General features: G+C 61.9%; 101 protein-coding genes and 1 pseudogene (1 of these 102 cut by a window edge). 59 read left to right on the forward strand and 43 right to left on the reverse strand.

Annotated features, from left to right (window positions below; translation table 11 throughout):
• The 5 genes and pseudogenes from NCS67_RS20790 to NCS67_RS20810 form a co-directional block, all read right to left on the reverse strand.
• Positions 1–327: pseudogene (locus NCS67_RS20790) on the reverse strand (ABC transporter permease); the annotation flags it as partial.
• Between the two features lie 8 nt (positions 328–335).
• Positions 336–1,316, reverse strand: coding sequence for an ABC transporter permease (locus tag NCS67_RS20795; RefSeq protein WP_250436378.1), 981 nt, complete (start codon positions 1,314–1,316; stop codon positions 336–338).
• Complete coding sequence (locus NCS67_RS20800; protein ID WP_250436379.1) at positions 1,306–2,868, reverse strand: sugar ABC transporter ATP-binding protein; 1,563 nt, start codon at positions 2,866–2,868, stop codon at positions 1,306–1,308. Before NCS67_RS20800 ends, NCS67_RS20795 begins: the two co-directional genes overlap by 11 nt.
• 71 nt (positions 2,869–2,939) lie before the next feature.
• Positions 2,940–3,938 carry an ABC transporter substrate-binding protein gene (locus NCS67_RS20805; RefSeq protein ID WP_250436380.1) on the reverse strand — a complete coding sequence of 333 codons (999 nt, stop codon included), beginning with the start codon at positions 3,936–3,938 and terminating at the stop codon, positions 2,940–2,942.
• 138 nt (positions 3,939–4,076) lie between these two features.
• Positions 4,077–5,165 carry a LacI family DNA-binding transcriptional regulator gene (locus NCS67_RS20810; protein ID WP_008347735.1) on the reverse strand — a complete coding sequence of 363 codons (1,089 nt, stop codon included), beginning with the start codon at positions 5,163–5,165 and terminating at the stop codon, positions 4,077–4,079.
• Between the two features lie 211 nt (positions 5,166–5,376).
• On the opposite strand from NCS67_RS20810, the gene NCS67_RS20815 reads away from it, so the two are divergent.
• Both NCS67_RS20815 and NCS67_RS20820 read left to right on the forward strand, forming a co-directional pair.
• Positions 5,377–6,177, forward strand: a complete 801-nt coding sequence (locus NCS67_RS20815) for a phytanoyl-CoA dioxygenase family protein (RefSeq protein ID WP_250436381.1) — start codon at positions 5,377–5,379, stop codon at positions 6,175–6,177.
• Positions 6,174–7,106: an aldose 1-epimerase gene (locus NCS67_RS20820; protein ID WP_250436382.1), complete on the forward strand. Its 933-nt coding sequence runs from the start codon at positions 6,174–6,176 to the stop codon at positions 7,104–7,106. The genes NCS67_RS20815 and NCS67_RS20820 overlap by 4 nt, the downstream gene beginning before the upstream one ends.
• A 10-nt stretch (positions 7,107–7,116) precedes the next feature.
• On the opposite strand, the gene NCS67_RS20825 is transcribed toward NCS67_RS20820, so the two are convergent.
• The 3 genes from NCS67_RS20825 to NCS67_RS20835 form a co-directional block, all read right to left on the reverse strand.
• Positions 7,117–7,416: a hypothetical protein gene (locus NCS67_RS20825; RefSeq protein ID WP_250436383.1), complete on the reverse strand. Its 300-nt coding sequence runs from the start codon at positions 7,414–7,416 to the stop codon at positions 7,117–7,119.
• Positions 7,417–7,724: 308 nt separating this feature from the next.
• Positions 7,725–8,045, reverse strand: a complete 321-nt coding sequence (locus tag NCS67_RS20830) for a hypothetical protein (protein ID WP_250436385.1) — start codon at positions 8,043–8,045, stop codon at positions 7,725–7,727.
• Positions 8,046–8,152: 107 nt separating this feature from the next.
• A complete protein-coding gene (locus NCS67_RS20835) occupies positions 8,153–8,374 on the reverse strand; it encodes a hypothetical protein (RefSeq protein ID WP_250436387.1) in 222 nt (73 codons plus the stop codon).
• A gap of 113 nt (positions 8,375–8,487) precedes the next feature.
• On the opposite strand from NCS67_RS20835, the gene NCS67_RS20840 reads away from it, so the two are divergent.
• Together NCS67_RS20840 and NCS67_RS20845 are read left to right on the forward strand one after the other, a co-directional pair.
• Positions 8,488–9,699, forward strand: a complete 1,212-nt coding sequence (locus NCS67_RS20840; RefSeq protein WP_008347746.1) for a putative DNA modification/repair radical SAM protein — start codon at positions 8,488–8,490, stop codon at positions 9,697–9,699.
• Positions 9,699–11,120, forward strand: a complete 1,422-nt coding sequence (locus NCS67_RS20845; protein ID WP_250436389.1) for a UdgX family uracil-DNA binding protein — start codon at positions 9,699–9,701, stop codon at positions 11,118–11,120. The genes NCS67_RS20840 and NCS67_RS20845 overlap by 1 nt, the downstream gene beginning before the upstream one ends.
• Before the next feature lie 5 nt (positions 11,121–11,125).
• Here NCS67_RS20845 and NCS67_RS20850 read toward each other — a convergent pair whose 3' ends face one another.
• Complete coding sequence (locus NCS67_RS20850) at positions 11,126–11,914, reverse strand: SDR family NAD(P)-dependent oxidoreductase (protein WP_008347750.1); 789 nt, start codon at positions 11,912–11,914, stop codon at positions 11,126–11,128.
• A 258-nt stretch (positions 11,915–12,172) separates the two neighbouring features.
• Between NCS67_RS20850 and NCS67_RS20855 the strand changes: the two genes are divergently transcribed.
• From NCS67_RS20855 to NCS67_RS20865, 3 genes are all read left to right on the forward strand, one after another.
• Positions 12,173–12,952, forward strand: a complete 780-nt coding sequence (locus tag NCS67_RS20855; RefSeq protein ID WP_250436391.1) for a DUF4410 domain-containing protein — start codon at positions 12,173–12,175, stop codon at positions 12,950–12,952.
• Between the two features lie 78 nt (positions 12,953–13,030).
• Positions 13,031–14,302, forward strand: coding sequence for a cardiolipin synthase (gene cls / locus NCS67_RS20860; protein WP_250436393.1), 1,272 nt, complete (start codon positions 13,031–13,033; stop codon positions 14,300–14,302).
• 106 nt (positions 14,303–14,408) lie between these two features.
• On the forward strand, positions 14,409–16,478 hold the full coding sequence (locus NCS67_RS20865) for a putative bifunctional diguanylate cyclase/phosphodiesterase (protein ID WP_008347756.1): 2,070 nt from the start codon (positions 14,409–14,411) through the stop codon (positions 16,476–16,478).
• 83 nt (positions 16,479–16,561) lie between these two features.
• On the opposite strand, the gene NCS67_RS20870 is transcribed toward NCS67_RS20865, so the two are convergent.
• Complete coding sequence (locus NCS67_RS20870; RefSeq protein ID WP_250436396.1) at positions 16,562–18,052, reverse strand: DHA2 family efflux MFS transporter permease subunit; 1,491 nt, start codon at positions 18,050–18,052, stop codon at positions 16,562–16,564.
• Positions 18,053–18,248: 196 nt separating this feature from the next.
• Here NCS67_RS20870 and NCS67_RS20875 point away from each other — a divergent pair, with 196 nt between their 5' ends.
• Positions 18,249–18,692, forward strand: coding sequence for a MarR family winged helix-turn-helix transcriptional regulator (locus NCS67_RS20875; RefSeq protein WP_175980620.1), 444 nt, complete (start codon positions 18,249–18,251; stop codon positions 18,690–18,692).
• Positions 18,693–18,779: 87 nt separating this feature from the next.
• On the forward strand, positions 18,780–19,067 hold the full coding sequence (locus tag NCS67_RS20880) for a DUF4148 domain-containing protein (RefSeq protein WP_008347763.1): 288 nt from the start codon (positions 18,780–18,782) through the stop codon (positions 19,065–19,067).
• Between the two features lie 45 nt (positions 19,068–19,112).
• Here the strand turns inward: NCS67_RS20880 and NCS67_RS20885 are convergent, their stop codons facing one another.
• On the reverse strand, positions 19,113–19,295 hold the full coding sequence (locus NCS67_RS20885; RefSeq protein ID WP_175980622.1) for a hypothetical protein: 183 nt from the start codon (positions 19,293–19,295) through the stop codon (positions 19,113–19,115).
• Here NCS67_RS20885 and NCS67_RS20890 point away from each other — a divergent pair.
• Positions 19,294–21,201, forward strand: coding sequence for a M60 family metallopeptidase (locus NCS67_RS20890; protein WP_250436397.1), 1,908 nt, complete (start codon positions 19,294–19,296; stop codon positions 21,199–21,201). The genes NCS67_RS20885 and NCS67_RS20890 overlap by 2 nt on opposite strands.
• A gap of 77 nt (positions 21,202–21,278) precedes the next feature.
• Here NCS67_RS20890 and NCS67_RS20895 read toward each other — a convergent pair whose 3' ends face one another.
• The gene (locus tag NCS67_RS20895) at positions 21,279–22,148 is read right to left on the reverse strand and encodes an EAL domain-containing protein (RefSeq protein ID WP_008347768.1); all 870 of its coding nucleotides are present in this window, start codon (positions 22,146–22,148) and stop codon (positions 21,279–21,281) included.
• 454 nt (positions 22,149–22,602) lie between these two features.
• A complete protein-coding gene (locus NCS67_RS20900) occupies positions 22,603–23,724 on the reverse strand; it encodes an ABC transporter ATP-binding protein (RefSeq protein ID WP_250436398.1) in 1,122 nt (373 codons plus the stop codon).
• 190 nt (positions 23,725–23,914) lie between these two features.
• On the opposite strand from NCS67_RS20900, the gene NCS67_RS20905 reads away from it, so the two are divergent.
• The 6 genes from NCS67_RS20905 to NCS67_RS20930 are packed head-to-tail and all read left to right on the forward strand — an operon-like array spanning position 23,915 to position 29,990.
• Positions 23,915–25,285 (forward strand): ABC transporter substrate-binding protein, encoded by a 1,371-nt coding sequence (locus NCS67_RS20905; protein WP_008347772.1) that lies wholly within the window; start codon positions 23,915–23,917, stop codon positions 25,283–25,285.
• Positions 25,286–25,313: 28 nt separating this feature from the next.
• Positions 25,314–26,243, forward strand: coding sequence for a carbohydrate ABC transporter permease (locus tag NCS67_RS20910; RefSeq protein ID WP_235366216.1), 930 nt, complete (start codon positions 25,314–25,316; stop codon positions 26,241–26,243).
• Between the two features lie 11 nt (positions 26,244–26,254).
• On the forward strand, positions 26,255–27,106 hold the full coding sequence (locus NCS67_RS20915; protein WP_008347776.1) for a carbohydrate ABC transporter permease: 852 nt from the start codon (positions 26,255–26,257) through the stop codon (positions 27,104–27,106).
• 34 nt (positions 27,107–27,140) lie between these two features.
• Positions 27,141–28,121: a sugar-binding transcriptional regulator gene (locus tag NCS67_RS20920; protein ID WP_008347778.1), complete on the forward strand. Its 981-nt coding sequence runs from the start codon at positions 27,141–27,143 to the stop codon at positions 28,119–28,121.
• 10 nt (positions 28,122–28,131) lie between these two features.
• The gene (locus NCS67_RS20925; protein ID WP_008347780.1) at positions 28,132–28,878 is read left to right on the forward strand and encodes an SDR family oxidoreductase; all 747 of its coding nucleotides are present in this window, start codon (positions 28,132–28,134) and stop codon (positions 28,876–28,878) included.
• Between the two features lie 41 nt (positions 28,879–28,919).
• Positions 28,920–29,990 (forward strand): alcohol dehydrogenase catalytic domain-containing protein, encoded by a 1,071-nt coding sequence (locus tag NCS67_RS20930; RefSeq protein WP_175980628.1) that lies wholly within the window; start codon positions 28,920–28,922, stop codon positions 29,988–29,990.
• Positions 29,991–30,110: 120 nt separating this feature from the next.
• Here NCS67_RS20930 and NCS67_RS20935 read toward each other — a convergent pair whose 3' ends face one another.
• The gene (locus NCS67_RS20935) at positions 30,111–31,235 is read right to left on the reverse strand and encodes a VIT1/CCC1 transporter family protein (protein WP_250436399.1); all 1,125 of its coding nucleotides are present in this window, start codon (positions 31,233–31,235) and stop codon (positions 30,111–30,113) included.
• A gap of 707 nt (positions 31,236–31,942) precedes the next feature.
• Between NCS67_RS20935 and NCS67_RS20940 the strand changes: the two genes are divergently transcribed.
• The 3 genes from NCS67_RS20940 to NCS67_RS20950 are packed head-to-tail and all read left to right on the forward strand — an operon-like array spanning position 31,943 to position 35,904.
• Positions 31,943–32,398, forward strand: coding sequence for a (2Fe-2S)-binding protein (locus tag NCS67_RS20940; RefSeq protein WP_008347788.1), 456 nt, complete (start codon positions 31,943–31,945; stop codon positions 32,396–32,398).
• Between the two features lies 1 nt (position 32,399).
• Positions 32,400–34,634: a xanthine dehydrogenase family protein molybdopterin-binding subunit gene (locus tag NCS67_RS20945; RefSeq protein ID WP_250436400.1), complete on the forward strand. Its 2,235-nt coding sequence runs from the start codon at positions 32,400–32,402 to the stop codon at positions 34,632–34,634.
• A 10-nt stretch (positions 34,635–34,644) separates the two neighbouring features.
• On the forward strand, positions 34,645–35,904 hold the full coding sequence (locus tag NCS67_RS20950; protein ID WP_250436401.1) for a c-type cytochrome: 1,260 nt from the start codon (positions 34,645–34,647) through the stop codon (positions 35,902–35,904).
• 9 nt (positions 35,905–35,913) lie between these two features.
• Here the strand turns inward: NCS67_RS20950 and NCS67_RS20955 are convergent, their stop codons facing one another.
• Positions 35,914–36,183: a DUF1488 family protein gene (locus tag NCS67_RS20955; RefSeq protein WP_008347794.1), complete on the reverse strand. Its 270-nt coding sequence runs from the start codon at positions 36,181–36,183 to the stop codon at positions 35,914–35,916.
• Positions 36,184–36,642: 459 nt separating this feature from the next.
• Between NCS67_RS20955 and NCS67_RS20960 the strand changes: the two genes are divergently transcribed.
• Complete coding sequence (locus tag NCS67_RS20960; protein WP_008347795.1) at positions 36,643–37,083, forward strand: DUF3331 domain-containing protein; 441 nt, start codon at positions 36,643–36,645, stop codon at positions 37,081–37,083.
• A 296-nt stretch (positions 37,084–37,379) separates the two neighbouring features.
• Entirely contained in the window at positions 37,380–37,781 is a 402-nt protein-coding gene (locus NCS67_RS20965; protein WP_250436402.1) for an H-NS histone family protein, read from the forward strand.
• A gap of 14 nt (positions 37,782–37,795) precedes the next feature.
• Here NCS67_RS20965 and NCS67_RS20970 read toward each other — a convergent pair whose 3' ends face one another.
• From NCS67_RS20970 to NCS67_RS20995, 6 genes are all read right to left on the reverse strand, one after another.
• Positions 37,796–39,268 (reverse strand): amidase, encoded by a 1,473-nt coding sequence (locus NCS67_RS20970; protein ID WP_250436403.1) that lies wholly within the window; start codon positions 39,266–39,268, stop codon positions 37,796–37,798.
• 26 nt (positions 39,269–39,294) lie between these two features.
• Positions 39,295–40,230 (reverse strand): LLM class oxidoreductase, encoded by a 936-nt coding sequence (locus tag NCS67_RS20975; protein ID WP_175980634.1) that lies wholly within the window; start codon positions 40,228–40,230, stop codon positions 39,295–39,297.
• A gap of 128 nt (positions 40,231–40,358) precedes the next feature.
• Positions 40,359–41,840, reverse strand: coding sequence for a monocarboxylate uptake permease MctP (mctP, locus tag NCS67_RS20980; RefSeq protein ID WP_250436404.1), 1,482 nt, complete (start codon positions 41,838–41,840; stop codon positions 40,359–40,361).
• Positions 41,837–42,037, reverse strand: a complete 201-nt coding sequence (locus tag NCS67_RS20985; protein ID WP_309780095.1) for a DUF3311 domain-containing protein — start codon at positions 42,035–42,037, stop codon at positions 41,837–41,839. The genes mctP and NCS67_RS20985 overlap by 4 nt, the downstream gene beginning before the upstream one ends.
• 257 nt (positions 42,038–42,294) lie before the next feature.
• Entirely contained in the window at positions 42,295–43,035 is a 741-nt protein-coding gene (gene mnmC2, locus NCS67_RS20990) for a tRNA (5-methylaminomethyl-2-thiouridine)(34)-methyltransferase MnmC2 (RefSeq protein ID WP_250436407.1), read from the reverse strand.
• A gap of 3 nt (positions 43,036–43,038) precedes the next feature.
• Positions 43,039–43,746 (reverse strand): YceH family protein, encoded by a 708-nt coding sequence (locus NCS67_RS20995; protein WP_033536182.1) that lies wholly within the window; start codon positions 43,744–43,746, stop codon positions 43,039–43,041.
• Between the two features lie 430 nt (positions 43,747–44,176).
• On the opposite strand from NCS67_RS20995, the gene NCS67_RS21000 reads away from it, so the two are divergent.
• Positions 44,177–45,649 carry a circularly permuted type 2 ATP-grasp protein gene (locus NCS67_RS21000; RefSeq protein ID WP_008347805.1) on the forward strand — a complete coding sequence of 491 codons (1,473 nt, stop codon included), beginning with the start codon at positions 44,177–44,179 and terminating at the stop codon, positions 45,647–45,649.
• A 60-nt stretch (positions 45,650–45,709) separates the two neighbouring features.
• Positions 45,710–46,705, forward strand: a complete 996-nt coding sequence (locus NCS67_RS21005) for an alpha-E domain-containing protein (protein ID WP_250436408.1) — start codon at positions 45,710–45,712, stop codon at positions 46,703–46,705.
• Positions 46,706–46,715: 10 nt separating this feature from the next.
• Here the strand turns inward: NCS67_RS21005 and NCS67_RS21010 are convergent, their stop codons facing one another.
• Positions 46,716–47,786 (reverse strand): zinc-binding metallopeptidase family protein, encoded by a 1,071-nt coding sequence (locus NCS67_RS21010; protein WP_250436409.1) that lies wholly within the window; start codon positions 47,784–47,786, stop codon positions 46,716–46,718.
• Between the two features lie 165 nt (positions 47,787–47,951).
• On the opposite strand from NCS67_RS21010, the gene NCS67_RS21015 reads away from it, so the two are divergent.
• From NCS67_RS21015 to NCS67_RS21030, 4 genes are all read left to right on the forward strand, one after another.
• Positions 47,952–51,386 carry a transglutaminase family protein gene (locus tag NCS67_RS21015; protein ID WP_250436410.1) on the forward strand — a complete coding sequence of 1,145 codons (3,435 nt, stop codon included), beginning with the start codon at positions 47,952–47,954 and terminating at the stop codon, positions 51,384–51,386.
• Positions 51,387–51,423: 37 nt separating this feature from the next.
• Positions 51,424–54,048, forward strand: a complete 2,625-nt coding sequence (locus NCS67_RS21020; RefSeq protein WP_250436411.1) for a circularly permuted type 2 ATP-grasp protein — start codon at positions 51,424–51,426, stop codon at positions 54,046–54,048.
• Positions 54,045–54,941: a transglutaminase family protein gene (locus NCS67_RS21025; RefSeq protein WP_008347810.1), complete on the forward strand. Its 897-nt coding sequence runs from the start codon at positions 54,045–54,047 to the stop codon at positions 54,939–54,941. The genes NCS67_RS21020 and NCS67_RS21025 overlap by 4 nt, the downstream gene beginning before the upstream one ends.
• Positions 54,942–55,056: 115 nt before the next feature.
• Positions 55,057–56,034: an aldo/keto reductase gene (locus tag NCS67_RS21030; protein ID WP_250436412.1), complete on the forward strand. Its 978-nt coding sequence runs from the start codon at positions 55,057–55,059 to the stop codon at positions 56,032–56,034.
• A gap of 6 nt (positions 56,035–56,040) precedes the next feature.
• On the opposite strand, the gene NCS67_RS21035 is transcribed toward NCS67_RS21030, so the two are convergent.
• From NCS67_RS21035 to NCS67_RS21045, 3 genes are all read right to left on the reverse strand, one after another.
• Positions 56,041–57,597, reverse strand: a complete 1,557-nt coding sequence (locus NCS67_RS21035; RefSeq protein WP_250436413.1) for a phospholipase D family protein — start codon at positions 57,595–57,597, stop codon at positions 56,041–56,043.
• Positions 57,598–57,624: 27 nt separating this feature from the next.
• Positions 57,625–58,965, reverse strand: a complete 1,341-nt coding sequence (locus NCS67_RS21040; protein WP_502801593.1) for a TAXI family TRAP transporter solute-binding subunit — start codon at positions 58,963–58,965, stop codon at positions 57,625–57,627.
• Positions 58,966–59,136: 171 nt separating this feature from the next.
• A complete protein-coding gene (locus NCS67_RS21045) occupies positions 59,137–60,192 on the reverse strand; it encodes a hypothetical protein (RefSeq protein ID WP_250436416.1) in 1,056 nt (351 codons plus the stop codon).
• A gap of 259 nt (positions 60,193–60,451) precedes the next feature.
• On the opposite strand from NCS67_RS21045, the gene NCS67_RS21050 reads away from it, so the two are divergent.
• Positions 60,452–61,405, forward strand: a complete 954-nt coding sequence (locus NCS67_RS21050) for a D-2-hydroxyacid dehydrogenase family protein (RefSeq protein WP_250436418.1) — start codon at positions 60,452–60,454, stop codon at positions 61,403–61,405.
• A 1-nt stretch (position 61,406) separates the two neighbouring features.
• Here NCS67_RS21050 and NCS67_RS21055 read toward each other — a convergent pair whose 3' ends face one another.
• Both NCS67_RS21055 and NCS67_RS21060 read right to left on the reverse strand, forming a co-directional pair.
• A complete protein-coding gene (locus NCS67_RS21055) occupies positions 61,407–61,961 on the reverse strand; it encodes a TetR/AcrR family transcriptional regulator (protein ID WP_250436420.1) in 555 nt (184 codons plus the stop codon).
• 63 nt (positions 61,962–62,024) lie between these two features.
• Positions 62,025–62,450: a hypothetical protein gene (locus tag NCS67_RS21060; RefSeq protein WP_250436421.1), complete on the reverse strand. Its 426-nt coding sequence runs from the start codon at positions 62,448–62,450 to the stop codon at positions 62,025–62,027.
• Between the two features lie 145 nt (positions 62,451–62,595).
• Here NCS67_RS21060 and NCS67_RS21065 point away from each other — a divergent pair, with 145 nt between their 5' ends.
• Complete coding sequence (locus NCS67_RS21065; protein WP_249798741.1) at positions 62,596–63,705, forward strand: peptidyl-alpha-hydroxyglycine alpha-amidating lyase family protein; 1,110 nt, start codon at positions 62,596–62,598, stop codon at positions 63,703–63,705.
• Between the two features lie 5 nt (positions 63,706–63,710).
• Here the strand turns inward: NCS67_RS21065 and NCS67_RS21070 are convergent, their stop codons facing one another.
• Positions 63,711–65,681 (reverse strand): MFS transporter, encoded by a 1,971-nt coding sequence (locus tag NCS67_RS21070; RefSeq protein ID WP_250436424.1) that lies wholly within the window; start codon positions 65,679–65,681, stop codon positions 63,711–63,713.
• 193 nt (positions 65,682–65,874) lie between these two features.
• Positions 65,875–66,798: a DNA-3-methyladenine glycosylase family protein gene (locus tag NCS67_RS21075; RefSeq protein ID WP_008347822.1), complete on the reverse strand. Its 924-nt coding sequence runs from the start codon at positions 66,796–66,798 to the stop codon at positions 65,875–65,877.
• Between the two features lie 160 nt (positions 66,799–66,958).
• On the opposite strand from NCS67_RS21075, the gene NCS67_RS21080 reads away from it, so the two are divergent.
• Positions 66,959–67,126 (forward strand): hypothetical protein, encoded by a 168-nt coding sequence (locus tag NCS67_RS21080; protein ID WP_250436425.1) that lies wholly within the window; start codon positions 66,959–66,961, stop codon positions 67,124–67,126.
• 12 nt (positions 67,127–67,138) lie between these two features.
• Here NCS67_RS21080 and NCS67_RS21085 read toward each other — a convergent pair whose 3' ends face one another.
• A complete protein-coding gene (locus NCS67_RS21085; protein ID WP_250436426.1) occupies positions 67,139–67,501 on the reverse strand; it encodes a hypothetical protein in 363 nt (120 codons plus the stop codon).
• Positions 67,502–67,579: 78 nt separating this feature from the next.
• Positions 67,580–68,335: a GntR family transcriptional regulator gene (locus NCS67_RS21090; protein ID WP_034470980.1), complete on the reverse strand. Its 756-nt coding sequence runs from the start codon at positions 68,333–68,335 to the stop codon at positions 67,580–67,582.
• A gap of 164 nt (positions 68,336–68,499) precedes the next feature.
• Here NCS67_RS21090 and NCS67_RS21095 point away from each other — a divergent pair, with 164 nt between their 5' ends.
• From NCS67_RS21095 to NCS67_RS21125, 7 genes are all read left to right on the forward strand, one after another.
• A complete protein-coding gene (locus NCS67_RS21095; RefSeq protein ID WP_008347825.1) occupies positions 68,500–69,720 on the forward strand; it encodes a pyridoxal-phosphate-dependent aminotransferase family protein in 1,221 nt (406 codons plus the stop codon).
• Positions 69,717–70,481, forward strand: a complete 765-nt coding sequence (locus tag NCS67_RS21100) for a 2-keto-4-pentenoate hydratase (RefSeq protein ID WP_175980674.1) — start codon at positions 69,717–69,719, stop codon at positions 70,479–70,481. The genes NCS67_RS21095 and NCS67_RS21100 overlap by 4 nt, the downstream gene beginning before the upstream one ends.
• Positions 70,482–70,535: 54 nt before the next feature.
• Positions 70,536–73,574, forward strand: coding sequence for an FAD-binding and (Fe-S)-binding domain-containing protein (locus tag NCS67_RS21105; protein WP_250436427.1), 3,039 nt, complete (start codon positions 70,536–70,538; stop codon positions 73,572–73,574).
• Positions 73,575–73,827: 253 nt separating this feature from the next.
• Positions 73,828–75,117: an MFS transporter gene (locus NCS67_RS21110; protein ID WP_250436428.1), complete on the forward strand. Its 1,290-nt coding sequence runs from the start codon at positions 73,828–73,830 to the stop codon at positions 75,115–75,117.
• Between the two features lie 65 nt (positions 75,118–75,182).
• Complete coding sequence (locus NCS67_RS21115) at positions 75,183–75,992, forward strand: enoyl-CoA hydratase/isomerase family protein (protein WP_284504127.1); 810 nt, start codon at positions 75,183–75,185, stop codon at positions 75,990–75,992.
• A gap of 1 nt (position 75,993) precedes the next feature.
• Positions 75,994–77,232, forward strand: coding sequence for a CaiB/BaiF CoA transferase family protein (locus tag NCS67_RS21120; protein ID WP_250436430.1), 1,239 nt, complete (start codon positions 75,994–75,996; stop codon positions 77,230–77,232).
• A 93-nt stretch (positions 77,233–77,325) separates the two neighbouring features.
• Positions 77,326–78,474 (forward strand): DSD1 family PLP-dependent enzyme, encoded by a 1,149-nt coding sequence (locus NCS67_RS21125; RefSeq protein ID WP_250436431.1) that lies wholly within the window; start codon positions 77,326–77,328, stop codon positions 78,472–78,474.
• Here NCS67_RS21125 and NCS67_RS21130 read toward each other — a convergent pair.
• The 6 genes from NCS67_RS21130 to NCS67_RS21155 all read right to left on the reverse strand — a co-directional run bounded on the left by NCS67_RS21130 (position 78,471) and on the right by NCS67_RS21155 (position 85,589).
• Positions 78,471–79,520, reverse strand: a complete 1,050-nt coding sequence (locus tag NCS67_RS21130; RefSeq protein ID WP_250436432.1) for an FUSC family protein — start codon at positions 79,518–79,520, stop codon at positions 78,471–78,473. The genes NCS67_RS21125 and NCS67_RS21130 overlap by 4 nt on opposite strands.
• A 245-nt stretch (positions 79,521–79,765) precedes the next feature.
• The gene (locus tag NCS67_RS21135) at positions 79,766–80,962 is read right to left on the reverse strand and encodes a c-type cytochrome (RefSeq protein ID WP_033536259.1); all 1,197 of its coding nucleotides are present in this window, start codon (positions 80,960–80,962) and stop codon (positions 79,766–79,768) included.
• Positions 80,963–81,036: 74 nt separating this feature from the next.
• Positions 81,037–82,776 (reverse strand): methanol/ethanol family PQQ-dependent dehydrogenase, encoded by a 1,740-nt coding sequence (locus tag NCS67_RS21140; protein ID WP_250436434.1) that lies wholly within the window; start codon positions 82,774–82,776, stop codon positions 81,037–81,039.
• Positions 82,777–83,016: 240 nt separating this feature from the next.
• Positions 83,017–83,298, reverse strand: coding sequence for a pyrroloquinoline quinone biosynthesis peptide chaperone PqqD (gene pqqD, locus NCS67_RS21145; RefSeq protein ID WP_175980691.1), 282 nt, complete (start codon positions 83,296–83,298; stop codon positions 83,017–83,019).
• A gap of 66 nt (positions 83,299–83,364) precedes the next feature.
• Positions 83,365–83,439 carry a pyrroloquinoline quinone precursor peptide PqqA gene (gene pqqA / locus NCS67_RS21150; protein ID WP_008347847.1) on the reverse strand — a complete coding sequence of 25 codons (75 nt, stop codon included), beginning with the start codon at positions 83,437–83,439 and terminating at the stop codon, positions 83,365–83,367.
• Positions 83,440–83,645: 206 nt separating this feature from the next.
• Complete coding sequence (locus NCS67_RS21155; RefSeq protein ID WP_250436435.1) at positions 83,646–85,589, reverse strand: sigma-54-dependent Fis family transcriptional regulator; 1,944 nt, start codon at positions 85,587–85,589, stop codon at positions 83,646–83,648.
• 353 nt (positions 85,590–85,942) lie between these two features.
• Here NCS67_RS21155 and NCS67_RS21160 point away from each other — a divergent pair, with 353 nt between their 5' ends.
• Positions 85,943–86,137 carry a hypothetical protein gene (locus tag NCS67_RS21160; protein WP_008347853.1) on the forward strand — a complete coding sequence of 65 codons (195 nt, stop codon included), beginning with the start codon at positions 85,943–85,945 and terminating at the stop codon, positions 86,135–86,137.
• Between the two features lie 141 nt (positions 86,138–86,278).
• Here NCS67_RS21160 and NCS67_RS21165 read toward each other — a convergent pair whose 3' ends face one another.
• The 3 genes from NCS67_RS21165 to NCS67_RS21175 form a co-directional block, all read right to left on the reverse strand.
• Positions 86,279–86,923, reverse strand: a complete 645-nt coding sequence (locus NCS67_RS21165) for a LysE family translocator (protein ID WP_250436438.1) — start codon at positions 86,921–86,923, stop codon at positions 86,279–86,281.
• A gap of 96 nt (positions 86,924–87,019) precedes the next feature.
• Positions 87,020–88,543 (reverse strand): sensor domain-containing diguanylate cyclase, encoded by a 1,524-nt coding sequence (locus NCS67_RS21170; protein WP_250436440.1) that lies wholly within the window; start codon positions 88,541–88,543, stop codon positions 87,020–87,022.
• A 255-nt stretch (positions 88,544–88,798) separates the two neighbouring features.
• Entirely contained in the window at positions 88,799–89,635 is an 837-nt protein-coding gene (locus tag NCS67_RS21175; RefSeq protein WP_250436442.1) for a FadR/GntR family transcriptional regulator, read from the reverse strand.
• Between the two features lie 212 nt (positions 89,636–89,847).
• Between NCS67_RS21175 and NCS67_RS21180 the strand changes: the two genes are divergently transcribed.
• From NCS67_RS21180 to NCS67_RS21210, 7 genes are all read left to right on the forward strand, one after another.
• Complete coding sequence (locus NCS67_RS21180; RefSeq protein WP_008347858.1) at positions 89,848–91,056, forward strand: ABC transporter substrate-binding protein; 1,209 nt, start codon at positions 89,848–89,850, stop codon at positions 91,054–91,056.
• Between the two features lie 84 nt (positions 91,057–91,140).
• Positions 91,141–92,001, forward strand: a complete 861-nt coding sequence (locus tag NCS67_RS21185) for a branched-chain amino acid ABC transporter permease (RefSeq protein WP_250436444.1) — start codon at positions 91,141–91,143, stop codon at positions 91,999–92,001.
• Positions 92,002–92,030: 29 nt separating this feature from the next.
• Positions 92,031–93,020, forward strand: a complete 990-nt coding sequence (locus NCS67_RS21190) for a branched-chain amino acid ABC transporter permease (RefSeq protein ID WP_235366230.1) — start codon at positions 92,031–92,033, stop codon at positions 93,018–93,020.
• Positions 93,017–93,784, forward strand: coding sequence for an ABC transporter ATP-binding protein (locus tag NCS67_RS21195; protein WP_008347861.1), 768 nt, complete (start codon positions 93,017–93,019; stop codon positions 93,782–93,784). The genes NCS67_RS21190 and NCS67_RS21195 overlap by 4 nt, the downstream gene beginning before the upstream one ends.
• Positions 93,781–94,482 carry an ABC transporter ATP-binding protein gene (locus tag NCS67_RS21200; RefSeq protein ID WP_250436445.1) on the forward strand — a complete coding sequence of 234 codons (702 nt, stop codon included), beginning with the start codon at positions 93,781–93,783 and terminating at the stop codon, positions 94,480–94,482. Before NCS67_RS21195 ends, NCS67_RS21200 begins: the two co-directional genes overlap by 4 nt.
• Before the next feature lie 36 nt (positions 94,483–94,518).
• Positions 94,519–95,778 (forward strand): Zn-dependent hydrolase, encoded by a 1,260-nt coding sequence (locus tag NCS67_RS21205; protein ID WP_250436446.1) that lies wholly within the window; start codon positions 94,519–94,521, stop codon positions 95,776–95,778.
• Complete coding sequence (locus tag NCS67_RS21210; protein WP_250436447.1) at positions 95,775–97,256, forward strand: M81 family metallopeptidase; 1,482 nt, start codon at positions 95,775–95,777, stop codon at positions 97,254–97,256. Before NCS67_RS21205 ends, NCS67_RS21210 begins: the two co-directional genes overlap by 4 nt.
• 24 nt (positions 97,257–97,280) lie before the next feature.
• On the opposite strand, the gene NCS67_RS21215 is transcribed toward NCS67_RS21210, so the two are convergent.
• Positions 97,281–98,102, reverse strand: coding sequence for a hypothetical protein (locus tag NCS67_RS21215; RefSeq protein ID WP_250436448.1), 822 nt, complete (start codon positions 98,100–98,102; stop codon positions 97,281–97,283).
• Positions 98,103–98,196: 94 nt separating this feature from the next.
• Positions 98,197–99,663: a mannitol dehydrogenase family protein gene (locus NCS67_RS21220; RefSeq protein WP_250436449.1), complete on the reverse strand. Its 1,467-nt coding sequence runs from the start codon at positions 99,661–99,663 to the stop codon at positions 98,197–98,199.
• A 121-nt stretch (positions 99,664–99,784) separates the two neighbouring features.
• Here NCS67_RS21220 and manD point away from each other — a divergent pair, with 121 nt between their 5' ends.
• The 12 genes from manD to NCS67_RS21280 all read left to right on the forward strand — a co-directional run bounded on the left by manD (position 99,785) and on the right by NCS67_RS21280 (position 112,593).
• Positions 99,785–100,993 (forward strand): D-mannonate dehydratase ManD, encoded by a 1,209-nt coding sequence (manD, locus tag NCS67_RS21225; RefSeq protein ID WP_008347871.1) that lies wholly within the window; start codon positions 99,785–99,787, stop codon positions 100,991–100,993.
• A 47-nt stretch (positions 100,994–101,040) separates the two neighbouring features.
• Positions 101,041–102,411: an MFS transporter gene (locus tag NCS67_RS21230; RefSeq protein ID WP_250436451.1), complete on the forward strand. Its 1,371-nt coding sequence runs from the start codon at positions 101,041–101,043 to the stop codon at positions 102,409–102,411.
• A 55-nt stretch (positions 102,412–102,466) separates the two neighbouring features.
• On the forward strand, positions 102,467–103,504 hold the full coding sequence (locus NCS67_RS21235) for an L-idonate 5-dehydrogenase (protein ID WP_250436453.1): 1,038 nt from the start codon (positions 102,467–102,469) through the stop codon (positions 103,502–103,504).
• 91 nt (positions 103,505–103,595) lie between these two features.
• On the forward strand, positions 103,596–104,894 hold the full coding sequence (locus NCS67_RS21240; protein ID WP_250436455.1) for an MFS transporter: 1,299 nt from the start codon (positions 103,596–103,598) through the stop codon (positions 104,892–104,894).
• Positions 104,895–104,959: 65 nt separating this feature from the next.
• Positions 104,960–105,766, forward strand: coding sequence for a GntR family transcriptional regulator (locus NCS67_RS21245; protein WP_250436456.1), 807 nt, complete (start codon positions 104,960–104,962; stop codon positions 105,764–105,766).
• A 132-nt stretch (positions 105,767–105,898) separates the two neighbouring features.
• On the forward strand, positions 105,899–107,053 hold the full coding sequence (locus NCS67_RS21250) for an efflux RND transporter periplasmic adaptor subunit (RefSeq protein ID WP_250436461.1): 1,155 nt from the start codon (positions 105,899–105,901) through the stop codon (positions 107,051–107,053).
• A gap of 1 nt (position 107,054) precedes the next feature.
• Complete coding sequence (locus NCS67_RS21255; protein WP_008347883.1) at positions 107,055–107,747, forward strand: ABC transporter ATP-binding protein; 693 nt, start codon at positions 107,055–107,057, stop codon at positions 107,745–107,747.
• A gap of 6 nt (positions 107,748–107,753) precedes the next feature.
• Positions 107,754–108,908, forward strand: a complete 1,155-nt coding sequence (locus tag NCS67_RS21260) for an ABC transporter permease (RefSeq protein WP_250436462.1) — start codon at positions 107,754–107,756, stop codon at positions 108,906–108,908.
• 9 nt (positions 108,909–108,917) lie between these two features.
• Complete coding sequence (locus NCS67_RS21265) at positions 108,918–110,084, forward strand: ABC transporter permease (RefSeq protein WP_250436463.1); 1,167 nt, start codon at positions 108,918–108,920, stop codon at positions 110,082–110,084.
• A gap of 103 nt (positions 110,085–110,187) precedes the next feature.
• A complete protein-coding gene (locus NCS67_RS21270) occupies positions 110,188–110,580 on the forward strand; it encodes a tautomerase family protein (protein WP_250436464.1) in 393 nt (130 codons plus the stop codon).
• Positions 110,581–110,609: 29 nt separating this feature from the next.
• A complete protein-coding gene (locus NCS67_RS21275; protein WP_008347889.1) occupies positions 110,610–110,981 on the forward strand; it encodes a GFA family protein in 372 nt (123 codons plus the stop codon).
• 142 nt (positions 110,982–111,123) lie between these two features.
• Positions 111,124–112,593, forward strand: a complete 1,470-nt coding sequence (locus NCS67_RS21280) for an alkaline phosphatase family protein (RefSeq protein WP_250436465.1) — start codon at positions 111,124–111,126, stop codon at positions 112,591–112,593.
• 16 nt (positions 112,594–112,609) lie between these two features.
• Here the strand turns inward: NCS67_RS21280 and NCS67_RS21285 are convergent, their stop codons facing one another.
• The gene (locus tag NCS67_RS21285) at positions 112,610–113,128 is read right to left on the reverse strand and encodes a GNAT family N-acetyltransferase (protein ID WP_250436466.1); all 519 of its coding nucleotides are present in this window, start codon (positions 113,126–113,128) and stop codon (positions 112,610–112,612) included.
• Positions 113,129–113,373: 245 nt separating this feature from the next.
• Here NCS67_RS21285 and NCS67_RS21290 point away from each other — a divergent pair, with 245 nt between their 5' ends.
• Both NCS67_RS21290 and NCS67_RS21295 read left to right on the forward strand, forming a co-directional pair.
• The gene (locus tag NCS67_RS21290) at positions 113,374–114,459 is read left to right on the forward strand and encodes a linear amide C-N hydrolase (protein WP_250436468.1); all 1,086 of its coding nucleotides are present in this window, start codon (positions 113,374–113,376) and stop codon (positions 114,457–114,459) included.
• Positions 114,460–114,566: 107 nt separating this feature from the next.
• Positions 114,567–115,066: the 5' portion of a DUF3348 domain-containing protein gene (locus NCS67_RS21295; protein WP_250436469.1), read on the forward strand. Its footprint extends 187 nt past the window's final position; only the first 500 of its 687 coding nucleotides appear in the window; it begins with the start codon at positions 114,567–114,569; the stop codon falls past the right edge of the window.

Raw genomic sequence — 115,066 nt, forward strand, 5'->3', positions numbered from 1 at the left:
CGCAAGAGGCCAATTAGGGATAAGCCGCCCCAGGATCACCCCCCCCCCGGCGCGGCGGGCACGCCACCCGCATCCCCCGCGGGCACCCCGCCCCGGCGGCCCCCCCAGCGCCGACACCACGCTCGCGAGCGCGGCCACCGCGCCGACGGACAGATCGATGCCGCCCGTGATGATGACGAACGCCATGCCGATCGAGATCAGCAGGAACATCGAGTTGTATCGCCAGAACGACGTGATGTTGTACGCGTCCGCGAAATGTTCGTAACGCATGACGCCGAGCACGAGCAGCGCCGCGAGCGCGATGAGAATCGGCAAGTTCTTTTTCATGTCGACGTTCAACCTCGCTTGCGTTGCACGTACACCGCGACGATGATGATCGCGGCCTTCAGCACCAGCGCGGCGGCATCCGGAATGCCGTGCGCGAGCAGCGTATAACGCAGCAACTGGATGATGAGCGCGCCGATCAGCGTGCCCGTGATATACGCCTTGCCGCCCGTCAACGCGGTGCCGCCGACCGCGACCGCCGCGATCGCATCGAGCTCCACGCCGAGACCGACGACATTCGCATCCGACGACGAATTCACCGAGATCGAAATCAGCCCGGCTAGCCCGGCGAGCGCCGCGCATACGGTGTACGCGATCATCTTCACGCGCGCGGTCGGAATGCCCGAGAGATACGCGGCGTCCTCATTGCCGCCCGTCACGAGCAGGAACTTGCCGAACAGCGTCTTGCGCACGATCCACGTAAAGAGTGCGACGAGCACGAGCATCAGGAGAATCTGGAACGGCACGCCCGCGATCTTGCCGAGCGCGATCCATTGAAACGCGGGATTCGTGAACGCCTGAAGGCTCCCATCGGTGACGACTTGCGCGATGCCGCGGCCCGCGATGAAGAGCACGAGCGTCGCGACGATCGGCTGCACGTTCAGTCGCGTCACGAGAAAGCCGTTGAAGATGCCGCATAACGCGGCGGCGACGATCGGCAGCGTGAACGCAAGCACGATGCCGAGCGGCCCGTCGACGTTCATGAAGAGCATCGGCGCGAGCGCACCGGCTATCGCCATCGACGCGCCCACGGACAGGTCGATGCCGCCCGTCGCGACGACGAGCGTCATGCCGATGCCGACGATCACGATCGTCACCACTTGCGTGAGATTCACGTTGAACGTCTGCAGCGAAACGAAGTGCTGCGTGAAGATCAGATTGAAGACGATCATCGCGAGCAGCACGGCGACTTCGCGCTGAATCGCCACGCCACGCTTCTTCTTTGCCGATGCCTGCACGATCGGCGCGGCCCGTTGCGTATCATCGATCATGTTTCGCTTCCTCTACCGCCTCGGCGAGCGTCGACTCCGCGCCCGCGCCATACGCGATCGCATCCATGATCGACGCCTCGTTCATCTGCGCGCCGTCTAGTTGCGCGACCGTTTCGCCGTCGCGGATCACGACTGCGCGATCCGCCACTGCCGTGAGTTCTTCCAGTTCCGATGCGGACAGCAGCACCGCCATGCCGGCATCGCGCAATTCGCGCACGATCTTCGCGACGTCGGCTTTCGCGCCCACGTCGATGCCGCGCGTGGGCTCGTCGAGCAGCAAGAGGCGAGGGTGCGTCGCGAGCCAGCGCGCGAGCAGCACCTTCTGCTGATTGCCGCCGGAAAGTTCGCGTATCGGCTGATCGGGCGAGCGTAGCTTGATGCCGAGCGATTCGATGAAGCCATCGACGATCTCGCGCTGCTTCGCGACATCGACGACGCCGCGTTTCGTCAGCGCAGGCAGGCAGACGAGCGTGAGGTTGTCGCGCACGGAAAGCTCCGGCACGATGCCTTCGGCCTTGCGATCTTCCGTCAGATACGCGACGCCGCGCGCGATCGCATCTTTCGGCGATTTGAACGATGCTGGCTCGCCGTTTATATCGAGCGTTCCTTTCGCCGGGCGATCCGCGCCGAAGAGCAGGCGCATCGTTTCCGTGCGGCCCGAGCCGAGCAGGCCCGCGAGGCCGACCGCTTCGCCCGCGTGAACATCGAGCGATACGTCCGTGACCTTCGCGCCCGCCGCGAGCCCTTGCGCCGCGAGCGCGACCGGACCGCGCTTCGCGAGATTCGCTTCCTTCACCGCGCTGTCTTCATGCACGACGGCGGCGAGCGTGCGGCCGAGCATCGTCGTGACGAGCTTCAGCTTGTCCATTTCCTGCATCGTGTTTTCGGCGACGGTCTGGCCGTCGCGCATCACCGTGACGCGATCGCACAGCGCATAGAGTTCATCGAGCCGATGCGAGACGAAGATGACCGCGCGCCCGTCGTCGCGCAAGCGGCGCACGACGGTGAAGAGCAGCTCGACTTCGCGCTCGTCGAGCGAGGACGTCGATTCATCCATGATGACCATCTTCGCATCCGACGACACCGCGCGCGCGAGCGCGACCATCTGCTGAATCGCGGTGGAATAGTCGCGCACGGGCTTTCTCACATCGATACGCAATCCGAACGATTCGAGCAATTCGCTCGCACGCCGTTGCACTATCTTCCAGTCGATGAGACCGAAACGGCGCGGCTCGCGCCCGAGAAAGATGTTTTCCGCGACGGAGCGGAAAGGCACGAGATTGATCTCCTGATAGATCGTGCTGATGCCCGCTTCGCGCGCTTCCTTCGGCGTGCGGAAATCGACTTCGCGGCCATCGAAGCGAATCGTGCCCGCGCTCTTGCGATACGCGCCCGTGAGAATCTTGATGAGCGTGGACTTGCCCGCGCCGTTCTGGCCGATGAGCGCGTGCACTTCGCCCGCTGCGACGGTCAGGCGCGCGCGCTTCAACGCAGCGACGCCGCCGAACGCGATATCGATGTCCTGCATGTCGAGAAGGGGAGTCTGAGCCATGCGTGATATCCGTCGAAATGAAAAAGCGAGCGCCTCCGATCAGACGCCCGCAAGTCACACACACACTTCGCTCAGTACCCGTACTGCATGCTTGCGTCGACGTTGCTCTTGTCGTAGAAGCGATCCGAGACCTTCACCCACGGCGGCACCGTTTCGCCCTTCGCGTACTTCTGCGCGACGTCGCATGCGAGCGGTCCGAAGAACGGGCTGGATTGCACGCTCGCGCCGAGCTCGCCCGCCTTGATCGCTTCGAGGCCGCCCTTGGTGCCGTCGATCGTCACGAGAACGATATCCTTGCCCGGCTGCTTGCCCGCCGCCTTGATCGCCGCGATCGCGCCGAGCGCCATTTCGTCGTTGTGCGCGTAGACCGCGGTCACGTCGGGATGCGCCTGCAAGAGCGTCTCCATCACCTGACGGCCCTTGTCGCGCGCGAAGTCGCCGCTTTGCGACGCAACGATCTTCATGCCGGGATTCTTCGCGATGACATCGTCGAAGCCTTTCTTGCGATCGTTCGCGGCGGACGCGCCCGTCGAGCCTTCCAGCTCGATGATGGTCGCCTTGCCGTTGGTCGCCTTCACGAGCCAGTCGGCGGCGCGCTGACCCTGATCGATGAAGTCCGAGCCGATGAACGTGATGTAGTCCTTGCCCGCCTTCGCCATCGACTGATCGATGTTGCGGTCGACCAGAATCACGGGAATGCCCGCTTTCTTCGCCTGCATCACGACCGGCACGAGCGGCTTTTCCTCGCGCGGCGGGAAGACGAGCAGATCGACGTGCTGCGCGATCATGCTCTGGATGTCCGAGACCTGCTTCGCCGCGGAACTGTTGGCGTCGGTCATGACCATCTGCCAGCCGCATTTCGCCGCGATGTCCTTGAAGCTCTTCGTCTCCGCGAGACGCCACGGATTATTGCTCTCGGTCTGCGCAAAGCCGACCTTCAACGGCTTCTTGTTCGGGATCTTCGGCAGGCCGTCGTCGGCGGCGTGGGCGGCGGTGAAGCCGGCCGCGAGCGTGAGTGCGGCAGCGAGCGGGCGCAGGCCCAGGCGCGATTTCTTATCTAATGACAGCATGTCTTCCTCCATTGAATGGTTAGGCTTTTTCTAACGACGCCGATGCTTGGTGTTGCCCGGTCTGCCTGCTGCGAGAGTCAAACTGCGTACCGCGTTCCGTGCGAATGCGGCGATTGCTTCAGCGCATTTCATTAACGATCAATCGCTAATATTATTAATGGCCAACTGTTTCGCCTCGGTGTTTTCCGCGACGGAGCCGCGCTCGATCAGCGGTCCGTCCAGCTTCACGGTGCGACGCCGAACGGGCGCGCCCGCGGCCCGGTTCTCTTCTTCCTGCAGCAGCGTCTCGACCGCCCAGCGCCCTAGCTCATAGTTCGGCAGCACGACGGTCGAAAGCGGCGGATGCGTATGCCGCGCGATTTCCTGATCGTCGTAGCCGAGCACGGATACATCGTCGGGCACGCGCAGTCCGAGTTGCTTCAACGCCTCGATCGCGCCGAGCGCCATCAGGTCGTTCGCGCAAAAGATCGCGGTCGGCGGATTCGGCTCGCGCATTAGCGAGAGCGTCTGTTCGAAGCCGGTGTCGGGACTCCAGTCCCCTTCGCGCACCAGTTCCGGCGCGAACGGCAGATCGGCTGTGGCGAGCGCGGTCCGATAGCCCTTCAGACGATCGCGCGCCGCGTCCTGCCACGGCTCGCCGTTGATATAGCCAATGCGCTTGTGCCCCGCGGCCAGCAGATGATCCGTCGCGGTGTGCCCGCCCGCCACTTCCGCCGGCACCACCGAAGACACGCTCGCATCGCTCGTGTAGCAGTTGAGCAGCACGGTCGGCACCTTGGCGAGCACGGCCGGCAGCGTGACGCGGCGGGTATAGACCGTCGCGTAGATCACGCCGAGCACGTTCGGATTGCCGAGCGTCGCGTCGAGCACGCGCGCCTCGATCTCCGCATTGCCGTGCGTCGAATAGACGGCGAGCATGCGCCCGTTGGCGAAGGCCGCGTCCCGCGCGCCGTCGATGCTCACGACCGGATGCGGGCTCGTCGAAATTTCGTCGGCGAGATAGACGATCAGATTGCGCTCGCGCTGGCTATCGAGCGCGGCGACCGGTTCGCGCTGCGTCATGCGATAGCCGAGATCTTGCGCGGCGCGCAGCACCTTGTCGCGCGTGGTGTCGGAGAACTTCGCGCCGCTTGCGTTGTTCAGCACGAGCGAGACCGTCGATTGCGAGACTCCGGTGAGCTTCGCGATGTCGGTCATCGTCGGGCGGCGTTGCGTGGATTTTTTCATTGTGCGTGCCGCGCCGGGCGGCTGAACTCTGCGCGAAACCTGTCTCGCGGGCCGGAGAAACTTGCCACTAATATTAGTGATGAACGACGCGGAAAGCACGTTTTTATTGGTCATTTCTGCTCAGGGTTTTCACTGGTTATTACTAATAATATTGACGAGCGGATTACACGCATGCGATTCTGTTTTCGCACTCGCAACGAGGAGAAAGTGCATGGCCAAGTACGACGAGAGCGCGCGAGACGCGCTCGCCGAAGCGTTCGAACGAGACGGCTTCGTCCTGCTGCGCGATCATTTCCCGCGCGCGACGATCGACGCATGGCGCGATGCGTTCGCGCCGCTTCTGCAACCGCACGTCGATGCAGCGCGCGAGGCGTCGGCGAGCGGCAATCGCGGACCGGGCCGCTATTACGTCACGCTGCCGTTCGAAGGCGAGTTCGCGGACCCGTCGGTCTTTTGCGATGAAGACATCGTCGGGATCGTCGAACGCGTGGCCGGGCGCGATCCGGTGATGTGTCAGCTCGCCACCGACACGCCGGTGCTCGGTTCAGAGTTCCAGGACTGGCATCGCGATACGCCGCCGCTCTTCGACGATGCGCCGGAAACGCCTTCGTTCCAGCTCGCGGTGAATTTCCCGCTCGTCGATGTCGATGACCGCAACGGTCCGCTCGAAACGACGCGTGGCACGCATCGCATGTCGCGCGATGAGGCGCTGGCCGGTCTCGAAGCAGGGCGCTTCCCCGCCGAGCGCGTGCCGATGAAAGTCGGCGACGTGATGATTCGCGATGTGCGCGGCCTGCATCGCGGTACGCCGAATCTCATCGGCGAGCCGCGTCCGATGGTCGTGATCGGCTACAGCCGCGCGTGGTATTTCCGGCCCGAGGTGCATATCGACGTGCCGCGCGACGTCTTCGCCGCGTTGCCTCCGCGCGCGCGGCGGCTGCTGCGCTTCAATCCTCAGGTGGAAACGACGGCGCGCACCTTCGACGAAAGCTATCGGCAGTTTGCATATTGAGCGCCGCGCCGTCCGATCCCCTCGTCGAACTGCGTCATGGCGCGCGGCGCGTGCTGCTTGCGCCGCACGTGGGCGGATCGATCGCGGCCTTCGACGAAACGCGCGACGGACGTACGATCGACTGGTTGCGTCCCGCGACGCCCGCCGCGCTGGCCGCACGCGATCCGCTCGGCATGGCGAGCTTTCCGCTCCTGCCGTACTGCAATCGCATCCGCGATGCGCGCTTCGTGTTCGACGGTGCGCTCATCGATCTCTCCGGCGACGGCAACGCCTTTGCGCACGCGCTGCACGGCAACGCGTGGCGCTTGCCGTGGCGTGTCGGCGATGTGTCGGACGCCCGCGCGCGTCTGCATTTTTTGCACGAACCCTCGCGCGATGCCGCGCGTCACTGGCCGTTCGCATACGAGGCGACGCAGGACATCGCGCTCGATGACCACACGCTAAGCGTGACGCTCTCCGCGCGCAACCTGTCCGAGCGGCCGATGCCGTTCGGCATGGGACATCACCCGTACTATCCGCGCACGCGCAATACGCGCGTTCACGCACGCGTCGCGTCGATGTGGCACAGCACGCCCGATCTGCTGCCCACGCATGCGGGCGCGCATCCGTGCGTCGATGCGATGGCGTCGCAAGAAGGCATGTCCGCCGATGCCTTCGATCTCGACAACAACTTCGCCGGTTGGTCGCGCACGGCGACGATCGCGTGGCCCGACGAACGCCGCGCGGTCGCGCTCAGCGCGCAAGCGCCGTTCGATGCCCTGGTGGTGTATGCACCGAAGTCGCATCCCGATTTGCTCTGCGTTGAGCCGGTGAGCAACGTGGCGGACTGGGTCAATCTCGATGTCGACCGCGCCGCGAAGGGCGGCGCGGTGCTGGAACCGGGCGAGTCGGTCAGCGCGACATTCGCCTGGACGACTCACACGGAATAAGGCGTCGCGCCTACTGACCGAAGAAAACGTTGCAGTTCGCCGGGCTGCAGTCGCTATCGCGATGTCCGCTCGCGGAGGCGGGCTTCATGCCGCCATACGCGGAGTCGCCGCCGGAGGCTTGTTGCGGCGTCGCGGCGGTTTGCGTCTGAGATTCATCGGGCATGGCCTGCGACACGTACATCGGGCGCATCGTCTGGACGAGTTGCTGCGCATCGGCGGGCATGCCTTGCGCGTGCGCGACACCGATTCCTGACACGACCGCGCATGCTGCCATCATCGCGAGAAATTTCGGGTTGATCTTTGCCTTCATGTTCCAGCTCCTTGAAACGAATGCACAAGCAGCCGGGAACGCGAGTCTCGGACTCCTTGCCGCTTTGCCGATGGACGGATGAATGGATCGAGCGCGGGCTCGCTTCGTCCGACGCGACAAATGACGACGCACCGGGCGCGACGAATGGCGCTCGGGGATTACCTTACGGCGATGGGAAGGCGCGAGAAATCCCTATCTGGCAGGGATACCTTGGTGGGGATAGGCGTGCGGGTTTAAAGAAGAAGCACGAAAAACGCGCCCGGACTTGCGAAAGTCCGGGCGCGCCGAAACGTGGAAACTCAATACGTTTATTCCGACTTGCCGGAGGTGCCGCCCGACATGTTCGATCCCGAGCTGCCCTTCTTGTGCATCTTGCTGCTGCCCTTGGACGAATCCATCGTGTTCGAGCCCGATGCGCCCGACGTCGAGCCGGTTACACCGTTGCTGTTCGGCGTGCCCATTCCGGTGCCGCCCTGACCGGCCCCGTTGCCGCCCGCCGTGCCGCCACCCGCGCCTGCGCCACCCGCGCCGCCGCCGCCGGCACCGCCGCCCGCGCCTTGCGCGAATGCCGCGCCCGACAAGCCCAGAATCATGGCCGACACAATCAAACTTCTCTTGGCGTTCTTCATGGTTTCCTCCCGTTGATCAATGATCTCGATGCGCGCCGCCTTGCGCAAAGCTGCGGCGTCGCAGATTACATTGCGCAATCACCGTGCCGCGGGAAGAAATCGAATTGTCATGCAGTCGCCTCGTCACACCACTCGATGGCCCACGCCCGCGCGCAATGGACGGCATCCGACTCGCTCGCGAACGCATCCAGCTCGCCGGATTCGAATACTTCCGCATGCGCGGTGCGCTCGTCCGCCGGACGCGTGATGCGTGCGTGCGCGGAGTAGCTGCCGTCTTCGTCGTGATGGGCGGTGCAGTCGATGTGAAACGTCTTGTAGTCGAATCGCATGAAAGGCTCCGAAAGAGATTGCGAGGGCAGGCGCGAAGCGTGCGATGCCGTGATTACCTTTGACTCCGCGCCTCTCGTGAGGTACTGTATAAACATACAGTACCATAATCAAGATGGATCTCTCCGAAAAGCTCGAAATTCTCGCCGACGCCGCCAAATACGACGCGTCGTGTGCGAGCGGCGGCGCGCCCAAACGCGAGTCGCGCGGCATCGATGGCCTCGGCGCGAGCACCGGCTCCGGCATCTGCCATAGCTTCACGCCCGACGGGCGCTGCGTCTCGCTGCTCAAGATTTTGCTGACGAACTTTTGTCTGTACGACTGCCGGTACTGCATCAATCGCCGGTCCAGTAACGTGCCGCGTGCGCGCTTCACGCCGGAAGAAGTTGTTACGCTCACGCTGGATTTCTACCGTCGCAATTACATCGACGGGTTGTTTCTCAGTTCCGGAGTGATTCGTTCGTCGAACTACACGATGGAGCAGCTCGTCCTCGTCGCGAAATTGCTGCGTGAGAAGCACGGATTTCGCGGCTACATCCATCTGAAGACGATTCCCGATGCCGATCCCGAACTCATCGCGCAAGCGGGACGCTATGCCGACCGTCTGAGCGTGAACATCGAATTGCCGACGGAAATCAGCCTCGAGCGGCTCGCGCCGGAAAAGAGCGGCCGCACGATCAAGCTGGCGATGGGCAACATCCGCGTCGCGCGCGAGGAATCGGAAGCGGAGCCGCGCGCGCCGAAGTTCGCGCCGGCGGGGCAGAGCACGCAGATGATCGTCGGCGCCGATGAAACCGACGACCGCACGATCCTCGGCACCGCCGAAACGCTGTACGGCTCTTATCAGCTAAAGCGCGTGTATTACTCGGCGTTCAGCCCGATTCCTGACAGCCCCTCGGGCGTGCCGTCGAAAGCGCCGCCGCTCTTGCGCGAGCATCGGCTGTATCAGGCGGATTTTCTGATGCGCGGCTACGGTTTCGCCGCCGCCGAACTGCTCGGCGATGCCGGCAATCTTCCGCTCGATGTCGATCCGAAACTCGCGTGGGCGCTTGCGCATCGCGAGCGCTTTCCCGTCGATCTGAACGCCGCGCCCGCGCGCATGATCGCGCGCGTGCCGGGCATCGGCATGCGCAACGCGAAGCGCATCGTGGAGTTGCGGCGCGAGCGGCGCGTGCGCTATCACGATCTCGTGCGGCTGCGCTGCGGCATGGACAAGGTGAAGCCGTTCGTCGTCACGGCGGATTACCGGCCGCCGCTCGACGAAGCGCCTTCGGACAGTCTGCGGCGCGCGCTCGCGACCGGCCCGGTGCAGCTCTCGCTGATCTGATGCACGTCATCGCCATCGACGACGAATTCGACGGCTGGCGCGTCGCCGCGCTCGATGCGCTCGCGCAAAAGCTCCCGCCCGAATCGATCGACTGGCGTACGGCTCAGGCGGAGCCGGCGTTGTTCAACGAGTCGGCGCGATCGGCGAAAGCGGCGAAGGCAGCGGATGCGCCGCCTATCCGCGTGTCGCGCGAACTCGCATCGCTGCTGAAAGACGCCGCGCATTTTCGCGACGCGCGCCGCTGGAGCATTTTATATCGCGTGCTGTGGCGCTGGGCGCAGGGCGACCGCTCGGTGGCATCGCCCGCCGATGAAGACGGCGCGCGCCTCTACAAGATGGCGAAGGCGGTGCGCCGCGCGCAGCACGACATGATCGCGTATGTGCGCTTCCGGCAGCGCGACGCGTCGCTCGGCGCGCCGGAATTCGTCGCGTGGTACAAGCCGGATCACGACGTGCTCGCGTGGGGCGCGGAGCATTTCGCCGCGCGCATGGGACGCTCGACATGGCTCATCGCAACGCCCGACGGCGCCGCGATGTTCGACGGCGAGCGCCTGCAACTGGAGCGCGGCCGCGCGCTGGCGTCGGATCATGCGGCGGTCTTGCCGGATGCCGCCGAAGCGCTCTGGATGACCTACTACCGCAGCATCTTCAATCCGGCGCGACTGAACGAATCCGCGCTCGAACAGCATATGCCGGTACGTTTCTGGAAAGGGCTGCCGGAAGGCGCACTGATCCCGAAGCTCGTCAGCGATGCGCGCGGCGGCGCGCGACGCGTCGCGCAGGCGCAAAACGTCGGCGCGCTCGGCGGCAAGGCGGTTCAGGTCGATGCGCTCGCAGCGCAGCCGGAGCGGGACGCGCCCACATCGCTCGATACTTGCCGCCGCTGCGATCTGTGGCGCAACGCGACGCAGGCGGTGCATGGCGCCGGTCCGTCCGATGCGCGCATCATGCTGCTCGGCGAACAGCCCGGCGATCAGGAGGATCTGAAGGGCGAGCCGTTCGTCGGACCGGCCGGGCAGCTGCTTCAGGACGCGATGCAGCGTGCCGGCGTCGTGCGCGAGCACGTCTATCTGACCAATGCGGTGAAGCACTTCAAATGGGAGCCGCGCGGCAAGCGCCGTCTGCACAAGACGCCCGCGCAGCAGGAGGTCGAAGCCTGTTCGTACTGGCTCCAACAGGAACTGCATGACGTCGGCGCGAAGGTGATCGTCACGCTCGGCGCGACCGCGTTGGCCGCGCTTTTCGGACGGCGCGCGACGCTTTCGGCGCATGTCGGGCGCGTCGTGCCGTATCGGGACAAGCTGGTCGTCGCGACGTATCACCCGTCCTACGCGCTGCGCCAGAACGACGAAGCCGCGCGCGAAAAAACCGTCGCGGCTATCGTTGCGGCGCTGGAGCTGGCGTCGTCGTTGAAGGCCTAGCGCGCTCAGAACGCCGCGCGCACGACGCCGCCATCCGCGCGCAACGCCGCGCCGTTCGTCGCCGATGAAAGCTCCGAGCACACGTACGCCACCATGCTGCCGATTTCCTCGGGCGTGATGAAGCGCTTGAGAATCGACGTGGGCCGCGCTTCTTCGAAGAACTGCTTCTCGAATTCGCCGAAGCTCTTGCCGCCCGACAGTTTCTCGACGAACTCGGTGACGCCTTCGGAGCTCGTCGGCCCCGGCAGCACCGAATTGACGGTCACGCCGGTGCCCGCGCAGGTTTCCGCGAGGCCGCGCGCGAGCGAAATCTGCGCCGATTTGGTCACGCCGTAATGAATCATCTCGACGGGAATCTGAATGCCGCTCTCGCTGCTGATGAACACGACGCGGCCCCAGTTCTTCTCCTTCATCTTCGGCAGATACGCGCGCGACAGGCGCACGCCCGACATCACGTTGGTGTTGAAAAAGCGCAGCCATTCGTCGTCGGGAATCTCTTCGAACGGCTTCGGATCGAAGATGCCCATGTTGTTCACGAGAATATCGACGTGCGGAAAGCGCTTCACGAGCGCGTCGACTTGCGCTGCGTCGGAGACGTCGCCGGCGAAGCCTTCGCCCTGTGCGTTGGGCACGAGTTCGCGCAGTTTAGCCAGCGCCGCATCGACAGACGCCTGCGAACGGCCGTTGATGATCACGCGCGCGCCTTCACGCGCGAGCGCCACGGCAATGGCATGTCCGATGCCCTTCGTCGATCCGGATACCAGCGCGAGCTTGTTGCCGATCTTGAGATCCATGTCTGCTCCTTCGATTGGGTTGGCGGAATGCGCCGGCGATTTCGCCACGACGCGTTCCGGGATGTTAGCCATAAGCGCAGTACGTTGCTGAAGCCGCGTCCGGCAAGCGTTCGCCGCCCGTGAAACCCCGCGACATAAATGCTCGATGGCTTCCGCCGCGGTCATCGTCCATAGTTGCGTCCAGCGTGAAACGAAGCAGATGCAGCAGCGAGAACCGAGCCGTGTCACGCATCCACGAATCCACACAGGAGGTGCAACATGTCCAGCTCGATCAACTTGTTCAAGAAAGTGCGCGGCGCGGCGCTCGCCGGTTTCGTCGTCGGCACGGCGCTGCTTGCGGGATGCGCGAGCAATCCGGCGCAGGCATCGAATCAGTACGGGCAGTACGTGCAGACCGTCGCGGCTGCGCCCGCCGTGCGCCCCGACACGATCTATGTCTACGCATTCGCCAGCGACGCGAACGACGTCAAGCTCGACAATCACGGCCTGATTTCGAAGCTCGGCTCGGCGATGTCCGGCGATTCGCAAGCGCGGAAGCAGACGCAAGACGCCATCGCGGCGCGCGAGGAAGTCGCGAACGAAATCGTCGCCAAACTGCAATCGATGGGTCTGCCCGCGATCCGCGCCGACGTGCCGCCGCCGCAAGATCGGAGCGTGCTCGTCGTCGAAGGAAGCATCAATACGATCGATGCGGGCAATCGCCGCCGCCGCATGGTGATCGGCCTCGGCGCGGGCGAAAGCAAGGTCGGCGCGACGGTGCAGCTCGTCCTCAAGCCCGCGAACGGCGTGCCGCAACTGCTCGAACAATTCGACGCGAAAGCCGACAGCGGCCACGCGCCGGGCGTCGCGGAAATGGCGGGCGTCGGCGCGGCGGCGGGGCACGTCGCGACATCGCTCGCGGTGTCGGGCGGGCTGCACGCGGTGTCGGAGACGAAGCACGCGGATGTGTCGTCCGATGAAAAGCGCCTCGGCGACACCATCGCCAAGCAGATCGCCAAGCTCGGCCAGGAGCAGGGCTGGATGCCGGCGAAGAGCTAAGGAAGGCGGCGGCCGTTGCGCGGTCCGGAACGTGCTTGCACTAGAATCCGGACGAATGTTCGCTTCGCGAGGCTGCGCATGCCGACGATTGCCCTGATTGTCCTGACCGTTGTCGTGACGCTCGTCGTCGTGCTGGTGATCGCGAATCTGACGAGCGGCGAAAAGAAGATCGAGCACAGGATCGAACGGCTGTACGCGAGCGACGACCCGCAGTTTCTCCGTTCGATGGGCTTGCTGCTCGGTCCGCCCGTGGTCGGCGGCAACCGCTTCGAGGTGCTCGTGAACGGCGACGAGATTTTCCCGTCGATGCTCGAAGGCATTCGCGCGGCGCGAGAGACGATCACCTTCGAAACCTTCATCTACTGGTCGGGCGCGATCGGCGAGCAAATCGCGCAGGCGCTCTCCGACAAGGCTCGGGCGGGCGTATCGGTGCATGTGCTGCTCGACTGGGTCGGCACGTCGAAGATGGACAAGCGCTATCTGCGCATGCTGCGCGACGCGGGCGCGGAAGTGATCCAGTATCACAAGCCGCACTGGACCGGGCTCGGCCGCATGAACGACCGCACGCACCGCAAGCTGCTCGTAATCGACGGGCGCATCGGCTTCACGGGCGGCGTCGGCATTGCCGAGGAATGGACCGGACACGCGCAGGACGAGAAGCACTGGCGCGACACGCATTTTCGCGTCGAAGGCCCGGCCGTCGGGCAGATGCAGGCCGTGTTCATGGACAACTGGATCAAGACGACGGGCAACGTACTGCACGGCCCGCGCTATTTTCCTGACATCGACGATGCGGGCGACGGCTTCGCGCACATGTTCAGCAGCTCGCCGTCCGGCGGCAGCGACGACATGCAGCTGATGTACCTCATGGCGATCACCGCGGCGACGCGTTCCATCCACTTGTCGAGCGCGTACTTCGTGCCGGACAAGCTGACGATCAACGCGATCGTCGAGGCGGCGCGGCGCGGCGTGCGGGTTCGCATCATCACGCCGGGCAAGCGCATCGACACGCATACGGTGCGCGAGGCATCGCGCGCGTGCTGGGGCGACCTGCTCGCGGTGGGCGTCGAAATGTTCGAATATCAGCCGACGATGTTCCACTGCAAGCTGATCGTCGTCGATGAGTACCTGGTGTCGGTCGGCTCGACGAATTTCGACAGCCGCTCCTTCAAGCTGAACGACGAAGCCAATCTGAACATCTACGACCGCGACTTCGCGCGCCAGCAAACGGCGATTTTCGATGACGACGTCGCCCGCGCGAAACGCATCACGCTCGAAGACTGGCGCCGCCGTTCGCTCACCGAGAAGCTGCTGGAGCGCGTGGCCGCGCTGCTCGATCCGCAGCTTTGACTTTCGCGCATTCCGTGTTGCGAATATTTCTCATCTTGGCCTAAAGATCGCCTGACGAAAGCCGATAAGACGCTCACGCAAACGGGTCTCTCGGTCTACGGCAATCATGCACGGCACCTATAACTTTTGGCTGGTCGCGGCATCGCTCGTAGTCGCCACGCTCGCTTCCTTTACTGCGCTCGATATCTCGGGCCGCATCGCATCGCTTGCGCAGTCGCGCACGCGGCACGTCTGGCTCGCGGGCGGTGCGGCGTCGATGGGCATCGGCATCTGGTCGATGCATTTCATCGGCGTACTCGCGTTCGAATTGCCTATCCCGCTCGGCTATGACCTGAAGATCACCGCCGGGTCGCTCGGCATCGCGGTGCTCGTGTCGTTCTTCGCGCTGCTCGTCATTACGAGCAGGCGTCTGACGATGAAGCGCCTCGTCGCGAGCAGTCTCTTGATGGGCGCGGGCATCGCGGCGATGCACTACACGGGCGATGCCGCGATGCGGATGCAGCCCGCGATCACGTACGATCCGCTGCTGTTCGCGGCGTCGATCGTGATTGCGGTGGTCGCATCGGGGGCGGCGTTGTGGATCGCCCATACGCTCTCGGATGCGAACCAGACGAACGTGCTCGCCAAGCGACTCGGGTCGGCGCTGGTGATGGGCCTCGCGATCACCGGCATGCACTACACGGGCAACGCGGCGGCGGAGTTTCTGCCGGGCTCGATCTGCGGCGCGGCCAACGACATCGACTCGCGCTGGCTCGCGACGACTGTCGTGCTATTCACGCTGACCATTCTGATTATCACGCTCGTGCTGTCGCGCTTCGATGCGCGCACGGCGCTGCTTGCAGGTTCGGTGTCGCGGCTGAACGGGCAGATCGTACGCATGGCGACCTTCGATACGCTGACGGACCTGCCGAACCGCCGCACGATGAACGAGCGCATCGATCGCGCGATTCGAAACGCGCGGCACAGCGACAGCCGTTTCGCGATTCTCTTCATGGACCTGGATGGCTTCAAGACGATCAACGACTCGTTGGGCCATACGGTCGGCGACGAAGTGCTGAAGGCATTCGCGCGACGTCTGCAGGAATGCGTGCGCGGCGGCGACACGGTGGCGCGTCTGGGCGGCGACGAGTTCGTCGTGATGCTCGAACACCTGCACGCGCCGACGGATGCCGAGAAGATGGCCGAACGCATCCTCGATACGATGAAAAAGGGACTCGTCGTCGGGAGTCATCCGTTGCAGGTGATGCCGAGCATCGGCATTGCGCTCTTTTCGCAGGATGGCGACAGCGTCGAATCGCTGCTCAAGCACGCGGACGTCGCGATGTACGAAGCGAAGCGCGGCGGGCGCAGCACCTATCGCTTCTTCGAGGCGAGCATGAACGAGGCGGCGGTGCGGACGCTGCAGATTCAGCAGGCGTTGCACGAGGCGCTGAATGGCGGCCATTTCTATCTTCTGTTTCAGCCGAAGTTCCGAGGCAAAAGCGGCGAGCTGGCGGGCGCGGAAGCGTTGATCCGGCTGGATCATCCGGAGATCGGCACGTTGACGCCGCTCGAGTTCATCCCGATCGCGGAGCGTTCCGGACAGATCGTGCAGATCGGATACTGGGTCGTGCGCGAAACGTGCCGGCACATGTCGCGTTGGCGCGCGGAAGGGCGTCCGCCGGTGAAGGTGGCGATCAACCTGTCGCCGCGGCAGATGCACGAGGCGGATCTTGTCGCGAACATCATGACGATCGTGCGCGAGGAAGGCGTCGAGAGCGAGCAGATCATGTTCGAGATCACCGAGTCGGTGGCGATGCAGGACGCGCCGCGCACCATCGAGATGATTCGCGCGTTTCAGGAGAATGGTTTCGAGATCGCAATCGACGATTTCGGCACCGGATATTCGAGCCTCGCGTATTTGCAGCGGTTTCGCGCGAAGCAGTTGAAGATCGATCGGTTCTTCACGAACGGGCTGGATGAGAACGGGCAGGAGGGGCGCGCGATCGTCTCGGCGATTATTGCGCTCGCGCATTCGCTCGATATGGATGTCGTGGCGGAAGGCGTCGAGACCGGGTCGCAGCTCGATCGCTTGCAGGACATGATGTGCGATGAGATGCAGGGGTTCTTGCTGGCGATGCCTTTGTCGGCGGATGCGTTTGGGGGGATGCTGGAGAAGGCTGCTGTCGGTGTTTGATTTTTGGTCGTGGAATCCTGTGAGATCAGGATTTCACGAAACGAGCCCGAGGGAAAGCCACACAAAAGACGCAAACACGAACCTCAATCCATCGCCGCATGCGCCACCGACTCCTCCGCCGCGGTCTTCTTCGCCGGCCGGATCAGCAGCAGCAACGGCACCACCAACAACGTCGCGACAAACATCAGCTTGAAGTCGTTGAGATAAGCAATCATCGAAGCCTGCTGCGTGATCGTTTGATTGAGCATCGCCATGTCCGTCATCGAGCCGCCGGACAGCATCGGCTGCATCGCCGGATTGAACGGCGTCACTTGCGCGGCGAGGTCCGCGTGGGCGACCTGCGTGTTGCGCGTCATCAGCGTCTGCACGATGGAAATACCGATACTGCTGCCGATATTGCGCATCAGGCTGTAAGTCGCGGTGCCATCCGCGCGCAACTCGGGCGTGAGCGTCGAAAACGTCAGCGCCGACAGCGGCACGAACACGAGTCCCAGCCCGAAGCCCTGAATCACGCCCGGCCAAACGATATCCGATGCCGACAGCACGATCGTGTAATGCATCATCTGCCAGAGCGCGAACGCCGAAATCAGAAATCCCGACAGCAGCAGCACACGCGCATCGATGTGCTTCAGCAGGCGTCCGGCGACGAGCATCGCGATCATCGTGCCCGCGCCGCTCGGCGCCGTGACGAGGCCTGTCGTCGCGACCGGATAGTTCATCAGGTTCTGCAACATCGGCGGCAACAGCGCGCGCGTCGCGTACATCACCGCGCCGATCACGAAGATGAAGCACGTTCCGGTCGCGAAGTTGCGGTCCTTCAGCAACTGATATTTGAAGAACGAGCGCGACCCGGCCGTCGCCGTATGCGCGATGAAGAACACGAAACTCAGCGCCGCGAGAATCGCCTCGATGCGGATTTCCATCGATCCGAACCAGTCGAGTTGTTCGCCGCGATCGAGCATCGCCTGGAACGCGCCGATCGCAAGGCCGAGCGTCGCGAAGCCGAACGCGTCGAACTTCACCGCGCGGCGCGCGATCTGCGCGGGCAGAAACGTCACTACGCCGAAGAGCGCGAACGCACCGATCGGCACGTTGATGAAAAAGACCCAGCGCCAGTTGTAGCTGTCCGTGAGCCAGCCACCGAGCGTCGGACCGAGAATCGGACCGACCATCACTCCCATGCCCCAGACGGCCATCGCCTGGCCCTGTTTCTCGCGCGGATTGATGTCGAGCAGGATCGATTGCGACAGCGGCACGAGCGACGCCCCGAACACGCCCTGCAACAGCCGCGACGCGACGATCTGCGTGAGCGTCTCCGACAGCCCGCAAAACGCCGACGCGACGGTGAAACCCGCAATCGAAATACACAGCAGCTTCTTCACGCTCAACTGGTCCGAGAGCCAGCCAGTGAGCGGCGTAGCGATCGCGGCGGCGACGATATACGAGGTCAGCACCCAGGTGATTTCGTCCTGGGACGCCGACAGCGTGCCCTGCATATGCGGCAGCGCGACGTTCGCGATGGTGCTGTCGAGCGTCTGGATCAGCGTGGCGAGCATGATCGAGACAGTCAGCATGCCGCGGTTCAATGGCGCTGCGGCGCGTTCCGTGGGGACTTCGAGGGACATGGACGTGGCCGCAAGGCGGCGGCTTTTGTAAGTACGATGATGATAAGCAGGCTTATTATAGAACGGCCGCGATCTCGCGCAATGCGGTCAATTACCGGGTGTACACGAGATGCGCGCATCGAAAGGCGTTACATATAATCGCGCGATGGAAACCCAACTCGACAAACGCTTCGGCTTTCTGGTCGCGGACGTGGACCGCCTGTGCGGCAACCGCTTCGACGTGCTGGCGAAGTCATCGCTCAATCTGACGCGCGCGCAATGCCGCGTGCTCGCGTATCTCTCGCATTACGGCGAGGTCAATCAGGCGCGGCTCGCCGGGCTGCTGGAAGTCGCGCCGATTTCCGCCGGCCGTCTGCTCGATCGCATGGAAGAGGGCGGCTGGATCGAGCGCCGCCCGAATCCCGACGATCGTCGCGAGCGTCAGGTTCGCATGACCGCGAAGGCGGAGAAGGCGCTCGACCGCGCGCGGCGCGTCGGCGACGAGATCGCAGCAGAAGCGCTCGCGGGCTTCAGCCGGCAGGAAAGCGAGCAATTGATCGCGCTTCTGCAACGCGTGCGCGGCAATCTGAGCCGTATCGTCGATCGGTGATTCATCCGCGCTTGGATCGCCGATTGCTTCAGCGTTGTCCGCAAGCGTCGTTGTCCAGCGCCGCCATCCATCCGGAGAAGATCGATCATGAACAAACGCACCGCACCGTTGGCCGTCCTCGCGCTGTCCGTCGCCGCTTTCGTCTCGATGCCCATCGCGCAGGCGCAAGACACGGCCGCATCCACGCCGAAGCAGATCAAGAAAGCCCAGCGAAAGGAAGCGCGCGCGAAGAAGAACGCCGAGCTGAAGCAACTCGAACAGAACGGCTACAACCCCGCTGGCGAGCAGACCAACTATCCGCAGAATCTGCAAAACGCGCAGTCGAAGATCAATGCGCAGAAGGCGGGCAAGCCGGCGCCGGCATCGACGCCGTAATCGGACGCTTGTTCCGGGACGACGCGGAAAACGCCATCCGCTTCATTAAGGCAGTCGATACGACGAGATCGCGTTGATCGCAAAGCGCGCGACGCATGATGCGGCAATCGCGTGATGTCCGCGCTCGACGCCGACGGCGGGATACGGCAGTATCTCGGCATCAGGCGCAAGTTCCAGATATGCGACGAAGAGCCGGAATACGGCCGATGTATCGGGGAGGCCACGCATGCGATGGCGGTCATGGCTGTTGATCTTCGCCCTGTGCGACGCACACGCGGCATCGCGCTACTACGCGCCCGTGACGTTTTATCCGCACGACGCGGTGCGGGTATCGCGTTTCGCATCGAAGACCGGGGCGATGCAGGTGCCTTACGGCGCAGGCGCGAAAGTCGAGGAAGGCGACTTCTATATCGTTTCGAATGCAACTTTCAAGGCGCTGACCGCGCAAGTGCAACGCGATGGCACGATCGCGCTCGTGCAGTCCGAGTGGACGCCCGAACGCGCCGCGAGCCAGATCTGGACCATCGACAAGGAAGGCAGCGGCTTTCGTCTTTACTCGAAGCTATATGGACGTTACGTGACGCTCGGCGCGCGTGTCGAGCTCGAAGCGCCATCGGGCGATGCGCGGCAGAACTGGAGCATCGAAGCCGATGCGAACGTCGTGACCATCGCGGCCACCGGCACGAAGACGGGACTCGTCGTCGGGCATCATGCGTTGCGCGACGGTGCGTCCGTCGAAGTCAATGCGCAGGCCGGACAGTGGCGTCTGTACAAGACCGGAAGCGATGGCGGCGATCATGCGTATCGCATGCTCGATGCTTCGGCGCGCTCGACTTACGACAACATCGGCAGGCGCTATCACTTGAGCGCGTATGCACCCGATGCGATCGAGGCCGAACGGCTCGGCGGTTTTCGCTGGACTGACTATCATCCGTCGGGGCTGTATGTGTCGAAGGGCGAAACCGTCGTGATCGATGTGAACGGTCTCGCCGACGATGGTCCCGATGGCCTCATCGTCATGGTCGGCAACAAGAACGGCTTCTATCGGCGGCAAGCCGCGGGCGATCCGCAAACGATCCTCGCGACCGAAGGACGCAACGCGTTCGTCGCATCGCGCGATGGCTTGCTCTACTTCGAATACATCGACAGCGGATACAACGAGCGGCCACGTACGTCGATCGATGTCATCGTGCGCGAAGGCGGCAAGCCGGTGCCGTTCTATGTCGAAGGTGCGACGACGCCCGCCGAATGGCGCGCGATGCTGCAGCGTCATGCGGATGCGCCGCTCGTCGAGATGGTCGGCAAGCGCACGATGTTCACCGTCGCGCGCGCCATGTACGACAAGTCGGGCGCGGCGGATCCGGCCGCATTGCTCGATTATGTCGAGCGCATCATGGGCTATCACGACGAACTGTCCGGACTCGATGGCACGGAAGCACTCGATGCGCCGTCGCCGTTGCGCGTGCATTTCGTGCAGGACGCGATTTCGACCCACGCCGAGTTGCAGAACACGTATCTCTACGCGACGTACTACATGATCGGCCTGCCGCTCAATAGCGCGGCCGAGACCTTGCTCAAGCCCGCGAAAGCCGACGAATGGGGCGTATGGCACGAGATGGGACACATGTATCAGCAATGGGACTGGACATGGCCGGGCGTGACGGAGACGACGGTGAACGTCTATTCGCTGCATGCGCTGGAACGCCTCGGCACGCCGATGCCTTCGCCACTGCTGCAAGTCGTCGACGCGCGCGGCAAGAAGAATCGCATCGATCTCGCGGCGCAGTATTTCGCGCAGCCGTCACGCAATTTTCTCGACGATGCGTCGTTTCCGATGCCACCGGAAGCGCTCTGGATCAGGCTCGTCATGTACGAGCAGTTGCGCCGCGCACTCGGCAACGGCTTCTATGCGCGGCTGCACAAGCTGTATCGGCGGCATCCGCTGACGGAGGATGAAGGCGGCGACCAGAACGAAGTGCAACGCTTCGTGCTGCGTGCGTGCATGGCGGCCAATCTCGATCTGACGGATTTCTTCGAGCGATGGGGACTGCCGGTCGATGCTGGCACGCGTGCGGCGATTGCCGGGCTGAAGCTGAGCGCGCCGAAGACCGATTTGACGCGCACGCGGATTTAAGGCAAAAAAACGCCGACGCATGCACGCGTCGGCGAAGTCCTGGCTTTTACGAGGGCTGCCAGAAACGCTTCAGTTCCTCATGCTGCATCCGCGAGCCGAATGGTCTGCTGTTCTTTGCGCCGCGTCCCCGGCCGGCCGATGAGCGCGCCCGGCACATTACCGATGCCGAACGCGGGTCGCGCGAGAAAGAAACCCTGCGCGAGCACGTGCGGCCACTGCGCAATCCATTGCGCCTGCGCGGCCGTTTCCACACCTTCGACGACGATCGCCACCTTCAGCCGCGTAAGAAGCGTGAGCACCGACGAAAAGACCAGACACGCGTTCGGGCAGCGCGGCGCTTCGGCGAGCAGTTCCTTCGCGATCTTGACGGTGCCGAAGTCGATCGGTCCGAGCGCGGCGAGACATGAATAGCCGGTGCCGAAATCGTCCATCGCGACGCTCACGCCCTTGTTCTTGAGACGCCGCACGACCTTGCGCATCGCCGGCATGCGCGCGAGATCTTCGCTTTCCAGCAGTTCGAGTTCGATGCAATCGGGCGTGATGTCGTGCGCGCGGCAAATCGATTCCATCCGCTCGGCGAAGCCCGGCAACGCCGCGACCGATGGCGGGACGTTCACGGCGACCGAATAGTGTGCGCCGCCACTTTCGCGCCACTCGCCAATTTCGGACGCGACCGCGTCCAGCACGAACCATGTCAGTTCGCGCATGATGTCGGCGTCCTTGAACGCCTCGCTGAATGCGCCTGGCAGCAATACGCCGTATTCCGGATGACGCCAGCGAATGAGCGCTTCCATTTGCGCGAGTTCGCCGCCGTGGACTCGGTAGATTCCCTGATAGGCGATGCAGAATTCTCCGGCCTTGAGGCCTTCGAGTATGCGATGCCTGAATGCATGATCTGACTCCGGCGCGGCTTTCGCGACAGGCGAGCCGTGTGTCGTTCTTTTCATGCTCTAGCCATCCCTCCCAGTTGGTCGTGGAAGCGGTTGCACGAGTCGTGCCAGAAACTATGATCGCGCGTCGTCCAATCCAAGTAAATTCGGTGAGCCCCTTGGAGACAACGTTTGCCTCCTTAAGGGGAGCGTTTGCGCTTGCGTGTGGACGCATCGTTCAGCCATCCCGAGTCACGTAACGCAACCGTAACGCGTGATGGTCTGTGTGGGCTGGCGCACATAACGCAAGCACATATTGCGCTGCATCGGCATGGCGTTTTGCAGTTTTGTATATAGCGATTCCGGAACATTTGTAATCCCGACTAGTGTCGGCGCCGGAAAATGATCGCTGCGAACGGCGGGCGCGCACCAAAATTGGGACACGCGGCGCTTCCGCACAGGCGACCGCCGGTCGATGAGCATGGGTATGCCGCTGTCTTCGCTTACGACAGTCTTTCCGCGACGTCGACCGTCAGGCGGTCGCGGTTTCGGCGATAGGGCGCATGCGTTCCAGCGCGCTGCCATCCTCGCGGAACAGATGCACATGGCGAATGCTGAAGCCCGCGTTCAGGCGCTGTCCTTCGACGGCCGTCGATTCGCCCGAGCCTTTCACCTGAATCACGAGTTCGTTCGGCAAACGGACATGCAGCAGCGTCTCGCCGCCGAGATGCTCGATCACCATGACTTCGCCTGCAAGGCCGCTGTCGATATCGCCGCCGCCCGATTCGACGAAATGCTCGGGCCGGATGCCAAGCGTAAGCGTCTCGCCCGCGTGCACGGACGAAGCCGCGAACGGCAGCGTCAACGACTCGCCGCCCGGCAATTCGATGGTGACGCCCATAGCATCCACGCGCATCACGCGCACATCCATGAAGTTCATTTTCGGCGAGCCGATGAAACCCGCGACGAAGCGATTGTGTGGCGTGCGATACAGCTCCAGCGGCGAGCCGATCTGTTCGACGCGTCCATGATTCAGCACGACGATGCGATCGGCCATCGTCATCGCTTCGGTCTGATCGTGCGTGACGTAGATCATCGTCGCATTGAGCTGCTTGTGCAGCTTGATGAGTTCGAGGCGCATCTGCACGCGCAATGCGGCGTCGAGATTGGAGAGCGGCTCGTCGAAGAGAAAGACTTTCGGCTCGCGTACGATGGACCGGCCGATCGCCACGCGCTGACGCTGCCCGCCCGACAGCGCGCGCGGACGCCGTTCGAGCAACTGGCCGATCTGCAAGATCTCGGCCGCGCGATGCACGCGTTCCTTGATCTGCGCTTCGGGCAACTTGAGCATGCGCAAACCGAACGCGATGTTCTCGTACACCGACATGTGCGGATAAAGCGCATACGACTGAAACACCATCGCGACGCCGCGTTGCGAAGGCTCGAGTTCGGTGACGTCCTCGCCGCCAATCAGTACTTGCCCTGAGTCGCAGCGTTCGAGTCCGGCGATGGTGCGAAGCAAGGTCGACTTTCCGCATCCCGAAGGACCGACGAAAACCATGAACTCGCGATCGGTCACTTCTATGTCGACGCCCTTCAGCACGTCGACGCCAGCGAATGCCTTGCGGATCTGCTGCAAATGAACTGCGCTCATGCGTTGTCTCCCGTTTGCTGCTGCGGCAGCGCAGCATCCGATGCGTCGTCGAATTTGTTCTTGACAAGCTGTTCGCGCCAAAATATACAATTGTAAAACCGAAATTACAAGTGAAACGACGCGCACCAAAGATCACGAACGAACGCACCAGAGAAGCCGTATCCGCTCGAAAAATACCAAGGAGACAGGCATGAAGAAGCGCTTCATTCCGGCCATGCAAGCCGGTCCGATCAAACACGCCGCGGCAGTCGCGCTCCTCACGGCGAGCGCGGCGTTCGCAACATCGAACGCGCAGGCCTGGACTCTGAAGGAAGCGGCGCAGCCGTATTCGGGCACCACGATCAAGGCTATCTTTCTCGATCGTCCCGGCTACAAGGCCGCGCAGCAACTCATTCCGCAGTTCGAAAAGGAAACGGGCATCAAGGTGCGCTGGGAAGTGATTCCCTATGAGAATACGCGCGAAAAGGAAGTGCTCAACTTCGTCGGCGGCGGCGACCAGGACATCGTGCTCGTGGACGTCGTGTGGATCGGCGAATTCGCGAGCAACAAGTGGCTCGTGCCGATCAAGAAGTTCACCGACGATCCGAAGCTCGCGGATCCGAATCTCAACCTGAAGGGCTTCTTTCCGATCCTGCTCGATTCGTTCGGCTCGTGGGACAAGGTCACATACGGCCTGCCGTTCGATAACTACTCGGGCCTGATGTTCTACAACAAGTGCATGTTGAAGGACGCGGGCTTCGACGAGCCGCCGAAGACCTGGGACGACTTGCTCAACACCTACGCGCCGAAGCTCACGAAGGGCGACAAGTTCGCGTTCGCGCTGCAATCGCGGCGAGGCGAAACGCAGTCGGCCGATAGCTTCATGCGCGTGCTGTGGCCGAACGGCGGGTCGCTTCTCGATGCGAAGTTCAAGTCGAATCTGATGTCGCCGCAATCGCAGGCGGGCCTCGAATATCGGCAGAAGCTGATGAAGTACATGCCGCCGGGCATCGTCGACTTCGATCACGCCGAAGCGGTCAACGCGCTTGCGCAAGGACAGGTCGCGATGATTACCGAGTGGTCCGCGTTCTATCCCACGCTCACCGATCCGAGCAAGTCGAAGATCGGCAACTGTCTCGCGATCACCACCGAACCGAAGGGACCGGCCGGACTTAAGCCCGCGCTCGGCGGCTTCTCGCTTGCAGTGAACGCGAAGTCGAATGCGAAGAAGCAGGCCGCGTCGTGGCTCTTCATTCAATGGATCACGTCCGAAGCCATGGCGAAGCCTTATCTCGAAGCGGGCGGCGTGCCGGCGCGCATGGCGATCTATGAGGACAAGGCCGTGCAGGACAAGTATCCGTTCGTGAAGCCGATGGTCGAATCGTGGCAGGGCGGCGTGCCGGATTATCGTCCGCGCTTCCCGGAGTGGCCGGCGATTTCGGAAGTCATCGGCGAATGGGGCAGCAAGATGATGCTCGGCCAGGTGACGGTGAAGGAGGGCGCGCAGACCATCGGTCAGAAGACCGAGGACATCCTGAAGAAAGCGGGCTATTACGACGGCAAGAAGCCTTTGCTGAAGTAATTCTGTTCACGGGACCGGAGGCGATCGAATGGCATCACCTGTAATGCATGCGCGCGGACCGCGCAAGCCCGCGCGCTACTTCGGCGTCCTGCCGCGTTCGCCCGCCTTCTGGTTCCTGATACCCGCGATCGCGGCGCTCGCGATCATCGGCATCTATCCGCTGCTGCTTGCGCTCTATAACTCGTTTCATCAATACAAGCTCGCGGACCTGGCCTCGGGCACGCCGTTCGTCGGCGTCGATAACTACATCGCGACGCTGACCGATCCGACCTTCTGGGAAGCGCTCGGACGCACGGCATTGTTCCTGTGCGTGACCTTGCCGATCGAAGTCGCGCTCGGGCTCTTTGCAGCGCTGCTGTTGCATCGCACGGAGCTGCCGTGGATGCGGGCGGCGGCGCGCGTGAGTCTCGTCATTCCGATGGCGACGACGTATGCGGTGGTCGGGCTCATCGGCCGCCTGATCTTCAATCGGCAGTTCGGCGTGGCGAACTATCTGACAGGTCTCATCGGCATTCCGCCGCAGGACTGGCTTGCGGACCCGACGCTCGCGTTCGTCTCCGTGATGATCATGGATATCTGGCAATGGACGCCCTTCTGCGCGCTGATCCTGCTCGCCGGGCTTTCGATGGTGCCGAAGGAAGCCGAAGAAGCAGCGCGCCTCGAAACGCCGAAGTGGAGCATGATTTTGTGGCACCTGCAGCGTCCGTATCTTCTTCCGGGTCTCACTGCGATTCTTATTCTTCGTTCCGCCGATATGCTGAAGATGTTCGACGCCGTCTTCACGATGACGCGCGGCGGGCCCGGCGCCGCGACGGAATTCATCAGCGTCTATATCCAGCGCGTCGGCTTTCGTCTCTTCGATCAGGGCATGGCTTCCGCACAGGCGATCATCCTGCTCATTCTGACGATCGTGCTGTCGCGTCTCTATATTCGCTTCGTGTATCGGGAGGCCGCGTGAGTTCGATAGGCATGCAAGGCACGCAACGCGCAAAGCGCGCACGCGCGGCAAGAAAACGCGCTACTGTATGGCACTTTCTGGGCCTCGTCGTAGTGTTCATGTCGTCGGTGTTTCCGTTCTACTGGATGGTCACGACGAGCCTCAAGAGTCAGGCCGATGCGCTCGCGTACCCGCCGAAATGGCTGTTCTCGCCGACGTTTCATCACTACTCGGCAGCACTGTTCGAACATGACGTCGCGAGCAGTTTGCTGAACTCGCTCATCATCGCCAGCAGCACGACCGTCCTCGCCATCCTGCTTGGCACGCCAGCCGCTTATGCGCTCGCGCGCTACGAATTTCGCGGCAAGGAAGACCTCTGGTTCTGGTTCATCTCGAACCGCATGGTGAGTCCCGTCGTGCTCGCGGTGCCGTTCTTTCTGATCGCGACGAAGCTCGATCTCGTCGATACGCATATCGTGCTGATCCTGCTGTATCTGACGTTCTCGCTGCCCATCGTCGTATGGATCTGCACGGACCAGTTCCGCAACATTCCCGTCGAGCTCGACGAAGCCGCGCGTCTCGATGGCGCATCGCCGTGGCGCGTGTTCTGGCGCATCAATCTGCCGCTCGCGATGCCGGGCATCGTCGTATCGGCGATCTTCGCGTTCATCTTCTCGTGGAACGATCTGCTATATGCGCTCGTGCTCACGCGCAGCGACGCGATTACCTCGCCGGTTGCGGCGACGAGCTACATGAGCGGTTATGAATTGCCCTGGGGCGAGATCATGGCGACGGGCACGCTGATCGTGCTGCCCATGGTCGTGTTCGCGCTGGCCGTGTCCGGGCGATTGGTGCAAGGGCTCACGATGGGCGCGGTGAAATAAAATCGCGCGGCCTTTCATTGAACAACAGGACAACATGAGCAAGAGCGCACCGCCCATCGCCATCGCGGAAGCGGACGATTCCATCGATTCGGAAGAAGAACTGCAGGCGCGCGTCGCGTGGCATTACTACGTCGGCAATCTGACGCAGCAGGAAATCGCGCAGCGCATCGGCAGCAATCGCGTGCGCGTGAACCGGCTGCTTGCGGCGAGCCGCGAGTCCGGCCTCGTGCAGATCACGATCAATAGCAAGATCGTGCCATGCGTCGCGCTGGAAGAAGCGCTCGCGAAACGCTTCGGCCTCGAATGCGCGGTGGTCGTGCCGAGCGGCGCGAACAACGAGGCGAACAATGCGGCGCTCGGCATCGGCGCGGCGTCGTACTTCGCGAGGCAGATAGTTGCAGGGCAAACTATCGGCCTCGGCTGGGGCCGCACGATCCGCGCCGTGTTGCGCGCGCTGCCGCAGCGCACGTACGGCGCGGTGTCGGCGGTGTCGCTGCAGGGCGGGCTGTCGCATTGCCCGAGTATCAATACGTTCGATATCGTGTCGGACTTCGCGAACATCTGCCGCGCCGACAGTTATCTGTTCGCCGCGCCGATCTACGTGAGCAGCCAGAAAGCGCGCGACGTGATCCTGCAGGAAGAAACCGTGCGCGAGACCTATGAACTCGCGCGCAGTGCCGATCTCGCCTTGCTGACGTGCGGCGATCTGACGGAATCGCTCGTCGTGACATACGGCATCGACAATCCGGAGCAATTGCGCACGTTGCAGAAGGCGGGCGCGGTCGGCGACATGCTCGGCCACTTCATGGATGAAGACGGGGAGCTGATCGATCATCCGTTGAATCGACGCACCGTGGCGATCACGCTGGACGACCTGCGCAAGATCAAACGCGTGATTCTCGTGAGCGGCGGCAAGAAGAAATTTCATGTCACGCGCGCGGCATTGCGCGGGCGTTATCCATCCGTGCTCGTGACCGACGAGGACACCGCAAGACGCCTGTGCGACGAGCCCTGAAGACGACACCATGACGACCATCGACAGAAATCGCGAATTCGCGGGCAAGACCGTGCTCGTCACGGGGGCGGGCAAGGGCATCGGTCATGCAACGGTTCATCTGCTGATCGAGCGTGGCGCGCGTGTCATTGCATTGAGCCGCAGCGCAGCCGATCTCGATCTGCTGAAGAAGGAGACGGGTTGCGAGATCATTGCCGCCGATCTCGCCGATGCCGACGCCGCACGCGAAGCGGCGCGCGCCGTTCAGCCCGTCGATCTGCTCGTGAACAACGCGGGCATCGCGGTGTTGGAGCCGTTTCTCGATACGACCGTCGAAGCCTTCGATCTGACGATGAACGTCAACGTGCGCGCAGCGATGATCGTCGCGCAAGAGTGCGCGAAGAACATGATCGCGCGTGGCGCGGGCGGTTCGATCGTGAACGTATCGAGCCTGTCGGCGAATGTGGGCTTCGCGCTGCACGCGTCGTATTGCGCATCGAAAGGCGGACTCGACGCGATGACGCGCGTCATGGCCAACGAGCTCGGCCCGCACGGCATACGCGTGAACGCGGTGCTCCCGACCGTCACGATGACCCCGATGGGTGAAAGAGCGTGGAGCGATCCCGCCAAATCCGAACCGATGCTTGCGCGCATTCCGATGAACCGCTTCGTGGAGCCGGTGGAAGTCGCGCGCACGATTGCCTATCTGCTTTCCGACGATTCGAGCATGGTCAGCGGCGTGAGCCTGTTGGTCGATGGCGGATTTCAGGCGCGCTGAGATTAGCTTCGCGATTCAATCAACGACACCGGAGACTTGTAATGGCCGATTCACAGATGACCGCGATCGTATGCCGCGCGCCGAAAGACTATCGCGTCGAACGCGTGCAACGCCCGAGCGCGGCGAGAAACGAACTCGTGATCCGCATTGCGGCATGCGGCATTTGCGCGAGCGATTGCAAATGCTGGTCGGGCGCGAAGATGTTCTGGGGCGGCCCGAATCCGTGGGTCAAGGCGCCGGTCATTCCGGGACACGAGTTCTTCGGTTATGTCGAAGAACTGGGCGAGGGCGCGGAAGAACATTTTGGCGTGAAGAAGGGCGATCGCGTGATTGCCGAGCAAATCGTGCCTTGTGCGAAATGCCGCTATTGCAAGTCGGGCGAGTACTGGATGTGCGAAGTGCATAACATCTTCGGCTTCCAGCGCGAAGTCGCCGATGGCGGCATGGCCGAATACATGCGCTTTCCGCCGACGGCGATCGTGCATAAGATTCCGGACGGCATTTCACTGGAAGATGCGGCGATCATCGAGCCGCTTGCGTGCGCGATCCATACGGTAAATCGCGGCGATATCCAGTTGAGCGATGTCGTTGTGATCGCGGGCGCGGGGCCACTCGGTCTGATGATGACGCAAGTCGCGCATCTGAAGACGCCGAAGAAGCTCGTCGTGATCGATCTCGTCGAAGAGCGGCTCGCGTTGGCGCGCGAGTACGGCGCGGACATCACGATCAACCCGAAGACCGACGATGCGCTCGAAACGATTCGCTCGATCACCGATCGCTATGGCTGCGACGTATATATCGAAACGACCGGCGTTCCTGCGGGCGTTACGCAAGGACTGGAGCTGATTCGCAAGCTCGGCCGCTTCGTCGAGTTCTCCGTGTTCGGCGCGGATACAACCGTCGACTGGTCGATCATCGGGGATCGCAAGGAGCTCGACGTGCGCGGCGCGCATCTCGGACCGTATTGCTATCCGATCGCGATCGATCTGCTCGCGCGCGGACTCGTCACGTCGAAGGGCATCGTCACGCATGGCTTCACGCTCGACGAGTGGGACGAAGCCATCAGGATCGCGAATTCGCTCGATTCGATCAAGGTGCTGCTCAAGCCGTAACGACTGCCGGCGTGCGCGTCGCGATTCCGATGCATGCGTTCGCGCCGGAGACGTTCGAGTCGTTCAGGATCTGATGATGTGAAAACCATGCGCCATGCGTTGCATTGCATGGCGCATCGTTCACGAAAGCGACACGCCCAGCAACTTGCCGATTCCATATGTGCAAGCGGCCGCGATCATTCCGATCAACGCTTGTCGCACGGCGGAAAACAGCGCGCCGCGTCCATTGAACAGCGACGTGAACACGCCGATGCCCGCAAGCCCGAGTCCGCTCAAAACGATGCATTGCACGATGCCTTCCGTACCGCTTGCCCAAAGAAAGGCGATGGCCGGAATGATCGCGCCCACGGCGAACAACGTGAACGATGCGAGCGCGGCCGTCCAGGGATTGCCGCCCAACTCGCGCGGATCGAGGCCGAGTTCTTCGCGCGTCAGCGTGTCGAGCGCCTTGTCCTTGTCGCGCATGATTTGCGCGGCGACGCGTTTCGCTTCGGCTGCATCGATGCCCTTTGCCTGATAGATGAGCGCGAGCTCATGCCGCTCCGCGTCGGGCATATGATCGAGCTCGTCCTTCTCCCGCGCGATTTGCGTGCGCGCGAGTTCGCGCGCATTCGTGACAGAGAGCCATTCGCCGAGCGCCATCGATGCCGCGCCCGCGATGAGTCCCGCGAACGCCGTGAGCAGGACCGTTTTGCTATCGCTGCCTGCACCCGCGACGCCCATGATGAGGCAAAAGTTCGACACGAGGCCGTCGTTCGCGCCGAGCACTGCGGCACGTAAATCGTTGCCCGATGCGACGCCGCGATGCCACGACTCGGCCGCTGCGATCGCACTGCCTTTACTCAGCCCTTTGCTGCGACTCGCGACTTCCTGCACGATATCCGCGTGATGCCGCTCTTCCGCCGACATCTGCGCGGCATCGGGTTGGCCGGCATATTTATCGCGATCGGCCATTTCGTTTGCGGCGACCGAGCGCAACACGAAGTCCGGTCCGAACGCGCGTGCGAGCGTACGCATGATCCGCGTTTTTGCGCTGATGCGATGCGTTCGAACGGACACGCCATTCGCGCGCAATTTCGCGGCCCATATGTCCGCATGACGGCGCTCCGCTTCGGCCAGCTCGGCATAAACGCGCCGCTTGTCGTCCTGCTTTTCCGCTCGTGCGAGCGTGTCGTAGAGCGCGGCGCTGTCGAGTTCGTCCGCGAGATTGGAGGTAAAGCGCTTGAGTTCTGTCTGGGACGCCATGACGTCACCTTTATCGTTCGTCTCGTTGATTCAAGAGTAAAGACGAACGACATGTCGCGTTGCTAATAGCCCTACGATGCGCGCTGAGTGAGAATTGAATCGCGTCTCATCGTCGTCATTGTTTAGATGGGGCTTGATTGAATCTCGAATGGAGCGACGTGCGAATCTTTCTCGCGACTGCGCGAAGCGGTACGTTCGGCGCGGCAGCGAGGAGCGTGTTTCGCCTAAAGCGAAGATCGTTTTCGGCAGCAACAATCGCGATGCGCAGGCAACGATGTGCGCATCGGGTGCCGGCTATGCGGTATTGCCGTGTCCGTTAGGCGATGCCGATGCGCGCCTCAAGCGCTTCGATGTTGGTGTAGCGCCAGCCGGAAGAGACGCGATGCCGACGCTAGGCGAAGGTATCAATCGGTATCAATCGATTAGCGATGCAACTAACTGTCCTTTGCACTTATCCACTTCGAATCCGAGCCCAGGCCAGCAAAAGAATCGAATGAGCGAGCAGTCGGAGTTTTAGGCAATCAAAGAACTACTTCAAGGCCGCGCACCAAATCGATGCGTATTAGCGAAGCTATCCGCAGGCGCTACACGATCCAAGCTCGATTTTTAAAGCGGCGCTACAATCCCGATGCCTAAAACCGACTGGCGCCCCACACAGTCGGCTATTTGCGATATCCGCTGAAACCACTCAAAAAGCCGGAGCGCTCATGACCACGCTTTCCATTAACGGCCAGAATCATTCGGTCGATGCGCCACCCGACATGCCGCTTCTCTGGGTATTGCGCGACATCGTAGGACTCACAGGAACCAAATTCGGCTGCGGCATTGCGCAATGCGGTGCGTGTACCGTTCACCTCGATGGCGTCGCGGTTCGTTCATGCGTTTTACCGATTGCCGCCGTTGGCGATCGCAAGGTGACGACGATCGAAGGCATCGGCGAAACACCCGCCGGCAAGAAAGTGCAAGCGGCCTGGCGTTCGCTCGATGTCGTGCAATGCGGGTACTGTCAGTCTGGACAAGTCATGTCCGCCGCGGCATTGCTCGCGACAGTCTCCGATCCCAACGACTCCGATATCGATGCCGCGATGGCGGGCAACATCTGCCGCTGCGGCACTTATCACCGCATTCGCGCCGCCATCAAGCAGGCCGCAAAGGAGGCGTGACATGTCGCAAGGATTGATCGAGGCGGGGCGTCATGCGGCTCGCGCGGGATTGTCGCGCCGCACGTTTCTGAAGTTCGGCGTGACCGCCGGCGTCGCTGCAAGCGGCGGATTGCTGATCGGCTTCAGCTTGCCGGCCGCGAGCCAGGATCAGGGCAAAGGCAAGTCGGTTATCGGAGGCGATGGCGTCGAGTCCGCGCAAGAAGGCGTATTCGCACCGAACGCGTTCGTGCAGATCGACAAGAGCGGCAAGGTCGTGCTCATCATGCCGAAGGTCGAAATGGGACAAGGCGTCTATACCGCGTTGCCCATGTTGATAGCCGAGGAGCTCGAAGTGCCGCTCGATAGCGTCACGATCGATCATGCGCCGCCGAACGAAAAACTTTTCACGGACCCGCTGTTGGGCGGTCAATTGACAGGCGGTTCGACGTCCGTGCGCTATGCGTGGGAGCCGTTACGCAAAGCGGGCGCGGCCGCACGCATGATGCTCGTCGCGGCGGCGGCGCAGGAATGGAAATGCGATCCATCGTCTTGCCAGGCGCAAGGCGGCAAGGTTATGCATGCATCGGGAGAACGTAGCGCGAGTTATGGCGAGCTCGCCGAAGCGGCCGCGAAATTGCCCGTTCCGCAAGACATCAAATTAAAGGATCCGAATAACTTCAAGATCGTCGGCACGCCGGCGAAAAGGCTCGATTCGCCAGAGAAGGTCGATGGCACTGCAATGTTCGGTCTCGATGTGCGCTTACCCGACATGGTGTATGCAGCGATCGTGAATTGCCCCGTGTTCGGCGGAACGCTCGCATCCGTCGACGACAGCAATGCGAAGAAGATTCCCGGCGTGCGTCAGATCGTAAAGTTCGACAATGGCGTCGCGGTGATCGGCGATCATACATGGGCCGCCAAACGCGGCGCGGCTGCCTTGCAGATTCAATGGAACGAAGGCGCGAGCGCCAACGTATCGACGAAGCAGATCGTCGACGACATGGCCAATGCATCGCAGCGCACGGGCGCGGTGGCGCGTAAGGAAGGGAATGTCGACAATGCGTTTGCCAATGCGAAGACGCGCGTCGATGCGGTGTACGTTCAGCCGTTTCTCGCGCATGCGACGATGGAGCCGATCAACTGCACGGTGCACGTGCGCCCGGATGGGTGCGATATTTGGCTTGGCACGCAAGTGCCCACGCGTATCCGCGATGCCGGAATGAAAGCGACTGGCTTGCCTGCGGAAAAGATTCATGTGCATAACCATTTGCTCGGCGGCGGCTTCGGCAGGCGGCTCGAATTCGACATGGCCACGCAGGCGCTCAAGATCGGCAAGGCGCTCGGCGTTCCGGTCAAAGTAACGTGGTCGCGCGAGGAAGACATTCAGCACGACATGTATCGGCCGTGCTATTACGACAAGTTATCTGCGGGACTCGATGCCAACGGCAAGCCGGTTGCATGGACGCATCGCATCGTCGGGTCGTCTGTGCTTGCGCGTTTTGCGCCGCCGGCAGTAAAGGATGGGGTCGATCCCGATGCCGTCGAAGTGGCATCCGATCTTCCATACGACTTGCCCAATCAGCTCGTCGACTATGTGCGGCTCGAACCGCATGACGTGCCCACCGCATTCTGGCGCGGCGTGGGACCGACGCGTGGCACGTTCGTCGTGGAAAGCTTTATCGACGAATTGGCCGTGCAGGCGAAAGTCGACCCCGTCAAGTATCGGCGAGATCTGCTTGGCAAGTCGCCGCGCGCACGCAACGTGCTCGATGTCGCGACGCAGGCGGCGGGCTGGGGACAGCAATCCATGCCGCAGGGACAAGGGCGCGGCGTTTCGGTGATGCACGCATTCGGCAGTTTCTTCGCCATCGTCGCGGATGTCGCTGTCGACAAAGACGGCGAGGTGAAGGTGAATCGCATCGTGTGCGCCGTCGATTGCGGCATGGTCGTCAATCCCAATACGGTTGAAGCGCAAGTGCAAGGCGGCATCATATTCGGCATTACCGCCGCGCTCTATAGCGAAATCACGATCAAGGACGGACGCGTCGAACAAAGCAATTTCACCGACTATCGAATGCTGCGCATTCACGAAACGCCGCCGGTGGAGGTGCATATCGTCAAAAGCACGGAAGCTCCTGGCGGCATCGGCGAACCGGGCACAGCGGCGCTTGCGCCGGCTATCACGAATGCGATCCATGCCGCAACGGGCAAGCGATTGAGGCGCTTGCCCGTAGGCGATCAATTGCGTAGCGCCTGAGGAGCCCGTCATGAAGAACGCATTCAAGCCTCTCTTTGCGATGCTGTTTGCATTGGCGTCCTCGGCTCATGCAGCCGACGATGCACTCGTCACGCGTGGCGCCTATCTCGCGCGAGCAGGCGATTGCGTCGCTTGTCACTCGACTCAAAAAGGCAAGCCGCTCGCAGGCGGTTTGCCGATGATGACGCCGTTGGGCGCGATCTATACGACCAATATCACGCCCGATCCGGACACGGGAATCGGCCGCTACACGGAAGAGGACTTCGCGCGCGCCTTGCGCGAGGGCGTTGCGAAGGATGGGCATAACCTTTATCCGGCGATGCCTTACCCTTCTTATGCAAAGATAAACGACGAGGACATGCATGCGCTGTACGCGTATTTCATGCATGGCGTCACACCCGTCAAGCAGCCCAATCGTGAGCCGGACATGAAATGGCCGCTCAATATGCGCTGGCCGCTTAAGCTATGGAACGCGGTCTTTCTGGAAAAGGGCGTTTATCAGAACAAATCCGGAAAGGATGTCGCGTGGAATCGTGGCGCTTATCTCATTCAGGGACTCGGACATTGCGGCTCATGCCACACGCCGCGGGGCATCGCATTTCAGGAAAAAGGACTCGACGAAAGCAATAGCGCCTATTTGACGGGCGGCTTGCTCGATAACTGGTTCGCTTCCAACCTGACGGGCGAGCACAATACCGGCCTCGGGCGCTGGTCGGAGCAGGACATTGCCAGCTTTCTCAAGACGGGCGCGAACGCGCACGCGTCTGCATTGGGCTCGATGACGAGCGTCGTCAACAACAGCACGCAGATGTTGAGTGACGACGATCTTGCCGCGATGGCGCGCTATTTGAAGTCGTTGCCCGCGTCGGGGGGCAATGGTGGACCGCGCTATTCATATGATCCCAAAGCGACGAAAGTGTCCTTGTCGCGTCCGGCCGCATCGGATTCGGGAGCGCGGGTCTATACCGCCTATTGCTTGCATTGTCATGGTGCGGACGGCCGTGGCTTCGCACCCATGCTTGCGCCGCTCGCGGGCAATCCAAACGTTCTGGAAAAGGATGCATCGTCGCTGATCAACGTGACGCTGAACGGCACCGGCGATCTGGTTATCGGCGGCGTGCCCGCGCCTTACCCGATGCCGCGCTATGCACCCGTGCTGAACGATCAGCAGATCGCGGACGTACTTACTTTCATCCGGGGCGCGTGGAACAACGGCACGCCGGCTGTGCAGGCATCGGACGTGACGAAGATGCGCAAGGCGACGCAGTGAGTGTATGGGTCAGGAAGAAAAATCGATGACATCCAGGTGAATCGAACTGGATGGATGCGCGAGGAATTTGCGATGCACACGTGCACTGATGCGCTCATAACCATCGCTCAGGGCTTTTAGCAAGCGCTCGTCGCTTGCTCCTGTCGGTGCCCAAAAGCACTGTTCCAACGCCTTGCGCGTGATGTTGCATTGAATGGCCTGCTCGCGAGAGAACGCGACGAAGCTGACGGAGGCGCGGTCCGCCGAAATAGTGGCATGGATCAGGAGCTTGCTCGTCATGGTTCGACAGGAGAGATACGTTTCGCTGAATTTTATTGTGTCAGAATTTGGTGAACTCGCGAATCCTCGAATGAGCGCGAAACGTGCGCAAACGGCCAGAAGCAGGCGTTTTTCGCTTCAAGGCGGTTCCAACGCGGGGACAAACTTCATAGGAATGAATCGAACGTTCGTATTCGGCGTTCACCGACGTTAAAGATTTGCGGAGTAGTCTGAGGTGCAACCTGCGGGATTCGACGCCGCGCGAGATCCCATACCGGCAAGACTGGCGCGGTTGTCCATGAATGTCCATGAAAAATGAAAAGAAAAGCATGCTCAGGTGTACTACTCTAGGAACGATCATCGGAAGCGGCGCGGCACACCGCATCAGCAAGCGGGTCGTGCGGCGCATTCCCGGAACTTCACCGGCAACGTTCACGCGGCTTCTGTTGCGGCGGGCGTTGTCGCCAGCAGGAGCGGAACATGAAGCATCCATCGTTGATGGATCCCTGGAGCCGTACCCTGGCAATGCTCGACAGCCTTCCGAACCGCCCTTCGGAAGCGAACGAGAAGCTCTCACTGATGACACGACCGCTCGTACGGAATGTCCAAGGCAAGACCGCATGCATCGGATCCACCGACGGGCATTGCGTCAATATTCGCGTGCTGGAGCGCTTGAGCGAATCGACGCTCTCGCTATCCTGGCACGATCCCACGTCGTTCAATTACTCGGAGCAGGTCTGGGCCCTTTGCACTGCCCGCAAGCGCGGAACGTGCGCCCTGAGCGGTCAGGCGATCAGGCGCGGACAGCCTGTTTATAGGCCGAGGCGTGTCGGCAGTTCGGTCCCGCTCAATAGCGGCGCAATGATTCTGGCGCTTGCGCTCACTCCGGCTGAACAGGAAGCGAGCCTCGTTTCCGAGTGATCGGCTTTCGTCCGCGAGACGCGTGCGCGAAGCACGCGTCTGTGGCCACGCGCGACCTGCCTTGATGATTCAAAGGGATGCGATATCGCGTATCGTCTGATGAGCGGACGATGACCAAGCTCGTTCAAGTTCAGGTGTATCTGCGAGCGCGCTAACGACATCTGCGTTTTTCTTGCAAGAGCGCTTGGCTTGGGCGTTATCCATATAAGATCTGCAAAGGATGGCAATCGTGCGTCGTGCGGACGCATCACATTGCTCATTCCATTCGCCGCTTGCAGAAATCTATGGGAGGAGTTATGGCCACATTGGCACAGTTGGAAAGCCAGATTCAGAAATTGCAGCGTCGCGCGGATGTATTGCGGGAAAGAAAGTCGATCGAGGTCATCGCCAAAATTCGGGCAATGATGGACGAGTTCGGCTTGACCATTGCCGATCTCGCCAAGGCCGGTTCAGGCACGCGAAAAACACGCGGCCGTCCTGCGGGTTCTGGTCAATCGGCCGTTTGCAGAAAAGGAGCGACCAAGTCCAAGTTGCCGCCGAAATATCGCGACCCGGAATCGGGCGCCACCTGGAGCGGACATGCTCGTCCGCCCGCTTGGATCAAGGATGCGCCTGACCGCAGCGTGTATCTGATCAATGGTGCTGCCAGCAAGAACGGCGCGCGCAAAAGAAAGAGTGCACGGAACGCCGCTGCCTAAAGGTAAGGGAAGGCTTAGGCGAGCAAGGGACTGCGCACGCGGGAAAAACCGCTTGCCCGATCATAAGCAAGCCCGATCTGCAATACGCCAAGATCGCCTTGCGTCGGTCCAATGATTTGCAATCCGGCCGGCAAGCCGCCGGCACCCAATCCGGCTGGCGCGCTTAGCGCGGGCAGCGATGCCATCGTCGCCGGAACGACGGTCTCCATCCAGCGATGGTAGGTATCCATCTCGCGGCCGTCGATAACATGCGGCCAGTCCAAGTCCGCATCAAACGGAAAGACCTGCGCCGAAGGCAACACGAGATAGTCGAAACGATCGAATAGCGCATTGATTGCCTGATACCAGGCCGTCCGATCGCGAATTGCACGGGACGCATCTTCTCCCGATAACTTCAGACCTCGTTCAATCTCCCATACCGCTTCCGGTTTGAGCAACTTTCTCTTGGCGGCGTCGCGATAAAGCGGCGCATTGGTGCCGGAGAAGGTAAGGCTGCGCAAATCGATCCAGGCTTTCCATAGACAGTCGAGATCAAAGTCGATATCGGCAGCCTCCACGATGCAGCCCGCCGTTTCGAAGTGACGCAGCGCGGATAAATACGTCTCCATCAAACCCGCTTCCATCGGCAGATGTCCGTTCAGGTCGCCGAGCCAGCCAATACGCGTGCCGCGCACATCGCGCTCGAGCGCGTTCGCGAAGTCGGCGGGCTTGTCGTTTCTGCGTGAAAGAGGCGCGCGGACGTCGAAGCCGGCCTGTACCGACAACAATAGTCCCAGATCGGGAATGGTTCGCGCGATCGGCCCGGCGACGCTGAATTGCTGGAAGAAGACGTCGTCGCTTGGCGCATACGGCACGCATCCTGGCGTCGTGCGAAAGCCGAAGACGTTATTGAATGCAGCGGGCGTGCGCAGTGAGCCCATCATGTCGGTGCCGTCCGCGAAGGGCAGCATGTGCAACGCGACGGAAACCGCCGCGCCGCCGCTGCTTCCGCCGCCCGAACGCGATTGGTCGAAGGCGTTGCGCGTGGTCCCGTACACCGGGTTATAGGTATGTCCGCCCAAGCCGAATTCCGGCGAATTAGTGCGGCCAATGAATATCGCGCCCGCGTTGCGCATGCGCTCGAAGATGACGGCGTCCATCTTCGAAAGTTCGCCTGCATAGAGAGGAGAGCCTTTCGTCGTGACCATTCCCGCGACGGGAAGGATATCTTTGGGCGCTAGTGGAAAGCCATGCAGAGGTCCAAGGCTCTCTCCGCGGGATAGCTGTGCATCGCGCTCGGCGGCGAGAGAGCGTAGTGCATCGCGATCCTGCATCGCAACGATCGCATTCACGACAGGATTGAAGCGATCGATTTGCGCTAGATAGGCGTTCATCACTTCGACGCACGAGACGTCGCGCGCATGAATTGCTCGAGTCAGCGCGATAGCTTCGAGCGAAACAATATCCTTATCGGGCGTTGAGACGGACTTTGCGTCGAGTGCGGTCATGGCTATGTCGTGAATGGCAGACGGATTCAGCAATGAAACTCGGGAAGAACATGTGCGGCGACTTCTTCGATGATATCGCGCGCAGCTCGTCGTTCCGATGTGATGTTGAGCGTCACATGATGCGTTCCGTTCTCGCGCATCTCGCGCAAGAGCGTAACGAGCGCGCGACGTCCCGTGCGATAGCCGAGCGATATGTCGACAGCGGGTTCGTTCGCATCTTCGCTGAGATCGAGCCGCATTGCGACGCCGAATGCACGAAAAGCGCCGGACGTCGCGCGATCGACCGCAGCACGCCACATGCTATATCGCCCGCGCTGAGCTTGCGGCTCGCGATGATAAGTCATCCAGCCAAGCGAATGACGCGCAATCCAGTCGACGCTCTGACCGCCCGAACCGACGGCGAGCATTGGAATGGAAGTGTTATGGCGAGGCAAAAGATAGAAGTCGGGCGCGCCTCCAGGTGCATGATCGGGGATCACGCGAGAGGGCACGGTGACGGCAGCGGCGAGCGTTTCCCAATGTTGCCTGTACAGATCGCGCCGTGTATCCGGATCGCGGCCGAACGCGGCGTATTCCGGTGGACGATCGCCTGAACCGACGCCCAGTATGAAGCGTTGCCGAGACAGGGCGTCGACGGAGATTGCGCCTTTGGCGACATGAAGGGGATGTCTGAGCGTCAGCACGATTGCGCCGCTGATGAGCGCAATGCGTTCCGTGTTCGATGCCAGCGCGCCGAGCAGCACCCAAGGGTCGAGATGTCCGACCGGATCGGGATACTCGATACTATTGAGCGGCACGTCGCGGACCCAGAGCGCACGAAAGCCGAGCCGGTCGGCCAGCCGCGCCAGCGATAGCTGTTCGCTGTAGTCGACGACGCTCTCGTTATCGCGCGTGATCGGCAGCGTGATGCCGATAGAGAGCTTGTCTTGCGCGAAAACCGAGTTCGCGATCGAAGACGACATTGGAGTGTTTTCGCTAGCGTTCATGACACGCGTTGCGTCGAGGAAAGGGTCCGACGCTGATGGTATCACTGCCTTGATAAACGATGCCCGGCGCGATAAAGCACCAGGCATCGTTGAAACGCGAGTCTTTAAGCAGCGGGCACTACGCTGCGCCGAGTGACGATCGATACGACATACGTGACGATGACATTCACGACGAGTGCAATCAGGCCGATATAGACCGGCCACGAAGCATCACCGAGATGGACGACATAAACCGGCTTGAGGCCTTGCGAGATCGCGAGACCGGTGCCCAGCACGATACCGAACAGCCAACCCAGAAATAGGCCGGGCGTGGTCAATCGGCGCGTATAGAGCGTGAACACGATGGCCGGGAATATCTGCAGAATCCATACGCCGCCGAGCAACTGCAGGTCGATCGCATACTGTGTCGGCAGGAACACGATGAATAGCAACGCGCCGAATTTCACGACGAGCGATACGAGCTTCGCCGTCGATGCTTCAGCCGTGGATGACATGTCAGGCGATACGAGTGGACGCCACAAGTTACGGGTGAACAGATTCGCTGCGCCGATCGACATTATCGCCGCCGGCACGAGTGCGCTGATCGCGATAGCCGCAGCCGCGAAGCCCACGAACCACGAGGGAAACAGCGTGCCGAACAACGCCGGCACGACATCCGATGCCGACTTCACATGCACGCCCGCCGCGATCGCCATATAGCCCAGCAGCGCGATCAAGCCCAGAAGCAGCGTATAGGCTGGCAGGAAGATGGCGTTCTTGCGCACCGTCATCGCGGATGAAGACGAGAGCACGGCCGTCATCGTATGCGGATACATGAATGCGGCGAGCGCGGAGCCGAGCGCGAGCGATGCATAGGCCGTGAATTGTCCCGGCTTGAGAATGATGCCCGTCGGGCCACCTTTCGCCTTGAAGTATTGATCGGCCGAATCGAATACATGCGCGTAACCGCCCAGCTTCAAAGGAATCAGCCATACCGCCGCGATCACGACGATATAGATCATGATGTCCTTCACGAAGGCGATCATCGCGGGGGCGCGCAGGCCGCTCGTATAGGTATAAAGCGCAAGAATCACGAATGCGATGATGAGCGGCAGTTCGCCCGTCACGCCGAGGCCCTTGATGACAACTTGCATGCCGACGAGCTGAAGCGCGATATAGGGCATCGTTGCGACGATGCCCGTGATCGCCACCGCAGCAGGAAACCATTTGCCGCCGTATTCGCCCTGCACGTAATCTGCGCCCGTGATGTGATTTTTCGCATGGGCGATCTTCCACAGCTTGGGCATCACTGCAAACACGAACGGATAGACGATGATCGTATAGGGCAGTGCAAAGAAGCCATACGCGCCGACCGAATACACAAGTGCCGGCACGGCAATCACGGTATAGGCCGTATAGAAATCGCCGCCGACGAGAAACCATGAAATCAATACGCCGAACTGGCGGCCGCCGAGGCCCCATTCGTGAAGCTGTGTGAGATCGCCTCGCTTCCAGCGCGCGGCGAAGAAGCCGACGACGGTCACGAGCACGAAGAACGCGATGAAGATGGTCATCGCGACCGGATCGACTGGCGTGAGATCGTTCATTTCAGGCCCCTGTGCACGATGTAAAGCAGGAGCGAAGTGAGCGGCACCCACAAGAACTGATACCAATAGAAAAACGGAAAGCCCGCGAAGGACGGCCGTGTGTCGTTATAGAACGGCAGCCAAAGCAGTGCGACGTAGGGTATCAAAAGCGCAACCCAAAGCCATGGGCCACGGGGCGCATCGTTATCGGATTCCAAAGCTATTCTCCTCGTGAATCGGCGCTGATAAGAACTTGCCGGCGCGCGGCCTCCGCGAATGTTCTGCCGATGCGAGTGAGCGCCGCGCCGCGAACGGCTGCGCATTATCCAACTAATTCGCTTTTATTGCCGGACGCCTAAGAGATGGAAAGGGCTTGTGCCAATCGATGCTTACGCAAGGCTTTCCGCGTCTGCCGAATTCGACGAATCGCCGATAGCTTTGGTCATTTCATGCCTTCAAAAAGCGCGATCTATGCTTACGAAGTTATGACGCGCGGAGAACTCGCTCGCATGCCGGCGAGCATCGCGCGCTTGCCGCCGAAGCCTGCAAGCTTGCGATATTCGAATCCGCTTTCGATGAGTGCGCGTTTGACAATGCCCGCGCTGGTGAACGTGGCGAAGGTTGCGTCGTCTTTTGCCATGCGCGCCAGCGAAGCGAATACGGCGGGCGTCCACATGTCCGGATTCTTGGCTGGCGCAAAGCCATCGAGATAGATGGCGTCCGCTGCAACGCCATGATCGGCCAGGCGTGGCAAGAAGTCGGCGGCGTCGCCATAGCCAAGCGTCAACCTGACCGCGCCGGCAACGAACGTTCGCCGATGCACGCCGCCTTCGAGCAGAGGCAATGCGCGAATGAGCGCGTCGGCCAGCGGCGCGATAGCGGCATCGTCGATGATCGCCGCGTGCGCCGCGCGTAGATCGTCTGCGCGGAATGGATGCTTTTCTATCGATACGTATTCGAGCGTCGGCGGCCGATGTGCATCGTCGAGCCACGCGGCCCACGTCGCAAGGAAATTGATGCCCATGCCGAAGCCGGTCTCGAGCACCGTGAAGCCATGCTTGCCGCGCCAGCGCGCGGGCAAGTCATTGCCATCGAGAAAGACATGGCGCGCCTGAGCCAGCGCGCCCGCCGCGCTGTGATATATGTCGTCGTGACGCGGCGAATACGGGGATCCGTCACGGAACACGAGCGATGCCGGAATCAGCGGCGCTTCCATCGTTCAGGCATCGGGCGACGATTGATCGAGCGTGATGCCCAGTTCGCCTGCCATTTGCTGAACCATTGCGCGCAATTGCGTGACTTCATGAGCAAGGCGCTTTTGCTCGGACTTCAACGCTTCGAATTCGGAAAGGGAATAAGATTCGCCGCCTTGAGTTTCGCGCGAAGGCATATCGCTCAAGCTTACTTCGCCGCAAAGCAGATGCATCCAGCGGCTTTCGCGCTCGCCCGGTGTGCGCGGCAGCTTCACAACACGCGGCGGATCATTCGCGGCGAGTTCATCCAGAAAGCTCTCGACCGATGATATATCCGCGAACGAATGCAGCCGCGCACTGTTCGCGCGCAACTCCGCCGCGGTTTGCGGGCCCCGCAGGAATAGCGTGGCAAGTAGGGCGACTGACTGACTCGGCACGCCGAGCACGCGGTTCACGTTATGTTCGAAGCGCGGCACACGGCTGCTGCTGCCTTCGATGACGAGACTCAGGCGTTTAAGGCCATCGATCGTCGTCAGCACTTCGTCCTCGCTTACGCTCATCACCGGGGCGCGTGCGGTCTTCTGATTGCATCCCGCGGTTAGGGAATTCAACGAAAGAGGATAGGTGTCAGGCACGGTATGCTGTTTCTCGACGAGCACGCCGAGCACGCGGGCTTCAAGCGGCGTGAGTTCGCGCAGTGCGGGACGGGGTGTGGCTTCAGAGGGCGTGTTCATAAGCGTGATTGACGTGCAGTAAGACGCCTATCATACCGGCGCCGCAGGAAGCTTCTGTCATTCACGCACCTCGATGCAGCATGAAGTTCATCCAGCGCACGTGCATTGTCCGGCAGCGATGCGCTGTTTTGGTGCAAAAGATCGCGACGGCGTATTCGTAGCGTGCTTTATATAAGGAGGCGAACCGCTTTAATCATTGGCATCGAAGTTGCTTTTTCTGCATCGGCACTGGGCTGCCCGCGCAATCGATGCTTCACACAGCAATGGTGTGACGGATAAGTGAGCATCGCGCTTCGAGGTCGCCTATCGACGTACCATGCGGTCGGGTACGTCGCGTCTTTCGGGCTCTTCAAGCGTTTGCGAGTGCAACCAGGAATACGAGCGAAGGGGAATCGACGCCCCGGCATGCACTTCATTTGGAAGACCGGCTATGACGCAAGCATTCTTCAACGAGATGTTCGAGCGCAGCGATCTGGAGGCGCGCGGGTTGCCGGCGGTGGCATTTCGCGGCGTGGGTGATCCACGCACGCATTACCGCGATTTCATGGCCTGGCTTTCCGCTCAAAGCGAGCAGCAGATCGATCTCAAACGCGCCGAAGCGGATCTCAACTTCAGGCGTGTCGGCATAACCTTCGCGGTCTACGGAACGAGCGATCTGCCCGGCATCATTCCGGAGCGCACGATTCCATTCGATGTCATTCCGCGCATCTTCCCCGCCGATGAATGGCGCGCGTTGGAGCGCGGCCTGCGGCAGCGCGTGAACGCGCTCAACCGCTTCATCCACGATATCTATCATCAGCAGGACATCATTCGCGCGGGCATCATTCCCGAGGCGCAGATACTCGGCAACGCTCAATATCGTCCCGAGATGCGTGGCGTCGATGTTGCGCGCGATATTTACGCGCACATCGCGGGCATCGATATCGTGCGAGCCGGGCAGGGTGAGTTTTATGTGCTCGAAGATAACTTGCGCGTGCCATCGGGCGTTTCGTACATGCTCGAAAACCGCAAGATGATGATGCGGCTATTTCCCGATCTATTCGCGCGCAATCGCGTGGCGCCGGTGGCGCACTATCCGGACTTGCTGCTCGATACCTTGCGCGCGGCCGCGCCCGCGGCAGTCGAAAATCCGACCATCGTCGTGATGACACCGGGGATGTATAACTCGGCTTATTTCGAGCACGCGTTTCTGGCGCAGCAGATGGGTGTCGAACTCGTCGAAGGGCAGGATCTCTTTGTCGAGAACGATTATCTGTATATGCGTACGACACAAGGGCCGCAGCGCGTCGACGTGATCTATCGCCGCATCGACGATGACTTTCTCGACCCGCTCGTGTTCCGGCCGGATTCCGCGCTCGGCGTGCCCGGTTTGATCGGTGCATACCGCGCGGGTAACGTCTCGTTATGCAACGCGGTGGGGACGGGCATCGCGGACGATAAATCGATCTATCCGTATGTGCCGGACATGGTGCGCTTTTATCTCGGCGAAGAGCCGATTCTCAACAATGTGCCGACGTGGATGTGCCGCAAGCCGGATGATCTGAAGTATGTGCTCGACCATCTTCCCGAACTCGTCGTAAAGGAGACGCATGGCGCGGGCGGTTACGGCATGCTGGTCGGCCCGGCTTCGACCGCGGCGCAGATTGCAGAGTTTCGTGCTGTGCTCGAAGCGCATCCGGAGAAGTACATCGCGCAGCCGACGCTCGCACTTTCCACCTGTCCGACATATGTGGAGACAGGAATCGCGCCGCGTCACATCGATCTGCGTCCGTTCGTGCTATCGGGCACTGAAGTGCGAATGGTGCCGGGAGGCCTGACGCGGGTTGCATTGCGGGAAGGTTCGCTCGTCGTGAATTCATCGCAAGGCGGTGGCACAAAAGATACGTGGGTACTCGAGCGCTGAGGTCAGTCATAAATAAAGCGCTGCGTCACCAAAGACAACGACAAACAACCGGGATCACCCATGCTGAGCCGTACCGCGGATCATCTCTTCTGGATGGCGCGCTATACCGAACGCGCCGAAAACACCGCCCGGATGCTCGATGCGAACTATCAGCTCTCGCTTTTGCCGCAGTCCGATGAGTATGCGGAACTGGGATGGCGCGCGATGTTGTCGATATCGGAATTGAGCGGAATTTATTCAGCCGCGCATCACGGCATGAAAAGCCGCGACGTGATCGACTTCATGGCGCGCGATCTGTCGAATCCTTCGTCCATCGTCAGTTGTTTACGTGCTGCACGCGAAAATGCGCGGGCCGTGCGCAGTTCGACCAACAGCGAGTTATGGGAATCGCTCAACACGACGTGGCTCGACTGTCAGCGCATGCTTGCCGACGGCATTCTCGAGCGCGAACCCTATACGTTCTTCGAATGGGTGAAGTTCCGCTCGCATCTTTCGCGCGGCGTGCAGCTCGGCACGCTCGTAAAGGACGATGCGTTCTATTTCATGCGTCTCGGCACTTTCATCGAACGGGCGGACAATACAGCGCGCATTCTCGACGTCAAGTTTGAAATGATGGAACAGCGCGCGGATACTTCCGCACAGCCGTTCGATTATCACCATTGGGTGGCGGTGCTCGGGTCGGTATCGGGTTTTGAGGTGTATCGCCGCGTTTATCGCGATGTCATTACGCCCGAACGCGTGGCGGGGCTGCTGATTCTTTATGGCGACTGGCCGCGTTCCCTTGCAGCGAGCATCGCAGAAGTGGAGCAGTTGATCGGCCACGTGACGAAAGGGCGGGATACGGAAGCGGCGAGGCTCGCCGCGCAATTGAGTTCGGAACTGAAGAACGGGCGCATCGTCGACATCCTGAAAGGCGGATTGCACGCTTATCTCGTGGATTTCCTCGCGCGCGTGAACGATCTCGCAGGCCGTGTGAGCCGCGACTTTCTGTTGCCGATCGCGCCGGAACCGCCGATGCAATCGCAAACGCAGTCGCAGTCGCAAAGCAAAGGCTGAGCGCGTGCGTTCAGCGCTTGGCCGCCGCCGCGACGACACGATGCACGAAGCGGAGCTTGTCGATGACAGGCGGCGCGAGCGTGAACGGATAGCCGTCGGGCATGCCGAGGCTGCGATTCAGGCTATTCAGGACATAAGTGAGTGGAAACCAGCGTTTCATGAGGTTATCAAACGTGGTTTCGTCGACGGGCGTCTGATCGGTAAGCGTCGGCTCGTGCGGACTATCGGGCACGAGCACGAGGCCGCACGATACGGCGGTATCGAGCGTGTCGACGATATGCAGATAATGCGCCCAGGTCTCCGCCCAGTCTTCCCACGGATGCATCGTGGCGTAGGCACTGATGAAGTTGTCTTCCCATTGAGCGGGCGGACCTTCCTGGTAATGGCGGTCGAGTGCGGCGGCGTAGTCGGCTTGTTCGTCGCCGAATGCAGTGCGAAACGGTGCGATGCGGGCGGTGTCCGCGATCAGGCGATCAAAGAAGTAATGCCCGGCTTCATGACGGAAATGACCGAGCAAGGTGCGATACGGCTCGTGAAGCGCAGAGCGCGTTTTCTCGCGATGAGCATCGTCAGCTTCAGCGATGTTGAGCGTGATGATGCCGTTGTTATGGCCCGTCATTACGCCATGGCCTTGCGCATCGGCTTCGAGAAACTGGAATTCGAGGCCGCGCTCGGGATCTTCCTGACGCGACTTCACGGGCAGGCCCAACTCGGAAAACGTGTACAGCAGGCGGCGCTTCGCGGCTTCGATGCGATACCAGTAGACGCGGTTTTCCGGATTCGAGAGGTTGGGAATGGTGCTCGTCAATTGGCACGAGCAGCACAGCGGGTCGGCCGGATCGACGTCGGGCGCAGGAACGACCCAGTTGCAGACATTTTCGACCACGTAGTTATGGCACGGCCGATAGAGGAGATCTTTGGCGAGCGGATGCAGGCTGCGCCAGCGACCGTCCCCGTTTTCTTCGAAGGCGCTGATCTGACTGATCTCGGGCACATAGCCGAGCCGCGCGCCGCAGTTTTCGCAATGCGTGTTCTCGAAGAACACGAGCTGGTTGCAGCGATTGCAGTGAAAGGTCTTCATCGTGTGGTCGGCGGAAGTGTTATTGCGCGAGGTTCAGTGTGCGCGCTATCGGCGAAGCAGTCGCAAACATCGTGCCGTAGTCAGAACGTTTTTTCCATGACAAGCAGAAAAACGCGTTGCAGCGCGGCTTGCGTGCGCGGCGTCAATTGAGCAAAGGAGTCCGGTGTGTCCATTCGTGTCGCGTTGAACCATGTCACGCACTATCGCTATGACCGGCTCGTCGGTCTTTCGCCGCAAGTCGTGCGCTTGCGGCCTGCGCCCCATTGCCGGACGCCGATCGTGTCGTATTCGATGCGTGTCGAGCCAGAGGATCATTTCATCAATTGGCAGCAGGACGCGTTCGCGAACTATCAGGCGCGACTGGTTTTCCCCGAGAAAACGCGCGAATTCAAGGTAACGGTCGATCTCGTTGCGGAAATGGCCGTCTATAACCCGTTCGACTTTTTTCTCGAACCGGCCGCCGAAAAGTTTCCATTCAGCTATGCGCCAGAATTGCTGCATGATCTCGCGCCTTACATGGTCAAGGGTGAGCCGACTCCGCGCTTTGCCGCATTTGTCGAAAGTATCGATCGCTCCCCGCGCGCGACGATCGATTTTCTCGTCGAATTGAATCAAAGGCTATCCCACGAGATTCGCTATCTGATCCGCATGGAGCCGGGCGTGCAGACGCCCGAGGAAACGCTTGAAAGCGCGGCGGGTTCGTGCCGGGATTCCGGCTGGCTGCTCGTGGAAACGCTGCGTCATCTCGGGCTGGCGGCGCGTTTCGTGTCGGGCTATCTGTTGCAGCTCGCACCGGATACCAAATCGCTCGATGGCCCGAGCGGCACCGAAGTGGACTTCACCGACCTGCACGCGTGGTGCGAAGTGTTCCTGCCTGGAGCGGGCTGGATAGGCTTCGATCCTACTTCCGGCCTGCTCGCCGGCGAAGGACATATTCCGGTCGCGTGCACGCCGGAGCCGGACAGTGCGGCACCGGTCTCTGGCGCGATTGACAAATGCGAAGTCGAATTCGTTCATGCGATGTCGATCGAGCGCGTGCTCGAAACGCCGCGCGTGACGAAGCCTTATAGCGAGGAAGACTGGAACGCGGTGCTGCGTATGGGCGAGCAGGTGGATGCGCGATTGAATGCATCCGATGTGCGTCTCACCATGGGTGGCGAGCCGACTTATGTTTCGGTTCGCGATCGCGATGAACCGGAATGGAACACCGATGCGCTGGGCCCGACGAAGCGCGCCTACGCCGTTTCGCTGATGGACAAGCTGCGCGCGCAGTACGGCGCAAGCGGCTTCCTGCACATCGGACAGGGCAAGTGGTATCCGGGCGAGCAATTGCCGCGCTGGGCGCTGTCGCTTTTCTGGCGCGCGGATGGCGAACCGTGCTGGCACGATCCGTCGCTTTTTGCGGACGAGCGGCAGCCCGCGTCTTACACATCGGATGACGCCGCGCGCTTCATTCGTCATCTCGCTGGCAAGTTGTCTTTGGATTCAAAATACATTCAACCCGCCTACGAGGATACGTGGTACTACCTGTGGCGCGAACGCCGCTTGCCGGTGAACGTCGATCCTTTCGACTCGCGTCTGGACGACGAACTCGAGCGCGCCCGGCTGCGGCGTGTGTTCGATGCAGGACTTCCGTCGATTACGGGCTACGCGCTGCCGATTTCGCGCGAAGACGCCCCCACGATGCAGCCGGGCCGCTGGACCAGCGGTCCGTGGTTCTTCCGCGACGAGCGCATGTACCTGATTCCGGGCGATTCGCCGATGGGCTACCGCTTGCCGCTCGACTCGCTGCCGTGGGTTTCGGAAGGCGATTATCCGTGGCAACACGCGCACGATCCGTTCGCGCCGTCGACGCCATTGCGCACCGCGACTGAATTACGCATGCAATATGCGGATTTGGATAGTGAATCGCGCATGCAAAATGCCGATGTGGTCGGAACGCGGCATGCAATGGCAACGGGTCCGTCGCGGGAGCGCGTCCCGCAACGCGGCGAGTCGGCTGGCTGGATCGCGCGGACCGCTGTGTGCGTGGAAGCGCGTGACCCCGCGCGCGCGGCCGGTCCGAAAGCGGAAGCCGACGCCCTCGAAAAGCTCGGCAACGGCAACAAGCTGATGCATGTCTTCATGCCGCCGCTCACCGAACTCGACGACTATCTCGATCTGCTTGCGGCCATCGAAGCCACGGCTTCCGATCTGAAGATTCCGGTCATTGTCGAAGGCTATCCGCCGCCGCGCGATGCGCGTCTCAAGATGCTCCAGGTGACGCCGGATCCGGGCGTGATCGAGGTGAACATTCATCCGGCTGCGAACTGGAACGATCTTGTCGAACACACGGAGTTCTTGTACAACGCGGCGCACGAGTCGTATTTAAGCCCCGAGAAATTCATGCTCGATGGCCGGCACACCGGCACCGGCGGCGGCAATCACTTCGTGCTTGGCGGTGCGACACCCGCCGACAGTCCATTCCTTCGTCGCCCCGATCTGCTTGCGAGCCTGATCGCGTACTGGCATAACCATCCATCGCTGTCGATGCTGTTTTCAGGGCTTTTTATCGGTCCGACGAGTCAGGCGCCGCGCGTCGACGAAGCACGCAACGATCAGGTCTATGAACTCGAGATCGCGTTCGCCGAACTGCAAAGACAACTCGACATGCTCGGCGGACGCGGCAATGCCACTGTGCCGCCGTGGCTTATCGACCGCATTTTGCGCAACATCCTGATCGACGTAACGGGCAACACGCACCGCGCGGAGTTTTGCATCGACAAGCTGTATTCGCCCGACGGGCCCACTGGCCGGCTCGGCCTGCTCGAACTGCGCGGCTTCGAAATGCCGCCGCACGCGCGCATGAGTCTCGTGCAACAACTGTTGTTGCGCGCGCTCGTTGCACGATTTTGGAACGCCCCCTATACCGCGCGACTCACGCGCTGGGGCACCGAACTGCATGACCGGTTCATGCTCGGCACTTTCGTGCAAATGGATTTCGACGACGTGCTCAGCGAGTTGCGCGAAGCGGGCTTCGCATTCGAGCGAAGCTGGTTCGCGCCGCATTTCGAGTTCCGCTTCCCACTCGTCGGCGCATACGATACGAACGGCATCGCGCTCACGATCCGCAATGCACTCGAACCGTGGCACGTCATGGGCGAAGAGGGCGCGATCGGCGGCACGGTGCGTTTCGTCGATTCATCCGTCGAACGTCTCGAAGTGCGCGTGCTCGGCCTGAATGGCAATCGGCATGTCGTAACTGTCAATGGCGAGACGCTGCCGCTGCAACCTACAGGGCGCGTAAGCGAATACGTGGCCGGCGTGCGCTTTCGCGCGTGGTCGCAAGCCGCATCCCTGCATCCGACCATCGACGTACATGCGCCGCTTACCTTCGATATCGTCGATACATGGACCGGACGCGCGATCGGGGGATGTCAGTACCACGTCGCGCATCCGGGCGGACGCAACTATCAAACCTTCCCGGTCAACGCCTATGAAGCCGAAAGCCGCAGGCGCGCACGCTTCTTCGCGACAGGACACACGCCCGGTGCGATGCATGTCGAAGCCCGCGAACGCAGCCTCGAATTCCCGTTCACGCTCGACCTGCGCTATCGTTGAAGTGCAATCATCATTCGAATAAAGAACAGAGACGACATTGGCCTATCAATCGACCTTGCCTTTCGACATCGCCTCGGCCCGCATCGATGCGCTCGCGCTGCTGCGCACGCTGCCCGCGCGCGAAGGGCATTGGGACGAATTGCGCGACGCGGCAGGCCAGTTGCGTGAGCCCTGGCGTCAGTTTTTCGAATTGCTCGGCGAGCAGGGCGTCGAGCGGCTCGACGATGGCGTCGCCGCCGTCGCGCAGCAGGTGCGCGACAACGACATCACGTACAACGTGTATGCCGATAACGGCAAGCCGCGTGCGTGGTCGCTCGATCTCCTGCCGCTCATCATCGATGAAGAAGAGTGGGCGCTGATCGAGCGCGGCGTTGCGCAACGCGCGCGCTTGATGGAAGCGATCGTCGCGGATGTCTATGGTCCGCAGACATTGCTGCATCGCGGCCTGCTGCCGGGCGCGCTCGTCTTCGGGCATCCCGGCTACTTGCGCGCGGTGAAGGGTTTCATGCCGCCGTGCGGCCGCTTTCTGCAGATCGTCGCTGTCGATCTCGCGCGCGCGCCATCCGGCTCGTGGACGGTCATCGCGCATCGCACCGAAGTGCCTTCCGGTTTGGGTTATGCGCTCGAAAACAGATTGATCGTATCGAGCCTCTTCGCCGATCCCTTTCGCGCGATGCATGTGAGCCGTCTCGCGGCGACCTATTCGCAACTCATCGCGACGATCGCGCAAGCGGCTCGCGCGACGATGCACGATGACGACGACGGCCGCAGCGATGCATCGAACGATGCGCCGCATATCGCGTTGCTGAGTCCCGGCCCATTCAGCGAGACTTACTTCGAGCATGTGTTTCTCGCGCGATATCTGGGCGTGACGCTCGTCGAAGGCAAGGACCTCACGGTGCGGCACGACAAGCTCTATCTGAAGACGCTTGCCGGCCTGTCGCGCGTGCACGCAGTGATACGGCGTCTTGACGATGCATTCTGCGATCCCGTCGAATTGCGCGCGGACTCCACCATCGGCGTGCCCGGCTTGCTGCAGGTCATGCGTGCGGGCAATGTGATGGTGTCGAACGTGCCGGGCGCGGGCTTCACGGAATCCCCCGCGCTCAACGCGTTTTTGCCGGGCATTGCGCAAGCCTTGCTGGATGAAACCCTGGAATTGCCGACGGTGCCGACATGGTGGTGCGGCGAAGAAGCCGCGCGGTCCGAAGTATTCGAGCGCCTCGATCACGCGCTCATCGCGCCGACATGGCCTGGCGCGCAGGCCGATCACGCACCGGGCATCGATGCGGGCGTGCAGGCGCTTTCGGCGTGGCGCGAACGCATCGAACGCGCGCCGGATGTCTTCACGGTGCAGGAGAATCTGCCGTTCTCCACGGCGCCGCGCTTTCATGATGGCGCGCTCGGCTCGCGTCCATGCGTGCTGCGCGCCTATGCGATCGCCAACATCGACGGAAGCTGGAGCGTGATGCCAGGCGGCTTCACGCGGCTCGCGGCCGACAAGCGCGCGACCGTGTCCATGCAGTTCGGCGGCAGCAGCGTCGATACATGGGTGATGTCGAGCCAGCCCGGCAGCGCCGTGTCGTTGCAACCGACGCCGATGAAGCCGGGCGAGCTGCGCAAGCATCGCATCGTGTCGAGCCGAGCCGCGGAGAATCTTTTCTGGGCGGGTCGTTATGGCGAGCGCGCGGAAAACAACGTGCGCTTGTGCCGCCTTCTGCTCGGCATGCTCGATGGCAACGATGCTGAAGAGCTCTTTCCGACGCTCACTGAACTCGCATCGCAATGCGGACTCATCCCATCGGGCGAAACGCTCGCGCGCAGCACGCCGCAAGCGTTCGAACGTGTGCTCGTCGCGGGCTTGCCGGAATCGAGCAAAGCGACGAGCATCGGCGACAATCTCGCGGATCAGGCGCGCGCATGTGGCGAAATTCGCGACCGGCTTTCGACGGACCACTGGCGCACGATCCTCGCATCGCGCAACGACTTTCGTGATGCGCTCGCGCGTCTCTCGCCGAGCGATAAGGCAGATGAAGGCACGGTTCGCATCGGCCGCGATTACGATCGCGTGATGCTTGCAGGCGCGCTCGAACATCTTGCGACGCAATTGTCCGCAATCAGCGGCGCGCAAGGCGATCGCATGACGCGTGATGAAGCATGGCGGCTGCTCTTCATCGGAAGACATATCGAACGCGTATCGACGATGGCTACGATCCTGCATGTCGTCGCCGAGCGGGGCACGCTCGCGTCGCCCGCGGGCTTCGATCTTCTCTTGCAACTCTTCGACAGCACGCTCACGTATCGCTCGCTTTATCCGGGAAGACTCGAAGTGCCGGCGTTGATCGATCTCATCGTCGTCGATCAAACCAATCCGCGCGGACTCTATGGGGTGTACTCGCGCTTGCGTACGAAGCTCGATGAGATCGCTGCCGCAGCCGGTGGCGCACGCCGCGCACAAGCGACACGTTTCGCTGATCTTCTCGTTCACGCCGATGCGTTGCCCGATCTCGCCGCGCTTTGCGAAACGCGGGCCGATGGCCGTCACGATGCGCTGATCGCGGTATGCGACCGGCTCGTTGCGTCGGTCAGCGCGGCATCGAACGAAGTCAGCGCGCGCTACTTCAGTCACGCGAATACGCTTGCCGCACAGGTGTCGTCATGAGCCTTGGCCTGAACGATACCGTGCTCGCGGTCACGCATCGGACCACCTATCGATACTCGACGCCCGTCGAAATCGCGCAGCACCTGGCGACGATCCGTCCGCTGCATTGCCCCTGGCAGCAGGTTATCTCGCATACCGAGCGCATCGATCCGGTACCGTCTTATGTGCATAGCCGCGTCGATGCATTCGGCAATGACGTGTTGTACTTCTCGCTCGATGCGCCGCACGAACGGCTTTCGATGACGAGCGAAACCACGGTCCGGCTTACGCCGCGCTGGGATGCGCTCGATGCCGAAGCGACGCCGCCTTGGGAAGATGTCGCGGATCGCTTGCGCTACAGCGCGAGTGGTTCGTTCTATCCGGAAAGCGAATTCTGTTATGCGTCGCCCAATATCTCGCTCGATCATGCATTGCGCGCGTATGCGCAAGCGAGCTTCGATAAGGGCACGCCGCTCGTCGCGGGCGCCATCGATCTGATGCATCGCATTCATGCGGACTTCGACTACAAACCGTCTGCGACTGCGTTCGATACGCCCGCATCGCGTGCGTTCGAATTGCGTCATGGCGTGTGTCAGGACTTCTCGCAAGTGATGATCGGCTGCCTGCGTGCGCTTGGATTGCCTGCTCGTTATGTGAGCGGCTATCTGCGCAACGATCCGCCGCCGGGGCACCCGAGGTTGATCGGCGCCGATGCTTCGCATGCGTGGGTGTCGGTGCATTGTCCGCAAAGCGGATGGATCGACCTCGATCCGACCAATGATGTGCTCGCGGACCTCGACCATGTGACGCTCGCGACGGGGCGCGATTACAGCGATGTGTCGTTGCTGCGCGGGATGATTCTCGGCGGAGGCGCGCACCATGTGGATGTGGCGGTGAATGTGCTGGCGTTATAAGGTGCATGTCCATGCAAAGAAAGCACGCGATCCCATACTGCGTTAATGTTTAGGGCTTTCGTCGCCATGCGCAGGCTTTAGCGCATGCCTTTCGCTTTGCAAGGAGATTCGCACGATGGAATACGTGAAACTGGGCTCGACCGGTCTCGAGGTGTCGCGGCTCTGTCTTGGTTGCATGACCTACGGCGCGCCCGATCGTGGCACGCATCCCTGGACGCTCGATGAGGAAAAGAGCCGTCCGCTCATCAAGGAAGCATTGGACGCGGGCATCAATTTCTTCGACACGGCCAATACTTACTCGGACGGCACGTCGGAGGAAATCGTCGGACGTGCGCTGCGCGATTTCACGAAGCGCGACGACATCGTCATCGCGACGAAGGTATTCAATCGCATGCGTCCCGGTCCGAATGGCGCGGGGCTCTCGCGCAAGGCGATCTTCAACGAAATCGATAACAGCCTGAAGCGGCTCGGGACCGATTACGTCGATCTCTATCAGATTCATCGATGGGATTACACGACGCCGATTGAGGAAACGCTCGAAGCACTACATGATGTCGTGAAGGCGGGCAAGGCGCGTTATATCGGCGCATCGTCGATGTATGCGTGGCAGTTCAGCAAAGCGCTCTGTACCTCTCGCGCGAACGGATGGACCGAGTTCAGAACGATGCAGAATCATTTGAATCTGCTGTATCGCGAGGAAGAACGCGAGATGATGCCGCTTTGCAGGGATCAGGGCATCGGCGTGTTGCCCTGGAGTCCGCTTGCGCGCGGCCGTCTCACGCGCGAATGGGACGCGACGAGCGCGCGTCAGGAATCGGATACCTTCGGCAGCACGCTGTATCGCACCGACGATGCCGATCGCGCGGTCGTCGAAGCCGTGGCTGCAGTCGCGAAGGCGCGCGGCGTGCCGCGTGCGCAAGTGGCGCTCGCGTGGGTTGCGCAGAAGGCGCCAGTGAGCGCGCCGATCATCGGTGCATCGAAACCGGGACATGTGAGCGATGCGGTCGCGGCCTTATCGCTGAATCTCACGGCGGACGAGATCGCGCAACTCGAAGCACCGTATGTGCCGCATGCCGTGTCCGGTTTCAAATGACGCGAATCATAACTGCGATTCGATCGGCAAGATCCCGAGCATCCAGATCCCTGCGCGTTTGAGCGCAGACACGTCCGGCTCGCTATCGAGTTCGGTCGTGTTGCCGTTTGCGTCGGTGTCGATCCAAACCATGCGTTTGCCGCCGTTGCCGTCATCGTGCAATTCGACGCGCCACGCAATGTGATCGATGTTCGTGCCGATGCCGTCAGCCACATACTCGGCCGCATCCGCGCTTTCGCAATAGACGCCGATTTCCGTGTTCAACTCAACGGAACGCGGATCGAGATTCATCGAGCCGATGAAGATGCGCTTGCGATCAAACACATATGTCTTCGCATGGAGCGACGCCTTCGACGATCCGAATGTCGTTTTCTTCGCGGTCTTGTCGGCGTCGCTCGATGCAACGGGCTTCAGCTCATATAGCCTCACGCCGGCTTCGAGCATATCCTTTCGATAGCGCTGATAGCCCGCATGCACCGCGGCGACATCGGTGGCGGCGAGAGAATTCGTGAGCACGGTGACACGCACGCCACGCGATGTCATCGATTGCAGCCATCGCACGCCTTCCTTGCGCGGGACGAAGTATGGCGACACGATCAGCATTTCCTGCGCGGGTTCGAAATCCAACGCCTTGAATTGCGACATGAGATGGCCTTCGCTGTCGCCGGGCGCGCGCGTGATCTTTGCGGGATCGTCATACAGAAGCGTGGCCTTGCCCCACGAAAAAGCCGTGTCGTGCGCCTCGATAACTTTGGTGTAACGCTCGCGAACCTGCGCGACATAGGGCGAACTCTGTTCCGACAACAAATACGTGTCGAGCTTCTGGCGATAACCGGCGAGCGCGCCGGGGTCGGCGTGACGTCGCATCAGGTTATCGATCGGATAGGCTGCATCCGAGTTCCAGTACAGGTCGAATGCGCTCGATACGTCGCGCACGACGGGGCCATGCACGAGCACATCGAGATCGCCGAACGCGACTGTGCTCGACGCGCCGAAGTATTCGTCGCCGATATTGCGTCCGCCGAGAATCGCGGCCTGGTTATCGGCGATGAGCGCCTTGTTGTGCATCCGCCGATTCACGCGAAAGAACTCGATCGCGGAGCCTAGCTTCTTGAACGTGCGATTCGATACGGGATTGAAAAGCCGCACCTGCACGTTCGGATGCGAAGCGAGCGCGAGCAGGAACTGATCGTCCGCATTGGTGCCGAGGTCGTCGAGCAGGAGGCGCACGCGCACGCCGCGATCGGCGGCGCGCATGATCGATGCGGCCATTTCGCGGCCAGTCAGATCGTCGTGCCAGATGTAGTACTGGAGGTCGAGCGTGCGCTCCGCGGCTTCACTCAGAATCACGCGCGCGATGAGCGCGTCCATGCCGTTCGCTAGCAAATGAAACGCATTGTCGCCGGGATGCGCCGCTTCGCTCGCTGCGAAGGTCGTGCCGAGGCGCGTGTTCGCGGTGTCGGCCAGTGCATGCGTTTGCACGCGTCCCGTCTGCGGCGGAAGGCTCGCGCATGCGCTCATCAACAGTGTCAAAGCAAGGGCGATCCAGGTACGAAGTTTCATTGCGTGACCTCAATTACGGAGTCCGTACTATGCCATGTTCTTTTCCTTCCGCGAATTTTCGTTCAAACGCGCGCGCACGAAGCTGACATGCTCGCGCAGCACATAGAGTGCATCGGCGTAGGCGAGCGGCAGCTTGAGCGTATCGAGCGATTCCTCGATGTAATCGAGTTCGATGACGAGCGCCCGCCGTTCGTCTTCGCTGGTGACGCGCATCGCGCCGCGTTCCACCGCGATCAGCGCACCGTAATAGCGATAGATGCGCGAGCGCACGCGCCAGCGATACAGCGCGGGCACGAGCCGCAGCGCAGGAAAGATGAGCACGGCGACCGGGAGCAAGAGCACAAGGGCGCGGTCCGCGATATTCGCGAGCCAGAACGGCAGCGTGCGATAGAGGAAGCTCTTGCCCGAGCGGTAATAGCGGCTCGCGTCTTCGCTGATCGGATACTCATGCGCGACGGGACTCGGAAATTGCCCCGCGCGTTGCAGCAGACCGGCAGAGCCGTGCACTTCCTGCGCGGCTTCGATGAGCAAGTCCGATAGCGCCGGATGCAGGCTTGGCCGCGCGACGAGTTCGACCGTGGGGCTGATCAGATGCACGGTCTCCGGCGGGATGCGGCGGCCGAGATCGAGCACACCGGGCGGCAATTCGATATCGTCGAGATAGGGAAAAAGACGCGTATAGGCGCCCGATTCCTTGAAGTCCATCACCGAGATGCCGGGCACGCGCAAGAGGCGCAACATCAGGCCGCGCGTTGCGGAATCGCCGGAGAGAAACACTGCGTCGGCCTCGTTGCTGACGAGTTGCGTCGCGGCTTGCAGGCCGTCGCTCGGAAGAAGCTGCGTGTCGCCGCCAGGATAGATGCCGTTCGCTTCCAGCAGCTTGAGCGACAGCGTGCGCGTGCCGCTGCCTTCGCGGCCTATCGCGATGCGCTTGCCTTCCAGTTGCGAGAGGAGGGTGAGACCCTTGCCTCGGTAGAACACGACAAGCGGCACATACGACACGCTGCCGAGCGACATCAGTTGCGATGCCTGTTCCTTCGTCGCGATCCCGCCTTGCACGAGCGCGAGGTCGACGTGCTGCTTCGGATCGAGCAAGCGTTCGAGATTTTGCACGGAGCCATCCGAAGGCAGCACGTTCAGCGTGATGCCGTTACGCGCGAGCAGTTTCGCGTATTCCTGTGAGATGACGTAGAACGAGCTGTCGGGTTGACCCGCGCTCATCGTGATGGTTTTGGGCGGCGCCGGATCGACGAGCCAGTAGACGAGCGCGACGACGATCGCAATGACCAGCAAGACAGGACCGGCCGTCCATGTGATGTCATGCAGGACGCCTTTCGCATGATCGCGAGGCAGATGCGGGCGTTTCATGCGATGCCTCGTCATGAGCGTGCGTTCGTGACTGCTTGCGTGACTGGAAAGACATCGAGCATGTCGTGCCTGTGTCGGAAGCGGCGTTGCTTCGCAGTGTAACGCGCGGCGCGGTCAAAACGACAAGGCCGGCTCGCATGCGGCCGGCCTTCGCTTTCAATCGATCCTCGATCAAGCCCAGTGTGCGGGAATCCAGAACCTGCCGACCCAGTGGCCCGGAATCAGGACCGCGCGATGCGGGACCACGTAGACGGTCTTCGCGGGCGGCGCGACATACACCGTCCTGACCGGAGCCGGCGCGGGCGCGACGTACACGGTCTTGGCCGGCGGCGGAGCGACGACCACCGTCTTGGCGGGCGGCGGCGGAGGCGGCGTGACGACGACCGTCGACGAAGCCGGGGGCGGTGCGACCACCACGGTCGTCGCAGGCGGCGGGGGCGGCGGCACGATCACGGGCGCAGCGACGACGGTCGCTCCGGTGACGACCGGCGCCGTCGCGACCACCGTCGTGCTCGACGTCACCGTGCCGCCGCCGACTACCGTCGTGCTATGCGACCCGTTCGAGACCGTCGCGGTGCCCGACGTCGTGACCACGCCCGGCGCGACGCTCGTCGCGCTGCCTGAATGCGTGACGGTGCCGCCGTTGGCCGTGTTGACCGTGCCCGAGCGATTGCAGGTGTAGCCCGCGCAATTCGTCGATGCTGAGTGCGTCGACGTGTTGCCGTTCGGTCCCGTCACCGATCCCGATGACGAGTATTGGCCGGGCGCAGTACGCGTCACGGTATCGCTGCCGGTGGCGGTCTTGCCGTTCGGGCCGGTCGCGCTGCCGGTGTGCGAGCAGCTGCCGCCGGCGCAGCTCGTGTCGCCCGCATGTTGCACCGAGCGGCCGTTCGGGCCGTATGCGGTGCCGGAGTTGGAGAACTGGCCCGGCGCGGTACGCGTAACGGTTCCGGAGTTGGTGCCGACGCGGCCCCATGGATTCTCGACGCCGCCCGCATGCGAGCAACTGCCGCCGCCGCACGAGCCGACGTGCGCGCCCTGGTATTCGCCGCGACCGGTGTAGGCCGTGCCGCCACGCGCCCAGCCCGCGAAGGCGGAGCTGCTGCACAGCGTAAGCGCGGCGGCCGCCGCGACGACGAGCAACTTGCGCACGCGGCGCTTGCTTGAAGGCGCGTCGGAGGCGAACGCAACGTGGGCGTTTGAAGCGAAAGTCGATCTGTTTTTCACGGGATGTCCTTCTCGGTTCTTTAGGCCACGTTGCGTTTCGAGTGGCGACGGAAGTGACTATAGAGAAACGGTCTTGCGAAGTCCCGCGGTAACTTGTTTCACGCCATGTCATGGCTGATGGCATCGTGCTATGCCTTATGGCACGGGCTTTTGCAGCATTTCCAATAACTTTGCGAAGTCCGCGCGCAACACGATTTCGCGCATTGCGTCACACTTGCTGCTGCCGTCCGGCTTAATCGTCATAACAATCGAAATCATCATGGCCACATCTACTCCGATCAAAGTCGCCGTTCTCGACGATTATCAGAACATCGCGCTCTCGATGGCCGACTGGTCGCCGCTCGAGGCTCGCGCTGAAATTACGGTGTTCAACGATCACATCGCGGAGCGCGGCGCGTTGCTCGAACGTCTGCGCCCCTTCGATGTTGTCTGCGCGATGCGCGAACGCACGCCGTTCTCGCGCGACATCATCGAGAGCCTGCCTAACCTTAAGCTGATTGCATCGACGGGCGCGGCGAATGCATCGATCGATCTCGATGCCGCATCCGAACGCGGCGTCGAAGTGCGGCATACGGGCTATACGTCCACACCGACGATCGAATTCACGTGGGCGCTCATTCTCTCGATGATGCGCAACATCCCCGCCGAGAATCGCTCGCTCAAGGAGGGCGGCTGGCAGATTGCGCTCGGCACCGAACTCGCGGGCAAGACGCTCGGCTTGCTCGGTCTCGGTCGCGTAGGGTCGGCCGTCGGCGTGATCGGCCGCGCCTTTCGCATGAACGTGATCGCGTGGAGCCAGAACCTCACACGTGAGCGCGCGGAAGAAAAGGGCGTGCAACTAGTGGACAAGGACACGCTCTTCAAGACCTCCGACGTGCTCTCGATTCATGTTCGCCTCAGCGAGCGCACGCATCATCTCGTCGGTGCGCGGGAATTTGCGCAGATGAAGCCGACGAGCCGCATCGTCAACACGTCGCGCGGACCGATCGTCGATAGCGCCGCGCTCGTCGATGCGTTGAAGTCGGGCAAGCTCGCGGGCGCGGCAATCGACGTCTACGATGAAGAGCCGCTCGCTGCGAACGACGTGCTGCGTTCACTGCCGAACGTGCTCGCGACGCCGCATATCGGCTATGTGGCGGAAGAGTTGTATCGCACGTTTTATGGCGATACGGTGCGCAATATCGTCGAATGGCTCGATGCGCGTCAGGGTTGAATCACGACGCGCCCCATTTGTCGGATGGCAGAAGCGAGAACAACGTTTCGATCGCGGCGCTCGCGCGGCGCTTGCCATCCGCGCGGCCCATCGCGAGATCGATGACCGCAAGCCCGACGACAAGCGCATGCACCATCGACACATGTTCTTTCGTGACGGCGAGACCCATTGCTTCGAGCATGCGCGTGATGCGTACCGCGACGCCTTCCGCGAGCTCGCGAAAGAGGCTGCGAATGGTTGGCTCTTCGTCGGCGGCTTGCGCGAGCGCCATCAATACGCGCGTGTTTTCGTGGCGCATCGCGACATTGGCGATCGATGCAGCTGTGATCTTGGGCGATGCTTCGTCCGCGAAGGCATCGACGGCGGCGAGCTGGCCATCGATGGCCGTACGCGCGACAGCTTCGATCAACGCGAGGCGCGTGGGGAAATAATAAGTCAGATGACTCTGGCGCAGACCCGCGCGTGCAGCGACGCGCGGTTGCGTGAAGCCCGAATAACCTTCTTCGCGCAGGGTGGCAAGGGCGGCTTCGAGTATGGTCTGTCGACGATCCTGCACAGGGCGCGATCCACGTTTGGTTGAATTACCAAACCTTAGCGCGGGCGATGCACGGCGTCAACCTTATGAATTGTCATACGACGGTGGTTGCGGATTATGCGCGGGGTTTGTGTCGAACTTGCGGATATCGGTGATCGCAGCGCTCGCGAGCGATCGAAGATCGGCTTCGAGCGCATCGGCGAGTGCCTTGTCATAGACTTCGTCGCCATTCACGTAGAGCGTGAACGCTTCGAGATATTTCGCTTTTTTAGCCGGGTTTTCGATGGTTTCGCGTGTCCACCGATAAAGCGGATAGTGCTCGATGCCATCCCTTTCGGCCTGCGCGACGTAATCCACGAAGGCGTCGTACTGGCATTTCAATTGAGCGTCGTGTTCGATCAGCAGCGCATTGATCGCCGCGAGCTTTTCGTTTGCCGGATCTCGACGCGCCAGCATCGCATGATCGGGCGCGAGATGGATTCGAACTTGATATTGCAAGGATTCAGTCATAACGCCCTTTTAATGTTGAAAGCTATTGATAACTTCGCGTGTGAATAATGCAGTTCATGCACTACACTTCCTCTCGCATCGCGAATCGAACAAGAGGAGAGTAACAGTGAGTCTTCGACATTCGATCTATTGCCCATGTTGCGACATGGCGCCGAACGCCGCAAGCCGCCGCCGCTTTCTTGCGCTCGCGGGTCAAAGCGCCGCCGCGCTCGCGCTCTTTCCGCATCTCGCATACGCCGATAACGACGTACCGTCCATCGCCTACGATTCGGTCCCCGACCCTGTACGCCTGCCTCGCGATATGTACTTCGGCGAATGCTCGGGCGTGGCGTTGAATTCGGCCGGGCATATCTTCGTGTTATCCCGCGGCAATAGCACGGGTCCCGCTTATGGCGCCGCCGCCGCGCAACTGCTCGAATTCGATCGCAATGGACGCTTCGTGCGCGAAATCGGCCATAACCTTTATGCCTGGTCGTTCGCCCATACTGTGAAAGTGGATCGGCAAGACAATGTCTGGGTAACGGACAAGGGCTCGGACATGATCATCAAGTTCACGCCTGAAGGCCGCGTCGCGATGGTGTTCGGTCGCAAGCAGGAAGCGTCGGACGAAGAGACTGCGCCGCTCAAGCATCCGAATCCGCCGCTGCCTTCGGAGCCGGGGCGTTTCCGGCAAGTCACCGACGTCGCGTGGGACGCATCGGGAAATACCTATATCAGCGACGGATACATCAACTCGCGCGTCGCGAAGGTCGACAAGGACGGCAACTGGCTCAAGTCGTGGGGCGAGCGCGGGAAGGAGCCGGGGCAATTCCATACGCCGCATAGCATTGCTGTCGATAGAAACGGGCTTGTCTATGTCGCCGATCGAAGCAACCGGCGCATTCAGGTATTCGACGACGAAGGCAATTTTCAGCGGCAATTCACGATCGATGTACCCGTGCCGCCCGATGCGCGTCCGGCTATCGGCAACATGCCCGACGAAGCGGCGATAGCAGCGGGAACATTTGCGCCGGGTTCACCTTGGGCCATTTGCATTTCGCCGGGGCCGAATCAAGTGCTGTATTCCGCCGATGCGTTTCCCGGCCGGATTTACAAGTTATCGCTCGACGGAAAATTGCTCGGCGTACTCGGACGATCCGGCAAGCAATTGAAGCAGTTCGGATGGATTCATGAAATGGCGTGTCCTTCAGAAGGCACTTTGTTCGTCGCGGAGTTGCTCAATTGGCGCGTGCAGAAGCTCCTACTGCATGGGTGATCGCATCACTGCTTCGAGGGCTTCGATCGCATCGACATAATGGGCTTGGGCTGCGCGTCGCATCGATCTTCGCGCCACGCGCGCAACGTATCGAGCGCGACGGAATTGCGCACATAGCGATGCCACACGAATGCGAGATCGAAGATCAGGATCGCGAGCCACCACGCATAGAGAAAGAAGGCGCCACCAAGCACGACGGGCCACAAGGGTTTGCCCGCGAGATCGCCCCATAGTCTGACGCCCACGATCAGCACCATCATCAGCGTGCCGAGCGCGACGAGAATACGCCGTCCCCAATGCGGTTTGCGCGGCGCGAGCCAGCCGCTTATTGCGCAGACGAGGCCCGCAAGTACGAAGACCGCCTTGCCGACGACAGGATCGGCGCTATCGCGATGCAGCATATCGGCGAACGGGCTCGCGAGAAAAGCCCCCACGCCGCTCAACAGCACGAACCAGAAGATCAGCGCACCCGCGACGAACGACAGTAGCGCGACGATGCGCCAACGCAGCCATGCGGCCGTGCGATTTGTGCCTCGCGCCTTGACGAGACGCGGAAGGCGTGCGGCAACCGTCGTTCCCATCAAAAGGCAGGCGAGCGCGAACACCGAGCGCGTGAGATAGATGAATTCGGGCGCGGTGCTCGTGCCGCCCGCGCCCGAATCGGAAGTTGCGGTGACAGCTTTATAGATGAAGAACACCGCGAGCAGATGCAGCGCGAAGCTCAGAAGATAAGGAATTGCCGTGCTCACGATGCCGCGAAAATGCCTGTTTTGAGGGGTTTTCGTGGTGCTTCTGTCGAGCACGACGTTCTCGATGAAGTGGCCGAAGACATCGCCGTCGGTCCAGTAATCGGTGTGCGCTTTCCCCGGCAGCCAGTAGCGCGAAAAGCCAATGTCATGCACCGGCTCGAATTCGAATGCGAGACAACCATGACGACCGAGATAGGCGCGCGCCGTATCGAGTGCGAAGCCGACGGGATCGCCGAAGTCATAATAGTTGCGCCACCTGATGCGTGAAGGCAGCGTGATCGGACCGCCGGGACGCTCGATCTGCGTGACGGCATCGCCTTTGCGTTCGCTCTTTAGCGCCATGCCTTCCCATAGCTTCGGCCATAAAAGGATGTGCTTGTCGATCGGCGAGCCGATGGTCATGAAGCCACGCAGACTCTGCACCCAGTCAGTACCGATGATCTGCTTGCCGTCCTTCGGGTCGGTGACGGTCGGTCTCGATAGCGCCTGCAGGATGCCGAGAAAACTGATCACGGTCCCTTCGCTATGCGCGACGATATACACCTCGGGCGCACACTGACAACGCGCGGTGGCGAGCGCGACAAGCCGCTCCATCACACGATGAAAGCGAAAGACGATGGTCTCTCGATGCTGCCTGAAATCCGCGACGAGCTGCACGTCGCCGACATAATCGCGCAGCATCGGCGCGAGATCGAACTTGAAAATGCCGGCTTTCTCCGTCACCGCGAGCAGGCTTTGCATGACGGCCACCGTTTCGACGATCTCTTCGACGACGCCCGACGCGAGCGAAAAGTCCGCGGGTTCGAGCTTGCGTTCATCGACGTTGAGCATGTAGGTCGCTTGCGCGCGACTCACGATCGACAGTCCCCACGCCTTGCTCTCTTCGAGCGTGTCGTCCTGCTTCACGACTTCGCGCGGAATGTCGGCCCAATACACTTCCGCGAAACCGAGCGCCGAATAGAAGTCGCGTTGTTCCGCGGTATAGGGACCGCCCGGCGGCAGATCGAGCTGGCGCACGTCGACTTCGCCGACGCCCGCGATATCGAAGTAGCCGAGCGGCATCACGGGAAGCGGCGGGTCATAACGCGCGCCGAACTGGCTCGCGACCGAGCGCACCGTGTCACTGTGCAACTGATTGCCGATGCCGTGTATCGCGACGACGATCTTCTGCACGCGCGGCGCTGTCGGCAGTTCGGGCGCGGGCGTCGTTTGCGATGATGCGTCCATGAGCGTCTCCCGATGGCGGTTCGTCAGCGCTTTTCACGTACACGGCTTTGCGGCTTCGGCAGCGGCCCGGCCGCTCGAAGCAGATTAGTTCATTTTTTAGACAATAGTGCGAAATGATCGACGCCGTGTTTGCACTTTGCATGCGTGATGCCGAATGCAGGATGCAACAGCGGTCGATTGCATGCCCGAGAGTTCAGCCGCCGTGTGCAAGTCCTGTTTCCATTGCCACGCCGTTCCACAGATGCATCGCCGCATACGCTCTCCAGGGCCGCCAGCGTTCGGTACGCGCGCGCTGCTGGGCGGGCTTCACAAGCGATGGGTCGCGGCGCGCGATCGCCTGCATCAGGACGAGATCGGCTTCGGGCCAGGCGTCGGGATCGCGCAGCGCACGCATCGCGACATAGCCGACGGTCCACGGCCCGATGCCTGGCATGGCGAGCATGTCGCGTTTCACGCGTTCGGGATCGGCGCCGGGTTCATCGAGAGGAAGCGCGCCGGTTGCGACCGCGTGCGCGAAACGCTGCACGGTCTCGATGCGCTTGGTCGGCATGCCGATCTTCTCCAGATCCGCTGCGGCAAGTTCGGCGGGCGTCGGAAAGCGCCACGCGGTGCCCTCATGCGGATGGCCTTCGATCTTTTTGCCCGCGCGCTGCACGATGCGGTTCATGATCGTCGACGCGCCTTTGACGCTCACCTGCTGCCCGACGATGGTCCGCACCACAAGTTCGAAGCCGGACCACGCACCCGGCACGCGCAGGCCGGGCGCGGCTTCGACGAGCGGCGCGAGCACCGGATCGCCGGCGAGACAGCGAGCGATTTCGTGCGGATCGGCGTGCAGATCGAACATGCGCGCGAGCGGCGCGGCGAGGTCGCCGGCGTGCTGCGCCACCGCACCCTCGACATTCACGACGAGCCGATGCCTGCGTTCATGCGGCCGGACTTCGACGGTGCCCTCGGCGCCTTGCCATTCGATCGCGCGCCGATACACGCCGTCCTCGACCGACTCGACGCCCGCCGACGCGCGACCGCCGATAAATTTCAGCATCCGCGTCCAGTCGAAAGGCCGCTTGAAGGGCAGCTCGAGCGTGGCGGTCGATGTGCTGATGGTCGAATGCATGCTGAATGCCGAATGCGCGATGGTCGAATGAATGCGAATGTTACTCCGGCGAACCGGATGCCCGTCGCGGCGCCAAGCTCATTCTTCGCTAACCCTCGGCGACGACAATGCCTCACATCGACAGCAGCTAGTCCATCTCAGCCAACCGAAGGAGCCGAACATGAACGCCATCTCGATCAGCATCGTCGCCATCGTCATCACCGCTGCGCTCGCGGCCATCGCGCCGGTCACGCACTTCACGCAGCGTGAGATCGCCGTGCTGAGCGCCCATGCCGCGAACACGCGCGCCGAAGTCCAAATCGGCTCGGGTACCGGACTGACGGCGTGATCGATGCGCCGATCAGCGGCGCGTCGCCAGTTCCATCGTGCTCGCGTTGAGCATCTGTCTGAATTCGGGATCGTGGGAAAGAATCTGGCGCGCGCTCGTGAGCAGTTGCGGGCGACGCTCCCACTGATCGGAGCGCACGACGCAGCGCGCGAGCACATCGCCGTAGATCGCATCAAGCCCTTCGCGGTCGTGCGCCGTGGTGAGTCGGGCGATGCGGACTTTCTCGTCACGCATGAGTCCGCGTGTTAGACAGTCGACGGTCTCGCGGTCCATTCCCGCTTGGGCAGTGTCGAAGTCCGTCGAGTGATAGAAAGTAATGCCCGTGATGACGAACGCCGCGCCGAGTGCGATGCATGCCCCTCGAATCTTGTTCATCGTTTTCCCCGATGGTAGGCTCTGACGCCCTTCGCGCCATACCTTACCTTCCGCGAAATCACGCGACCGTTCTATTCGCTACCGCCCGTCCGGCGTCGGCTTGGCCGTTGAGCGCTTTCTCGATGGCGCCGGCTTCACCGTCGTCAACGTGCGCTCCGCGAGCACCGCATCGCGCTTGGAGAGCAAATGCTTGCGCAGGATCTCGCCCATGCGTCGGCCATCGCGCGTTTCGAGCGCTTCGATCATTTCTTCGTGATCGCGAATCGCGCTGTCCCACTTCGGTGTCTGGAAATTCGAACGAAAGCGCAATGCCATGAGACGCCGGTTGATCGATACGTAAGTCTGACGCAAGGCCGTATTGCGCGCCGCTTCGTTGATCTTGTCGTGGATGGCCTGGTTGCGGCTGTAGTAGCCGGAGAGATCGTTCTGCGCGCGGCACGCGAGCATCGCGTAATGCAGCGCCTTGATCTCGGCGATCTCCAGCGGCGTGATGCGCTCGCACGCGAGTTCGCCTGAGAACGCCTCCAGCCCGCTCATCAATTCGAACATCTCGCGAATTTCGAACTCGCTCATCTGCGATACCGACGCGCCCCGGTTCGGCGAAATCTCGATCAGCCCTTCGGCCGCGAGCACCTTCAACGCCTCGCGCAGCGGCGTGCGCGAAATGCCGAGCGTCTCACACAGCTTGCGCTCGTTGAGCTTGACGCCGGGAGCAAGCAAGCCTTCGACGATGAAGCCGCGCAAGTGATCGACGACGGTGTCGTGCAGACGCAGGCGCTCTAACTTCGGAAGCGAGGACGAAACGTGCACGTCTGGTAAATCGGGATTTTGCATTCAATACCTCGCAATCTATTTGCGGCAATTTTAACGCAGTGCCAGCGGAAAAAACCGCCAGCGGGTTATCCCTAGGCCGTTCGGTCTATGTATTCCTTTACCTGCGGTTGTCGCTGCGTTATTGTATTTTGCATGCAAAATTACATTTACAAGGACGCGGACCCATGTTGAAGCTCGATTTCCATCCTGCTGGCCGTCACTTCCTGCAGATCCCGGGGCCGAGCCCTGTGCCCGATCGCATCCTGCGCGCGATGAGCTATCCGACGATCGATCACCGCGGGCCGGAGTTCGGCGCGCTGGGTCTCAAGGTGCTCGATGGCATCAAGAAGATCTTCAAGACGAGCCAACCGGTGGTGATCTATCCGGCATCGGGCACGGGCGCATGGGAAGCGGCGCTTTGCAACACGCTCAGTTCCGGCGACACGGTGCTGATGTATGAGACGGGCCACTTCGCAACGCTATGGAAGAAGATGGCCGAGAGCCTCGGGCTGAAGCCGGAGTTTCTCGGTCTGCCCGGCATCGAAGGCTGGCGGCGCGGCGTACAGGCCGACATGATCGAGAAGCGTCTGCGTGACGACACGAATCACGCTATCAAGGCCGTCTGTGTCGTCCATAACGAAACGTCGACGGGCGTGACGTCGGATATCGCCGCCGTGCGACGCGCGATCGACGCCGCGAAGCATCCCGCGCTGTTGATGGTGGACACGATCTCGGGTTTGGCATCGGCTGACTATCGTCACGATGAATGGGGCGTCGACGTGACCGTTTCCGGTTCGCAGAAAGGTTTGATGCTGCCGCCGGGGATCAGCTTCAATGCGGTATCGGAGAAGGCGCGCGAGGCGTCGAAGCGCGCCACGTTGCCGCGCGCATTCTGGGATTGGACCGACATCATCGAGATGAACAAGCAAGGCTACTGGCCTTACACGCCGAACACGAACCTGCTCTACGGCCTCTCGGAAGCGCTCGACATGATCCTTGGCGAAGGGCTCGACAACGTGTTCGCGCGCCATCAACGGCTCGCGGCCGCGTGCCGCGCGGCGGTGAACGCGTGGGGACTGGAGATTCAATGCGCCGATCCCGCCGTGTATTCGCCGGTGCTGACGGGCGTGATGACACCCGAAGGCGTCGATGCCGATGCGGTGCGCAAGCTCATCTACGAGCATTTCGATCTGTCGCTCGGTACGGGGCTCGGCAAGGCGAAGGGCCGCATGTTCCGCATCGGTCATCTCGGCGATTGCAACGACCTCACGCTGATGGCCGCGCTCACCGGTTGCGAGATGGGACTGAAGCTCTCGGGTATCGCGTTGAAGGACAGCGGCGTGGCGGCGGCGATGGACTATCTGACGAGCCACGTCGCGAAGCCCGCGTTGAAGGCGGCCGCATGAGCGCCGCGTTCGACGCCGATGCGCTCGCGCGGCTTCTCGTCGACGCGCGCGCGCATCGGGCGAAGCTCGACGCGCTGCCCTTGGGCGCACGTCCGTCCGACGCCGACGATGCCTACACGGCGCAGGACGCGACGCTGCGTGCGCTGAACGCAGACATCGGCGGATGGAAGGTCGGCGCGAAGACGCACGACGGGCCGATCCAGGGTGCACCGCTTCCCGCCGATGGCATGCATAAAACCGGTGCGCGTCTCTCGATGCTCGCGTTCGGCAAGGCCGGTCTCGAACTCGAAGTGGCATTCAGGATCGGCCGGCGCTTCGAACCGAACAGCGGACCGTATAGCGATGAAGACGTGGTCGCTGCGATCGAGTCCGTGCATGCGGCCATCGAAGTGGTCGCGAGCCGTTTCGCCGCGTGGCCCGATGTCGAAAAGCCGTGGCAACTCGCCGATTTGCAGAATCACGGCGCGTTGATCGTGGGCGAGGGCGTGCCTTATGACGCGGCGTTCCCGTTCGTATCGCCCGCGATGGCGTTCACGTTCGACGGCGCGTCGCTTTTCGACGGCGTTCCGGCGAATCCTGCGGGCGACCCGCGGCGCCTGCTCGCGTGGACGGTCAATCACAGCGTGGCGCGCGGGCTCGCGGTCGAACGCGGGACCGTGCTCACGGCGGGTTCTTACACCGGCATCGCGTTTCCGGATGTGCCCGGCACGGCCATCGGCGCGATCGAAGGCTTGCCCGCCGTCGAATTGCATTTCGCATAACGCATTCATAAGGCCAGGAACCGCAAGGCACTCCGGCACTCACCGACAGCGACGATGCTCAATTCCCCCACAGACCGGCTCGTCAAGCCGATTCATCTGATGCCCGCTTCCGCGCGTGCGCGGGTCGCGTCAACGGCGACACCGCTGCAGGCGCGATTGCAGCGCGAGCTGAAAGGCGATGTGTTGTTCGATCGCGCATCGCGCGGACGCTATGCGACCGATGCGTCGATCTATCAGATCGTGCCGCTCGGCGTCGTCGTGCCGAAGGATCAGGACGACTTGCGCGTTGCGCTGCAGATTGCCCGCGACAGCCGCGCGAGCGTGCTGGCGCGCGGCGCAGGCACGAGCCAATGCGGGCAGACAGTGGGCGAAGCGCTCGTCATCGACACGACGAAGTGGCTCAACAACATCATTCACTTCGACAAGGACGCGCGCACGGTCACGGTCGAACCGGGCGTCGTGCTCGATCACCTGAATGCGTGGCTCAGGCCGCATGGCCTCTGGTTTCCGGTGGACGTATCGACGAGCGCGCAATGCACGATCGGCGGCATGGCGGGCAACAACTCGTGCGGCTCGCGATCGATGGAATACGGGATCATGGTGCATAACGTCGACGCGATCGACGCGATCCTCGCCGACGGTCACGAAGCGCGCTTCGGCAAGCTGTCGTCGATGACGACCGATGCACGCACGCGCGATCTCGTCGATGGCGTGCGGGGCATCGCCATGCGCGAGCAACAGGAGATGCGCGAACGCATCCCGAAGGTGCTGCGACGCGTCGCGGGTTACAACCTCGATCTCTTCGATTGTCAGAGCCCGCTTGCATTCACCAACGACGGCGAGCCGAATCTTGCAAACCTTCTGGTCGGCTCCGAAGGCACGCTCGCGTTCAGCCGTCAACTGACATTGACGCTCGCGCCGTTGCCCGCGCACAAAACGCTCGGCGTCGTGAACTTCCCGAGCTTCTACGATGCGATGGACATGACGCAGCACATCGTGAAGCTGGGGCCGGTGGCGGTCGAGTTGGTCGATCGCACGATGATCAACCTCGCGATGTCGAATCCGGCGTTTCGTCCCGTCATCGCAAAGGCTCTGGTCGGCGAGCCGGAAGCGATTCTGCTCGTCGAGTTCGCGGGCGCGGATCGCGATACGCAAGTAGCAAAGCTTGCGCAGCTCGTCGCGTTGATGAGCGATCTCGGCTTGCCGGGATCGGTCGTGCAAATGCCCGATGCGGGGCCGCAGAAGGCCCTGTGGGAAGTGCGCAAGGCCGGTCTCAACATCATGATGAGCATGAAGGGCGATGGCAAGCCGGTGTCCTTCATCGAAGACTGCGCGGTGCCGCTCGAACATCTCGCCGAATACACCAGCCGATTGACCGATGTATTCAGGAAGCACGGAACCGAAGGAACGTGGTACGCGCATGCGAGCGTCGGCACGCTGCATGTGAGGCCGATCCTCGACATGCGCCGCGACGGGGCCATCAAGATGCGCGCGATCGCCGAAGAAGCCGCGGCGATGGTGCGCGAATACAAGGGCGCGTTCTCGGGTGAGCACGGCGATGGTCTGTGCCGCGGCGAATGGGTGGCGTGGCAATACGGCCCGCGCATCAACGAGGCATTTCGCGAGATCAAGCGGCTCTTCGATCCGGAGAACCGGCTGAGCCCTGATCGCATCGTGGCGCCGCCGAAGATGGATGATGCGCGCAACTTCCGCTTTCCGCCTTCTTATCGCGAGCGTGGATTGACCCCTCGTCTCGACTGGTCGGCATGGAACGTCACCCGCGATCCATTGACGGGCGAGCACGGCGTGCCGGGATCGGGCGGCGATCTGTCGGGCGGGCTCGCGAAAGCGGTCGAGATGTGCAACAACAACGGCCATTGCCGCAAGTTCGATGCAGGCACGATGTGCCCGAGCTATCGCATCACGAAGGACGAGCAGCATCTCACGCGCGGCCGTGCGAACACGTTGCGGCTCGCATTGTCGGGACAATTGGGCGATGACGGCCTCGCGAGTCAGGATGTGAAGGACGTCCTCGATCTATGCGTCTCGTGCAAGGGTTGCAAGCGCGATTGCCCGACCGGTGTCGACATGGCGCGTATCAAGATCGAGGCACGCGCCGCATGGACGCAGCGTCATGGCGTTCGATTGCGTGAGCGCCTGATTGCGTTCCTGCCGCGCTATGCGCCGTATGCGAGCCGCATGCCTGCGCTGTCGCATGTTTTCGAATCGAACATGCCGGGCGTGGCGCGCTGGCTGAAGTCGAAACTCGGTCTCGCGCGGCAACGTGCGTTTCCACGTTTCGAAAAGCCGTTTCTCGCGAATGCCACGGACAAACCGGTTGCGTCTGCAACTAACGAAGTCCTGCTCTTCGTCGACACGTTCAACAACTACATCGAACCCGAGAACGCGCGCGCAGCCAAGCGCGTGCTCGAAGCGGCAGGCTATGCGGTTCATCTGAACGTGAAGGCGGCCGAGCGGCCGCTCTGTTGCGGGCGCACGTTTCTTTCCGCCGGTCTCGTCGATGAAGCGAAGGTCGAAGCACGCCGCGCGCTCGACGCACTCATGCCTTATGTCGAGCGCGGCGTGATGATCGTCGGCCTGGAGCCTTCATGTCTGCTCTCGCTGCGTGACGAGTTTCTCGGGTACGGCTATGGCGATGCCGCGCGCAAGCTGTCGCAAGCGTCGTTTCTGTTCGAGGAATTTCTCGTGCGCGAAGAAGCGGAAGGGCGATTGCAACTGAAGCTCAAACCGCTCGGTCGATCCAAGGCTCTGTTGCACGGACATTGTCACCAGAAGGCATTCGATGCCGTGCGTCCCATCGAGAAAGTGCTCGGCTGGATTCCGGGGCTCGATGCGAGAACGATCGAATCATCGTGCTGCGGCATGGCGGGCAGCTTCGGATATGAAGCGGAACATTACGACGCATCGCAGGCGATGGCGGAGTTGTCGCTGCTGCCGGCTGTTCGCGCCGCACACGATGCGCTGATCGTGGCGGACGGCACGAGTTGCCGTCACCAGATCGCGGATGGTGCACAACGTGAGGCGCTTCATGTCGCGCGAGTTCTCGCCATGGCGCTCGATGCGATGGATTGAAAAGAGCAGGACAAGCGTTTCATTCACCGAAGCAAAAAAAGCGGACATCGACGAGCCGCGATCAGGAGACGAACCATGACATCACCGCGCAAACCACGCATTCGCAAACTGCGCCGCAGAACGCAATAGGCAGGCTCATACCGAGCTGCAGTCCTCATCCGACGTATTCACGTGAAGTTCCGCATGCCGTGACATCGGGCGCCTTTCGACATTCGAAGGTGGCTCGCGCACGCACGCGGCCAACAAGGAGACGATGATGTTCCGTCGAGCCACGACGCGCGTTCTACTATTGCTATGCGCGATGTATTTCATCACCTATATCGACCGGGTCAATGTCAGCACGGCGGCGGCCCAGTTCGGCGCGGAGCTTGGCCTCTCGCACACGCAAGTCGGTTTCGTGTTTTCCGCCTTTGCGTATCCGTATCTCGTGTTTCAGATCATCGGCGGATGGGTCGGCGACCGGTTCGGACCGCGGCGAACGCTCACGCTATGCGCAATCATCTGGGCGGGCGCCACCGTCCTCTCCGGTCTCGCGGGCGGCTTCGTGTCGCTGATCGTGGCTCGCGTGCTGCTCGGCCTCGGTGAGGGCGCGACCTTTCCGACCGCGACGCGCGCAATGTCGAACTGGATGCCCGCCGATCAGCGTGGTTTTGCACAAGGCATTACGCATGCAGCATCACGCATCGGCAATGCAGTGGCGCCGCCGCTCATCGTCTGGCTGATGGTCGCGACGAGCTGGCGCGGCGCGTTCATCATCACCGGCGTCATCAGTTTCCTTTGGGCGCTCGCATGGGTCTTCTATTTCCGCGATAACCCACGCGATCATCCGCGCATCACGGAAACAGAATGCGCGACGCTCGCGACGTATTCGGGTGTGAAGCAACGCACGCCTGTGCCGTGGCGCACGCTGCTCGGCCGCATGGCGCCCGTCACGGCCGTGTATTTCTGCTATGGCTGGGTCCTGTGGCTCTTTCTCGGCTGGATTCCGCAATACTTTCTGCACAGCTATCACATGCGGCTCGGCAAATCGGCGCTGTTCGCCTCGGGCGTGTTCTTCGCTGGCGTACTCGGCGACTGGCTCGGCGGCTCGCTCACCGATCGCATCCTGAGAAAGAGCGGCAACGTGCGGCTTGCGCGCAACGTGATGGTCGGCGTGTGCATGCTGCTGACGCTGCTCTCGCTCGCGCCGATCATGCTGATCTCCAATATCTCCATCACGCTCGCGGCGGTGTGCCTCTCGGCCGGCTTCTTCTTCAACGAAATGACGATCGGCCCGATGTGGTCCGTGCCCATGGATATCGCGCCCAAGCATTCGGGCACCGCGGCCGGCATCATGAATTCCGGTTCGGCGCTTGCGGCGATCATCAGCCCGGTCGTGGGCGGCTGGCTGATCGACCGCACAGGCAACTGGAACCTGCCGTTCACCGTGTCGATGATCCTGATGGCGGCCGGCATCGTCCTTTCGTTCATGATGCGCCCGGACCGTGCTCTGGAAGTCGAAGAGGAAAAGAGCGACGCGGCAGACACCCGCAAGTTCGTCTGACTCTGCGCACGCGGCGGTTCGGTGCATTTTGCATGCATTGAACCGCATCGAATAAAGCATTCAGCATGCAGCATTCAATTCTTGGAGGCGACGTGGCGGAACCATCCATCCTGATCGAGCGTGACGGCGATATCGCGACAGTCGTGATCGACCGGCCCGAGAAGCTCAACGCAATGACCAAGCACTTGTGGCGCTTGCTCGGAGAGACCATCGAGACGCTTTCCGGCGACGACACGCTGCGCTGCATCGTGCTGCGCGGCGCGGGCGAGAAAGCGTTCTCGCCGGGCAACGACATCGCGGAGTTCCGCACGGATCGCTCGAACGTCGAACAGGCGCGTACGTACGGCGCGATCATGCATCGCACTTTGCATGCATTACGCGAGTGCCGGCATCCTATCGTCGCGATGATTCATGGCATCTGCGTCGGCGGCGGTCTCGAGATCGCGGCGATGTCCGATCTGCGCATTTGCGGCGAATCGAGCCGCTTCGGCGTCCCCATCAAGAATCTCGGCCTCGTGATGGCGCATGCGGAAATGGAAGGGCTCGTGCGTCTTGCGGGGCCTGCCGTCGCGCTCGAGATTCTTCTCGAAGGACGCATCTTCGATGCAAAGGAAGCGCTTGCAAAAGGACTCGTCACGCGTGTCGTCGCGGATGGGGAAGTGACGGCGCACGCGTATGAAACCGCGCGGCGCATCGCGGACGGCGCACCGCTCGTCGCGCGCTGGCACAAGCAGTTCGTGCGCCGCGTGATGGAGCCTCAGCCGCTTACCGACGAAGAGCGCGATGAAGGCTTCGCATGCTTCGGCACTGAGGATTTTCGCATCGGCTATCAGGCCTTCCTCGACAAGATCAAACCGCAATTCAAGGGACGTTGACATGGCAGACACGAAATCGACAGCAGCGCCCGGCTCGGGACCGCTTGCGGGGATGCGCGTGATCGAACTCGCGCACATCATGTCGGGGCCCATCTGCGGGATGATGCTCGCGGACATGGGCGCCGATGTCATCAAAGTGGAGAAGATCCCCGGCGGCGACGATTGCCGTCGTTTCGCACCCATTCTTGCGAGCGGCGAATCCGCGTCGTTCATGATCGTGAACCGCAACAAGCGCGGCATCGCCCTCAATCTCAAGACCGAGGGCGGCAAGGAAGTGCTGAGGAAGATGCTCGCGAGCGCGGACGTCGTGACGGAGAACTATCGGCGCGGCACGATGGAAAAGCTCGGCATGGGCTACGAAACGCTGAAGGCCGTGAATCCGGGACTCATCTACTGCGCGATATCGGGCTATGGCCGCAGCGGGCCGATGGCCGACAAGGGCGGCTTCGATCTCATCGCGCAAGGGCTGAGCGGTTTGATGAGCATGACGGGCGAGCCGGGGCAGGCGCCGATCAAGGCGGGCTCGCCCGTCACCGACATCAACGCGGGCATCCTTGCGGCGCTCGGCATCAGTGCGGCTTATGCGCGCAAGCAGGCGACCGGTCTCGGGCAGATGGTCGATACGTCGCTCTTCGAAGCCGGCCTGCAGCAGATGTACTGGGCCTTCGCCAACTACTTCGCCGATGGCACCGTCCTGCCTAAAGCCGGCTCGGCCAACCCCACGAGCGCGCCGTATCAGGCGTTTCGCACGCGGGACGGCTGGGTGAACATCGGCGCGGCGAATCAGAGCAACTACGAGCGTCTCGTCGGCGTGTTGAATATTCCGGGACTCGCTGAGGACGAGCGCTTCCAGACCAACGCGGGACGTCTGAAGCATCGCGAGGCGCTCGTCGATATCCTGACGGCGCGTCTCATCGAACGCACGACCGACGAGTGGCTCGTTTCCTTCGATGCCATCGGATTGCCGAGCGGCGCGGTGTTGGGCGTGCCGGAAGCGTCGTCGCACGAGCAGGCCATGGCGCGCGGGATGATCGTCGAAACGGAGCATCCGCTTGCCGGCCCGATGCGCGGCATCGGCTTGCCGATTCACTTCTCCGAAGGCTGCACGAAGGCTTCGCGTCCCGCGCCGCTGCTCGGTCAGCACACCGGCGAAGTGCTCGACGAATACGGTTTCGACGAGGCGCGCATTCAGGCGCTCAAGGACGAAGGCGCGATTCTGGAAACGGAGGTTCCCGCGTGAAAGCGACGGGCGAGCAAATGGTTTTATGCATTCATCATGCAGTATGCAGCGCTATGATCGATGTCTGATCCAACTTCATCGACACCCTCTGCCATGACGCTCGCACCTCCTCCCGCCGCTCGCGCGGGCGATTCGCTCGCTTCGGTCGCCACGCCTTCCCTGATGATCGATCTCGATGCCTTCGACGCCAATCTCGCGGCGATGTCGGCGTTCGCCGCGCGTCATGGCGTCGCGTTGCGTCCGCATGCGAAGGCGCACAAGTGCAGCGAGATCGCGAAGCGTCAGGTCGGCGCGGGTGCGGTCGGCGTGTGTTGTCAGAAGCTGTCGGAGGCGTATCCGTTCGCGGCGGCGGGCATCGCGAGCATTCATGTCAGCAATGAGTTCGTCGGCGCGGACAAACTCGCGATGGCCGTCGAACTCGCATCGCATGTGCATCTTTCGGTATGCGTGGATGCGTTGCCGCAAGTTCGGGCCCTCGGCGACGCAGCGGCACGCGCGGGCGTCACGATCGACGTGCTGCCGGAAGTCGATGCAGGTCAGCATCGCTGCGGCGTGACGAGCGAAGATGGGCTGCTCGCGCTCGTCGACGGCATCGCAGCGCAGAGCGCGCTGCGCTTCGCAGGACTGCAGGCGTATCACGGCGGCATCCAGCACGTCGCGGATTGGATTGCACGCAAGGCCGAAGCAAGCCGCGCCGCCGATATCGCCGCACGCTACGTCCGCGCGCTCGATGTTCGCGGCGTGCGTTGCGGCATCGTGACGGGCGGCGGCACAGGCACTGTCGAGTTCGATGCTGCGAGTGGCGTCTTCACCGAATTGCAGCCGGGCTCGTATCTGTTCATGGACGGCGACTATGGCGGCATCGGTTGGGGCGGCGAATTGCGCTGGCGTCACAGTCTCCTCGTGCTGTCGACGGTCATGAGCGCCACGCGCCCCGGCATGGCCGTATGCGATGTCGGCCTGAAAGGGCTCGCGGTCGATTCGGGCTTGCCGCGCAGCGTGAACTGGCTCGGTGCGGGCGCCAAGCCCACGTTCAGTTATATCTCCGCGAACGATGAGCACGGCATGCTGCAAGCCCAGCACGATGCTGAAGGCGATTTCGCAGATCTCGTCGGCAAGCGTGTGCTGTTGCCGCCGGGTCATTGCGATCCGACCGTGAATCTCTACGATGAATACGTCTGCTATCGGGACGAACGCGTGACCGACATATGGCCGATCGACGCGCGCGGTCTTTCGCGCTAAGCCCGTGACTCCTTCGGCGGATAGATCGTGGCGATCAGCGCATCGACGTCGGCAACGATCAGTCCGATCACGAACTGCGCCACTTCCTGCGCGCCGTGCGTCGCTTCCTGTTGCTCGAGCATGGCCTTGAGTTCGTTCACGGCGGAACGTGCGCGCGCGAGCTTCTCATCGTCCTGACGATTCGCTGCAAGCACGCTCGCGAGCGTCTCGAACAAAGCCTGCAATTCGCGACCGGCCGCGCCGAGCCGAGCCGCGCAAGTATCGCGATCGAGGCGCGATACAGCTTTCGCGAGAAAGAGCGCATCGCTATGGAGACGCCGCAGAAACGGTGCGGCCTTGTCGATGGCATCCGAGCGGCGGTTCTGCACGAGCACGATGATGTGTTCGCGTTCGGCTTCCTTCAACGCATCGTCGAAGGCTTTTTGCGCCTCGGTGCTTTGCGTTTCGAGGCGCGTCGCGCGAGCATCATCCCGCTCGCCCGAAAGATGGAGCGCGATCAACTGGCCGAGGCTCTTCAACGTATCGGCGACGCTGCGATGCGCGGCCGTAAGCGCACGATTGGGCCAGAGCGCCGACACGACGAACGACGAAGCCGCGCCGATCAGAATCTCGAGCACGCGATGCATCGGCCGCTCGAAAGGCGATCCCGGTCCCGCCGGAATCAGCACGACGATCACGAGCGTCACGCACGCAAGCCTGAACGCAGGCCGCTTCGCGCTCAACGCGGCAAGCGGCACGAGCGCGACCGAAAACACCGCGAGCGGCGGCGCGCCGCGGTTCATCGCGACAATGCCGAGCACGCCCGCGATCGCGCCGATGAATGCGCCGATGATCTGGTCGCGAGCAATATCGACCGCCTGCGAGAGGCTCGGTTGCGTCACGATGACGAGCGTCGTGATAAGTGCCCAGTAACCTTCGGGCAGTGCGGCCAGTCGTGCGGCGGCATAGCTGATCGCGCAACTCATCAGTGTGCGAAGAAGGCGTCTTGCTTCGGGTGCGCCGAAGAAGGCGCGCACCTGAACTCGAGTACGAGTGATCGAAGTCATGCGGTCTCGGTCGTTGACGAAACGGGACAAGCGAAGGAGACGCGAAGCATGCGCGCCCGTGCTGCATTATGCCAATGTGCACGGTGCGAAAAAATGAAGCTGTTCAGGAAGGGAAAGACAAGGCGGCACATATGCCCGATGTTTCCGGGGCACATGTGCCGCCCTCGTGTCGCGACGTAAGCATCGGCACGGCTTCCACCAGCGTCGCTATATGAGCCTGAGTGGCCGGTGCTGGCATGGCGACCTTATCGGGCCGGCCCGGCGTTGAGCGGGAGTTTCGACGCGCGGGCACTGTCGGCTGTCATCTTTGCACCGCCGGGCTTGTAGCCGTTCGACATCAGCAGGAAGGCCATGATGTCGGCATAGTCCTGGTCCTTCATCTTGCCTGGACGGTCCGCGGGCATGTTGGTGGCCATGTAGGTGAAGATGCCGCCCACGGTGAGATGCGAATTCGACGGCGGTGCGAACGACGGACCTTGCAACGCGGGCGCTGTGATGCCTTGCAACTGTGCCCCATGGCACTTCGCGCACGAGCTCGAATAAAGCGCCTTGCCGTGCGTCGTTTGCGCTTGTTCGAACGTCGGCGGCTCGACGGTTCCCTCATTCGCGACCTTGATGAAGCGGCCGGCGCGCGCGCCATTCATGTCGGCGAGCATGATGCCGGAGTGCTTCGACGGTGCTGCAGAAGACGATGCAGTTTGCACGGGCAACGCCCACTGTTTCGTGAGCGCCTGAAGGCGGCCATCGTCGATCATCGATTTGAGCGCATCGTCGATGCGCGGACGCAACGCAGCGCTCCTGTCGCCGAATGCGAATGCCAGATGCCAGTCCGCGTAGGGCGAATTCGCGGCTGCGACGGTGAAGCTCTGTTGCGGATGCGCAATGCGATAAGCCACGACAGCCGGATACCACACGATCGCACGATAAGCGCGTCCGTTCGCGACTGCATCGACGGTCGATGCCGACGTGTTCTCTAGATCGAGCGTCACGTCGCGCTGCTGCACGGCGATCAGTTGTGCGGGGCTTGCATAGGTCGCGGCGACCGTGCGCTTTGCGGCATCGTTCAGAAGCACGTCAGGCGCTTCGATGCTGACGTAGCCCGCACGCAGATAGCCGCGCGAGAATTGCATCTTGCCACCCGATGCATCGGCGACGGTGGAACGGGGAAAGCCAGCGATCACATCGCAATCGCGCGCGAGCGTCTTGTCGAGTTCGTGAAGCGACACGCCGTCGTCGTCGCCTTCGCCGATACCGTGCGATACGAACGTTGCTGCGATGTTGGCGCGGGCGAAGACCGCTTGCGCGACGCTGCGGTCCAGCGCGGCCGAAGGACTGCCGGGAAACGTGCAGATCTTCACGGCCGCGTCGGAAGCCGATGGTGCGAGCGCGATGCATGCGGCCAGCATGCCTGCTGCGCGAATGGAGTTGAGCGAATGATTCATGTCGAAGCGTCCGGTGATGTCGGTGAGCACCGCAAGCGCGCGGCGATGCGCGCTCGCGGTTCGATCAGCATGGGTCAGGCGCGATTGAGCGCGAACACATAGAGCGTGCCGCCGCGCGGCACCTTGTCCGCGGCCTTCGCCATCGGTCCGCCCCAGATCGGATTGGCGCCACCGTATCCCGCGAGAATGGCAACGTATTCCTTGCCGTCGATCTCGTACACCGAAGGCTGGGCGATGATGCCGCTCGCGAGTTTGGGGCTTTGCCACAAGACCTTGCCGGTCTTTTCATCGAACGCGTAGAGATGGCCGTCGAGCGAGCCGCTGAATGCGAGGCCGCCCGCCGTCGTCGCGACGCCGCCGTTCCAAGGCAGCTTGGTCCAGTGGCTCCAGATCTTCTTGCCGGTGTCGACATCGATCGCCTGCAGTTCGCCGTAGCCCTTGCTGTTCGGTTCCGGCTTGATCTCGAAGCCTTCGCCGAGATAGGGCAGGCCTTCCATGTAGTTCACCGATTTGCCGGACAAGGACATGCACGCATGCAGCGCCGGCACGAAGGCTATATGTTTCTGCGGATCGTATGAAACGGACCACCAGTTCTTGCCTCCGAGGAAGCTCGGACACGTTTCGATGGTCGTGCCGGTCTTCGGATACTTGGCGGGATCCTGAATCGGCTTGCCATCGTCCGTATAGCCTGTGACCGATGTCGCGGTGACGAAGGGCCGCGCATAGATTAGCTTGCCGTTGCTGCGATCGATCGCATGGAAAAAGCCATTGCGGTCTGCGTGAATGATCGCGTCGTAGTCCTTGCCCTGATACTTGATGTTCGCGAGTACCGGCGTATTGACGCCGTCATAGTCCCACGTGTCATTCGTCGTGTATTGATAGTGCCACTTGAGGTCGCCCGTCTTCGGATCGAGCGCGAGCAACGAGTCGGAATAGAGGTTGTCGCCAGGACGAAGATCGGCGAGCCACGGTCCCGGATTTCCGACGCCCCAATAAAGCGTCTTGCTCGCCGCATCATAGGTGCCGGTGAGCCACGCGGGGGCGCCGCCATGCTCCTGCATGCCATCGGGCCATGTGTTGCCGCCGGGCTCCTTCGCGCCGGGCACCGTATAGCGTTTCCACAGCACCTTGCCGTCGTTGGGATCGAGTGCTGCGATGAAGCCGCGCGCGCCATACTCGCCGCCCGAGCTGCCGACGACGAGCGCGCCATCGAGTGCGAGCGGTGCGAGCGAGAACGCATATCCGACGCCCGGATCGAACATCGCCTTCTTCCACACGAGCGAGCCCGTTTGCGCATCGAGCGCGGCCACTTCGCCGTTCAACATCGCGACATAAACGTTCTTGCCGTATAACGCTACTCCGCGATTGACCACATCGCAACATGCGGTCTTGAACGATTTCGCATCGAGATTCGGCTCGTATTTCCAGAGTTGTTTGCCCGTTGCGGCATCGAATGCATAGACGTTGTCCTTGGGCGTCGTCACGAAGAGAAAGCGACCGTTGACGATGGGCGTGGCCTCGAAGCCTTGCTGCAAGTCCTTTGGAAACTTGTAGCTCCACACCTGCTTCAGGTTCTTCACGTTGCTCGTATCGATCTGCTTGAGCGGCGAATGCCCATGACCGTTATACGTGCGGTAATACGTGAGCCAGCCGGGGTCGTCTTGCGCGTTCGCGAGGCGTTCATAGCTGACGTCCGGGTACTGCGCCGGTGTGCCTTCCGCCGCGATGGCAAGATGCTGCGCCACGCTGAACGCAGCGACGGCACCTGCTGCAAGGGCCGCGACGCGCAGGGCCGGACTGAAGCGAATGTTCATCGTTGTCTCCTGGATATTGTCGATGCAACGTCTTATTGAAACTCGATAGCGATGCGAAACAGTTGCGACGTCATCAAGGCAAGTCATGTGCCATCGACGACCGATACGCGCAATCGCCTTGCTGTACGCGGTTGTCGCGTCCAAAGCGCTCAATGCGGGCGCATTGAGGCGTTATTGAAGAGGTGTTGCATCGTGGAGCAGTGGGACGTTTGACGTGTTGCCCGATGTGACAACGCGAGCTCAGTCGAGCCAACCTAGTCGACGCGCTGCATCGACGAAGCGATAGACATCCGCGGCGAGACCTGCGATGCCGAAGCGCGTCTCCAGTTCGCCGATGATCTCGTCGAGCGCGCGCGTGCCATCGCAGCGTGCGAGTATCTCGCCCGCGCTGCGGTTCAGTTCGACGCTGCCGTGCCGATGAACGATCTCGCACGTTTGCATGTCCGCATGCCAATGCAGCTTGAATGACGCACGCAGGCGCGGGCGCGTGCATGCGTCCGCATGCGCGGTCGTAGAGTTCATGTGGGACGGAAAGGGAAGGGTGCAGGCCCGGGGCAGATTCGCCCCAGGCTTGCCGTCATCGAAGGATCAACGTGTAGCGATGTACATCGTGATCTCGAAGCCGAAGCGCAGGTCGGTGAAGGCGGGTGTCGTCCATTGCATGTTCATCTCCTTGATGATGTTCGAGTTGGATCGCGAGCCGTTTCGCGACCGGTCCTCGAAATGCAAGGTCCATGCCTTCGATCATCGACAGTGCATGTGCACGCTCTTTGCCTTTCAATTCGATTTCGATGACGCGCAATGGATGTGACGATGTTGTTCCGCTTCGCAACAAGGGTGTACCGAAGTGAAACACTGCACTGAACAACTCATTGCTCCATCGATGAACATGCGGGCATCTTTCGATAGATGGTGTTGCGCGATATGCCCAAGGCGCGCGCGGCGGCGGAGACATTGCCACGATGTTGCGCGAGCGCCGCCGCGATCACGGATGCCGTGACTTCCTGCAGGCGTCCCGAAGCGAGCGCCGATGGAGCGCATGCTTCGGACACGCGATGCACGTTGGCGCGAGGTTCATCGAAGAAGTCTTCCGGTAGATGTTGCCGGCGAATGCAGCCGTCGTCGTCGACCATCGCTGCAGCAGTGCGTAGCAGGTTGCACAGTTGCCTGAAGTTGCCGGGCCACGCATAGCGCTCGAAGAGCGCCATTACGTCATCGTCGATGGACAGGCGCATGCCGCTCCCATCATCGGCGCTTACGGCGTGGAGCATCTTCGTTATCACGGCTGCGAGATCGGTGCGTTCGCGCAATGGCGGTAGTTTGACGACGAGCCCGTTCAGACGGTAGTACAAGTCCTCACGGAAGCGACTCTGCTCGATCATCTCGCGCAGGTTACGGTGCGTCGCGCAGATGATGGCGACATCGACAGGAATCGACTTGCTGGAGCCGAGCGGATCGACGACGCGCTCTTGCAGCACGCGCAAGAGGCGCACTTGCAGCGGGTAGGGCATGTCGCCGATTTCATCGAGAAAGAGCGTGCCGCCATTGGCCTGTAGCAGCTTGCCCGCCGCGCCCTTGCGCCGTGCGCCCGTGAACGCGCCTTCCTCATAACCGAAGAGTTCCGATTCGATCAGGTTCTCCGGGATCGATGCGCAGTTCACCGCGACGAACGGCCCCGCGCGACGCGGCGAATCGCTGTGAATGGCTTGTGCGAGCAGTTCCTTGCCGGTGCCGGTCTCGCCGGTGATGAGTATCGGTATGTCCTTGCCGATGACCTTGCGTACCTTGCCGATGACCGCGGCCACTTTCGGGTCGCCCGTGTCGAGCGATGCGAGCTTCGACGATGAATCGATCGCAGCCGATGCGCGCGGCGCGGATCTCATCGGCAAGGACATGGACGCCGTTTCGACGAAAGGCGCGCGGTTGAGGCGCACGCGGGCGCATACGACTGCGCCATTGTTGAGATCGAGCGACATGTGCGGCGCGCGGCTCGCTTGCGAACGATCGATCAGTTGCGCGCTCGTCAGTCCGAAGAGCGACGACAGCGTATGCGCGCGCAGCGCCGAGAGCGGCAAGCCGAACTGAAACTGCGCGCTGCGATTGGCGGAGAGAAAACGTCCATCGCAGGTGAAGGCCATGATCCCTTCCATCAGCGTGCCGAGAAACTCGGGGCGGCTGTGAAATGCGATCTGCAACATCCCCTGAAAAGTGCTGGAAAACAGGTGGTTTTCGATCATCTGGACAGACATGCGCGCGAGGGCCATCGTGTGTCGATGGTAGCTGCGATGATCGCCGGTGACGTCGAGCACGCCGATCAGATCGCCGTACGGATCGAGAATCGGCACGCTGGAGCAGGTCAGAAAACGATTGGCCGCAAGATAGTGTTGATCGCCGTGCACGACCGTCGGCGAGCGTTCTGCGATGGCCGTGCCGATGGCGTTGGTCCCTTGCCGTTCCTCGGCCCAGTTCGCCCCCGCCCTGAGCGCGACCTTTTCTGCGCGTGCGAGGAAGTCGTCATCGCCTGTGGAGTGGAGGATGAGCCCTTGTGCGTCGGTCAGTACGATCATGCTTTGCGTGTTGACGATCTGTTCACGCAGCGTTTCCATCACCGGCGTCGCGTGCGCGCATAGCACGCGGTTCTGCTCGAGCTTGAGGAGCAACTCGCCTTCGGTAAGCACGTCGTAGTCGGGTCGTGTCGAGGCGTTCAGACCGAATGTCTCGGAGCGTTCGTGCGCCTTGCGTATCGCGGGAATCAGCCAGGCGCTCTGTCGTTCATCGTGGGTAGCCGCGATCTCGTGGATGTTGTCTTGCATCGTCTCCTCCGTTGTGCAAGTGCCGGTCATGTCGCCGGATATTTGAGCGAGGAGGAAAGCAAGTCCTGCGCCAATGAGCGCCGTCGACGGCTGTTGTTGGCTAATCGAAAGGATGCGGGATGTCATCGTGACGCCGACAGCTCCGCGGACGTTGTGTTGGGCTGCGTATGACTCGACGCGCTGACGGAGCACGTGTGTCTGCACCCTGCGAGCGCGCCGCGCAAGGCGCTGCCGGGCATCCGAGCGTTGCGCCCGCGCGTTGGCATATCCAATGCAAAAGACCAGGCGAGCGCCGACACACGCTCGATTCGACTCAAACGAACGCTTGCTCACGCACCGTAAGGAGAAACACCATGACGAACCTGAAGCTCGACGATCTGCAACATAGTCAGGAGCTTTCCGCTTCCGAGATGAAGCGCATCATCGGCGGAGACAAAAAGGAGCCAGCCGGCAGACCCATCCATATCGACGCTCAGAGCGGCGTGCTGACGTTCAAGGACGGCTCGAAGTGGACGATGGATCTTGACGGCAAGCTGCATCCGCTGTGATTCGCGCACATCGATGCTGCTTGCAGGAAGGCCGGACGAGCCTCGCGGCGCGGCCGGCCTTTTGTCTTTTGCCTTTTGCCTTTTGCCTTTTGCATTCAGAGTTTCCGAAGGCTTTTTGAGTTACGCGTTTTGCATGCGAAATCAAAGGCCGGTTCGACCCGCCGTCAGCACGAGGCGCAGGCCGAGCATCGCGATGACGCTCGCTGCGAAACGGTCGATCCACTTCCTCGCCCGCAGATACATCTCGCGCGGACGCTTGCTTGAGAAGCCAAGCGCGACGATGGTGTACCAGCCCGTCTCGATCACGAAGACCATAGGCGGCAATACGAAGTAGCACCACAGCGGAGGATGCTGCGGCAAGAGCGCCGCGAAAATGCTGCCGTACCAGATGGCTGTCTTGGGATTGCTCAGTTGCGTCGAGAGGCCAAGCCAAAAGGACTTTCGAGCGCGCCCGGTGAGCCGGGACGCGCCGTCCGTTGCCGGCATCTCCATCGGCTGCGCGGCGCCCCGCCAAATCTTCGACGCCACATAAATCAGATACAGGCCACCGGCGACCTTCAGCGCGAGATAGAGCCACTCGACGGCAACGAGCAGCGTGTACAGTCCCGCGAGGGCGACGCCGCCGAAGAAGATGCCGCCCACGCCCATGCCGAGCGCGGTCGCGAGGCCATCGGCGCGTGATATGCCGATGGCATTGCGCGCCACGATTACGAAGCTCGGGCCCGGAATCATCGCGCCCAGCAACAGTGAAAAGAGAATCGCGAGTACGGCGGTCGAAGCGGTCATCGGAATAACTCCTTCGGATGTGCAGTTTGAATGCGGCATGCAAAACGCCGGATTGCATTCACGACGCATGATACGTCCGACTTCACGTGCATCGCGTCAGGCGCCGCTGCCGGCGACGCTGTCTTCGTGGATGGCGCGATTGCGCCCGCTGCGTTTGGCGAGATAGAGCGCGGCGTCGGCATTGTTCAGCAACTTGAGCGCGTCGTCGTTATGGCGTGGCGAGGCCGTGGCAATGCCGATGCTGATCGTCAGCACGCTCCTTGGCGCCGCGCTGTGAGGAATGGCGAGTTGTTCCACGTTCTCGCGCAGACGCTCGGCAAATGTGAGCGCGCCGCTCGCCGCGGCGCCCGGCAAAACCACGACGAATTCTTCGCCGCCATAGCGCGCGACGATGTCGCCGGGGCGCTTCGCGGCATTTTGTATGCAGTCGGCCACGGCGATGAGCGCGTCGTCGCCCATCGCGTGACCGTAGGTGTCGTTATAGAGCTTGAAGTGGTCCACGTCGATGAATAGCGCGGACAGGGGCTGATCGACGCGGCGCGCTCGCCGCCATTCTTCGTCGAGCTGCCGGTCCAGCGCGCGGCGGTTGCATAGTCCGGTGAGCGCATCGGTACCCGCGAGCCGTTGCAGCTTCTCTTGCGCAATTGCTCGCGAGCGCAGTGAAATTGCGAGCAGCCATGAGATGACGATGAAGCCGCCTCCGAACGCCATCGTCAATCCGCCGATGACGAGGCTGCGTTCGCGCCACGCCGCGAGGACGTCATCCTCGGCGGGCGCGACCGCCGCGATCAATCGGGTGCCGGGTACGTGCTGGAATGTATAGAGCCGCCTGACGCCATCGAGCGGAGACCGTGAGATGTATGAGCCTGAAGCCGCGTCGCGCATCGCGGAGAAGGTCGGCGATTTCGCGACGTAGCCGTCGCTATCGCCTGGCAGCGCAGGCTTGCGCGCGATCATCACGCCATCCTGCTGTACGATGAACACCGCGCCCGAAGTGCCGAGCTTCACGCGCGACAGCAGGTCCTTGAAGTAGGAGACGTTCAAGGCGATCACGGCGACGCCCGCAAACGAGCCATCCGATGCATCGATGCGCCGGCTCAATGCGAGCGAAGCCGCGCCCTTGCGCAATCGCGACGCATAGGGTCCGGAAATGTAGAGACCGGCGTCGGGGTGCTCGGCGTGGACCTTGAAGTAGTCGCGATCGTTGAAGAGCAAGTCGGCATGATCGGAAGGATCGCGTTCGATGACGATGCGTCCCTCGCGATTCATCACGAATGCGCCGCCGACGGAGTTCATGCCGGTGGCGCCATCGAATAGAACAAGCTTGCGCAGATCAGGCGGAAGCCCCATTACGGCAGGGTTTCTAACGCCATTGACGATGGTGCGCAGCGACAGGTCGCTCGATTCGATATTGCGCGCGATATCGGCGCTCAAGGTGGCGACGAGGTTGGCCGCAGCCTGATGCGCGTTTTGCAGCGCTTGCGCGCGTCCCTGCCACAGCGCGGCAAACGACAACACGGCCATACAAATGGCGATGGCGGTGCCGATAAGACCAGCGAGCGCCGGAAAGTGCGAAAACACTTCGGCGAAGCGGATTGCGGCGCTGCTGTTGCGTCGCATCAACCGGCGACTGACCATGCGTCCGGTCTTACGAACGGCTTTTAATCTGGCGGGCATTCAGGTTCTCCGCGCGGCGCGATTTCCGCACATCCGGGCAAGACATGATGTGCGGCGCGACTGCGCTATGCGTCGAGAAACTCCGTATCTTATGGATTGGTTTGCATCTTATGCGCTATGTGGTGAACAGCGCCGCGCGTATTTGCACCCCGATTGTAGTCGCTCAGGCTCAATCCTTTCTGCACGGCCATGCTCGAATCACCCGCCGCGCCCGCCCATGCGCTTGCGAATCTCCGAGTCGAGAATGAGCCGCCCGCGCAGCTTGCCCTTCATGCGCTTCACATAGCGCGGCGCCTCGGTCATGTGAATCACCATCAGTTCTCGAACCTTGTCCGCGTCCCGCGCGCGCGCCGCTTCGGTGATCGCCTTGTGAATCTTCACGTTCGCGCGGCCGAAGCGTTCATGTTCGGCTTGCGGCGTGTCGTTCCTGAACTCGATGAGTTGCCGGATCATTTCGTTGATCAACTCGCAGGTGAAGCGCAAAAACGGATTGGGATTCGCAGCGGCCAGAATATCGTGGAAGTTCACGTCCTCCTGTCGTTGCCGGACGATGTCGCGATTCGCGTGCGCCGAGGCCGGCTCGTCGCAACAAGCGATGTTCGCTTCCAGCGCGTTGAAGTCATCGTCGGTGAGATGCGGCACTGCGCCCGCAGCGAGCTCCGGTTCGAGCAACTGACGCACCGTATAGATATCGTCGATGGTCACGTCCTTGAAGAACAGATAGTTCTGCAAGAGTTGCAAGGTGCGATCGAGCGGCACCTCGACGATCGTGCCTCCACCCGAAGGTCCCGTCGTCACTTTGATCAGCCCTTGCACTTCCAGCGATTTGAGCGCCTCGCGCGTCGTGCTCTTGCTGACGGAGAAGAGCTGCTGCAATTCCACTTCACGCGGCAGCCTGTCGCCGGGCTTCAGGTTCTTTTCCGTGATCAGCCGCTTGATTTCTTCGGCGACGAGATCCGCGCGCTTGGGCTGTTTGATCGGCTGTTGCGCGATTTCGATTGCCGCCCCGGTGCGTTTTGCACGCTCCATCACCATGTCGATGCTCCCTGTCTTTGTCTGCTTTATACGCGCGCGTGTCGCGAATTCGCAGACTGGAATATTGCCTTATTGACACCCGAATTTATTGTTCCTAGCATCAGGTTCATTGTATTTATCATGATAAATAGAATGAACCGAGCCGAGGCTTGAACCTACCACGAAAAAAAGCGGGGCGGCTGCGCGGGTCATCTTCTCAAGGAGCGTCAATTTTGAATCGCCGAAACATGTTGAAGCTGGCCGCGCTGTCGGCCATTCCAGGATCGTTCGAAGCGCTCGTCGCAAGAAGCGCCTTTGCGCAGGGCTCGCCGATCCAGTTCGCATGCCCTGTGCCGATGTCCGGTCCGTTCGCGGCCAATGGCAAGTACGCCGATCTCGGCATGAAGCTGGCTATCGAACAATACGGCAAGGTGCTGGGTCAACCGCTCGCCTATGCGACGCTCGACACCGAGGGAAAACCCGCAACGGCCGTGCGCCGCGTGCAGGAAATCGCGCAGCAGAAGAACGCACGTTATTTCGCGGGCGGCATTCTTTCGTCGGAAGCACTCGCGATGGGCAAGGAAGCGGAGAAGGCCGGCGGCATCTTCATCACGACTGCGGGCGCCGACGAACTCACCGGCAAGGATTGCAACAGCGCGACGTTTCGCTGGTCGGTGCCCACTTTCGGCGCGATCGAGCAAACGGTGCGGCCGCTCATTCAGTCGATGCCCAATGCAAAGCGCTGGTACACGATCACGCCGCAATACGTGTTCGGAGACGGGCTTTTATCGGCGGCGAAGAACATCTTCAAAGAGAAGGGTATCGAGCATGTGGGCAACAGCTATCACTCGCTCAATGAAAAAGAGTTCAGCGGTTATTTGACGAATGCTGTCGCGGCGAAGCCCGATGTTCTTCTTATCCTCAACTTCGGCTCGCAATCATCGGACACGTTGCGTCAGGCCGTGAGCTTTGGCATGAAGAACAACTGCACGATCCTGATGGCATGGGCGTCGGGGCTGGAGCAATTCGAAGCACTCGGACCGGAAATCTGCGAGGGCGTCTATTTCGGCGCGCAATACTGGCATGCGGTCGATACGCCGCTCAATCAGGACCTCGTCAAGCGCGTGAATGCGGCTTATAAGTCGAACCCTAACTATAGCCTCGCGGGTTCGTACATCTGCACGAAGATTTTGCTCGACGGCATCGTAAAAGCGGGCACCGCCGACCCGAAAAAAGTCGTCGCTGCGCTGCAAGGCATGAAGTACGCGGGCCTGACCGGGCCGGAGGAAATTCGCGCGGGCGATCATCAGGTGTTGAAGAACTACTATCTTCTCAAAGGCAAGCCCAAGAGCAAGATGAAGGATAAAGACGATTACGCCGACATCGTGAGTTCGGGCCAGTCGTTCCTGCCGCTCGACAAGACGCAATGCAAGCTTGCGTGATCGCCTGATCTTGTGACGCGCGTTGTTTTCATGCGAATGCGGGCGAGTTCTGCATTCGCGTTGCCACTCTTCTGATGCAAGGCCATGAACGTTTATCTGTTGCAGGTCGTGAACGGCATCGGCGTGGGCATGCTGTATTTTCTGCTCGCGGTCGGGTTGTCGATCGTGTTCGGGTTGCTGCGCTTCGTGAACTTCGCGCACGGCGCTTTCTATCTGCTGGGCGCGTACTTCTGTTATCAGGCGATGCAGTGGTCGATGAACTTCTGGAGTGCGCTCGCCGTCGTGCCCATCGTCGTCGGCGTGATCGCATGGATCGTCGAGAAAGTCGTGCTGCGCCACGTCTATGCACAGCAACACGAGTTCCATATTCTCGCGACAGTCGGCCTTGCGCTCGTGATTCAGGAGTGCGCGATCATCGCGTGGGGACCGCTCGGCGATAACGTCCCGGTGCCGGACGTTCTCAACGGCGTTGTGATGTGGGGCAGCTTCATCTACCCGAAGTATCGCCTCTTCGTCATCGCGTTCACGGCGGTGCTGGCGGGCATTCTATGGTGGGTGCTCGAAGGCACGCGGCTGGGCAGCGCTGTGCGAGCGGGCAGCGAATCGAGCGAGATGGTATCGCTGCTCGGCATCAACGTGACGCGCATCTTCAGTCTTGTATTCGCGCTCGGTGCGGGAACAGCGGCACTCGCGGGCGTGCTCGCCGCGCCGATACGCGGCGTCGATCCGTTCATGGGGATCGAAGCACTCGGCGTCGCATTTGTCGTCGTGGTCGTGGGCGGCATGGGCAATTTTCTGGGTGCGCTCGTCGGCGGACTGCTCGTCGGCATCGTGCAGAGCGTGATGAGTACGCTGTGGCCGGAAGGCGCGCGTCTCATGATCTATGTGGCGATGGCCGCGGTGCTGCTGCTGCGTCCGAACGGATTACTCGGGAGGACCGCGTGAATTCCAAACTGGATTCGAAGACGCTGGACATGAGCGCGCCACCGCGATCCCTCAGGCAGTCGCTTCATCGCTATCGCTTTCTGTTGCTCGCGGCCATCGTCGTCTGCGTTCTTCCCCTGACGATTCGCTCCGGATCGCTCGCAACCGAAGTGCTAGTCTATGCGCTCGCCGCGCTCGGCTGTAATCTGCTGCTCGGGCATACGGGCCTGCTGTCGTTCGGACAAGGCATATTCTTCGGTCTAGGAAGCTATGCCGCGGGTCTGATCCTCACGAAGTCAGGGCTTCAGATTCCTGCGGCATTGCTCGGCGCCATCATCGCGGGTGCGCTCGCCGCGGCTCTCGTCGGATGGTTCTCCATTCGTCAGCGCGGCGCGTACTTCGTGATGCTCACGCTCGCATTCGGGCAGATGTTCTACTTCCTTGCCTATACGACACCCGATCTCACCGGCGGCGACAACGGCTTGCTCGATATTCCGCGGCCCGCGTTGTCATTCTTCGGGCAGCCACTCGTTTCGCTCGTGTCGCCGTGGCAGTACTACGCGTTCGTCGCCGTATTGTTCTTGATCGCATTCTGGTTCATGTTGCGCGTGTCGCATTCGGTCTTCGGCCGCACGCTGCTCGCAATCCGCGATAATGAGGCGCGCGCCGCTGCCGTAGGTTATGACGTAAAGCGTTTCAAGCTGGCCGCGTTCGTCGTATCGGGTGCGGTCACCGGCCTGGCCGGGGCATTGCACGCGATGATGACGGGCATCGCGCCGTTATCGAACATCGACTACCACACGAGCGAGATGATTCTCGTGATGACCGTTATCGGCGGTACGGGCAATCTCTTTTCTTCCGTACTGGGCGCAGCGTTCTATGTGCTATTCGCCGACTGGCTTTCAACGCTATGGCCGCGCTGGCTGCTGTTGCTCGGGCTCGTGCTGATCGCGGTAAGTCTCTTCATGCAGCGCGGTTTGTGGGGTCTGGGTGAACGCATCTGGCGCGCGATGAAGCGCGATCGAGGAGAGCCGGCATGAGCGCGTCGATACTGGAAGCAAAGGGCGTCGTGAAGCGCTATGGCAAGTTCGCCGCGCTAACCGATGTGAATCTGCGCATCGCAAGGAACACGGTGCATTCCGTGATCGGACCGAACGGTGCGGGCAAGACCACACTGTTTCATGTGTTGACCGGGACCGTGCCGATCACCGCGGGCAATATCGTGTTCGATGGTCACGACGTGACACAGGAACCCGATCATCGTCGCGTGAAGCGTGGCATCGCACGATCGTTTCAGGTGACGAGCCTCTTCACGAATCTGTCGGTGCGTGAGAATCTGCGGCTCGCCGCGCAAGGCGTGGACTCGAAGCGCGCACTCAACGCATGGACGCCGCCGCGCGGCGCGCTGGAACATCGCGATACGGTCGATGGCATTCTCGAACGTCTCGCGCTGCAACGCCTGGCGTCGACGCAGGCGAGCGCGTTATCGCATGGCCAGCAGCGGCGTCTCGAAGTGGGCATGGCGCTCGCCGCCCGGCCCAAGGCGATCTTTCTCGACGAGCCGACCTCGGGTATGGGCATCGACGATCTCGACGACATGAAGCATCTGATCCGCAGTCTGCGCGATGACTACACGGTCGTGCTGATCGAGCACAACATGGATATCGTGATGGACATCTCCGACATCATCACGGTGATGCAGCAAGGCCGCGTGCTTGTCGAAGGCAAGCCCGCCGATATCCGCGGGGACGAACGTGTGCGCAGCGCCTATCTCGGCAACATGATCACCGGAGGACGCGCATGATGCTCGATGTCGATAACATTCACGGCTATTACGGCAAGAGCCATATTCTTCAAGGCGTCTCGCTCACGATGGACGAAGGCGAAACCGTCACGCTGCTCGGCCGTAACGGCGCGGGAAAATCGACCACGCTGAAAAGCATCGCCGGCGTCGTGGCGCCGCAGCGCGGCAGCGTGAAGTTCAAGGGCGTCGAGCTCGCGAAGATGCCGCCGCACAAGATCGCTGCGCGCGGCGTGTGCTTCGTGCCGGAACATCGCGGTATCTTCAAGCTCTTGTCCGTCGAAGAGAATCTGCGGCTCGGCGCGCGCAAAGATTCTCCATGGCAACTCGCGGATATCTATCGCATCTTTCCGCGTCTCAAGGAGCGCCGGACGAACGGCGGTGGCCAACTCTCGGGCGGCGAGCAGCAGATGCTCGCGATCGGCCGCGCATTGATGAATCATCCGCGCTTGCTGATGCTCGATGAACCGGTGGAAGGACTCGCGCCTGTGATCGTCGAGGAAATCGTCGCGCAACTGAAGCTGATTCGCCAAGCGGGCGTGACGATTCTGCTCGTCGAACAGAATCTGGAAGTCTGCACGCAACTCGCGGATCGCCATTACATCATCGAGCAAGGGCGCATCGTGTACGAAGGAACGAACGATGCGTTCATCGCCGATGAATCGATCAAGGATCGCTATCTCGGCGTGGGCGTCGTCTGAACCTCATATCTGCATCACTCAGCTCAGGAACCTCGAATGCAAGCTCATGATATGCCGGCGCAGGCCGCTCTGCGCATCGACGGTGCGCGTCTCTGGAATAGTCTGATGGAACTCGCGCGCATCGGCGCGACGGAGAAGGGCGGCGTGTGCCGTCTCGCATTGACGCAACTCGACAAGCAAGGCCGCGATCTTTTTATCGCGTGGGCAAAGGAAATCGGCTGCACCGTGCGCGTGGATGCGATCGGCAACATCTTCGCGCGCCGTGCGGGCACGCGTGACGATCTTCCGCCTGTGATGACGGGCAGCCATATCGATACGCAACCGACGGGCGGCAAGTTCGATGGCAACTATGGCGTGCTGGCGGGCCTCGAAGTGTTGCGCACGCTGAATGACAATAACGTGCGTACGGTTGCGCCGCTCGAAGTTGCCGTCTGGACTAACGAGGAAGGCTCGCGCTTCGTGCCGGTGATGATGGGTTCCGGTGTATTCGCGGGCGCGTTCACGCTGGATCATGCACTCGCGCAGAAGGATCGCGACGGCGTGTTCGTGCGGGACGCGCTGGCATCGATAGGTTATGCGGGAGATCGCGTCGAGGCGCATGACGTGGGTGCGTATTTCGAAGCGCACATTGAGCAGGGTCCGGTGCTGGAGGCGAAGGACAAGGTGATCGGCGTCGTGCAAGGCGCGCTCGGTCAACGCTGGTACGACGTGACGATCGAAGGCATGGAAGCGCACGCGGGTCCGACGCCGATGGAACTGCGCCGCGACGCCTTGCTCGTCGCGGCAGATCTCATTCGCGCCGTCAATCGCATCGCAATCGATCATGCGCCGCATGGACGCGGAACGGTCGGCTGGGTCGACGTGCATCCGAACTCGCGCAATGTCATTCCGGGGCGCGTCAAGCTGACCGTTGATCTGCGCGCGCCAGACGACGCGACGCTTCTCGCAATGGACCGTGCAATGCGCGACGCATGCGAGCAAGCGGATCTGCCGGTCAAGGTAGACGAAGTTGTCTACTTCGCGCCGCAACCGTTCGACGCATCGCTGGTTGCGTCGGTGCGCGAGAGCGCCGATGCGCTCGGCTTCACGTCGATGGATGTTGTGAGCGGCGCGGGTCATGACGCCGTCTATCTCGCACGCGTGGCGCCGGCAGCGATGATCTTCGTGCCGTGCAAGGACGGCATCAGCCACAACGAGATCGAGGATGCGCGCGCCGATCATCTCGAAGCAGGCTGCAATGTGCTTCTGCAAGCGATGCTGCGCGCAGCCAACGCGTCCGAAGGAGACGCAGCATGAAGATACTCATCGCCCGCATGAACCACGAGACCAACACGTTCTCGCCCGTTGCGACGCCGCTCGAAGCATTCGGGCGCGACGGTCCGTGTCATGGCGCCGAAGCGTATAACGAAAATGCCGGCATGCGTACGGCGATGTCCGCATTCATCGATGCTGCGAAGCGCGAACATGCGGACATCGTGACGCCGATATCCGCTTCGGCAAATCCGAGCGGTCCCGTCGCTGCCGCCGCTTATGACGCGATCTGCCAGTCGATCGTCGATGCAACAGAAGGCTGCGATGCCGTGATGCTCGACCTCCACGGCGCGATGGTCGCGGAGAATTCGCCCGATGGCGAAGGCGATTTGCTGGAACGCGTGCGACGCGCGCTGCCACATGCGCCTATTGCCGTATCCCTCGATCTGCATGCGAACGTCACGCAGAAGATGATCGACAACGCGGACGTGATCACGAGCTTCAAGACCTATCCTCACGTCGATATGTACGAGAGCGGTGAGCATGCGGCGCGACTGCTGCTCGATCTGATTCATGACAAGGCGAAGCCCGTGATCGCTTGGGCGCAGCCGCCGCTGCTAACGCATACGCTGAGGAGTTCGACAGCGGACGGTGCAATGAAACGTGCAGTCGATGCCGCGCGCGCAGCCGAAGCTGAAGATGGCGTGCTGGCCGTGTCGGTGCTATCCGGTTTCTCGCTGGCGGATATCGCCGCCCCTTGCATCAGCGTGGTCGTGGTGGCGGATGGCGAGCGCGCGAAGGCGCAGAGCGTGGCGGACCGCATCGCGCGGCAAATCTGGAACGAGCGTGACGCGTTCGTTTATCGCAGCGTGCCGCTCACGCAATCGATCAGCGAGGGCGCTGCGCTCGCACGCGAAACGGACAAGCCCGTGCTGCTGCTCGACCACGGCGACAACTGCATGTCGGGCGGAACGTGCGACACGACCGACGCATTCGAAGAAGCGTTGAAGCAAGGACTCGATGGCATCGTCGTCGGACCTTTATGCGATCCCGAAGCTGTCGCGCAACTCTTCGCAGCCGGCGAGGGCGCAACGGTCACGATCGGCGTCGGCAACAAGCTAGCGAGCGTGGCGTCGCGAGCAAAGCCGCCGCTCGAGGTTACCGGCATAGTGCGGGCGTTGACCGATGGCGAATACATCATCAGCGGACCGACGTATACGGGGCAGCGCGCGTTCATGGGCCGCGCGGCCGTGATCGAGACCGCCGCGGCGCGCATCCTTGTAACGGAACGCACGCACGAGCCGTGGGACCTGGGCGTGTTCGAGAGTGTCGGCATCGATCCACGCGGCGCGCGCTTTCTGATTCTCAAGTCGCGCATGTATTGCCGCCCCGTCTTCGTGCCGATATCGGGTGGCCTCGTCGAATGCGATAGCCGCGGTGTCACGAGTTCGGACTATGGACTCTTCGCATTCGAGAACCTGAAGCGGCCCGTCTATCCGCTGGATTCGAACGTCGAATATTGATCGAACAGAAGAGCGGCGCGCCTTTCACTTCACGAGGCGCAGCCGCTTCGTAATGATCGTGCCTTCCTTGCGATCGATGAGCCACGCTGCATCGACATGGCCCATCAATATCGATGTTCTGCGCGTGATATCCGTGGGTTCTTCATCGGTGGGCGCGTTATGCTCGATGTCGTCCGTCACGTAGGGTGGCGCGAGCGTGCAGATGAGCACGATCGCGAAGTCATCGCTGCCATGCGCGCGGTCGAAGTTCGGAAGCACGATGCTGCCTCTGACCGTGGTTCTCGCGCTGCCTTCCTGCTTCAGTTCAATGCTGTCGAAGGTCTGAACGAAACCCTTTTCCTTCGCTTCGGGCGCAACAACGAGCTTGCGGCCGCTTTGCCCCTTCACCGTTTCCTTCAGCAGGATGGCATCCGGATCGTGAGACGCCGCCAGGGAGACGTTCACCGTCAGCACCTTCTTCTTCGACAGATAGCGCACGCCGTATGAAACCGGAATGACGAACGTGAAGGTGCGATCTGTCTGCGCGCCGGGTTGGCTCGCGGCATGCTGCGCCTTGGTGAAAGGCCGCGAAAGAAACGCCCGTACGCGGCCGGTTATCGATGCAGGCTGTCCCGGTGCGGAATGACCTGCCAGCGCATCGCGGACGTGTTCCGGATCGTCGCCGGTAAAGTTCGGTGCAAGCGCGTCGGCCGACATGATGCCTTGCGCCTTGGCGCCGCTCGCGATGTCGGCAGCGCTCGCTGCACGGCCAGGCTGCGGCGCGGCCGCCAGAGCGGATACCGATACCCACGACAGCGCGCATGCGATGCACAGAGCAGAGCTACGTCCACGTTTCAATAAATACACCTGCCACTCCTGGCGCGTCAGGGCCGCTCATGATGGAAGTGGCTATCTTAAAACGAAGCGGACTGTTCGGCATTTTGCATGCGTGATAATGAATTCAATCCAACCGCACATATTCGTCGATCGCCGTGAGCGCGCCGTTCGCGAGCCTTGTCGCGGCGCGCAGAAGCGCTTCCCGGAGAACCGGATCGCGTGCCAGCGATGCGGGGAAAACATCGCTTGCGCCGACGAGCGCATCGACGAGGCCTGCCGGCGTGGTCGCATCCTCCGCCGCTTTCGTGAGACGCTCGGCCAGCGGATCGCTGATCGCGTAACGGGTGCCGTCGTCCGCTCGCCCGCGCAGAAACGTAAACCATGCCGCCACCGCAAGCGCGAGCCGTTCGAACGGCTGACCCGCGTCGAGCCTTGCCTGAATGGTCGACAAAATTCGCGGCGGCATCTTCTGGCTACCGTCCATCGCAATCTGGCTGCAACGGTGTTTCAGCGCGGGATTCGCGTAGCGGTCGAGGAGCGCGTCGCGGTACGCGGCGAGATCGAACGATGCCGGTACCGCGAGCGTCGGCGCTATCTCGCGCGTCATCATCGCGTGGATCAGTGACTTCAGCGGCGGGTGGCCGACGGCGTCGCTGATCGTGTCGAAACCGGCGAGCATGGACAGATACGCGAGCGTCGAGTGTGTCGCGTTGAGCATGCGCAGTTTCGCGATCTCGAAGGGCGCGACGTCGTCGACAAGTTGCGCGCCTGCCGTTTCCCACGCAGGACGCCCGGCGGGGAAGCGATCTTCGATGACCCATTGCCTGAACGGCTCGCACGGCACGGGCACTTCATCGCCCACGCCCAGCGCCGCTTGGGCGGCTTCGCGATCCGCGTCGGTCGTGGCGGGGACGATGCGATCGACCATCGTCGACGGAAACGCGACGCGCGTCTCGATCCACGTCGCGAGCGCCGGGTCCAGCCTGCGTGCGAACGAACACACCGCCTGACGCAATGCATCGCCGTTGTGCGAGAGGTTGTCGCAGGAAAGCACGGTGAAGGGCGTGGCGTCCGCGTCGCGTCGCGCTCGCAACGCGGCGCAGAGTATGCCCGGCACGGTGGACGGCTCGTCCGGATGCGCGAGATCGTGCGCGACGCCCGCGTGCGCAAAGTCGGCATCGCCGGTTCGCGGATCGCGACAGTAGCCTTTTTCCGTAACCGTCAGCGACACGATGCGGACGCGTTCGTCGGCGAAAAGCTCGACGAGACGTGCGCGATCGAAGGGCATCGCCAGCACTTCGCGCAATGCACGCACGACCGTCACGCGCACGCCGTCCGGCCCGCGTTCCACGACGCTGTAGAGGCCGTCCTGTGCCATCAACGCATCGCGCTTGGTGACGTCGCCCTGCAGCGTGACGCCGCAAATGCCCCAATCGCCCGGCTCGGCGAGCATCGCCTCTTCGGTATAGAGCGCTTCATGCGCGCGATGAAAGTTGCCGATGCCCAGATGCACGATGCCGATAGCTGGCTCGTGCCACTCGCGCGACAGGCAATGGCCTTCGAGTGCATTGAGCGATGTACGGGAGAGCATTGATTTCTCAGGCATTTTCGATGGCATTTTGAATTAGGAATGGGGAAAACCCGTTATTGACGTCGTAACATACTGGTATGGTAGTATCCGCCACATCGAATGCCCATTCAAGGAAATACCTATGAAGATCATCCGCGCCGACGTGATCGTGACTTGCCCCGGCCGCAACTTCGTCACGCTGAAAGTGGAAACGGACGAGGGCATCTACGGTATCGGCGATGCGACGCTCAATGGCCGCGAACTCGCTGTCGCGTCGTATCTGAAGGATCACGTATGTCCGCTGTTGATCGGGCGCGAAGCGGGCCGCATCGAAGACACGTGGCAGTTTCTCTACAAGGGCGCGTACTGGCGACGCGGCCCCGTCACGATGACCGCAATCGCCGCCGTCGACATGGCGCTCTGGGACATCCTCGGCAAGGCCGCGAACATGCCGCTCTACAAGCTGCTCGGCGGTGCGTCGCGCGACGGCGTGATGGTCTACGGACACGCAACCGGCCGCGACATCCCCGAAGCGCTCGACCGCTACGCGGAGCATATCGAAGAGGGCTACAGGGCGATTCGCATCCAGTGCGGCGTGCCGAACATGCGTTCGGTTTATGGCGTCGCGAAGGGCGACGGCATGTATGAGCCGGCGACGAAGGGTGCGGTCGAGGAGCAGAGCTGGTCCTCCGAAAAGTACCTGGATTTCGTGCCGAAACTCTTTGAAGCCGTGCGCGACAAGTTCGGTTTCGACACGCATCTGCTGCACGATGTGCATCACCGGCTTACGCCGATCGAAGCGGCGCGGTTCGGCAAATCGGTCGAGCCGTATCGCCTGTTCTGGATGGAGGATCCGACGCCCGCCGAGAATCAGGCCGGCTTCCGTCTGATCCGCGAGCACACCGTGACCCCGATTGCGGTGGGCGAGGTGTTCAACAGCATCTGGGACTGCAAGCAGCTGATCGAAGAGCAACTGATCGACTACATCCGCGCGACGCTCACGCATGCGGGCGGCATCACGCATCTGAAGCGCATCGCCGATTTCGCATCGCTGTATCAGGTCCGCACGGGCTGCCACGGTCCTTCGGATCTGTCGCCGGTCTGCATGGGCGCAGCGCTGCACTTCGACTTGTGGGTGCCCAACTTCGGCGTGCAGGAGTACATGGGCTTTCCGAAGGAAGCGCTCGATGTGTTCCCGCATGCATGGTCGTTCGATCGCGGGATGATGCACCCGGGCGAAGCGCCGGGGCACGGTGTAGACATCGACGAAAAGCTCGCCGCAAGGTATCCGTACGATCCGGCGTACTTGCCGGTGGCGCGCCTCGAAGACGGCACGCTCTGGAACTGGTAATCGCGTTTGGTTTAAGGCATTCAAAACACAAGATACCGGAGACAGACATGGCACACAGGGAAACCAGCGCGATGCTGCGCCGGGTGGCAGCGGCATCGACCATCGGCACGGCGGCGGAGTATTACGACTTCTTCGTATACGGCACGGCAGCGGTGCTCGTGTTCGGCGCAAAATTCTTTCCGAGCCACGATCCGCTGATCGGCACGCTGGCCGCGTTCGCCACGTATGCGGTCGGGTTCGTCGCGCGGCCTGTGGGCGGTATCGTGTTCGGGCATTTCGGCGACAAGATCGGCCGCAAGAAAGCGCTGATTGTCACCATTCTGATCGTGGGTCTGGGCACGTTCGCCATCGGCTTGTTGCCGGATTACTCGCAGATCGGCATCTGGGCGCCGGCGGCGCTTGTGCTGATCCGCGTGCTGCAAGGCTTCGGCGTCGGCGGCGAGCAGGCCGGCGCGGTCTTGCTCACCGCCGAATATGCGCCGCCGCGCGAACGCGGCTTCTTCGCGAGCCTCGTGCAGCTCGGCGCGCCCGCGGGCTTTCTGATCCCATCGGGCATCTTCGCCGTTCTGACCGCGATGCTCACGCACGAACAACTGATGGACTGGGGCTGGCGTCTGCCATTTCTCGGCAGCATCGTGCTTGTCGTCGTCGGGCTTTATATTCGACTGCGCACCGAGGAATCGCCGGTGTTCGCGGCGATCCGCGAGACCAAGGCGGTCGAATCGCGGCCCGTCGTGGAAGTGGTGAAGCAGCACGGCGCGACGATCGTGAAGGGTGTCGGCGCGAAGCTGATCGAGGCTTGCACGTTCGCGATGTACACGATGATCGTGCTCGCCTACGGCCGCGCGCACGGCATCGCCGACTCGCTGCTTCTGCAGACGATCATCGTCGCGGTCGTGCTCGAACTGATTGCGATCCCGCTCGCGGGCGCACTGTCGGATCGCATCGGTCGGCGCGCGACATTCATCGCGGGCGCAGTGCTGCATGTGCTGCTCGTCATGCCGCTCTTTCACGCTATCGATAGCGGCAGCCGCCTCGCGATCCAGACCGTGATGATTCTCGCGATCACCGTCGGCCACAGCCTTTGTTATGCACCGCAAGCATCGCTCTTTCCCGAGCTCTTTCCGGCACGCGTGCGATGCAGCGGCATTGCGCTCATCTGGCAGATCGGTTCGCTGATCGGCAGCGGCGTGCTAGGTCTCGTCGCGGTGAAGCTGATTCAGGCGACGGGCGGAAGCTCGATCGGTCTCATCTTGTACGTTGCCGCGCTCGGCATCGTCTCGACGATCTCGCTTCTGCTTCTGCCCGAGACCGCGCCGGCGCGCGTCGGCCGTGATCTGTACGACTGGGGCGCGCCGCAACACGATGCCGCGATCGCCGGATCGAACGCAGAACCGGCGCTCGCCGCCCGCCGTTGATTGCATGCGAAACGCTTTATACAAAGTACAAACTGCAGATTCCAGGACATAGATCATGCTCGCAGCCGTTCTACACGAACCGAAGAAGCTCGTCATCGACGAGATCGACACGCCCGAACCAGAACCCGGACAGGTGCAGATTCGCGTGCGCGCGGGCGGCATCTGCGGGTCGGATCTTTCGTATTACTTCAAGGGCAAAAGCGGCGACTTCGCCGTGCGCGAGCCGTTCGTGCTCGGTCACGAAGTCGCGGGCGAGATTGCCGCGCTGGGCGAGGGCGTGACGGGCCTTGCAGTCGGCCAGCGGGTCGCGGTGAATCCGGGCCTGAATTGCGGAACGTGCCGCTTTTGCGTGAAAGGCATGCCGAACCATTGCTTGAACATGCGCTTCATGGGCAGCGCGTCGACGTTCCCGCATATGCAGGGCATGTTCCGGCAATACATCACGGCAGCCGCGCGGCAATGCGTTCCGGTGCCGGATACCCTCGATTTCGCGCAGGCGTCGATGGCCGAGCCGCTTGCTGTCGCGCTGCACGCGTTGAAGCTCGCCGGCCCGCTCGTCGGCGCGAAGATGCTGCTCGTGGGTTGCGGGCCGATCGGCTGCATCGTGTTGGCCGCCGCGCGGCGCGCGGGCGCGCATCGCATCGTCGCGCTCGATCTTGCTGACAAGGCGCTCGCGATGGCGGCGTCGCTCGGCGCCGACGAGACCGTGCTCGCGAACGATCAGGCGCGCATCGATGCCTGGTCGCGCGAACGCGGCACCTTCGACGTCGTGATCGAGGCATCGGGCAGCCCCGCCGGTCTCGACACCGCGTTGCGCTCGGTGCGTGCGGGCGGCACGGTGATCCAGCTCGGAAATCTGCCGGCCGGTCAGTCGCCGGTCGCGGCGAACCTCGTGATGGCGAAAGAGCTGCGTTATCAGGGCTCGTTCCGCTTCACCGATGAATACGCGATCGCCGCGGATGAAATCGCCTCGCAGCGCATCGACCTTCGTCCGCTGATGACGCACGCATTTCCGCTCGCCGAAGCGAATCGTGCATTCGAAGTCGCGCTGGATCGCTCTCAATCGATGAAGGTGCATCTCCAGTTCGACTGACGGGCGCCACTTGGCATTGGCATTCAAAATTCATCATTCATGAAACCGCCGGACCGGAAGGCCACAAGAAGCGGTGCATCGGAGACTCGACATGATCAAAAGTCAGCGGTGGTTCGTCGTCGGCCTGCTGTTCCTCGCGGGCGTCGTCAACTATCTCGACCGCGCGGCGCTTTCCATCGCCGCTCCGCTCATCCAGAAAGACCTGCATTTCACGCATGCACAGATAGGCATCGTGTTCAGCAGCTTTTTCATCGGGTATGCATTATTCAATTTTGTCGGCGGCGTGCTGTCGGACAGGATCGGCGCGAAGAAAGTCTTCGGCGGCGCAATGGGCATCTGGTCGCTGTTTTGCGGTGCGAGTGCGCTGGCGAGCAGTCTCGTGTCGCTGATCGTGCTGCGCGTGCTCTTCGGCATGGGAGAGGGACCGTTCAGCTCGTCGAACAGCAAGATGGTGAACAACTGGTTTCCGCGTCGTGAAGTGGCGAGCGCGATCGGGGTCATCAGTTCGGGGACGCCGCTGGGCGGCGCGCTCGCCGGCCCGGTCGTCGGTTACATGGCGATCCAGTTCGGCTGGCGCTGGGCGTTCGTCATCATCATGATGATCGGCTTCGCGTGGCTCGTGCTTTGGGCGCTTTCGACGACCGAGCATCCGCAACAGAACAAGCGCGTCACTCAGGCCGAACTCGATCTGATCGTCGCGGGCCAGCAGGACGCCGCGTCGATGGAGCACGGCACGCACGGCAAGCAGGCGAATCTCGGCTTTTATCTGCGTCAGCCGATCATCCTCGCCACGGCATTCGCGTTTTTTGCATACAACTATGTGCTGTTCTTCTTTCTCTCGTGGTTCCCGACGTATCTGACCGAAGCGCATCACATGTCCCTGCGCGATATGAGCTTCGCGACGGTGATTCCGTGGCTGCTCGGCAGCATCGGGCTCGCGGCGGGCGGCTTCATCACCGATGCGATTCTGCGTATCACAGGCAAGCCGCTCATGTCGCGCCGCGTCGTGCTGACCGTGTGCCTCGGCATGGCGGCGCTGTGCGTCGCGTTCGCGGGGCGTGTGGAGAGCACGCAGGGCGCGGTGGCGTTGATGTCCGTGACGATCTTCTTCCTCTATGTAACCGGGTCCGTGTACTGGGCCGTGATTCAGGACACGGTGCGGCGCGAGAACGTCGGCGGCGTGGGCGGTTTCGTGCATCTGCTCGCGAATCTCGCGGGCGTGATCGGACCGGCGGTGACGGGCTTCATCGTCGAGGCGACGCACGGGGCGTATGGCAGCGCCTTCGTTCTGGCCGGCGCGATCGCGGTGCTCGGCGCGCTGTGTTCGCTCGTATGGATTCGCGAGCCAAAAGCGCGCGCGAAGCGTGAAAGCGCGGCGAGTGCTGCGTGATAGTATCGGGAAGCGAGGCGCGCGAACGTGGCTCGCTTTCTCCTCATTAGCGTTCAGGTTCAATCATGCAAGACGGTATCGTGTCGAATGGCTCGGCTGCAGTGCGGCGTGCGCGCGTACGCAGGCCGCTCGCATCGCAGAAGTTCGAATTGCCCGATCTGACTTCGGCGATATCGCACGACTCGCATGAGCCCATCGGCAAGCAGATTTTTCGGGCGCTGCGTCAGGCTATCTTCGCGGGACAACTCGTGCCCGGCACGCCGCTTTCCGAAAAGGAAGTCGCGGAGATGTTCCAGGTTTCGCGGCAGCCGGTGCGCGAGACCTTCATCAAGCTCGTCGAGGCGGGCGTGCTGCAAGTGTTGCCTCAGCGCGGCACCTTCGTGAAAAAAATCTCGCCGCGTCAGGTGCGCGAAGGGCGTTTCATTCGCGAGGCGATCGAAACGGCGGTCGCGCGCAAGGCCGCGGTCGCCATCACCAATTCGCAACTCGACGATCTCGCCGCGAATCTTCGCGAGCAGAAGAGCGCATCGAAAGTGAACGACACCACTGCCTTTCTCGCACTCGATGAACAGTTCCACATGCAGATCGCGCAATCGATCGACTGCGTCGCTGCATGGGACACGATCCAGGACATCAAGGCGCAGATGGATCGCGTGCGTTATCTGAGCTTGCCGGATGTATCGCCGCTCGATCTGCTCATCAAGCAGCATGCGCGCATCGTGAGCGCGTTGAAGGCGCATGATCCCGATGGCGCCGAGGAAGCGATGCGCGCGCATCTGCGCGAGATTCTGGTGTCGTTGCATCCGATCGCGGAACGCAATCCCGATTGGTTCGAGCCCGACGAGCCGGAGCGGGTGGCCTTGGGAAGCTGATTGAAAGGACAGCGCTATACTGACCATCCTTTCACCGCATGCCGATCCGCGGGCCCATTCCGCGGCGCACGTCCAAAATTGGCTGAACACAACTTAGAAAAACTCAAGATCGACCGGGGTCCGTCTGCCGCGATGCCGCGGCGCCGGCGCAACTGGCTTCGTTACGCCATCATCGTTGCGATTCCGCTCGCGCTCATCGGCGTGGCGTTTCGTCTCACCGGCCCGCAGGCCGTCGAAACCGCCACGGTCACGTCGGTGTATCCGTCGCAGAGCTATACGCTTCTGAACGCCACGGGCTATGTCGTGCCGCAACGCAAGGCCGCAGTCGCATCGAAAGGACAAGGGCGCGTCGAATGGCTCGGCGTGCTCGAAGGCACGCCGGTGAAGGAAGGGCAGATCATCGCGCGGCTGGAGAGCAATGACGTGGCTGCGTCGCTCGCGCAGGCCCAGGCGCAGGTCAAGGTCGCGCGGGCGAATCTCGAGTTGCAGCGCGCCGAACTGAAGAACGCGGAAGTCGATCTCAAGCGCTACAAGATCCTCGCACCGCAAGGCGCGATTCCGGCGACACAGTACGATGCCGCGCTCGCCCGCTTCGACAAGGCCAAGGCGTCGATCAACAGCGACGAAGCCGCGATCGTCTCCGCGCAAGCCAACGCGCAGGCAGCGCAAGTAGCCGTCGATCAAACCGTGATTCGCGCGCCCTTCGACGGCGTCGTGATCGAGAAGCACGCGAATGTCGGCGACAACATCACGCCGTTCTCATCGGCGTCGGACAGCAAGGGCGCGGTTGTCACCATCGCTGACATGAAGACGCTCGAAGTCGAAGCCGATGTCGCCGAGTCGAACATCGCGCGCATCGCTGTCGATCAGCCGTGCGAGATTCAACTCGATGCGCTGCCCGACGCGCGCTTTGCGGGCCGCGTGTCGCGCATCGTGCCGACGGTCGATCGATCCAAAGCCACCGTGCTCGTGAAAGTGCGTTTCGTCGAACGCGATTCGCGCGTGCTGCCCGATATGTCCGCGAAAGTCGCGTTCCTGTCGAAGCCGGTGCCGCCCGAGGAGAAGAAGGCGGTTGTCGCTGTGCAGCCATCGGCGGTCGTCACGCGCGATGGCAGGAAAGTGGTCTACGTGGTCGATCACGACGCCGCGCGCGAAGTGCCGGTGACGACGGGCGAGCGCATCGGCGATCTGCTGGCCGTGCAGGGCGTGAAGCCCGGCGACGTGCTCGTGCTCGCGCCCGGCGACAAGATCAAGGACGGCGCCAAAGTCACGCTGGCGAAGAAATAACGTGAGCACGACGCCTCTCGTTCAAATCAGCCACGTCGCGAAGTCGTATCGGCGCGGTGTGCAGACCGTGCCGGTGCTCACCGACATCACGTTGTCCATCGCGGAAGGCAATTTCGTCGCGTTGATGGGGCCGTCGGGTTCGGGCAAGAGCACGCTGCTCAACCTGATCGCGGGCATCGACCGGCCCGATAGCGGCGAGTTGCTCGTCGGCGGACTCGATATCACGCGCCTGCCCGAAGCCGCGCTTGCCGACTGGCGCGCGGCGAACGTCGGCTTCATCTTCCAGTTCTATAACCTGATGCCGGTGCTGTCCGCGTTTGAGAACGTCGAGTTGCCGCTGATGCTCACGCGCCTCACGCGCCACGAGCGCAAGGAACGCGTCGCGATGGTGCTCGACATGGTCAACATGGCCGATCGCATGAGTCACTATCCGTCGGAGCTGTCGGGCGGGCAGCAGCAGCGCGTCGCGATCGCGCGTGCGCTGATCACGGACCCGAAGCTGATCGTCGCCGACGAACCGACCGGCGATCTCGACCGCAGCTCCGCCGCCGATGTCCTCGCGATGCTGCAACGTCTCAACGACAAGCTCGGCAAGACCATCATCATGGTGACGCATGACGCGCACGCGGCCGGCGCGGCGAAGGCGCTCGTGCATCTGGAGAAAGGCGAGCTGATCGATGGAACCGTGGGCTAAGCCATCATGTTCGTGTTCAAGCTGATCCTGCGCAACGCGCTGCGGCACAAGCTGCGCACCACGCTGACGGTGCTCGGGCTGACCATCGCGGTGCTCGCATATGGTCTTTTGCATACCGTCGTCGATGCGTGGTATGCAGGCGCCGCGGCTGCATCGAACGCGCGGCTCGTCACGCGCAATGCAATCTCGCTCGTGTTTCCGTTGCCGCTCGCCTATGAGAACCGCATACGCGGCGTCGAGGGCGTGACGCTCGTTGCGCGCTCGAACTGGTTCGGCGGCGTGTATCGCGATCCGAAGAACTTCTTCGCGCAGTTCGCCGTGTCCGACAACTATCTCGATCTCTATCCCGAGTTCATCGTGCCCGAGCAGCAACGCGCCGATTATCGACGCGATCGCAAAGGCGCGCTCATCGGCCGGCAGCTCGCGGATCAATACGGCTTCAAGGTCGGCGACGTCATTCCGCTCAAGGGCACGATCTATCCGGGAACATGGGACTTCGTCGTGCGCGGCATCATGGAAGGGCGCGACGAATCGACCATCACGCGGCAACTGATTTTTCACTACGACTATCTGAACGAGACGATCCGCAAGACGGCCAAGCGCAATGTCGATCAGGTCGGCGTGTACGTGGTCGGCATCAAGTATCCGGACGAAGCGGCTGTCGTGTCGCGCAAGATCGACAATGTCTTCAAGAACTCGCTCGCCGAAACGCTGACGGAAACGGAGCAGGCGTTTCAGCTCGGCTTCGTCGCAATGTCGAATCAGATCATCGCGGCGATACGCGTCGTGTCATATGTAGTGATCCTGATCATCATGGCGGTGATGGCGAACGCGATGGCAATGAGCGCGCGCGAGCGCATCACCGAATACGCGACATTGAAGGCGCTCGGCTTCGGCTCCGCATTTCTATCGGTGCTCGTGTTCGGCGAATCGATGGCAATCTGCGCGATCGGCGGTGGCATCGGCATCCTGGCGACGCCGCCGATGGCCGAAGTCTTCAAGCACGCCACAGGCGGCGTGTTCCCGGTCTTCATGGTGTCGCACGAGACGATGCTTCTGCAGGCGGCATGCGCGTTCGCCGTCGCGATGGCAGCGGCGATCGTGCCGGCGGTGCAGGCGAGCCGCGTGCGCATCGTCGAAGGCCTGCGGGCGATCGGCTGAGGACGCGCGATGGCCATTCCCGTTTCCTACGTCGCACGCAATCTCTGGGCGCGCCGTCTCACGACCATGCTGACGGCAGGCGGTCTCGCGCTCGTGGTGTTCGTGTTCGCGACCGTGCTGATGCTCGACGCGGGACTGAAGAAAACGCTCGTATCGACGGGCGAAGCGGACAACGTCGTCGTGATCCGAAAGGGCGCGGAGACGGAGATACAAAGCGCGATCGACCGCAATCAGGCGAACGCGATGGAGATGCATCCGTCGGTCGCGATGAACGGCGACGGCGAGCCGCTCGCATCGAAGGAAACCGTCGTGCTGATCTCGCTCACCAAGCTCGGCACCAACACGCCCGCCAACGTCGTGATTCGCGGCGTCTCGCCGATGGGCGTGCAATTGCGTCCGCAAGTGAAGCTCACGGCGGGGCGCATGTTCAGGCGCGGCTCGTCGGAGATCATCGTGGGCAGCAGCATCGCGAAGGGGTTCGGCGGCACGCGCATCGGCGACTCCCTGCGTTTCGCGCAGCGCGACTGGACCGTGGTCGGCCATTTCGATGCGGGCGGCAGCGGCTTCGATTCGGAAATATGGGGCGACGTCGATCAGTTGATGCAATCGTTCCGGCGCACGAGTTATTCGTCGATGGTCGTGCGGCTCGCCCGCAGCGATGCATTCGAGCGCTTTCGCGGCGATATCGACGTGGACCCGCGCCTCGCCGACGAAGCGAAGCGCGAACAGGTGTTCTACGGCGATCAGTCGAAGGCGCTGTCGACGTTCATCAATATCCTCGGCTTCACGCTGTCGATCATCTTTTCGATCGCGGCGATGATCGGGGCGATGATCACGATGTACGCGTCGGTGGCCAATCGTGTCGCGGAGATCGGAACGTTGCGCGCGCTCGGCTTCAAGCGCTTCGACGTGCTCGGGGCGTTCCTGCTCGAAGCGTTGTTGCTCGGGCTGGTCGGCGGCGTGGCCGGACTTTCGTGCGCCGCGCTGATGCAATTCGCTTCGTTTTCCACGACCAATTTTCAGACCTTCGCGGACTTGTCGTTCCGCTTCATCCTGACGCCTTCGGTGATCGCAAAGACACTCGGGTTCTCGCTCGCGATGGGACTCGTCGGCGGATTCCTGCCGGCGATGCGGGCGTCGCGGATGAATATCGTGGACGCGCTGCGCGCGCGATGATCCCGTTTAGTCGAACGGTCGCTCCGAAAGTATTCAATATTCAACATGCATTGTGCGGCGTAGAGTCGAGATCACCCGAACTCGATCTCGAAGGAGTTTCATCATGCCGCTCGTCAGAATATCGCTCATGAAAGGCAAGCCGCGCGAGCATATCCGCGCGATCTCGAACGGCGTGCACGAAGCGCTCGTCGAAGCGTTCAAGGTCCCCGCCGACGACCGCTTTCAATTGATCGACGAACACGAGCGCGACCACTTCATTTACGATCCCGGTTATCTCGGTGTCGAACGCAGCGACGACGTCGTGTTCATCCACATCACCGCGAGCGACTGGCGCGACACGGCGACGAAGAAAGCGTTCTACAAGGCACTGGTGGCGAAGCTCGCGGCATCGCCCGGACTGCGGCCCGACGACGTGATGATCGCGCTCGCGCCGAATCGCCGCGAAGACTGGTCGTTCGGACGCGGACTCGCGCAGTACGTGGAGGACGCGGCCTGACCGAAAACCGCAAAGGAGCCGTATCCACGATGAACCCGACGACCCTGAAAGGCGCGTGTCACTGCGGCGCGATCACCTTCGAAGTCGAAACTTCGCCGGAACCCGCCGCGCGCTGCAATTGCAGTTTCTGCCGAAGGCGCGGCGCGGTCATGTCGCCGCCCTTTGTCAAAGAGAAGTTGCGCATCCTGTCGGGCGAGGACGAACTCACGCTTTATCAATTCAACACGCAGGTCGCGAAGCATTACTTTTGCAAGCGCTGTGGAATTTACACGTTCCATCAAACGCGTTCGAATCCTGCTGAATGGCGCGTGAACCTCGGCTGTGTCGATGGCGTGGATGCGTATTCGCTCGATGCACCCGTCAAGGACGGCGCGAGCAGTTCGGTAGTGGGGCGCGCATAGCAGCGTCGCCATGTGAGTGAAGGGTGCCGGGAACGCCGCGTGCTACAACCCGGCACCCACAAGCCGTTCGCGTTCGATGTTCAAGGCGCAACCGCGTTTCCGAGAACGGCGTTCGATAACAACACTGACATGGAGCGCCGTCATGGCACACAAGCCTTCCAACGAACCCGACGCGGTACGCCGGCGTCTGCTTGCCGCGTTCGTCAGCACGGCGATGCTGTCGGCCTGCGGTGGCGGCGGCAGCGACGATGACTCGGGCACCGTCACGCCCACGAGTCCCATCGGCACGATTCCGTCCGATCGCGCGAATCTGCCGCGTCCGGCGTTGCCCGCGCCGGAGACTTCGGGCATCGATCATATCGTGCTCGTGACGATGGAAAACCGCTCCTTCGATCACATGCTCGGCTGGGTGCCGGGCGCGGAGGGCGTGCAGGCGGGCAAGCAGTTCACCGATGCGTTCGGCACGGTGCAATCGACATTCGCGCTGTCGGCCAACGCTGCGTTTGGTTATCAAGGCTGCCAGTTTGCCGATCCCGATCACGCCTACGACGCAGGCCGCACGCATCTCGCGAACGGCGCGATGAACGGCTTCCTGCTCACGCCGGATACGAACAAGACGCGCGGCGATCTGCTGCCGATCGGTTACTTCACGGGCAGCGATCTCGAGTTCTATCGACAGGCGGCGACGCAATACACCGTCTGCGATTACTACATGAGCGGCATTCTCGCCGACACGTTTCCGAACCGCGTCTATCTGCATAGCGGCGAAACGGATCGCTTGAGCGATACGCTCGATACGTCGTCGCTATCGACGATCTGGGACCGGCTCGATGCGAAGAACGTGTCGTCGAAGTATTACTTTCATGACGTGCCGTTCACGGCGCTTTACGGCACGCGTTACGTCGGCCGCTCGAAGCTCTTTTCCGATTTCCTGTCCGATGCGGCGGGCGGCAATCTGCCGTCGTTCTGCATGGTCGATCCGAGCTTTGCCGGCGAGGCGAACGGCACGTCCAACGACGATCATCCTCATGCCGATGTCCGCAACGGCCAGGTCCTGCTCGCGCAAATCTACCAAGCGCTGCGCACGAGCCCGAACTGGAGCAAGACGCTCATGATCGTCGTCTACGACGAGTGGGGCGGATTCTTCGAGCATGTCGCGCCGCCGGTCAAGTCGCTGTCGGAGGCGGAACAGAAGCTCGGCAACGACGGCCGCTTGGGTTTTCGTGTGCCATGCGTATTGCTCGGACCGCGCGTGCGCGCGAACAACGTGGCGCGCTATCCGTTCGATCCGAGTTCGATCCATCAACTGCTTGTCTGGCGCTTCGGGCTCGATCCGCTGGGCGTGCGCGCGAGCGATCCGACCACGTTCAACATGGCTTACGCGCTCGATCTGAGCGATGCGCCACGCACCGATGCGCCCGCGATTACGGTGGCGCAAGGGCCGTTCGGACTCGAATGCTCGAACACGGCGTCGACAGGATCGGGTCTCGAGACCATCGACAAGTCGCGGACGGAGAAAGCAGCGGAGGGCGCATCGCAGACGCCGACGCCCGGCGGGCGCTTCGCCGACTTGCGCGCCAAGGCAACTGCGCTGGGATTCCCTTCTTCGTGATTTCCTGATCGACGCGCTATGCACCGCGCGCGAAGTCGAGCGTCATGAGGACCGAATCGTGATACGTGCCGTCGATCTTCAGCGCACGCGGCTCGCGCGCGTATTCGACGAATCCCGCCGCGCGATACAGCCTCATTGCAGCGAGATTCTCCGGCGCGACTTCGAGCTTGATTTCGTCGACGATGCCCCGCGCGTACGCAAGCACGGCATCGACGAGCGCAGCGGCAAGTCCCGTGCCGCGCGCACTCTCGCGCACGTACATGCCCCAGAGAACGCCTTTGTGCCGGAGCTTTGCGCCCGTCGGCACGAGCAGCCCGGCTACCCCGGCTAACATGCCATCGCGGCCGTCGCCACCGAACACCGCGTGATCCGCGATGCGCGCGCCGAACCAGTCGGGCGTCTGCATGCGCTCGTCGTCATACGAAGCGCCGAACGACGTTGGATAACGCTGCAGGCCTTCGAGACGAATATCGCGGAACGCTTGTGCGTCGGCGGGCGTCAGGCGTCTGATCGGCGGGATGATGGCATTCTGCATAACGCATGCAATGAACAAATGGGGGGACATCCATGATAGCCGGGCGCCTCACATCTCCTCTTCGCAGACGGACGAATCGGAAATAAATCCTTAGCCCATGCGCCGATCGAATGTCTTCAGGTAATTGTCACCATCGGGTAATCATAAAGACGACGCCCATGTTGCCACCGGTGCGCTTTACAAAGCAGGGCGAATCCAATATTTCTGAAGGCGGCTTCACGAACCAACGAAAAGGGAACACGGCCATGACCCGTCTGATTCGAACGTTCGCTTTCCTCTTCGCGCTGGCATTGCTCTCCACGTCGCTCGCGCTTGCCTGCACGCGCACGCTCTATGTCGGCGACAAAGGCCTCGTCGTCACCGGCCGTTCGATGGACTGGTCCGAGGACATGCGTTCCAATCTCTGGGTGATGCCCGCGGGCATCGAACGCGATGGCAACGCGGGGCCGCGCTCGATCAAATGGAAATCGAAGTACGGCAGCGTGGTGGTGTCGGGTTATGAAATTGGCACGGTGGACGGCATGAACGAGCGCGGGCTCGTCGCCAATGCGCTCTATCTCGCGGAGACCGATTACGGCAAGCCCGACCCGAAGCGCGATCCGATGTCTATCAGTCTGTGGGCGCAATATGCGCTCGATAACTTCGCGACCGTCGGGCAAGCCGTGTATGTGATGTCGCGCGAACCGTTCCAGATCATCGCGCCGCCCCTGCCCAACGGCAAGCCGCTGACGATCCATCTTTCTCTTTCCGATGCGCGCGGCGACTCTGCGATCTTCGAGTACATCAACGGCAAGCTCATCATTCATCAAGGCAAGAAGTACAAGGTGATGACCAACTCGCCGATCTACGATGAACAGCTTGCTATCGATACTTACTGGAGAAGCGTCGGCGGCATGGGCTTCTTGCCGGGCACGAATCGCGCGGCGGACCGCTTCGTGCGCGCGTCGTTTCTGCTCGATGCGATTCCGAAGCAGGCCGATGCGAATTACATGGCGGGCGTGCCGCAGCAGTCGTACGCGTTCCAGGCCGTCGCGAGCGTGATGAGTCTCATGCGTTCGGTGAGCGTGCCGCTCGGCATCAGCACGCCGGAGCAGCCGAATCTGTCGTCGACGATATGGCGCACGGTCTCGGATCAGCAGAACCTGATCTATTACTTCGATTCAGCGACGCGGCCCGATACGTTCTGGGTGTCGCTCAAGAAGCTCAACCTGAATCCAGGCGCGCCGGTGATGAAGCTGACGATCGATTCGGGACAGGTCTTCTCCGGCGAGACGGCGGGCAGCTTCGTCGCGACGCAGCCTTTCGCGTTCATGCCCGCGAAGGCGCCATGAGCCAGCATTTGCCTCGACGTTGTCGCGGCTCCGCACGAAACGGGGCATCGATTTCGCCCGCGCAGGTAAAATAGTGTCCTTTTGCCCCCGGTGATCCTGTGCAAGGCATGAAGCGCACGGCATTCAGCGGCCCGGCGCTCGTTCGCCTGCTGGCACATTTTGCCGATCTCGACGTTCACGAACCCGCTCAATCGCTCGCGGACCGCCTGAGCCAATGGCTCGGCTGGACCGATGCGATTGCGCTGTCCACTGCGCTCGCATCCGATCCGCCCGCCGCGTCGGGCGCGCGATCCGTTGCGCGCGAGGTGGAAGAAGAGTGCGCGCGCGTGCGCAACTCGCTCGCAGGCGCATTCGCACGCGAGGAAGCGGCCGCGCGCCGCAGGAATCGTACGCCGGTGAAGCCGTCGTCCGACGATGCGCCCATCGACTACGCGGACTTTCGTCAGCGCTATGTGTCCTTGCAGCAAGCGATGGAATCCGACATCGGTGCGCTGCGCACGCGTCTGCGATCGACACTCGCGACGAAATCGCCGGACATGGCGCGTCTCGCCGTCGTCGATGCCGTGATGGAACAGGCGTTGAGCGCGCGCGAACGCAGTCTGCTCGG

Origin of the sequence: Caballeronia sp. ATUFL_F2_KS9A (assembly GCF_023630765.1) — a bacterium.
GTDB lineage: Bacteria > Pseudomonadota > Gammaproteobacteria > Burkholderiales > Burkholderiaceae > Caballeronia > Caballeronia zhejiangensis.

What these genes read in the sequence shown, in the direction of transcription:
- NCS67_RS20845 (WP_250436389.1), top strand. Translation starts at nt 9,699, where the DNA reads ATGCACGTCATCGCCATCGACGACGAATTCGACGGCTGGCGCGTCGCC.
- NCS67_RS20855 (WP_250436391.1), top strand. Translation starts at nt 12,173, where the DNA reads ATGTCCAGCTCGATCAACTTGTTCAAGAAAGTGCGCGGCGCGGCGCTC.
- NCS67_RS21195 (WP_008347861.1), top strand. Translation starts at nt 93,017, where the DNA reads ATGAGCGCGTCGATACTGGAAGCAAAGGGCGTCGTGAAGCGCTATGGC.
- NCS67_RS21120 (WP_250436430.1), top strand. Translation starts at nt 75,994, where the DNA reads ATGGCAGACACGAAATCGACAGCAGCGCCCGGCTCGGGACCGCTTGCG.
- NCS67_RS20965 (WP_250436402.1), top strand. Translation starts at nt 37,380, where the DNA reads ATGGCCACATTGGCACAGTTGGAAAGCCAGATTCAGAAATTGCAGCGT.
- NCS67_RS20945 (WP_250436400.1), top strand. Translation starts at nt 32,400, where the DNA reads ATGTCGCAAGGATTGATCGAGGCGGGGCGTCATGCGGCTCGCGCGGGA.
- NCS67_RS21260 (WP_250436462.1), top strand. Translation starts at nt 107,754, where the DNA reads ATGTTCGTGTTCAAGCTGATCCTGCGCAACGCGCTGCGGCACAAGCTG.
- NCS67_RS21090 (WP_034470980.1), bottom strand. Translation starts at nt 68,335, where the DNA reads ATGCAAAATCCCGATTTACCAGACGTGCACGTTTCGTCCTCGCTTCCG.
- NCS67_RS21080 (WP_250436425.1), top strand. Translation starts at nt 66,959, where the DNA reads ATGAACGCCATCTCGATCAGCATCGTCGCCATCGTCATCACCGCTGCG.
- NCS67_RS21205 (WP_250436446.1), top strand. Translation starts at nt 94,519, where the DNA reads ATGCAAGCTCATGATATGCCGGCGCAGGCCGCTCTGCGCATCGACGGT.
- NCS67_RS20870 (WP_250436396.1), bottom strand. Translation starts at nt 18,052, where the DNA reads ATGCTGACTGTCTCGATCATGCTCGCCACGCTGATCCAGACGCTCGAC.
- NCS67_RS21070 (WP_250436424.1), bottom strand. Translation starts at nt 65,681, where the DNA reads ATGGACGCATCATCGCAAACGACGCCCGCGCCCGAACTGCCGACAGCG.
- NCS67_RS21240 (WP_250436455.1), top strand. Translation starts at nt 103,596, where the DNA reads ATGATCAAAAGTCAGCGGTGGTTCGTCGTCGGCCTGCTGTTCCTCGCG.
- NCS67_RS21210 (WP_250436447.1), top strand. Translation starts at nt 95,775, where the DNA reads ATGAAGATACTCATCGCCCGCATGAACCACGAGACCAACACGTTCTCG.
- NCS67_RS21185 (WP_250436444.1), top strand. Translation starts at nt 91,141, where the DNA reads ATGAACGTTTATCTGTTGCAGGTCGTGAACGGCATCGGCGTGGGCATG.
- cls (WP_250436393.1), top strand. Translation starts at nt 13,031, where the DNA reads ATGCCGACGATTGCCCTGATTGTCCTGACCGTTGTCGTGACGCTCGTC.
- NCS67_RS21115 (WP_284504127.1), top strand. Translation starts at nt 75,183, where the DNA reads ATGCAGCATTCAATTCTTGGAGGCGACGTGGCGGAACCATCCATCCTG.
- NCS67_RS21005 (WP_250436408.1), top strand. Translation starts at nt 45,710, where the DNA reads ATGCTGAGCCGTACCGCGGATCATCTCTTCTGGATGGCGCGCTATACC.
- NCS67_RS21135 (WP_033536259.1), bottom strand. Translation starts at nt 80,962, where the DNA reads ATGAATCATTCGCTCAACTCCATTCGCGCAGCAGGCATGCTGGCCGCA.
- NCS67_RS20975 (WP_175980634.1), bottom strand. Translation starts at nt 40,230, where the DNA reads ATGTCGTCTTCGATCGCGAACTCGGTTTTCGCGCAAGACAAGCTCTCT.
- NCS67_RS21050 (WP_250436418.1), top strand. Translation starts at nt 60,452, where the DNA reads ATGGCCACATCTACTCCGATCAAAGTCGCCGTTCTCGACGATTATCAG.
- NCS67_RS20795 (WP_250436378.1), bottom strand. Translation starts at nt 1,316, where the DNA reads ATGATCGATGATACGCAACGGGCCGCGCCGATCGTGCAGGCATCGGCA.
- NCS67_RS21075 (WP_008347822.1), bottom strand. Translation starts at nt 66,798, where the DNA reads ATGCATTCGACCATCAGCACATCGACCGCCACGCTCGAGCTGCCCTTC.
- NCS67_RS20995 (WP_033536182.1), bottom strand. Translation starts at nt 43,746, where the DNA reads ATGAACACGCCCTCTGAAGCCACACCCCGTCCCGCACTGCGCGAACTC.
- NCS67_RS20850 (WP_008347750.1), bottom strand. Translation starts at nt 11,914, where the DNA reads ATGGATCTCAAGATCGGCAACAAGCTCGCGCTGGTATCCGGATCGACG.
- NCS67_RS21010 (WP_250436409.1), bottom strand. Translation starts at nt 47,786, where the DNA reads ATGAAGACCTTTCACTGCAATCGCTGCAACCAGCTCGTGTTCTTCGAG.
- NCS67_RS21000 (WP_008347805.1), top strand. Translation starts at nt 44,177, where the DNA reads ATGACGCAAGCATTCTTCAACGAGATGTTCGAGCGCAGCGATCTGGAG.
- NCS67_RS21250 (WP_250436461.1), top strand. Translation starts at nt 105,899, where the DNA reads ATGCCGCGGCGCCGGCGCAACTGGCTTCGTTACGCCATCATCGTTGCG.
- NCS67_RS21140 (WP_250436434.1), bottom strand. Translation starts at nt 82,776, where the DNA reads ATGAACATTCGCTTCAGTCCGGCCCTGCGCGTCGCGGCCCTTGCAGCA.
- NCS67_RS20800 (WP_250436379.1), bottom strand. Translation starts at nt 2,868, where the DNA reads ATGGCTCAGACTCCCCTTCTCGACATGCAGGACATCGATATCGCGTTC.
- NCS67_RS21125 (WP_250436431.1), top strand. Translation starts at nt 77,326, where the DNA reads ATGACGCTCGCACCTCCTCCCGCCGCTCGCGCGGGCGATTCGCTCGCT.
- manD (WP_008347871.1), top strand. Translation starts at nt 99,785, where the DNA reads ATGAAGATCATCCGCGCCGACGTGATCGTGACTTGCCCCGGCCGCAAC.
- NCS67_RS20835 (WP_250436387.1), bottom strand. Translation starts at nt 8,374, where the DNA reads ATGCGATTCGACTACAAGACGTTTCACATCGACTGCACCGCCCATCAC.
- NCS67_RS21095 (WP_008347825.1), top strand. Translation starts at nt 68,500, where the DNA reads ATGTTGAAGCTCGATTTCCATCCTGCTGGCCGTCACTTCCTGCAGATC.
- NCS67_RS20815 (WP_250436381.1), top strand. Translation starts at nt 5,377, where the DNA reads ATGGCCAAGTACGACGAGAGCGCGCGAGACGCGCTCGCCGAAGCGTTC.
- mnmC2 (WP_250436407.1), bottom strand. Translation starts at nt 43,035, where the DNA reads ATGGAAGCGCCGCTGATTCCGGCATCGCTCGTGTTCCGTGACGGATCC.
- NCS67_RS21160 (WP_008347853.1), top strand. Translation starts at nt 85,943, where the DNA reads ATGACGAACCTGAAGCTCGACGATCTGCAACATAGTCAGGAGCTTTCC.
- NCS67_RS20840 (WP_008347746.1), top strand. Translation starts at nt 8,488, where the DNA reads ATGGATCTCTCCGAAAAGCTCGAAATTCTCGCCGACGCCGCCAAATAC.
- NCS67_RS20930 (WP_175980628.1), top strand. Translation starts at nt 28,920, where the DNA reads ATGGCCGATTCACAGATGACCGCGATCGTATGCCGCGCGCCGAAAGAC.
- NCS67_RS21100 (WP_175980674.1), top strand. Translation starts at nt 69,717, where the DNA reads ATGAGCGCCGCGTTCGACGCCGATGCGCTCGCGCGGCTTCTCGTCGAC.
- pqqD (WP_175980691.1), bottom strand. Translation starts at nt 83,298, where the DNA reads ATGAACTCTACGACCGCGCATGCGGACGCATGCACGCGCCCGCGCCTG.
- NCS67_RS20915 (WP_008347776.1), top strand. Translation starts at nt 26,255, where the DNA reads ATGCAAGGCACGCAACGCGCAAAGCGCGCACGCGCGGCAAGAAAACGC.
- NCS67_RS21170 (WP_250436440.1), bottom strand. Translation starts at nt 88,543, where the DNA reads ATGCGACGCAACAGCAGCGCCGCAATCCGCTTCGCCGAAGTGTTTTCG.
- NCS67_RS20900 (WP_250436398.1), bottom strand. Translation starts at nt 23,724, where the DNA reads ATGAGCGCAGTTCATTTGCAGCAGATCCGCAAGGCATTCGCTGGCGTC.
- NCS67_RS20960 (WP_008347795.1), top strand. Translation starts at nt 36,643, where the DNA reads ATGAAGCATCCATCGTTGATGGATCCCTGGAGCCGTACCCTGGCAATG.
- NCS67_RS20810 (WP_008347735.1), bottom strand. Translation starts at nt 5,165, where the DNA reads ATGAAAAAATCCACGCAACGCCGCCCGACGATGACCGACATCGCGAAG.
- NCS67_RS20925 (WP_008347780.1), top strand. Translation starts at nt 28,132, where the DNA reads ATGACGACCATCGACAGAAATCGCGAATTCGCGGGCAAGACCGTGCTC.
- NCS67_RS21105 (WP_250436427.1), top strand. Translation starts at nt 70,536, where the DNA reads ATGCTCAATTCCCCCACAGACCGGCTCGTCAAGCCGATTCATCTGATG.
- NCS67_RS21060 (WP_250436421.1), bottom strand. Translation starts at nt 62,450, where the DNA reads ATGACTGAATCCTTGCAATATCAAGTTCGAATCCATCTCGCGCCCGAT.
- NCS67_RS21200 (WP_250436445.1), top strand. Translation starts at nt 93,781, where the DNA reads ATGATGCTCGATGTCGATAACATTCACGGCTATTACGGCAAGAGCCAT.
- NCS67_RS20940 (WP_008347788.1), top strand. Translation starts at nt 31,943, where the DNA reads ATGACCACGCTTTCCATTAACGGCCAGAATCATTCGGTCGATGCGCCA.
- NCS67_RS21270 (WP_250436464.1), top strand. Translation starts at nt 110,188, where the DNA reads ATGCCGCTCGTCAGAATATCGCTCATGAAAGGCAAGCCGCGCGAGCAT.
- NCS67_RS21275 (WP_008347889.1), top strand. Translation starts at nt 110,610, where the DNA reads ATGAACCCGACGACCCTGAAAGGCGCGTGTCACTGCGGCGCGATCACC.
- NCS67_RS21110 (WP_250436428.1), top strand. Translation starts at nt 73,828, where the DNA reads ATGATGTTCCGTCGAGCCACGACGCGCGTTCTACTATTGCTATGCGCG.
- NCS67_RS21265 (WP_250436463.1), top strand. Translation starts at nt 108,918, where the DNA reads ATGGCCATTCCCGTTTCCTACGTCGCACGCAATCTCTGGGCGCGCCGT.
- NCS67_RS21030 (WP_250436412.1), top strand. Translation starts at nt 55,057, where the DNA reads ATGGAATACGTGAAACTGGGCTCGACCGGTCTCGAGGTGTCGCGGCTC.
- NCS67_RS20955 (WP_008347794.1), bottom strand. Translation starts at nt 36,183, where the DNA reads ATGACGAGCAAGCTCCTGATCCATGCCACTATTTCGGCGGACCGCGCC.
- NCS67_RS20875 (WP_175980620.1), top strand. Translation starts at nt 18,249, where the DNA reads ATGGAAACCCAACTCGACAAACGCTTCGGCTTTCTGGTCGCGGACGTG.
- NCS67_RS21065 (WP_249798741.1), top strand. Translation starts at nt 62,596, where the DNA reads ATGGCGCCGAACGCCGCAAGCCGCCGCCGCTTTCTTGCGCTCGCGGGT.
- NCS67_RS21230 (WP_250436451.1), top strand. Translation starts at nt 101,041, where the DNA reads ATGGCACACAGGGAAACCAGCGCGATGCTGCGCCGGGTGGCAGCGGCA.
- NCS67_RS20970 (WP_250436403.1), bottom strand. Translation starts at nt 39,268, where the DNA reads ATGACCGCACTCGACGCAAAGTCCGTCTCAACGCCCGATAAGGATATT.
- NCS67_RS20905 (WP_008347772.1), top strand. Translation starts at nt 23,915, where the DNA reads ATGAAGAAGCGCTTCATTCCGGCCATGCAAGCCGGTCCGATCAAACAC.
- NCS67_RS21130 (WP_250436432.1), bottom strand. Translation starts at nt 79,520, where the DNA reads ATGACTTCGATCACTCGTACTCGAGTTCAGGTGCGCGCCTTCTTCGGC.
- NCS67_RS20910 (WP_235366216.1), top strand. Translation starts at nt 25,314, where the DNA reads ATGGCATCACCTGTAATGCATGCGCGCGGACCGCGCAAGCCCGCGCGC.
- NCS67_RS20805 (WP_250436380.1), bottom strand. Translation starts at nt 3,938, where the DNA reads ATGCTGTCATTAGATAAGAAATCGCGCCTGGGCCTGCGCCCGCTCGCT.
- NCS67_RS20865 (WP_008347756.1), top strand. Translation starts at nt 14,409, where the DNA reads ATGCACGGCACCTATAACTTTTGGCTGGTCGCGGCATCGCTCGTAGTC.
- NCS67_RS20950 (WP_250436401.1), top strand. Translation starts at nt 34,645, where the DNA reads ATGAAGAACGCATTCAAGCCTCTCTTTGCGATGCTGTTTGCATTGGCG.
- NCS67_RS21285 (WP_250436466.1), bottom strand. Translation starts at nt 113,128, where the DNA reads ATGCAGAATGCCATCATCCCGCCGATCAGACGCCTGACGCCCGCCGAC.
- NCS67_RS21190 (WP_235366230.1), top strand. Translation starts at nt 92,031, where the DNA reads ATGAGCGCGCCACCGCGATCCCTCAGGCAGTCGCTTCATCGCTATCGC.
- NCS67_RS21280 (WP_250436465.1), top strand. Translation starts at nt 111,124, where the DNA reads ATGGCACACAAGCCTTCCAACGAACCCGACGCGGTACGCCGGCGTCTG.
- NCS67_RS21175 (WP_250436442.1), bottom strand. Translation starts at nt 89,635, where the DNA reads ATGGTGATGGAGCGTGCAAAACGCACCGGGGCGGCAATCGAAATCGCG.
- NCS67_RS20935 (WP_250436399.1), bottom strand. Translation starts at nt 31,235, where the DNA reads ATGGCGTCCCAGACAGAACTCAAGCGCTTTACCTCCAATCTCGCGGAC.
- NCS67_RS21245 (WP_250436456.1), top strand. Translation starts at nt 104,960, where the DNA reads ATGCAAGACGGTATCGTGTCGAATGGCTCGGCTGCAGTGCGGCGTGCG.
- NCS67_RS21290 (WP_250436468.1), top strand. Translation starts at nt 113,374, where the DNA reads ATGACCCGTCTGATTCGAACGTTCGCTTTCCTCTTCGCGCTGGCATTG.
- NCS67_RS21155 (WP_250436435.1), bottom strand. Translation starts at nt 85,589, where the DNA reads ATGCAAGACAACATCCACGAGATCGCGGCTACCCACGATGAACGACAG.
- NCS67_RS21040 (WP_502801593.1), bottom strand. Translation starts at nt 58,965, where the DNA reads ATGAAACGCCCGCATCTGCCTCGCGATCATGCGAAAGGCGTCCTGCAT.
- NCS67_RS21085 (WP_250436426.1), bottom strand. Translation starts at nt 67,501, where the DNA reads ATGAACAAGATTCGAGGGGCATGCATCGCACTCGGCGCGGCGTTCGTC.
- NCS67_RS20880 (WP_008347763.1), top strand. Translation starts at nt 18,780, where the DNA reads ATGAACAAACGCACCGCACCGTTGGCCGTCCTCGCGCTGTCCGTCGCC.
- NCS67_RS20890 (WP_250436397.1), top strand. Translation starts at nt 19,294, where the DNA reads ATGCGATGGCGGTCATGGCTGTTGATCTTCGCCCTGTGCGACGCACAC.
- NCS67_RS21220 (WP_250436449.1), bottom strand. Translation starts at nt 99,663, where the DNA reads ATGCTCTCCCGTACATCGCTCAATGCACTCGAAGGCCATTGCCTGTCG.
- NCS67_RS21235 (WP_250436453.1), top strand. Translation starts at nt 102,467, where the DNA reads ATGCTCGCAGCCGTTCTACACGAACCGAAGAAGCTCGTCATCGACGAG.
- NCS67_RS21165 (WP_250436438.1), bottom strand. Translation starts at nt 86,923, where the DNA reads ATGACCGCTTCGACCGCCGTACTCGCGATTCTCTTTTCACTGTTGCTG.
- NCS67_RS20825 (WP_250436383.1), bottom strand. Translation starts at nt 7,416, where the DNA reads ATGAAGGCAAAGATCAACCCGAAATTTCTCGCGATGATGGCAGCATGC.
- NCS67_RS20920 (WP_008347778.1), top strand. Translation starts at nt 27,141, where the DNA reads ATGAGCAAGAGCGCACCGCCCATCGCCATCGCGGAAGCGGACGATTCC.
- NCS67_RS20885 (WP_175980622.1), bottom strand. Translation starts at nt 19,295, where the DNA reads ATGCGTGGCCTCCCCGATACATCGGCCGTATTCCGGCTCTTCGTCGCA.
- NCS67_RS21025 (WP_008347810.1), top strand. Translation starts at nt 54,045, where the DNA reads ATGAGCCTTGGCCTGAACGATACCGTGCTCGCGGTCACGCATCGGACC.
- mctP (WP_250436404.1), bottom strand. Translation starts at nt 41,840, where the DNA reads ATGAACGATCTCACGCCAGTCGATCCGGTCGCGATGACCATCTTCATC.
- NCS67_RS21035 (WP_250436413.1), bottom strand. Translation starts at nt 57,597, where the DNA reads ATGAAACTTCGTACCTGGATCGCCCTTGCTTTGACACTGTTGATGAGC.
- NCS67_RS20830 (WP_250436385.1), bottom strand. Translation starts at nt 8,045, where the DNA reads ATGAAGAACGCCAAGAGAAGTTTGATTGTGTCGGCCATGATTCTGGGC.
- NCS67_RS20895 (WP_008347768.1), bottom strand. Translation starts at nt 22,148, where the DNA reads ATGAAAAGAACGACACACGGCTCGCCTGTCGCGAAAGCCGCGCCGGAG.